Raw genomic sequence first — 110,080 nt, forward strand, 5'->3', positions numbered from 1 at the left:
CATGACGGACCGCGGCCGGACCCAGCAGCCGTCGCCCGCCGTCCCCGAGCCCGGGGCGGGGACGGCGGGCGGGGGTGCTCCGGCCACCGACGCGCGGCTGAGGGCCGTGGTCGAACTCGCCCAGGACATGGCCGGCGCGCTCACCCCGCTGGAGGCCGTCCGGGCCGCCGCCGCCCGCGCCACCGAGGCGCTCGGCGCGACGATGGCCGCCGTCTCGGTCTGGGATCGCGAGTCCGGCCGGCTGCGGGTCCTGGTCAACCACGGCGAACTCGCCCCGGGCGAGGAGGAGCTGCCCGAGGACGAGTCCTACCCGGTGGCCGACTTCCCCGAGATCGTCACGTACCTGGAGGAGCGCTGGACCACCGGGCGGCTGCCGCGCGCCTGGGTGCAGACGGCCGACAACAGCCTGCCGCACGCCGGGCACGCGCACCCGACCGCCGGCGCGTACTGCCAGGAGCGCGCCGCCGCGCTGCGCCGGCGCGGCCGGGCCTGCTGCGTGGTCGCGCCGATCGTGCTGCACGGGCAGGCCTGGGGCGAGCTCTACCTCGCCCGCACCGCCGGAACGGCCGAATTCACCGAGGCCGACGCCGACTACGCGACCCTGCTGGCCGCCCAGATCTCGGCCGGCCTCGCCCAGACCGAACGCCTCGCCGACCTGCGCAGGCTCGCCTTCTCCGATCCGCTCACCGGCCTCGCCAACCGGCGCGCGGTGGACGCCCGGCTGGAGAGCGCGCTGGCCGCGCACAACCGGGACAACACCGTCGTCTCCCTGGTGGTCTGCGACGTCAACGGCCTCAAGCGGGTCAACGACCAGCTCGGCCACGAGGTCGGCGACCGGCTGCTGGAACGGTTCGCCCACCAGCTGTCGCTGGCCGCCGCCAAGCTCCCCGGCAGCCTCGCCGCCCGGCTCGGCGGCGACGAGTTCTGCCTGCTGGTCGAGGGGCAGAAGGCGGACGAGGTGGTGGCCGCCGCCGAGGAGCTGTGCGCCCGGGCGCTGGCCCTGGCCGAGGGCGAGGGCGTGGCCTGCGGGGTCGCCTCCACCGGTGACTCGATCGGCCCCGTCACCACCCCCGACCGGCTGTTCCGGCTCGCCGACGCCGCCCAGTACCGGGCCAAGGCCGCCCGGGCCGCCCACCCGGTGGTGGCCGGGCGCAGCCACGGCCCCGGGTTCGCCCCCGACCCGACGGTGCTGCTCGCCGACGCCGCCGAGCCGCAGCAGCATCGCGGCGACGGCCGGTTCCGCCCCGGCGGCCGGGCCCTGGCCGGGGACCGGCGGCGGTTCCGCGGCGCGGCGCACAGCGCCGACCCGGGGCAGCTGCTCACGGCGGTGCTCGCCGCGCTCGACCAGCAGGGCGCGGCGCGGGCCGTGCATCCGGCCGACACCATCGGCAAGCTCACGATCGTGGCCGAGACCTCGGCCCGGCTGCTGGACACGGTCGGCTGGTGGATCTCGTACGTGCCGCCCGGCTCGCAGCTGATGCGCACCGCCCGGCACGCGGTCTACCGGATGACCAGCGGGCCGAGCAGCACCCGGGCGGAGACCCAGCGGGCCCAGATCGAGGCCCCGGACGCCGTCTTCGACCTGCGCCACTACCCGATGACGCGGCGGGCCGTGCGCGGCGGCGCCTTCGCGCTGCGCGCGGGCGCGGCGGGCAACGATCCGGCGGAGGAGGCGATGCTGGTGGTCTCCGGTTACCGCGGCATGGTCGCGGCCGGCGGGCGGAACGCGGCGGGCGGCTGGCTCCTGGAGCTGTTCGCCGACGACGCCACCCTGCCGCTCGGACAGGTGGCCTCCGCGCTGCGCGCCCTGGTGGCGGTGGCCCTGGCCGGCCCGGCCTCCCCGCCGGAGGGCTGAGGGCCCGGCGGGGGAGTGTGGCGCTCAAGGCGTGTCTGACCGTTCCGGCCGGGCGTGCGACGCCAGGGCACGCACGCCCCCGGCCCGAGGCTGGGGGAGCCGCCCGCCGATCCGACGCGAATGGTCAGACGCGCCCTGGGTGACCGGTGTGTCCCGAGTGGGTCGCGGTCCGGTCGCGGGGGTGGGCGCGGCGGGGCGTGCGTGGGAGGGTGTCGGCGGTCGGTGGGCCGTCGGGGCGCCGCCGGGTCGGATGTCGGGGGTTGGTTCCTTTGCGTGCTCGGTCGACGGGTCTGGTTCTCTCCGCGGTGCTCGCCTTCGGCGGCACCGCGCCGGCCGCCTCGGCGGTCTCGGTCGCGCCGCGGACGGCGGCGGTGAGCACGGCGGCGGTGAGCACGGTGGCGGTGAGCACGGTGGTGGACGGCACGGTTCACGCGGCGCCGGCCGGTCGGGCTGCCTCGGCGGCGGATCGGCACGCCACCGCCCAGCTGGCCAAGGACAAGTCGAAGAAGAAAAAGAAGGGCCTCGGCAAGTTCATCGGCCTGATCATCGGCGCCGTCGTGGTGCTGCTGGTGATCGCGCTGGTCGTCGCCGTGGTGCTGGTGCTGCGGCGCCGCAACCGGTCCTGAACCCGGGCGGGCCCCGGCTCAGCCGCCGGTGCTGCCGAGCGCGCGCAGGCAGGCCTGCGTGACCTGGTCCGCGTAACGGTCGTCGAGCGGGCCGAGCCCGTGCAGCCAGCGGTAGTACAGCGGGCCGTAGAGGAGCTCGACGGCGAGGTCGAGGTCCGCGTCCGCCCGCAGCTGCCCGGCCTCCCGGGCGGCCCGCAGGCGGTCGCGGGTGACCTCCAGCAGCGGGTCCAGCAGCCGCTCGCGGTACTCGCGCAGCAGTTCGGGGTCGGTGAGGACCTCGGCGGCCAGGGCGCGTCCGGTCCGGTTGAAGGCGGGGTCGGCGAGTTCGAGGGCGGTGGCCCGCAGAAGGGTGCGCAGGTCCTCGCCGAGGTCGCCGGTGTCGGGCAGGGCGAGGCTTCCGGTGGCGTTCTCGTTGGCGGCGAGGAAGGCGTCGAAGACGACGGCGCCCTTGGAGGGCCACCAGCGGTAGATGGTCTGCTTGCCGACGCCGGCGCGGGCGGCGATCTTCTCGATGGTGAGCTTGCCGAAGCCGACGTCGGCGACGAGTTCGAGGGCGGCGGTGAGGATCGCGGTGCGGCTCTGTGCGCTGCGGCGGCTGGGGTCGGGGGCGCTCTGCGGTCTGGCCATGGGCGTCATCCTACGAGCCGGCGAGACGGTTCGTATCGTCTTGACAGTGCGGCTCGAAGGGGGCATGGTGAGGGGACGTCAGCGAGACGAACCGTCTCGTCTCGCACTTTCGAGGGGAACCACGAGATGACCCGCCGCTCCGCCCGCATCGTCATGGCCGCCATCCCGGCCCACGGCCACGTCAACCCGAGCCTCGCCGTGATCGCCGAGCTCGTCGCCCGGGGCCACCGGGTCGACTACGTCAACGACCCGTCCTTCGCCGGGCCCGTCGCCGCCACGGGAGCCACGCTCGTCCCGTACCCGACGGCGCTGCCGCTCGACGGCGATCCCTCGGGGTGGCCGCAGGACCCGGTCGCCGTCCAGGACGTCTTCCTCGACGACGCCCTCGCCATGACCCCCGTCCTGCGGAAGCTCTTCGCCGAGGACCGGCCCGACCTCGTGCTCCACGACATCGGCGCCTTCGCCGCGCGGGCGGTGGCCGAGGCCCACGGCGTGCCGGTGGTCCAGCTCTCGCCCACCATGGTCGGCTGGGAGGGCTTCGAGCAGGACATGGCCGAGGTCTTCGAGGTGCTCCGCACCGGCCCCGGCGGCCCCGAGCACTACCGGCGGTTCGGCGACTGGCTGGCCGACACCGGCGCCGTCGTCCGGGACGTCGAGCGGTTCAAGAACCGCCCCGCCCGTGCGCTCGCCCTGATCCCGCGGGCCCTGCAGCCCAACGCGGACCGGGTCGACGCCGAGCGGATCACCTTCGTCGGCCAGTGCTTCGGCGACCGCTCGCACCAGGGCCGCTGGCAGCGGCCCGCCGACGCGGAGAAGGTGCTGCTGGTCTCGCTCGGCTCGGCCTTCACCGACCGGCCCGCCTTCTACCGGGAGTGCCTGGAGGCCTTCGGCGGCCTGCCCGGCTGGCACGTCGTCCTGCAGATCGGCCGGCACACCGACCTCGCCGCGCTGGGCGAGGTGCCGGCCGGCGTCGAGGTGCACCGGTGGGTGCCGCAGTTCGACGTGCTGGCGCAGGCCGACGCCTTCGTCACCCACGCCGGCACCGGCGGCGCGAGCGAGGGCCTGTTCCACGGCGTGCCGATGATCGCGGTGCCGCAGGCCGTCGACCAGTTCGCCAACGCGGACTCGCTGGTGGCGCTCGGGGTGGCCCGCCGGCTGGACACCGAGGACGCGACGGCCGCCGCGCTGCGCACCGCGCTGCTGGAGCTGACCGGCGACCCGGCGGTGGCCGCCCGCCTGGCCGACCTGCGCGCCGAGGCCCGGGCCGAGGGCGGCACGGCGCGGGCGGCGGACCTCGTCGAGGCGGAGCTGGCGCGGGCCCCGCTCAGCTGATCCGGTCGGGGCGGGTGTAGACGTTGGCGCCCTCGCCGCGCAGGAAGCCGACCAGGGTCAGGCCCAGTTCCTCGGCGAGGTCCACGGCGAGCGAGGACGGCGCCGAGACCGCGGCCAGCAGCGGCACGCCGGCCAGCGCCGCCTTCTGGGTCAGCTCGAACGAGGCCCGGCCGCTGACCAGCAGCACGTGCCCGGTCAGCGGCAGCCGGCCCTCGCGCAGCGCCCAGCCGACCACCTTGTCCACCGCGTTGTGCCGCCCGACGTCCTCGCGGGCGCAGAGCAGTTCGCCGCTGCGGCCGTCGAACAGGCCGGCGGCGTGCAGGCCGCCGGTGGAGTCGAAGGTCCGCTGGGCGGCGCGCAGCCGGTCCGGCAGCCCGTACAGCAGCGCGGGCGGGACGGTCAGCGGGTCCTCGCCGACCGGGTGGCGGACGTGGGTGCGCACGGCGTCCACGGTGTCCCGCCCGCACAGGCCGCAGGCGCTGGTGGTGAGCAGGTTGCGGTGCGCGGAGAGCGGCAGGGTCCGGGCGGCGCCGCGCGGCGTCGCGTCGACCACGTTGTAGGTGTTGGCGCCGTTCTCGTCGGTGCCGGCGCAGTAGCGCAGCGCCGCGAGGTCCTCGGCCGCGTGGACGATGCCCTCGCCGACCAGGAAGCCCGCCACCAGGTCGAAGTCCTGGCCGGGGGTGCGCATGGTGACGGTGAGCGGTTCGCCGCCGAGCCGTATCTCCAGCGGTTCCTCGGCGGCCAGCGCGTCCGGCCGGGTGGTGCGCCCGTCCCCGCGCAGCCGCAGCACCCGCCGCCGTGCCGTCGCCCGTGTCATCGCCCGGTCCGCCTCTCCGCCCGCCGCGCCCGGCACCTCGCCGCCCGCCTCGCCCCACAGCGTGCGCCACCGGGCGCGATATTCGAAAATTCTGGTGACCGGCCGGTGCGGTGGCCGATGTTCCATCGCGCCAGGGTGGTTGTCATATCTTCATTCACCTGATGAGATGGTGTATATGGATATGCACAGTGCTGCGGCCCCCCACGCGCCGCTCGTCCAGGTCGGCAAGGCCGACGTCAGCGCCGAGGACGTGCTGGCCGTCGCCCGGGGGAACGCCCGGGTCGAGATCGGACCCGACGCGCTCGCCGAGATGGCGGCCGCGCGCGCCCGGATCGAGGCCCTGGCCGCCGAACCGCGCCCCGTCTACGGCGTCTCCACCGGCTTCGGCGCCCTCGCCGTACGGCACATCAGCCCCGAGCTGCGCGCCCAGCTGCAGCGCTCGCTGGTGCGCTCGCACGCCGCCGGGATGGGCCCGGCGGTCGAGCGCGAGGTGGTCCGCGCGCTGATGTTCCTGCGCATGAAGACCCTCGCCAGCGGCCGCACCGGCGTGCGCCCGCTGGTCGCCGAGACCATGGCCGCGATCCTCAACGCCGGCATCACCCCGGTGGTCCGCGAGTTCGGCTCGCTCGGCTGCTCCGGCGACCTCGCGCCGCTCTCCCACTGCGCGCTCGTCCTCATGGGCGAGGGTGTGGCGACCGGCCCCGACGGCGTCGACAGGCCCGCCGGCGAACTGCTCGCCGCCGCCGGGATCGAGCCCGTCGAGCTGCTGGAGAAGGAGGGCCTGGCCCTCATCAACGGCACCGACGGCATGCTCGGCATGCTCGTCATGGCCATCGCGGACCTGCGGCGCCTGTTCACCACCGCCGACATCACCGCCGCGATGACCCTGGAGGCGCTGCTCGGCACCGACAAGGTGCTCGCCCCCGAGCTGCACGCACCGATCCGCCCGCACCCCGGGCAGGCGCTGTCCGCCGCCAACATGCTGGCCGTGCTCAAGGACTCCGGCCTCACCGGCCACCACCAGGACGACGCCCCGCGGGTCCAGGACGCCTACTCGATCCGCTGCGCCCCGCAGGTGGCCGGCGCCGGCCGCGACACCCTCGCGCACGCCCAGCTGGTCGCCTCCCGCGAGCTGGCCGCCTCGGTGGACAACCCGGTGGTGCTGCCGGACGGCCGGGTCGAGTCCAACGGCAACTTCCACGGCGCCCCGGTCGCCTACGTGCTGGACTTCCTCGCCATCGCCGCCGCCGACCTCGGCTCGATCGCCGAGCGCCGCACCGACCGGCTGCTCGACAAGGCCCGCTCGCACGGCCTGCCGGCCTTCCTGGCCGACGACCCGGGCGTGGACTCCGGTCTGATGATCGCCCAGTACACCCAGGCGGCGCTGGTCAGCGAGAACAAGCGGCTCGCCGTGCCGGCCTCGGTCGACTCGATCCCCTCCTCGGCCATGCAGGAGGACCACGTCTCGATGGGCTGGTCCGCCGCGCGCAAGCTGCGCCAGGCGGTGGAGAACCTCGGCCGCATCCTCGCCGTCGAACTCACCGCCGCCGCGCGGGCCCTGGAGATCCGGCAGCAGGCCGGCGCCAGCGGCGCCCCGGCGCCGGCCACGGCCGCGGCGATGGCCGCCGCCCGCGCCGCCGGGGTGGGCGGCGCCGGGCGCGACCGCTTCCTGTCGCCCGACCTGGAGTCCGCGGCCGCGCTGGTCGCCTCCGGCGAGCTGGTGCGGGCGGTCGAGCAGGTCACCGGGCCGCTGGCCTGACGGCCTGACGGCGGACGGACCGCGCGGAGAGCGGGTGGGACGGGTGACGGCGGCTCGGCGCCGGGCCCTGGCCCTAGTCCCACTCGCTCCGCGCGGCCGACGAGTGGCTCTTCTCCTCGCGGCGCTCGGCCCGCGCGGCCGAGACGTTGACGCCGACGATGCCGCCCCAGCAGACCAGCAGGCCCCAGAAGCCGGCGACGCCGCCGGAGATGGCGGACAGCGGGATGCCCAGGGCCATCGAGATCACCGGCAGCCGGGCGGCCGAACGGCCGAAGCGGTGCGGACCGTGCCCGTGCGGGCCGTAGGGACGGCCGGCCTCGGCCGGGGGGCCGTACCCGTCGGCCGGGCCGAGCCGCTCGCTGACCCGGCGCTCCACCCGGGCGTCCAGTCGGGCGTCGAGCCGGGAGAGGAAGGAGTCGACGAGCTCCGACTCGTACTCCTTGCCGAGCTCCTTGTGGGCCTGCAACGTGGCGTCCAGATCACGCCGCAGATCGTCCTGGCGAGTGTCCATGGACACCAGACTGCGCCCGCGGGGCCGGGCGGGTCCACCCGTTCGCCGGTATTCAGGGGGGTCTCAGGGGGATTTCAGGGTCACCCCGAGGCGGCCCGCGACCCGGGCGGGGCCGCATTCCGGACGTCTCAACCGGCGTCCCGTCGTACGAGACGTCTTTGCCAGCGGCGGTCCGCTGCTGCACAGTCGTCCGAACAGCTCGCATCCGGAGGTACCGCCATGACCGCCACCGACGACGCCGGCACGGTCGGTCCCTCCGCCCGGTTGCTCCAGCTCTTCGAGGGCCACCGGCTCACCCCCACCCAGCGGCGGATCGCGCACTCGCTGGTGCGGCACGCCACCGAGGCGCCGTTCCTCTCCAGCGTCGAGGTCGCCGAACTCGCCGGCGTCAGCCAGCCCTCGGTGACCCGCTTCGCGGTGGCCCTCGGCTACGACGGCTACCCGGCGCTGCGCAAGCAGTTGCGCGAACTGGGCGCCGGCGAGCCCGCCGCCCCCGAGACCCCGGCCGACGCCGTCCGCAACGAGCACCAGCAGGCCGTCCTCGCCGAGATCGAGCACCTGCGCCACCTCGCCGAACTGCTCGCCGACCCCGAGCCGATCACCCGCGCCGCCCGTCTGCTCGCCGCCTCCCGCCCGCTGCCGGTGCTCGGCCTGCGCGCCGCCTCGGCGCAGGCGCGCGGCTTCGCGTACTTCGCCGCCAAGGTGCACCCGGACGTCCGGCTGCTCGACGAGGGCGGCAGCATGCTCGCCGACCGCCTCGAACAGGCCGCCGCGGCCGGCGCGAGCGTGCTGCTCTGCTTCGCCCTGCCGCGCCACCCGCGCGAGCTGATGGACGCCCTGGCGGTGGCCCGCGACTGCGGACTGACCGTCATCACCGTGGCCGACAGCGTCTTCGCGCCGGTCGCCAAGCTCTCCGACCTGATGCTGCCGGCCGCCGTCGGCACCGGCCTGGTGTTCGACACGGCCTGTGCGCCGATGATGCTCGGCCGGGTGCTGCTGCAGACCATGTGCGACGAACTCCCGGGCGCCGAGGCGCGACTGGAGGCCATCGAGCAGTCGGCGGCGGCCCGCGGACTGTTCCTGGAGTAGGGCGCCCCCGGCCCGAGCACCGGCCCCGCCGACCGTGCGCGCAGGTTGGCGATCCGCCCGGGGCGGGCATCACTCCAGTCAGGGGGTGCCGCCATGCGCGTGATCCACGAGATGAAGTTCGTCGGCCGGCTCGCCTCCGGAGCCGACGAGTGGTCCTGCCCGACCTGCGGACGCCGCGTCACCCTGCGCCGTCTGCCCGATCCCGAACTCACCGTCCTCGACCCGGGCGACGAGAGTGTCGTCCACGTCGGCGTGATCGAACCCGACGCCCGCGCCGCCGCGGCCGCCGCACAGTACGGCCTCGGCCCCGTCCAGGAGATCCCCCGCCCGCCCCGCGCCTCCGTCCCCGACGACGCCGACCGCCGCTGGCTGGAGGAGATCGGCATCCACTGGGACGACGACGCCGCGGCGTGAGGGCACGGGGATCACATGGTCCCCGCGGTCCTCCCGAGGGCGTGATCGAACCCGGCGAAGAGAAGAGCGGACAAACGCTCACGGATTTCCATGGTCGTGCGGGCGATCTCCTCGTGCACCGAGGCCTTCTCCGCCAGTGTGTCGAGCACGGTGCAGATGTGCTCGGCCTCGTCCGGGGGAGGAACGGCGACAGGGAGCTGTGCCAGGACGGCTACCGAGATGCTCGGGATGCCGACACCCCGGGGGGTCTCCCGCCCGATCCAGGTTCTGGCCTGAGGACTGTTCAGATAGTGCACCAAGTAGCGCCCCAGCTCGGGCGTACGGAGTCGCAGGCGCAGGAGGTTGCTGGTGAAGAGCCACTGGGCCTCGGCTTCGGAGACCCGGGCAGCTCGGCCCGGCGAACCGGTGCGTACGCAGAGGATGTCGCCGACCGCGAGCCGGTACCCGGAGACCTTGGTGCTGTCCTCTTCGGGCACATGGGCCAGATCGTGGTGGACGATCTCGCCGCGGTGGCCGATGTTCATGGGGCGCAGCAGGGGGATACCGCGCTCGGCGCGATTGGCCGGCGCCGCCAAGTGGCCGGGACCCGAATGGATTTCACAAAGATCACCGAGCAGAGTGCTCGCCCAGCCGGCGGCGGACGGTACTGGCGAGGAGGGCGTCATGTCATTCCGTTCAGCAGCTGCTTGACCTGCTCATCCACATCCTGCGCCTGCCCATGGAGTCGGCGCAGCCGCTCGTACAGCTGCCCGATGTCGGTCAGGACGCTTTCGGGGTCCGGGATCTTGTCGTCGGATGGGCGTACGTAGCGGGTGGGCTCGAGCGCGAAGTCGTTGTCACGCAGTTCGGCGAACGTGGCCTTGCCGCTGGACCATGTCGCCGTGCGACGACCCTCGAACCCGCGGGGAGCCCGGCGCCAGGAGCGGTACTCGCTGATCACGTCCGTGATGTCCGCATCGGTGAGTGCCCGCAGGGTCCTGGTCACCATGGAACCGGCGTCGTGCGCGTCGAGGAAGAACACATCTGTGGTGTGGTCATCGTTCGGACAGCGCAGCAGCCACAGACTGACCGCCACACCGGTCGAACTGAAGAGGTTGCGCGGAAGGGCGATCACGGCGTCCACGGCACCGGCCCCCAGCAACCGCCCGCGGATGTCCTTCTCCCGGCCTCGGCGGAACGCCGCTCCGTTGGCCATGACGACGACAGCCCTGCCACCGGGGGCCAGGGACTCGACGACGTGCTGGAGCCAGCCCAGATCCGCGTTGTGGCGCGGTGGAGCGCCGAAGGGCCAGTCGTACTGGTCGAAACCCGTGCCGTAGCGGGCTCGCATGCTGAACGGCGGGTTGCTGAGGACGAGGTCGTACATCCTGCGGGCGGCTGCGGCCGGCGGGGCGGGGAGATCGTGGTCCAGCCGGCTCTTGAACGGAACGTCGTGCAGGCCGAGGTTCAGAGCGGTGACGAACTGGTGGTACTGGACGGGAGTGGAGACGACGGCCTCGTAGGTGGGCGTGACCCGGGTGCGTGCTCGCGCGAACTCGGTGAGCAGCTCGCCGGAGCGGCAGTACGGGTCGTACACCTTCGTCGGAGTCGATCGGTCGGTCGCCAGTTCCACCATGAGCCGTCGTAGCGAGGGCGGGGTGACGAGTTCCGAGCTGCGCGGGCCCTCCCGTTCAGCGGTGACCAGGAGAAGGTGTTCGAAGAGCTCGGCCGCCTGAGCGCGGCTGTCGAGGCTGTTGATGATCCACTCGGCGTGGCCCAGTGCGCGGAGGTCGGACTCGCTCAGCTGGTCGTCGAGCCGCATCAGCAGCGAATCGCCGACCGGTCGGGCTTCCTCGGGAAGCAACCGGGAGAACCGGTGAAACCAGTTACGGTCCCAGCGGGCTTCCTGGTGCGAGGCTCGCCATTCCTCGGGCATGAGGCCACGGACGAACACGAGGATCAGAAGGATCTGCAGGTATTCGCTCGCCCTCCCGGTCTGTCGCCATGGCTCGAAGGGCGCACCCAACAGCGCGTGCGCCATCCGTTCCGATTGCGCCGCGTCATGTCCGTGTGCCGCCGTGCCGGCTCGGTCGTCGATCGCGGGCAGCTGCACGGAACGGCGGAACCGGTCGCCGTAGGTGGTTCCCGCTGCCTCGCCGGGGAGTAGCGACCGAACCGGAATGACGCGGGTCGACAGCCACGCGGCCACCTCCTGGCCCCGGAACAGCTCGCTGCCCTCGACCGCCACCGGCCGGGGGTAGTCGCTGTGCCGCCGTTCCCAGTTGGTGACGGCGGGCCGCTTCACCCCGGCGTATTCGGCGATCTCCGAGCGGGAGAACAGCGGTTCGGCTGCTTCTGTCATCGGTTCCTCCCTGTCCGTCCGGTCAGAACTGTGGTGTCCGCAGTCCCGCACAGGTGTCCTGGCGGTTCTTGAGCACGGTCGGCGTCCGGTCCATCCGCAGGACCTCCTGCGCGAGCTCGGGGTCGAGGGTGCCCAGCAGGCGATGGAGGGTGGTGTGGGCGGCTTCGAGGTCGAGGTGGTGGATCGGCTCCTGGTGGCTGATCCGGTTGCGCAGCTCACGCATGCTGTTGAACTGGCCGTGCAGCGAGTCCCGACGCCCGACGCCCCGCGGGAAGGCGCGGTGAAGCGTGGGCACCCAGAACGTCCGGTCATGCCGGCTGGACAGCAGCTTGACCCAGAAGCCGAACGACAGCCCCGCCACGATGTCGTCGGCGGTTGCCGGAGGGCGGCTCCGGTGCACCCGGTCCTGGCGAGCCTTGTCGACCAGCCGGATGCCGTGCGGGTCCAGCGGGGCGGCCGACCACCAGTCCGCGCGGGCGTACTTCTGCCGCAAGGTGTTGTGAAGCGCGTTCCGAAGGGCGACCTCCAGGAACTGCAGCGGCGCGTAGAACGCCCCGGACGCCTCGATGTTCCACCAGTACAGCCGGGAGCCCTCGGCGATGCCGCCGGCGGCCACAGCGTAGGAGTCGAGTCGCGGCTGCGACAGGCTGCGCAGCATCCAGGGCGCCCACTCGCCGGTGTCCATTGGAGTCCCCCCTGGGATCTTGCGGGACCGTTGAAGCCCCGAGGATGAGTGGTAGTGTCGATCGGGTAAGCCCCGGGTCGCCTCTGAATTCAAGCCGCCCGGGGCACTGCTGTTTCTTGCGCGTCGGCAGCCCCGCGCTCCCGGTGTCCGTGCGGCGTGATCAGCCGCGCGAGCACCTTCCCCGGCACCGGAGACGTTACTGCGTCATCCGCCCGCGATCAAGTGCATTGCGATGAGCTGATTCTTGTTAACCCCTCCTGGGGCTTCAGGGGCGGATGGTCTGCAGGGGGCGGCCGCTGCCGTCGCTCAGCGAGAAGAACGACCACCCATTGCGAGCGCCCGAGACCTTGGGGTTGTGGTGGTTGATGATCGCCCTGGCCGCGGAGCTCGGAGTCCTGTGCGAGGTGCCCTTCAGGGGGCCGGAGGTGATGTCCACCCGTCCGGTCACCGGGTCGAACAGGGCTTCGGTGAGGAAACCCTCGTACTGCGCGTGGATCGCCACCCGCTTGTCGCCCGTCGGCCTCGATTCGGTGGGTATCGCCTCCCGGGTGTGCACCGGACTGGCCTCCTGCACCAGTCGGGCGACGACCTGCCCCGGCGTGATCCCGGCCATCCGTGCTGCGAACTCCAGTGCCCTGGCGGTCTGGATGTCGACCTCTACGTGCGGCACTTTTCTCCCTTCGTCGAACCGTGCTTGACTAGAGTAGCAGATGCTTCAGGCAGGACTGGGCAGCACTGGCAATTCTTCAATCTGCTCAGCGTGCAGCCTCTGGTCGGGGGCTGGATGTTTGGTTATATTCAGCCAGGTCGAGAGTGAATGAGTTCATCCGCAAGGAGGCCGGGACATGGTGCAGCAGGCGAGCGGACCCCGTGAGGTGCGGGCGGCGCGGGGGACGGGGCTGACGGCGCAGGGGTGGCAGCAGGAGGCGGCCCTGCGGATGCTGATGAACAACCTCGATCCCGAGGTGGCCGAGCACCCGTCGAAGCTGGTCGTGTACGGGGGCACCGGGAAGGCGGCGCGCGACTGGCGGTCCTTCGACGCCATGGTGCGCACGCTGCGGGGGCTCAAGCAGGACGAGACCATGCTGGTGCAGTCCGGGCGGCCGGTGGGCGTCATGCAGACCCACGAGTGGGCGCCGCGCGTGCTGATCGCCAACTCCAACCTGGTCGGCGACTGGGCCAACTGGGAGGAGTTCCGCCGGCTGGAGAGCCTCGGGCTCACCATGTACGGGCAGATGACCGCCGGGTCGTGGATCTACATCGGCACCCAGGGCATCCTCCAGGGCACCTACGAGACCTTCGCCGCCGTCGCGAACAAGCGGTTCGAGGGCACCCTGGAGGGCACCATCACCCTCACCGCCGGCCTCGGCGGCATGGGCGGCGCCCAGCCGCTGGCCGTCACCATGAACGGCGGCGTGGCGATCTGTATCGACTGCGACCCGTCCCGGATCGCCCGCCGGATCGAGCACCGCTATCTGGACGTCGAGGCCAAGGACCTCTCCCACGCGCTGGAGCTCGCCACCGCCGCCCGCGACAAGCGGCAGCCGCTCTCCATCGGCGTGCTCGGCAACGCCGCCGAACTGGTCCCGCAGCTGCTCGCGATGGACGCGCCGATCGACATCGTCACCGACCAGACCAGCGCCCACGACCCGCTGAGCTACCTGCCGGTCGGCGTCGCCTTCGACGACATGGCGACCTACGCCGCCGAGAAGCCCGCCGAGTTCACCCGGCGCGCCCGCGAGTCGATGGCCCGGCACGTCGAGGCGATGGTCGGCTTCCAGGACCGCGGCGCCGAGGTGTTCGACTACGGCAACTCGATCCGCGGCGAGGCCCAGCTGGCCGGCTACGACCGCGCCTTCGCCTTCCCCGGCTTCGTCCCCGCCTACATCCGCCCGCTGTTCTGCGAGGGCAAGGGCCCGTTCCGCTGGGCGGCGCTCTCCGGCGACCCGCAGGACATCCACAAGACCGACAAGGCCGTCCTCGACCTCTTCCCGGAGAACGAGTCGCTGCACCGCTGGATCAGGATGGCCCAGGAGAAGGTGCACTTCCAGGGCCTGCCGGCGCGCATCTGCTGGCTCGGCTACGGCGAGCGCGACAAGGCCGGCGAGCGGTTCAACGACATGGTGGCGAGCGGCGAGCTGTCCGCGCCGATCGTCATCGGCCGCGACCACCTGGACTGCGGCTCGGTCGCCTCCCCCTACCGGGAGACCGAGGCGATGCTGGACGGCTCCGACGCGATCGCCGACTGGCCGCTGCTCAACGCCATGGTCAACGTCGCCTCCGGCGCGTCCTGGGTCTCCATCCACCACGGCGGCGGCGTCGGCATCGGCCGCTCGATCCACGCCGGACAGGTCACCGTCGCCGACGGCACCGCGCTGGCCGGCGAGAAGATCCGCCGGGTGCTCACCAACGACCCGGGCATGGGCGTCATCCGGCACGTCGACGCCGGCTACGACCGGGCCGCCGAGGTGGCCGACGAGCGCGGCGTGCGCGTCCCCATGGCCGAGCAGAGCCCGACGGGCGAGCTGTGACGCCGTCCTTCGAGGAGATGTGGGCGGAGCTGCTCCCCGTGGGCCGCTCCGCCGCGTCCGGCGGCTACCGCCGGTTCGCCTGGAACACCGCCGACGCCGAGTGCCGCGCCTGGTTCGAGCAGCAGGCCCGCGACCGCGGCCTCGCCTACGAGCTGGACCGCAACGGCAACCAGTGGGCCTGGCTGGGCGATCCGGACGAGGGCGGCGCCGTCGTCACCGGCTCGCACCTGGACTCCGTCCCCGACGGCGGCGCCTTCGACGGCCCGCTCGGGGTGGTGTCCGCCTTCGCGGCGCTGGACGAACTGCGCACCCGGGGCGCGCGGTTCGCCAGGCCGCTGGCGATCGTCAACTTCGGCGACGAGGAGGGCGCCCGGTTCGGCGTCGCCTGCATCGGCTCCCGCCTGACCGCCGGCGTGCTGAGCCGGGAGGCCGCGTACGAGCTGCGCGACGCCGACGGCGTCCGGCTGCCCGACGCGATGGAGCGGGCCGGCCAGGACCCCACCGCGATCGGCGCCGACCGCGAACGGCTGGCCCGGATCGGCGCCTTCGTCGAACTCCACGTCGAGCAGGGCCGCCACCTCGCCGAGCAGCGGCCGGTCGGCGTCGCCTCGGCGATCTGGCCGCACGGCCGCTGGCGGTTCGACTTCCACGGCGAGGCCAACCACGCCGGCACCACCCGGATCGAGGACCGCCGCGACCCGATGCTGACCTACGCCACCACCGTGCTCGCCGCCCGCAAGAAGGCGCGGCTCGCGGGCGCGCTGGCCACCTTCGGCAAGGTCGCCGTCGAACCCAACGGCACCAACGCGATCGCCTCCCTGGTCCGCGGCTGGCTGGACTCCCGGGCGGCCGACGAGCCCACCCTCACCGCGCTGGTCGCGGAGATCGAGCGCACCGCCGCCGAGCGCGGCGAGCGCGACGGCGTCCGGGTCGAGCTGACCCGCGAGTCGTACACCCCGGTGGTGGACTTCGACGGCCCGCTGCGCGACCGCCTCGCCGCCGTGCTGGGCGGCGCCCCCGTGCTGCCCACCGGCGCGGGACACGACGCCGGAATCCTGGCATCGGCCGTGCCGACCGCCATGCTGTTCGTACGGAACCCGAGCGGCGTCTCGCACTCCCCGGCGGAGCACGCCGAGACGGCCGACTGCCTGGCCGGCGTCGCCGCCCTCGCCGACGTACTGGAGGACCTGGCGTGTCAGTAGGCCGTGCCGGAGGCGCGCAAATGACAACCTTCTGGGCGCAGTACGCCTGGCTGCCGCACGTCAACGGGCCGGTGGTCGAGCAGGACGTCCTGATCAACACCGGCGCCGGCGGCAAGATCGCCAAGGTGCAGCCGGACAGCGGGCCCTGCCCGCCCGGCGCGGTCCGGCTGGCGGGCCTGCTGCTGCCGGGCCAGGCCAACGCGCACTCGCACGCCTTCCACCGGGCGCTGCGCGGCCACGTCCAGGTCGGCTCCGGCACCTTCTGGACCTGGCGCGACACCATGTACCGGTTCGCCGGCGCGCTCGACCCGGACCGCTACCTGGCGCTCGCCACCGCCGTCTACGCGGAGATGGCGCTCGCCGGGATCACCGCCGTCGGCGAGTTCCACTACCTGCACCACGCGCCCGGCGGCGTCCGCTACGACGACCCCAACGCGATGGGCGAGGCGCTGATCGAGGCCGCCGCCCGGGCCGGCATCCGGATCACCCTGCTCGACACCTGCTACCTGTCCTCCGGCTTCGGCGCCGAGCCGACCAGGCCGCAGCGCCGGTTCAGCGACGGGGACGCCGACGCCTGGGCCGAGCGGGCCGCCGCCCTGCGCCCGCGCGAGCACGCCCGGATCGGCGCCGCCATCCACTCGGTGCGCGCCGTGCCCGCCGAGCAGCTCGCCACCGTCGCCCACTGGGCGGCGGGGCGCCGGGCGCCGCTGCACGTCCACCTCTCCGAGCAGACCGCCGAGAACGACGCCTGCCTCGCCGCGCACGGCGTCACCCCGACCCGGCTGCTCGCCGACCACGGCGTGCTCGGCCCGCGCACCTCGGCCGTGCACGCCACCCACCTCACCGAGGAGGACGTCAAGCTGCTCACCGACTCCTCCACCACCGTGTGCATGTGCCCCACCACCGAGCGGGACCTCGCCGACGGCATCGGCCCGGCCCGGCAACTGGCCTCCGCCGGCTGCCCGGTCACCCTCGGCAGCGACAGCCACGCCGTCATCGACCCGTTCGAGGAGGCCCGGGCGCTGGAGCTGGACGAGCGGCTGCGCACCCGCACCCGCGGCCACTGGACGGCGAACGCGCTGCTGCGGGCCGGGTCGGAGGACGGGCACGCCTCGCTCGGCTGGCCCGAGGCCGGGCGGATCGAGGCGGGCGCGCCGGCCGACTTCACGGTGATCGCGCTGGACTCGGTGCGCACCGCCGGCCCCGCGCCGCGGCTCGGTGCGGAGATCGCGGTGTTCGCGGCCTCGGCGGCGGACGTCCGGCACGTGGTGGTCGGCGGGCGGCAGGTCGTCCGGGACGGCGTCCACCTGCTGGTGCCGGACGTGCCGGGCGCGCTGAAGTCCTCGATCGACGCCCTGAGCTGCTGAGCCGTTGCCTCCCCGAAAGGTATGACGTGACCTCCCCGAGCATTCCGAGCACGCTGATCACCGGCATCGGCACGCTGGTCACCAACGACCCCGCGTACGGGACCGGGCCGGTGGGCCTGCTCGCCGACGCGGCGGTGGTGATCGACGGCGACACGGTCGCCTGGGTCGGCCCGGCCGCCGAGGCGCCCGCCGCCGACGAGCGGGTCGACGCGGCGGGCCGCGCCCTGCTGCCCGGCTTCGTCGACTCGCACGCCCACCTGGTGTTCGCCGGCGACCGCACCGCCGAGTTCAACGCCCGGATGTCCGGGCAGTCCTACTCGGCGGGCGGCATCCGCACCACGGTGGCCGCCACCCGGGCGGCCGCCGACGCCGAGCTGGACGCCAACCTGGCCCGGCTGGTGCGCGAGGCGCTGCGCCAGGGCACCACGCTGGTCGAGTGCAAGTCCGGCTACGGGCTCACCGTCGAGGACGAGTCCCGGGCGCTGCGGATCGCCTCCTCGTACACGCCGGAGACCACCTACCTGGGGGCGCACGTGGTGGCCCCCGAGTTCGCGGACGACCCGGCCGGCTACGTCGAGCTGGTCACCGGGCCGATGCTGGACGCCTGCGCCCCGTACGCCCGCTGGGTGGACGTGTTCTGCGAGAAGGGCGCCTTCGACGGCGACCAGGCGCGGGCGATCCTCACCGCCGGGACGGCGCGCGGGCTGACGCCCCGGGTGCACGCCAACCAGCTGACGTACGGTCCGGGCGTGCAGCTGGCCGTCGAGCTGGGGGCGGCCTCGGCCGACCACTGCACCCACCTGACCGACGAGGACGTGGCCGCGCTGGCCGGCTCCTCGACGGTGGCGACGCTGCTGCCGGGCGCCGAGTTCTCCACCCGGGCGGTCTACCCGGACGCGCGCCGGCTGCTGGACGCGGGGGCGGTGGTGGCGCTGTCCACCGACTGCAACCCGGGCTCCAGCTTCACGAGTTCGATGGCGTTCTGCATCGCGGTGGCGGTGCGCGAGATGGGCATGACGCCGGACGAGGCCCTCTGGTCGGCGACGGCGGGCGGCGCGCGGGCGCTGCGGCGGAGCGACGTCGGCGCGGTGATGGTGGGCGCCCGGGCGGATCTCCAGCTGCTGGACGCGCCCTCGCACGTGCACCTGGCCTACCGGCCGGGCGTGCCGCTGACGGCGGCGGTCTGGCGAGCGGGCGTGCGCGAGGTCTGAGCGCGCCCGCGGTGACGGCGGCGGCGGGGCCGGGGCGGACGCCTCCGGCCCCGCCGCCGTCGCTAGGCGATCTCCAGCGAGCGGCGCAGGAAGTGGAGCTGGTGGTGGAGCAGGTGCTCCGCCACCGCTTCGTCGCTCGGCGAGTGGCCGGCGCCGACGAGGGGCAGGAACTCGTGCGGGCGCCCGGCCGCGAGCAGCGCGGCGGACAGCCGCAGGGCGTGGACGGGCAGCACGTTGTCGTCGGCGAGGCCCTGGATCAGCAGCAGCGGACGCCGCAGCCCGGGGGCGTCGGGCAGCAGCGAGGCGGCGTCGTACCGCTCGGGGTGCTCGTCGGGGTGGCCGAGGAACCGTTCCTTCCAGTGGGTGTCGTAGAGCCGGTGCTCGGTGGGGGCGGCCCCGGCGACGGCGGCGTGGAAGACGTCGGGGCGGCGCAGCACGGCGAGGGCGGCGAGGAAGCCGCCGAAGGACCAGCCGCGGATGGCGACCCGGTCGAGGTCGAGCAGTCCGGGGCGCAGCGCGGCGGTCGCGTGCAGGGCCTCGACCTGGTCGGCGAGGGCGGGGTCGGCGACGTCCGCGAAGACGGTCTTCTCCCAGCGCGGGCCGCGCCCGGGGGTGCCGCGGCCGTCGATGGCGAGTACGGCGAAGCCCTGGTCGGCGAACCACTGGGAGGTGAGGTCCCACCAGTGCGGGGCGGCGGTGACCTTCTGCATCGCGGGCCCGCCGTAGGGGTCGAGCAGGACGGGCAGCGGGCCGTCGCCGGGGCGGTGGCCGGCGGGCAGGAAGAGCGTGGCGCGCAGCTCGCGGGGGCCGAGCCGGAGGTGTTCGGGGCGGGCGGTGAGGACGGGGGTCTCGGCGTGCGAGGCGATGACGCGGGCGGGGGCCCCGTCGCGGTGGACGGTGATGCGGCCGGTGGGCGCGCCGGGCGTGCGCGCGGTGTGGACGAGCGTGCCGTCGCGGCGCGCGCCGGTGTGCACGCCGGGCTCGTCGCTCAGCCGGACGGCGCCCGCGACCTGGTCCCACGACCAGAGGTGGGTCTCGGTCGGCTCGTCCGAGGCGGTGAAGAGCACCTGCTCGCCGTCGGTGCCGAGCACGGTGCGTATCTGGAGGCCGGGCGGGGTGACGGGCTTGCCGTCGACGGTGAGGTGCCGGGTCTCGCCCCGGTCGGCGCAGTCGACGAGCGCGCCGGCGGCGGTGCGGGCGGGCAGACCGGGGAGCAGTTCGACCCAGTGCTCGTCGCGCCGCTCGGCGAGGACGCGGGTGGCGCCGTCGGCGGGGTCGACCGCGAGGGTGAGCACGGTGCGCTGGTCACGGCTCTGCACGGCGGCGTACGGGCCGTGGCCGTCCCAGCCGGCGGCGGCGAGGTACTCGTACCCGGCCCGGTCCCAGCGGACCTCGGTGCGCCCGCCGTCGAGACCGAGCAGCCAGAGGGTGACCTCGGCGTTGTCGGTGCCGGCCAGGGGGTAGCGGATGACGCGCGGCGGGCGGGCGGGGTCGGCCGGGTCGGCGAGGTGCAGACGGCTCAGCGGGCGCTCGTCGACCCGGGCGACCAGCAGCCGGGTGCCGTCGGGGGACCACCAGTGGGCCCGGTCGCGGTGCATGGACTCGGCGGCGACGTGGTCGGGCACGCCGTAGCGGACCTCGGGGTGCCCGGGTTCGGCGAGCGCGCGGTCCTCGGCGCCGTCGGCGGTGACGACCCGCAGCGCGCCGCCGCCGACGTAGGCGATCCGGTGGCCGGCGGGGTCGGGGCGCGGGTCGTACACCTCGGTGGCGGTGGGGACCAGGCGGACCTCGCCGGTGGCGGTGTCGGCGAGCCACAGCCCGCCGCCCAGGGCGAAGGCGGCGAGCCGCCCGGCGGCGTCGGTGGCGTAGGCGGTGATGCCGCCGACGTGGACGCGGGCGCGTTCGCGGCGGATCCGTTCGGCCTCCGGCAGCTCGGCCTCGGAGGGCTCGGCGCCGAGGGCGGCGGGGTCGGCGAGCAGGCGTTCCTCGCCGCTGTCGGTGTCCAGGGCCCAGAGGCAGGTGACGGGGTCGTCGCCGGCCCGGCTGCGCAGGAAGAGCACGGTGCGTCCGCCGGCGCCGACGGCCGGCCGGGTGGGGGCGCCGAGGGCGAGGCGCCGGGTGCGGGCGAGCTGGCGGGGGAGCGAATCGGTCGGCACGGGATCGGTCGACACGGAGTCGGTCGGCCCGGAGTCGGTGGGCACGGGAAGGGTGGGCACGGGATCGGTCGGTACGGGATCGGTCGGCATGGGGCACCATAGGCACACCCGTGGACCCGCCGTCGAGGGGAAAAAGCGACCGGGGCCGTCGCGGATCTCAGGAATCCGCGACGGCCCCGGGGCCGGGTGGGGTGGGGCGGGCGTCAGTGCACGTCGCCCATCAGCCGCACGACGTTGCGGCGGTACATGTAGAGGGCCGCGCCGGCGACGATCGCCATGCCGCCCTGGACCGCGAAGTACCAGGTGGAGCCGACCACGCTGTCGCCGAGGACGAGCTGGAAGATGGCCGCGACGCAGTCGCCCGCGGTGACGGCGAGGAACCAGACGCCCATCATCTGGCTGGCGTACTTGGTGGGCGCCAGCTTGGTGGTGACGGACAGGCCGACGGGGGAGAGGGTCAGCTCGCCGACGGTCTGGACCAGGTAGACCATGGCCAGCCAGAGCGGCGTGACCTTGGCGTCGCCGGAGGCGGCGGCCATGGCCAGCATCATGACCATGAACGAGAGGCCGATCATCAGCAGGCCGAAGGAGAACTTCGCCGTGGTGCTGGGGTTCTTGGAGCGGCGGGCGAGCGCCACCCAGATCCAGGCGAAGACCGGGGCCAGGGCCATGATGTACAGCGGGTTGAGCGACTGGAACCAGCTGGACGGGAAGTCGAAGCCGAACAGCGTGGACGAGGTGTGGTCCTGGGCGAAGATGTTCAGCGTCGAGCCGGACTGGTCGTAGATCATCCAGAACACGGCGGCGGCGACGAAGAACCAGATGTAGCCGCTCATCCGGGACTGCTCGGTCTCGTCGAGGTCCTTGTCGCGCTTCACCTTGGCGAAGACGAAGACCGGGATCGCCAGGCCGGCGATGGACAGCGGCCAGATCGCCCAGTTGATGGTGAAGTGGCCGGTCAGCGCGACGATCGCGTAGAAGACGGCGGCGGCGGCGAGCCAGAGGCCGGCCTTCTTGAAGATGGCGCTCTTCTCGGCGGCCGGGATCGGCGAGGTGACCACGTCGCTCTTGGCGCTCAGGTGGCGGGTGCCGAGCAGGAACTGGGTGAGGCCCAGCGCCATGCCGACGCCGGCGAGGGCGAAGCCCAGGTGCCAGTCGACGTTCTGGCCGATGGTGCCGATGACCAGCGGGGCGACGAAGGCACCGAGGTTGATGCCCATGTAGAAGATCGTGAAGCCGCCGTCCCGGCGCGGGTCGTTGGGCCCGTCGTAGAGGTGGCCGACCATCGTGGAGATGTTCGCCTTGAGCAGGCCGGAGCCGAGCGCGATGAACGCGAGGCCGACGAAGAACGAGACGCTGGCCGGCAGCGCCAGCAGGAAGTGGCCGATCATGATGATCGAGCCACCGAGGGCGACGGTCTTCCGGGCGCCGAGGAAGCGGTCGGCGATCCAGCCGCCCGGGAGGGCCAGCAGGTAGACCATCGCGGTGTACACGCTGTACACCGCGCTCGCGACGGCGAGCTTCATGCCGAGACCGCCGTCGGCGACGGAGGCGGTCATGTAGAGCACCAGCAGGGCACGCATGCCGTAGTAGCTGAAGCGCTCCCACATCTCGCTCATGAAGAGCGTGGCGAGGCCCCGGGGGTGCCCGAGGAAGGTCTTGCCGCCGGGAGAGACCGACTGTACGTCGGACTCCATGGTCGTAGACGCCATGTGTAGTGGTTCCTTGCCTGACAGCGTCCGCCAAGGGGGGTGGCGGCGGACGTGGACAGAACCACTCTACGTGGCGACATTTGGCGTTATCAGCTGACAAAACATGCTCATTAGGTATGCCGATGGTAAAAACCGCAACAGATTCGCTTCGATGATCCATGGTAAGACCGGCCAAATTCCTTCAGTTGCAAGATCAAAACGGAAGATCTTCACCGAACGGGCGGGCCGGGCGTGTCGGTTGGGGTGCGATTGCACTCCGTATAACGATCACGCAGTGTGAACTACCTCACGGCGCCAACGGGCATTCCCCGGCCGACTACCATCACCACATGACCTGTGTGCTGCTCGCCGAGGACGACCCGGCGATCTCCGAACCGCTCGCCCGCGCACTGCGCCGCGAGGGATACGAGGTGCTCGTCCGCGAGGACGGGCCGTCCGCACTGGCCGCGGGCCTCGGCGAGGAGGTCGACCTCGTCGTCCTCGACCTCGGCCTGCCCGAGATGGACGGGCTGGAGGTCTGCCGCCGGCTGCGCGCCGACGGCCGCAGCTGCCCCGTCCTGGTGCTCACCGCCCGCGCCGACGAGGTCGACACGGTGGTCGGCCTGGACGCCGGCGCCGACGACTACGTCACCAAGCCCTTCCGCCTCGCCGAACTGCTCGCCCGCGTCCGGGCCCTGCTCCGGCGCGGCAACGTCGACCAGCTCACCACCGGTGCGCACGGCGTCAAGATCGACATCGAGTCGCACCGCGCCTGGCTCGGCGAGGAGGAGCTCACCCTCTCCGCCAAGGAGTTCGAGCTGCTGCGGGTGCTCGTCCGGGACGCCGGCCGGGTGGTCACCCGCGAGGAGATCATGCGGCAGGTCTGGGACACCACCTGGTGGACCTCCACCAAGACCCTGGACATGCACATCTCCTGGCTGCGCAAGAAGCTCGGCGACGACGCCGCCAACCCCCGCTACATCGCCACCGTGCGCGGGGTGGGCTTCCGGTTCGAGAAGAATTAGCCCCGACAGGGGCAGGTACCACCACGGGGAGCGGCAGCGTGAAACGCCGGATGATCAACTCGCTGCTGTGCGTCGTCCTCGTGGTGGTCGTGGTGTTCTGCGTCCCGCTCGCCCTGGTCGAGAAGCGCACCATCGTCAACAGCGCGCAGGACCGGGTGGACGCCGCCGCGGTCCGGGTGCTCGCCCTGGTGGAGAACCGGCTCGCCGCCAAGGAGCCGGTCACCGGCGACAAGTTCGCCAACCAGGTCTCCGAGGGCCAGTACGTCGAGGTCGACATCCCCGGCCAGGGGGTCGTCTCCAGCGGCGGCCGGCCCGAGAGCGGCCACCTGCTCAAGGCCGTCGAACGCGGCGCCAGCGGCGAGACCGTCACCGTCGAGCAGTCCCGCGAGGCGGTCGACCACGAGATCGCCAACATGCTGCTGCTGCTCGGCGTGGTCGCGCTGCTCGCCGTGCAGGCCGCCGTCGCCCTCGCCGTCTGGCAGGCCAAGCGGCTGGCCCGCCCGCTCACCGACCTCGCCGAGACCGCCGAACGGCTCGGCTCCGGCGACCCGCGCCCGCGCGACCGCCGCTACGGCGTGCCCGAACTCGACCGGGTCGCCGAGGTGCTCGACACCAGCGCCGAGCGGATCGCCCGGATGCTCACCGCCGAACGCCGGCTCGCCGCCGACGCCTCGCACCAGCTGCGCACCCCGCTGACCGCGCTCTCCATGCGGCTGGAGGAGATCACCGCGGTCGCCGAGGAGCCGGAGACTGTCAAGGAGGAGGCCACCATCGCCCTCCAGCAGGTCGAGCGGCTCACCGACGTCGTCCAGCGGCTGCTCACCACCCAGCGCGACCCGCGCAGCCCCACGGCCGTCGCCTTCGACCTCGACGACGTGGTCAAGCAGCAGGTCGAGGAGTGGGGGCCGTCGCTGCGCGGCACCGGCCGGGTGCTCCAGGTCGAGGGCCTGCACGGGGTCATCGCCGTCGGCACCCCCGGCACGGTCGCCCAGGTGCTGGCCACCCTGATCGAGAACTCGCTGATGCACGGCGCCGGCACGATCACCCTGCGGGTGCGGCCGTCAGGGACGTCGGTGGTCGTCGAGGTGCAGGACGAGGGGCCCGGGGTGCCGGCCGAGCTGGGCAACCGGGTCTTCGAACGCGCGGTCAGCGGCCGCAACTCGACCGGCATCGGCCTCGCCGTCGCCCGCGACCTCGCGGAGGCGGACGGCGGGCGGCTGGAGCTGCTCTCGCTGCGGCCGGCGGTGTTCGCGCTCTTCCTGGGCCGCAGCCAGCGCGAGGGGTGACCGGGGGCGCGGGGCGTGCGGGCCGGCGTCAGCGCTTGGCGTCCCGGACCACGTCCAGGTCGGTGAAGGTGGGCGGCGCGTCGCAGAGCGCGACCATCTCGCGGTAGACCCGGTCGGTCTCCGGCAGGCCCGAGTTGCGCATCGCGGCCTCGTACGACGGGAACTCGACGATCTCCACCACGTGCCGCGGGTCGGAGCGGTCGGTGGCGACCATCGCGTGGTCGACGGTCCGCCGGCCCTCGGTCTGGTCCATCCAGCGGTCCAGCAGGCCGTTGAACTCTTCGAGGTGGTCGGTCCGGCAGTCGATGATCTGGACGAAGGTCATGGCGAGCCTCCTGCGTCCCCCGCGGCCTCGATCGTTCGCCGACCGTGCTCGCCCTCCGTCACCACTGTCCTCCCGCGGCGGCCGGGGCGGCAACCGGAGGGCCGTCGGGGCCGGCCCGGGGAGGGCGGGGGAGGGCCGGGCTACTCGGCCTTGGCGAACCGGATCTGCTCGGCGGCCAGCATCAGCTCGGCCTGGGCGACCACGCCGGCGGCCGGCGCGTCCGCGGCCGGCTCGCTACGGGCCGCGGCGAGCTGCTCCTCGGTCGGCTCCGGGACGGCCTTGAACACCCAGGTGCGGTAGGAGATGAAGCGGAACACCGTGCCGAGCGCCAGGCCGCCGACCTTCGAGGCCATCTGCTCGAAGTGCGAGGAGAGCCCCAGCACGTACACCGAGAAGCCGAGCACCCCGGTCTCGATCAGCATGCCGGCGCCGCTGAACACCAGGAACAGGGTGATCTCCCGCTTGCGCGAGGCGGCGTCCCGGTCCCGGTACAGCCAGTAGCGGTAGCCCAGGTAGTTGGTGGCGATCGCGACCAGTGTGGCGGCGATGTTGGAGCGCAGCGAGGCCAGGTGCAGGCCGTTGATGCAGACCCAGAAGACGGCGAAGTTCACCACGACACCGCTGAGGCCGACCACGCCGAACTTCACCGCCTCGCCCGACAAGCCGCGCAGTTTCTGCGCCAGCGAGGGGTTCGACGCCGTGGTCGTCGCCATACCGGGCTGCCTCCGTGTGCCTGGGTGCCTGCGTGCCTGCGGACGTAAGGGTGCCGCGGCCCGAGCGCCGTCAACCCCTTGAGCCCTGCGTGCACGCACATGATCGGACCGCGCGTACCAGGACCTAGCCGACCAGGCTACCCGGTTCCACCGATCGGCTCAGCCCCCGCGGCGCGTCCACCCGGGCCCGTCCTCTGGGACGCCGCTGCGCGGGGAGCGGTTCCACGCCCTCCGACCGGCCCGGATATCCTGGCCGGGTGACTTCCCCGGGCAACGCGAATTTTCCAGTGGTGGGCATGATCGGCGGCGGGCAGCTTGCCCGCATGGCACACCAGGCGGGCATCCCGCTCGGGATCCGGTTCAAGCTCCTCGCCGACACTCCCCAGGACTCGGCGGCGCAGGTCGTCTCCGACGTCGTCCTCGGCGACTACCGCGACCTCGACACCCTCCGGCGCTTCGCCGAGGGCTGCGACGTGATCACCTTCGACCACGAGCACGTGCCGACCGAGCACCTGCGGGCCCTGCAGGCCGACGGCGTCGCCGTCCGGCCCGGCCCGGACGCGCTGGTCAACGCCCAGGACAAGGGCGTGATGCGGGCCAGGCTGGACTCCATCGGCGTCCCCTGCCCCCGGCACCGGATCGTCGCCGACCCGGCCGACGTGACCGCGTTCGCCGAGGAGGGCGCCGGGTACCCGGTCGTGCTGAAGACGGTGCGCGGCGGCTACGACGGCAAGGGCGTCTGGGTCGTCGGCGACGAGGAGGAGGCCAAGGCCCCGTTCCTGGCCGGCGTCCCGGTGCTCGCCGAGGAGAAGGTCGACTTCGTCCGCGAGCTGGCCGCCAACGTGGTCCGCTCGCCCAGCGGCCAGGCCGTCGCCTACCCGGTGGTGGAGAGCGTCCAGGAGAACGGCGTCTGCGCCGAGGTCACCGCCCCGGCGCCCGACCTCGACCCGGCGCTGTCCGACGAGGCCCAGCAGCTCGCCCTGCGGATCGCCGGCGAGCTGGACATCACCGGCCACCTCGCCGTCGAGCTGTTCCAGACCCGCGACGGCCGGATCCTGGTCAACGAGCTGGCCATGCGGCCGCACAACTCCGGGCACTGGAGCCAGGACGGCGCCGTCACCTCGCAGTTCGAGAACCACCTGCGGGCCGTCCTCGACCTGCCGCTCGGCGACCCCCGGCCGCGCGCCAAGTGGACGGTCATGGTCAACGTCCTGGGCGGCGACTACCCGGACATGTACCACGCCTTCCTGCACTGCATGGCCCGCGACCCCGGCCTGCGGATCCACATGTACGGCAAGGACGTGAAGCCCGGCCGCAAGGTCGGCCACGTCAACGTCTTCGGGGACGACCTCGACGACGTCCGCGAGCGCGCCCGCCACGCGGCCGCCTACCTGCGAGGAACGATCACCGAATGAGCTCCCCCACCTCTGCGACCTCTCCGGTGGTCGGCATCGTCATGGGCTCGGACTCCGACTGGCCCGTGATGGAGGCCGCCGCCCAGGCCCTCGACGAGTTCGAGATCCCCTACGAGGTCGACGTCGTCTCCGCGCACCGGATGCCGCGCGAGATGGTCGCCTACGGCGAGAACGCCCACAAGCGCGGGCTGAAGGCGATCATCGCCGGCGCCGGCGGCGCCGCCCACCTGCCGGGCATGCTCGCCTCCGTCACCCCGCTGCCGGTGATCGGCGTGCCGGTGCCGCTGCGCTACCTGGACGGCATGGACAGCCTGCTGTCGATCGTGCAGATGCCGGCCGGTGTGCCGGTGGCCACCGTCTCGGTGGCGGGCGCGCGCAACGCGGGCCTGCTGGCGGTGCGGATGCTGGCCGCCTTCGACCCGGAGCTGACCGAGCGGATGACCGACTTCCAGGCCGAGCTGAACGGCCAGGCCACCGAGAAGGGCAAGAAGCTCCGGGCCAAGGTGGCGGGTTCGGCCTCCTTCGGCTTCGGAAAGTAGTCTCAAAATCAGTCCTGTCGGATACAACAGCTCATATGACCTATGAGCCGCTGGACTCCGCCCCCGCCGACGCCGCCGCCCTGCTGGAGCGCGCCAAGGCCGTCCTGAGCGCCACCCCGGTCGTGGACGGCCACAACGACCTCCCCTGGGCGATGCGCGAGCAGGTCGGCTACGACCTCGACGCCCTCGACCTGGCCGCCGACCAGAGCGCCCGTCTGCACACCGACCTCGCCCGCCTCACCGCGGGCGGGGTCGGCGCGCAGTTCTGGTCCGTCTACGTGCCCAGCAGGCTCGCCGGGGACCACGCCGTCAGTGCCACCCTCGAACAGATCGACTTCGTCCACGCCCTGGTCGACCGCTTCCCCGACCGGCTGCGGCTCGCGCTCACCGCCGACGACCTGCAGGCCGCCCGCGCCGAGGGCCGCATCGCCTCCCTCATCGGCGCCGAGGGCGGCCACTCCATCGACTGCTCGCTCGCCACCCTGCGCGCCCTGTACGCGCTCGGCGTCCGGTACATGACGCTCACCCACAACGACAACACGCCGTGGGCCGACTCCGCGACCGACAAGCCCGCCGCGGGCGGCCTCACCGCCTTCGGCGAGGAGGTCGTGCGGGAGATGAACCGGCTGGGCATGCTCGTCGACCTCTCGCACGTCTCCGCCGACACCATGCGCGACGCCCTGCGGGTCAGCGAGGCGCCGGTGCTCTTCTCGCACTCCTCCTCGCGCGCCGTCTGCGCCCACCCGCGCAACGTCCCCGACGACGTCCTCGGCCGGCTCCCCGGCAACGGCGGCGTGGCGATGGCCACCTTCGTGCCCAAGTTCATCCTGCCCGCCGCCATCGAGTGGACCGCCGCCGCGGACGAGAACATGGAGGCGCACGGCTTCGACCACCTCGACACCACCCCGGCCGGGATGGCCTGCCAGCGCGCCTTCGAGCAGGCCAACCCGCGCCCGATCGCCACCGTCGCCACCGTCGCCGACCACCTCGACCACATGCGCGAGGTCGCCGGCATCGACCACATCGGCATCGGCGGCGACTTCGACGGCACCGCCTTCCTCCCGGACGGCCTGGACGACGTCGCCGGCTACCCCAACCTGATCGCCGAACTGCTGCGCCGCGGCTGGTCCGGGACCGACCTGGGGAAGCTCACCTGGCACAACGCCGTCCGGGTCCTGCGCGACGCCGAGTCCGCCGCCGCCCGCCTGCGCGCGGAGGGCCGCACCCCGTCCCTCGCCACCATCGCGGGCCTGCGCGGCCTGGACGGCTGACCGGCGGGGAATGACCGGCCCCCCGGCCGCGCTGGGGCCGAAGGGAAGGCACCCCGGCCGCGGGTGCCCGGACACCAGGAGGCAGGGCATGGACGACGACCGGGAGACGGTCCGCAGGATCCTCACCGAGCTGGGCGACACCTGGGCCGTCGTGGGCCTGTCCTCCAACCGGGGGCGGGCGGCCTACGGCGTGGCCGAGGTGCTGCAGCGCTTCGGCAAGCGGATCGTGCCCGTGCACCCCAAGGCGGAGACGGTGCTCGGCGAGCAGGGGTACGCCTCCCTCGCGGACATCCCCTTCGACGTCGACGTGGTCGACGTCTTCGTCCGCTCGGAACTCGCCGGCCGGGTCGCCGACGAGGCGGCCGCCGTCGGCGCCAGGGCGGTCTGGTTCCAGCTCGGCGTGATCGACGAGGCCGCCCGCGACCGCACCCGGGCCGCGGGCCTGGACATGGTCATGGACCGGTGCCCCGCCATCGAGATCCCGAGGCTCGACCCGGCCCGGGGCTGACGCCGCAAGCTCCCGGCCCCGCCGGACGACCGACGTCCGGCGGGGCCCGGGGTGCGTGCTGTCAGCTCGGGCGGCCGAGGGCGCGGTAGGTCCAGCCGGCCGCCCGCCAGGCCTCGGCGTCCAGGACGTTGCGTCCGTCGAGCAGCCGGCGTTCGGCGACCACCGCGCCCAGCTCGGCCGGGTCGAGCGCGCGGAACTCCTGCCACTCGGTGAGGTGCAGCACGACGTGCGCGCCCTCGGCGGCCTCCAGCGCCGAGGGCGCGTAGGCGAGGCCCGGGAACATCTTGCGCGCGTTGTCCATCGCCTTGGGGTCGTAGACGGTGACCTGCGCGCCCTGGAGCTGGATCTGGGCGGCGACGTTGAGCGCCGGCGAGTCCCGGATGTCGTCCGAGTTCGGCTTGAACGCGGCGCCGAGGACGGCGATCCGCCGGCCCAGGAAGCCGCCGTCGCACTGCTCGCGGGCCAGCTCGACCATCCGGGAGCGGCGGCGCATGTTGATCGAGTCGACCTCGCGCAGGAAGGTCAGTGCCTGGTCGGCGCCCAGTTCGCCGGCCCGCGCCATGAACGCCCGGATGTCCTTGGGCAGGCAGCCGCCGCCGAAGCCCAGGCCGGAGTTGAGGAACTTGCCGCCGATCCGCTCGTCCAGCGCGAGCGCCGCGCTCAGCTGGGTGACGTCGGCGCCGGCCGCCTCGCAGACCTCGGCCATCGCGTTGATGAAGGAGATCTTGGTGGCCAGGAAGGAGTTGGCGGCGGTCTTCACCAGCTCGGCGGTCGCGTAGTCGGTGACCAGGAACGGCACCCCGGCGGCGATCGGCTCGGCGTACACCTCGCGCAGCAGCCGCTCGGCGTGCTCGCTGCGGGCGCCGACCACGATCCGGTCCGGGCGCAGGGTGTCCTGGACGGCGAAGCCCTCGCGCAGGAACTCCGGGTTCCAGGCGAGTTCGGCGCCCTCGCCGACCGGGGCCAGTGCGGCCAGCCGCTCCGCCAGCCGGCCCGCCGAGCCGACCGGCACGGTGGACTTGCCGACCACCAGCACCGGACGGGTCAGGTGCGGGGCCAGCGCGTCGATCGCGGCGTCCACGTACGACATGTCGGCGGCGAACTCGCCCTTGCGCTGCGGGGTGTTGACGCAGACGAAGTGCACGTCGCCGAAATCGGCGGCTTCCTGCGGGGAGGTCGTGAACCGCAGCCGGCCGGTCGAACCCTCGTGCCCGGCCACGTGCTTGAGCAGCAGTTCGGACAGGCCCGGCTCGTACATCGGGACCTTGCCGGCGGTCAGCGTCGCGATCTTCTCCGGGTCGATGTCCAGCCCCAGCACCTCGAAGCCGAACTCCGCCATGGCGGCGGCGTGGGTGGCGCCGAGATAGCCGGTGCCGATCACGGAGATGCGGAGGGTCACGGTTTCCCCTTCGGGCGGGCGACGGGCGGCACGGTGCCGGGTGGCGGCCGTGCCCACCGATGCTATCCGGCCCTACAGGGAGGTCCCAGACGGTCCCGCGGGCCCCGGTTTCGGCCGTTGTCCGCAAAGCCGGGCAAAGCCCCACGCGCGGACCGGGACCGACGGCACAATACGCCCATGGAGCCGGAGGACGAGCAGTCGGGCGAGCACGAGCGGCGGCCGGCCCCCTCCGGGCTGAGCCTCTTCGAGCCGCGGGATCAGCCGGGGGAGCAGCCGGCGGAGCCCGGCGGCGCCTTTGACGTGGCGGACCCCGGCACCGAGTCGCCGTCCCGCCGCCGCCGCACCCGGCGGGTCCTGCTCTGGACCGTCTCCACCCTGCTCGCCCTCGTCCTCGGCGCCGGCGGCGCCCTGTGGTGGACGGCCGAGCACTACGCGTCCTCCGTCCACCGCATCCCGGACGCCTTCCCGACCGTCCCGGACTCCGCCCAGCCGAAGCCCGTCCCGGACAGCGGACTCAACCTCCTGCTGGTCGGCCTGGACGCCCGCTCCGACACCCCCACCACCGGCAGCGCCGCCAAGGCCCCGGCCTGGCAGGCCGGCGCGGCGCGCAGCGACACCATGATGCTGCTGCACCTCTCCGAGGACCGCCGCTCCGCGACCCTGGTCTCGCTGCCCCGGGACACCTGGGTGCCGGTGCCCGGCCACGGCGAGGCCAAGCTGAACGCCGCCTACTCCTGGGGCGGCCCGGCGTTGATGACCGAGACCGTGCAGAACCTCACCGGCATCCGCGTCGACCACCTCGCGGTGATCGACTGGAACGGCTTCCGCGCCCTCACCGACGCGGTCGGCGGCGTCGACATCACCGTCCCGCGCACCATCGAGGGCGTCGGCGAGGCCCGCGCCTGGGAGGCCGGCACCCACCACATGGACGGCGCCACCGCGCTGCTCTACGTCCGCGAGCGCTACGGCCTGCCCGGCGGCGACCTCGACCGCACCAAGCGCCAGCAGAACTTCCTGCGGGCGCTGATGCTCAAGGTGATGGACTCCGGCACGCTCACCAGCCCGGCACGGCTCGGCGGTCTGCTGGGCACGGTCGGCGAGGTGGTCAGCGTCGACGACCGGCTCTCCAACACCGGCCTCTTCCAGCTCGCCTGGAGCCTGCGCTCGCTGCGCGCGGACGACGTGCGCTTCCTGAACGCGCCGTTCGGCGGCTTCGCGACCCGGGGCGAGCAGAGTGTGGTGCTGCTGGCCGACCGCCCGGCGGAGCGGCTCTGGGAAGCGATCCGCAACGACCGCACGGAGCAGTACTTCCAGGAGCACCGGGCCGGTGACACCCTCGGGGCGGACGTCGACTGACCTAGGCAGCCGCAGGTCGGAGGCCTAGGATCTACTTAACGGTAATTAACCGGTTCCACGGCTGGAACGACTCTCCGAAATCGACTCTCCGAAGAGGCAGGCATCATGGCGGGCAGCGCAGGCGCGGCGGACTTCGATCTCTTCCGGATCTCCGAGGAGCACGAGATGCTCCGTGCGGCGGTGCGTTCGCTGGCCGAGGCGAAGATCGCTCCGTTCGCGGCGGATGTGGACGAGCAGGGGCGGTTCCCGCAGGAGGCGCTGGACGCGTTGCGGGGAAATGACCTGCACGCGGTGCATGTGCCGGAGGAGTTCGGGGGTGCGGGGGCGGACGCGCTGGCGACGGTGATCGTGATCGAGGAGGTGGCGCGGGTGTGCGCCTCGTCGTCGTTGATCCCGGCGGTGAACAAGCTGGGCTCGCTGCCGGTGCAGTTGTCGGGGTCGCCGGAGTTGAAGGCGAAGTACCTGGGGGCGCTGGCGCGCGGGGAGGGGATGTTCTCGTACTGCCTGTCGGAGCCGGAGGCGGGTTCGGATGCGGCGGGGATGAGGACCCGGGCGGTGCGGGACGGGGACTTCTGGGTGCTGAACGGGGTGAAGCGGTGGATCACCAACGCGGGGGTGTCGGAGTTCTACACGGTGATGGCGGTGACGGATCCGGAGAAGCGGTCGAAGGGGATCTCGGCGTTCGTGGTGGAGAAGGGCGACGCGGGGGTGTCGTTCGGTGCGCCGGAGCGGAAGCTGGGGATCAAGGGGTCGCCGACGCGTGAGGTGTACTTCGACAATGTGCGGATTCCGGTGGATCGGATGATCGGTGCGGAGGGGACGGGGTTCGCGACGGCGATGCGGACGCTGGACCACACGCGGGTGACGATCGCGGCGCAGGCGTTGGGGATCGCGCAGGGGGCGTTGGACTACGCGAAGGGGTATGTGGGGGAGCGTCGGCAGTTCGGGAAGCCGATCGGGGACTTCCAGGGTGTGCAGTTCATGTTGGCGGACATGGCGATGAAGCTGGAGGCGGCGCGTCAGTTGACGTACGCGGCGGCGGCGAGGTCGCAGCGGGGGGACGGGGATCTGACGTTCTTCGGTGCGGCGGCGAAGTGTTTCGCGTCGGACGCGGCGATGGAGATCACGACGGACGCGGTGCAGTTGCTGGGCGGGTACGGGTACACCCGGGACTATCCGTTGGAGCGGATGATGCGGGACGCGAAGATCACGCAGATCTACGAGGGCACCAACCAGATCCAGCGCATCGTGATGGCCCGCAACCTGCCGTAACCCGCCTCGGCACCCACCGGAGCCCCTGGCCGACCTCCTCGGCCGGGGGCTTCTGCCGTTCCGTCGAACCTATGGGATTCCTACAAGGGCGGGCCGGTCGAATCGGCCCGCCGGCACATCTGAACGACCATCACGGCCATGGCAGTGTGGGCAGTGAGGCGAAAGCTCCCCGTGTCCACCGATGCGGCGAGTTGTACCTACCTCACAACCTCCACAGAAGCCATGGAGCCTTTTCGATGGGTACTGACAACAACCGGACCCGAGGCCTCGTCACCGAGCCGGTGCTGGTCACCGGACTCGGGGCGACCACCCCGCTCGGCGGCGACGTCGCCTCCACCTGGGCCGCGATGCTGGCCGGCGACGGCGGCATCCGGCCGATCGAGGCCGACTGGGCCGCCGGACTCCCGATCCGGATCGCCGGACAGCTCGCGGTCGAACCCACCGAGGTCCTCGACCGGGTCCGGGCCCGGCGGCTCGACCGCTGCGAGCAGGTCGCGCTGGTCGCCGCCCGCGAGGCCTGGGCCGACGCCGGCGCCCCCGAGGTCGACGGCGAGCGGCTGGCCGTGGTGATCGGCACCGGCACCGGCGGAGCGCTCACCATGCTCGGCCAGGACGACGTCCTGGAGGCCTCCGGCGTCCGGAAGGTCTCCCCGCACACCGTGCCGATGCTGATGGCCAACGGCCCCGCCGCCTGGGTCTCCATCGAACTCGGTGCCCGGGCCGGCGCCCACACCCCGGTGAGCGCCTGCGCGTCCGGCGCCGAGGCGATCGCGCTCGGCCTGGACCTCATCCGCCTCGGCCGGGCCGACGTGGTGGTGGCGGGCGGCGCCGAGGCGTGCATCTGCCCGCTGACGCTGGCCGGTTTCGCCCAGGCCAGGGCCCACTCGCTGCGCAACGACGAGCCCGGCCGCGCCTCCCGCCCGTTCGACGCCGACCGGGACGGCTTCGTGATCGGCGAGGGCGCGGCCGTCGTCGTCCTCGAACGGGCCGGCTTCGCCGCCGCCCGCCGGGCCCGCGCCCACGCCGCCCTGGCCGGTGCGGCGGTCACCTCCGACGCCCACCACATCACCGCGGCCGCCGCCGAGGGCCAGGTCCGCGCGATGCGCCGGGCGGTCGCCGAAGCCGGGCTGTCGCCGCTGGACATCGCGCTCGTCCAGGCCCATGCCACCTCCACCCCGCTCGGCGACCTGGTCGAGGCCGAGTCGGTCACCGCGGCGATCGGCGCCCACCCGCTGGTCACCGCCGCCAAGTCGATGACCGGCCACCTCTTCGGCGCGGCCGGCGCGGTGGGCGCGCTCGCGACCGTCCTCGCACTGCGCGACGGCGTCGTCCCGCCCACCCGCAACCTGGAGCGGCAGGACCCGGCGGTCAAGCTCGACGTGGTCGCGGGCGCCGCCCGCCGGGGCCCGCTCGGCGCGGCGCTCACCAACGCCTTCGGCTTCGGCGGCCACAACGCCTCGCTGGTGTTCACGCCTGCGCCGTGAAAACCGGGCGCCCGCCGGGCGGGCGCTCAGGGGGCGTGTCTGACCATTCCCGCCGGGCGGGCGGCGGCAGGGCACGCACGCCCCCAGCCTTCGGCCGGGAGGTACCCCCACGCCGCGTTGTCGTCGGTCGCCGATGGCCCCCAGCCTGGCGGCCGGGAGGTGCCCCCACCGCATGGACTCCCTCCTCCGCCTTGCGATGCACGCACCCTGCCGCCGCCCGCTGATCCGACGCGAATGGTCAGACACGCCCCTAGGGTGACCGGCATGTCTACGCCCACGGAATCGTCTTCGGCACCCGCCCTGCGGCTCGAACCGGTCACCCCGCAGAACATCGACGCCGCCCTGGAGCTGAAGGTCCGCCCGGACCAGGAGCACCTGGTCGCCCCGGTGGCCAGGTCGCTGGCCGAGGCGTACGCGTACGGCGGGACCGCCTGGCCCCGGCTGGTCTACGACGGCGAGCGGCTGGTCGGCTTCGTGATGGCCTTCTTCGACGTCGTCTTCCAGCCCGGCGATCAGCCGCTCGCCGGCCTCTGGCGCCTCAACATCGCCGCCGACACCCAGGGCAGGGGCTACGGCCGCTTCGCGGTCGAGCAGGTCGCCGCCGAGATCCGCCGCCGCGGCGGTACCCGGGTCTGCGTCACCTACGTGCCCGGGGAGGGCGGCCCGGCGGGGTTCTACGCCCGCCTCGGCTTCCGGCCGACGGGCGGGTTCAGCGGGGAGCAGGCGATCGCGGAGCTGGAGCTGGGCTGAACGGGAGGGCGGGCGCCCCGGCCGTGGCCGGGGCGCCCGCCCGTTCTGCGGGCCGTGCTCAGCCTCAGTGGACCAGGAGGAACTTGGTGGTCGGCACACTCGGGCCGCTGGCGCAGTCCAGGTTCTGGGTGGTGGCGCTGTAGGTCCAGCCGCGGGGGACGTCGCACGCCCACATGCCGTTCACCGGCGTGCGCAGGTGGAAGGTGGTGGACGGGACGCTGCTGCCGTACAACAGGCTGCAGGAGGTGCTGCGGCCGACGTAGTCATAGGTGAAGGCCGGGGTGCCCACGCAGGCGGTGAGACCGTCGTACGGGGTGCGCAGGTGGTAGGCGTTGGAGACCACGCCGGACTGCTGGCTGCACGCGTAGCCCCAGGAGATGGAGTCGTAGACGAAGGCCGGCGTGCTGATGCACGCGGTCAGGCCGTCGACGGGCGTGCGCAGGTGGAACTGCGGCGAGTTCCAGCTGCCGCCGCCGCTGCAGCTGCGGTTCATGGACACCTGGTCGTAGACGTAGCCGGCCGGGACGTCACAGGCCCAGACGCCGTCCAGACCCGTGGCGGTGGTCGTGGTGGCGGAGGCGGGTGCGGTGGCGGCGGCGCCGGAGAGCAGCAGTGCCAGCGCGGCGAAGGCCGCGAGCAGGGCGCTCCGGAGGGTACGGGCGGTTCGTGCGACGGACATGGTTCTCCTTCGGTGGAGGAGTTGCCGATGGGTGCACGGTGCTGGCGGTGGTGGACGCGGGTGAGCGTTCACTGCCGCCGACGGTTCTAGCACGTACGGCGGACCGCCGGCCCGGTGCTCCGCCCCGGACGATCGTTCCGCCGCCCGCCGTCTACGCGACCACGTGCGGTTCCTCCGGTTCATGTCAGCCGATCGGCGCCGCCGCCTGCTGCCGCGCCCGGCGCAGCCGGCGTGGACGGGCGACCCGGCTGCCGCCGGGCCACCCGTCCGTTCTACGGGCGAGTGCGGTCAGTGGGTCAGGAGGAACCTGGTGCCCGGCACGCCCTGGACGGCGGCGCAGTCCAGGCCCGAACCGGTGGCGCTGTAGGTCCAGCCGGCCGGGACGCTGCACGCCCACATGCCGTTGACCGGAATCCGCAGGTGGAAGGTGCTGGCGAGGACGCCCGACGACTGGCTGCACGTGGTGCTGTGGCCGATGGAGTCGTAGGTGAAGCCCGGCGCGCTGGTACAGGCGGTCAGGCCGTCGACGGGCGTGCGCAGGTGGAACTGCGGCGAGTTCCAGCTGCCGCCGCCGCTGCAGCTGCGGTTCATGGACACCCCGTCGTAGACGTAGCCGGCCGGGACGGAGCAGGCGTAGGTGCCGTCCAGGCCGGTGGTCGTCGTGGTGGTGGCGGAGGCGGGCGCGGTGGCGGCGGCGCCGGAGAGCAGCAGGGCCACCGCGGCCGAGGCCGCGAGGAGGCCGGATCGTGCGGTGCGTGCGGTTCGTGCGACGGACATGGTTCTCCTTCGGTCGAGGAGTTGCCGGTGGATGCACGGTGCAGGGGGCGGTGATCGCGGGTGAGCGGTCACTGCCGCCGACGGTTCTAGCACGTACGACGGGCGGTCGGCCCGGTGATCCGCCCCGGACGATCATCCCGCCGCCCGCCGTCTGCGCGCCCGCGCGTGATCCCTCCGGCCCGTGTCAGCCGATCAACGCCGCCGCTTCCTGCCGCGCCTGGCGTAGCCACTGCGCGCGCTCGCCGTCCGAGGAATCGGTCACGGTGCGGAACACCCGCCTACGAACGTCCGTCACACCGACGTAGGGCAGCACGCACGCCGCCCAGATCCGCTCCAGCGGATCCCCGAACTCCTCGCGCTCCCGGGTCTCCGGGGTGTCGGACGTGTTCAGCACCAACGCCCGCCCGGCCCGCAGCAGCCCGACGGGCTCCCCGTCCGCCGTCCCCAGCTTGTACGCGACGCCGGGCACCATCACCCGCTGCACCCACCCGGCGAGCACGGCGGGCGGCATGCCCCACCAGTTCGGGTGGACGAGGACCAGCGCGTCCAGCGTCGCCACCTCGGCCCGGTGCAGCGCGAGCTGCCCGTCCGTCGCGGCCCCGCTCGCCGCCACCGTCTCCGTCTCGCCGGCGGTCAGCAGCGGCGAGAACCCCTCGGCGTACAGATCGTGCGCGACGACCTCGACGCCCTGGCCGTGCAACTCGTCCACCACGGCCTCGAACAGCGCATGGTTGAAGCTCCCCGGCTTCGGATGCGCCAGATAGACCCCGACCCGCTTCTTCACGACTTCCCCTTCCGCCCCTCCCGATCGGCCGATCCTAACCCCGGTAGGGTCGACCGCCGTGACCACCACCGAGCCCGAATTCCTCACCGCCGCCCGGACGTTCTACGACGCCGTCGCCGCCGACTACGCCGACCGCTACGGCGGCGCGCTGGCCACCGCGACCTGGGACCGCGCCGTGCTCGCCGCCTTCGCCGAGCTGGTCGCGGCGGCCGGCGGCGGCCGCGTCGCCGAACTCGGCTGCGGCCCGGGCCGGATCACGGGACACCTGGCGGCTCTCGGCCTGGACGTCTCCGGCCTCGACCTCTCCCCGCGCATGGTGGAGGTGGCTCGCGCCGCGCACCCGGAGATCCCCTTCCAGGTCGGCTCGCTGCTCGACCTTCCCTATGGTGACGGCGAGTTGGCCGGCATCGTGGCCTGGTACTCGATCATCCACACCCCGGCCGAGCAGTTGCCGAGGGTCTTCGCCGAGTTCCACCGCGTCCTCGCCCCCGGCGCCCCGGCGGTCCTCGCCTTCCAGGTGGGCGATGCCTCCCTGTGCATCGAGGACCCTTTCGGCCACCCGGTCACCCTGGACTTCCGCCGCCAACAGCCCGCCCACATAGCGGCCCTGGCCGCCGAGGCCGGCCTGAAGGTCACCACCCGCCTCCTCCGCGACCCGGAGGACGGGGAGAAGACCCCGCAGGCCTACCTCCTCGCGCACAAGGTGGTGGAGTAGCGGCCTACTCCGTCTGCCACAGCTTCGCCAGGCCCTCCCGAGCCGAGTCGGCGTCCGGGTGGTCGAACTCCTCGTAGACGGCGACCGCTTGAGTGAAGGTGGCGATGGCCTCTTCCTTGCGTCCCATGGTGTGCAGGACAGCCCCGAGAGTCCCCAGAGCGATTACCTCTTCGTGTCGGTTGCCCATCGCGCGATGGAGGGAGAGCGCTTCGGTGCACGCCCTGACGGCTTCCTCGTACCGTCCCACGCGATCCAGAGCGGTCGCGAGAGTGACGAGGACGACGGCTTCCCCGTACTGGTCGCCGAGTTCAACGTGGAGGGCGTGAGCGCGTAGGAGCGCGGTGATGGCTTCGTCGAATCGCCCGGCGTCCTGAAGGGCGCGGCTGATACCGATGAGTGCGATGGCTTCCATGCGGGGGTCCTCGCTGAGGGCCAAGGCCTCGGTGTGGGTGGTCATCGCGTGATCGTGGCGACCCATCTTTGCCTGGACGATGGCGAGGCCGAGCATGGTCAGGATTTCATTTCGCCGATCCCCGCATGCGCGGTGGATGGTGAGCGCCTGCGTATAGGCCTCGACAGCCTCCTCGAATCGTTGAGCCTCTGCCAGGCTGATGCCGAGATGAAGGAGGGCCTGGGATTCGGATGACGGGTCCTTGAGCATGCGGAAGACTTCGACGGACTTCTGATCGGCCTCGATTGCGGCCTCGAGCATCTCCATCTTTCGCAGGACGGAGGCGTACGAAGTGAGCGCGGCGGCGGCAGAGTGGCTGTCGTGGGTCGTTGCGGCGGCCTCAAGAGTTCGAGCGGCTACGAGAAGTGCGTCCTTGTGATGGTGCCGGTGGTGCAACAGGTAGGTGCCGAGACCGAAGCCCACCCGGAGGATGGAACGGGCATCGGTCTCGGGGAGCCCGATGCCCGTCGTGAGGTTGGCGCGCTCGGCGTCGAGCCAGGTGAGTGCGGTGGTCTGGTCGGGGAACCGGCTGTGGCGACGCTCGCCGTTGATGAACCCGGGGAGGTGGAGTGCGGCGGCGCGAGCCGTCTCCACGTAGTGGTCCCACAAGCGGCTCCACGCCGCCTCGTGGTCCTCCTCCCCGTCCTGCTCCAGCAGCCGCGCCGCGTACAGCCGCACCAGGTCGTGCGTGCGCCACCGCCCCGAGCCCACCGGCTGCTCCGCCAGCAGGTTCGCCCGGGCCAGCGCCGCCAGGTGCCGCCTCGCCGCCGGCTTCCCCAGGCCGGCCAGGATCGCCACCGCCTCCGTGGACACGTCCGGCCCCGGATTCACCGTCGTCAGCCGCAGCAGCCGCGCCGTCTCCGCCCCCAATCGCCGGTAGGACAGCTCGAACGCCCCCGCCACCGCGAGCGACATCCCGCCGCCGTCGCCGTGCCGCAGGGCGTCCAGCCGGCCCCCGGTGTCCGCCAGCTCCTCCGCGAGATCGGCGAGCGGCAGCCCGGGGTCGTCCACCAGCAGCGCCGCCGCGATCTGCAGGGCCAGCGGCAGGTACCCGCAGTGCTCCGCGATCGCCGCCAGCGCCTCCGGCTCCGCCTCCGCCCGCCCGTCCTCCGGCCGGGCCCGCCGCAGCGCCGTCGCCACCAGTTGCCCGGCCTCCACAGCCCCCAGCACCCCGAGCGGCACCAGCCGCGCCGGAAAGCCGGGGGAGTGCAGGCTGTCCCGCGAGGTGACCAGCAGCCGGTGGCAGGAGTCCGCCGGCACCAGCGGGGCCACCTGCTCCGCCGCCGAGGCGTCGTCCGCGAGCACCAGCACCGCCCCGGCCTCCGCCGCCCGTCTCGCCATCGTCGACCGGTACAGCCCGGTCTGCTCCTCCGCCGTCGGCGGCACGTCGTGGTCGCGGACGCCGAGCGCCCGCAGCAGTGCGCCGACCGCCTGCTCGCCGCTCACCGCGGCCCCGGGCCGGTAGCCGCGCAGCGGCACGTACAGCACCCCGCCCGGGAACCAGCCGCGCCGCACGGCCTCGTGCGCCGCGTGCAGCGCGAGCGCCGTCTTCCCGACGCCCGCGAGCCCGGCCACGGCGGAGACCAGCACCGGCCCGCCGTCCCCGGCGGACGGCGCGAGCAGCGCCAGCAGCGCCTCCGACACCTCCCCGCGCCCCACCAGGTCCACCGGGGGCGCGGGGAGCGACGCGAGCGCCGTCGGCGCCGGCCCGCCACCCACTGCCCCGAGGGCGACGTGCATGGTCCCGGCCTGGAACACGTTGCCGGCCTCGCTGCCGCTGACCTCGTTGCGGACCCTGTCCTCCCCGTTTTCCACGCCGCCATCCTGGCCCAGACACCGCCCCGCGTGGGGCCGAACCTGTTGATCACCGGTCGGCGGAGCGTGACCAAACGCCGGGGGGCGCCGAGCGTCGGGGCGCCCGGCATGCCATGATCCCTGCATGGGTAGCAACGTTTTCTTCGACATCACCATCAACGACGAGCCGGCCGGCCGCATCGTCTTCACGCTCTTCGACGACATCGTCCCGAAGACCGCGCAGAACTTCCGCGAGCTGGCCACCGGCCAGCACGGCTTCGGTTACGAGGGCTCGTCCTTCCACCGCGTCATCCCGGGGTTCATGCTGCAGGGCGGCGACTTCACCCGCGGCGACGGCACCGGCGGCAAGAGCATCTACGGCGAGAAGTTCGCCGACGAGAACTTCAACCTGAAGCACACCAAGCCGGGCCAGCTCTCCATGGCCAACGCGGGCCGGAACACCAACGGCTCGCAGTTCTTCATCACCACCATCGTGACTGGCTGGCTGGACGACAAGCACGTCGTCTTCGGCGAGGTCGTCGAGGGCCTTGACCTCGTGACGAAGATCGAGGGCCTCGGCTCGCAGAGCGGCCGCACCAAGGCCAAGATCACCATCGCCAAGTCCGGCATCGTGGAGTAAGGGCTCGCCCCTCACCCGCATTCGGACGCGGCCCGCACACCATGGCGGGCCGCGTCCGCGCGTTTTTTCCGCCGCCCCGGCCCCCACCGACCGCAGCCGGCGTCTTCTTCCACAGCGGTCCAGGGTGAGGTGGTGCACCTCCGGCTGCTGCCCGTGATCACGCCCGCCCTGCCCGTGATCACGCCCGCCCTGTCGGGGCTCCTGCCCGCCTCGCCGGCCTTCGGCCCGGCGCCCCGGAGTTGTTCGGTGGCCTCGGCGACCACGGGGGAGAGGCGCACGCGTTGGCCGGCCTCGGCGAAGCCCTGTGGAGTGGGAAGTCGGATCGGCCGACTTCCCACTCCGGTCAGACCGCCGCCACCGCCGCCGCGACGAACAGCACCTGGAGCGCCGTGCGCGCGGGCAGCGGGGTGACCGGCTTCCCGGTGAGCGTGAGGCGGTGGCGGGCGGCGTACACGTTGGCGGGGAACATCGCGAGCATCAGCAGCGCGAGCCCGGCGGCGGCGTAGGGGGCGAGCGGCGGGACGAGGAGGCCGACGGCGCCGGCCAGTTCGAGGGCGCCGGTGAGCGTGACGAGCAGGGCGGGGCGGGGGAGCGCGGGCGGGACCATCGCGACGAAGTCGCGGCGGAAGGCGGGCAGGAAGTGCGGCACGCCGGTGGTGACGAACATCAGGGCGAGGGCGCCGCGGACGGCGGGCTGCCAGGCGTCGAGGGCGTCGACGGCGAGGAGTCCGAGCAGGCGGAGGACGGCGAAGCCGCCGAGGAGGGCGATGAGCGGTGCCATGCGGACACTCCAATCTTGTCACTGACAAGATTTGCGCGGCGAGGTAATCTTGTCAATGCCTAGATGTGGCGTCGGGAGGAGAGGGAGCGGAATGGGGAAGAACGAGAGCTACCACCACGGGAACCTGCGGCGGGCGGTGCTGGACGCGGCGCTGGCGGCGATCGAGGAGTCGGGGCCGTCGGGGTGGAGCCTGCGGGAGCTGGCGCGGCGGGCGGGGGTGTCGCATGCCGCGCCGGCGCACCACTTCGGGGACAAGACGGGGGTGCTGACGGCGGTCGCGGCGGAGGGGTTCGAGCAGTTCGCGGACGCGCTGGAGCGGTCGGTGGGGGATCCGTACGGGTCGGGGGTGGCGTATGTGCGGTTCGCGGTGGACCACCGGGCGTACTTCGAGGTGATGTTCCGGCCGGAGCTGTACCGGGTGGAGGACCCGGAGCTGGCGGCGGCGCGCGAGCGGGCGGGGGCGGTGCTGGCGGCGAGCGGGCGGAAGCTCTCGCGGGGGGCGGGGGAGGAGAGGGTGACGACGATCGCCGCGTGGTCGCTGGCCCATGGCTTCGCGAGCCTGTGGTTGAACGGGGCGCTGCCGGAGAGCCGGGGGGAGGGGGATGTGGAGGATCTGGCGAGGGATGTGTTGCGGATGGTGTTCGGGGGTGGTGCGGAGTAGGAAGTCGGCGGGGCCGACTTCCTACTCCGGGTGGGGGGTTAGCGAACTTCGATGGTGATCGACTCGATGACGACCGGTTCGAGGGGGCGGTCGCCCGGGCCGGTCGGGGTGGCGGCGATGGCGTCGACGATCTTTTGGCCGGCGGGGTCGATGACCTCGCCGAAGATGGTGTGCTTGCGGTTGAGGTGCGGGGTGGCGCGGGTGGTGATGAAGAACTGCGAGCCGTTGGTGTTCGGGCCGGAGTTGGCCATGGCCAGGAGGTAGGGCTTCGTGAAGAAGAGCTCGGGGTGGAACTCGTCGGGGAAGGCGTAGCCGGGGCCACCGGTGCCGTCGCCGAGGGGGTCGCCGCCCTGGATCATGAAGTTGGGGATGATGCGGTGGAAGGTCGTCCCGTTGTAGAGCGGAGCGGTGGTCGAGGCCCCGGTAGAGGGATGCGTCCACTCCCGTGAGCCTTCAGCCAGTTCCACGAAGTTGCGCACGGTGCGAGGGGTGTGGAACTGGAAGAGCTTGACGGTGATGTCACCGTGGTTGGTCTTGATGATGGCGTAGTGCTGCGAGCCCATGGCCAGGAGGCACCTTTCGGAGGAACCGGTCAGACCCGCCCGATCCTGCCACGGCACCTAAGGTGGCCCCGTCAGGCCGTGGGTAGGGAGTGGCGGTCGAATGTGCCAGCCTTGATGGCCGCCAGGAGCGTGGCGAAGATGCCTGGCGGTACTTGGAGGACCGTCTCGGGCTGGTCAGACTCTCGTGCCTCGATCAGGTCTTCCAAGGTTCGTACCTCGATGCACTCGTTGGAAGCACCGCTGTAGCTGGACTTCTGCCACCGGGTTGTTGTCATCACTGCCTCCGTCGGTTGTAGCCGAGAGTGAGAGGTCCCGAGTGTCTGGAAGAGCCCGCTCTTGAGGCAGCCGTATCAAGGCTGATCCTGCTGTGGGTAGCGGCCCTCGCTCGATCGAGCGAGGGCCGCCGCCGCTTGGGGTCTGGATCAGAGGGCGTGGTGGTCAAATCCGCCTGTCTTGATGCATTGGAGGAGATTGGCGAATTTTGCCGAGCTGGTCTGGACGATGATCGTGCCGGTATCGGACTCGCGAATCTCTATACCCCCGTTTGCGTTCCGAATCTCCATGCAGTTGTTCCCGGCGCTGCTGTAGGAAGACTTCTGCCAGTCGGTGTAAGGCATTTCAGTCCTTCAAGTTCTGGGTGATCTGATGGATGAGGTCGCGGGATTCATCCTCTGTGAGTGCAGCCTTCTCGATGCGGGCAAAGACTGCGCGGTAGCTTTCCAGTTCGCTGGGGGCGTCGAAGAAGATGGGGCCCGTGGCGGAGTCCATCTCGACCGTGTCCAGTTCGGACACTTGGCCGGAGCTGTACACGATGCTCTCGAAGGGACCTGGGTAGGCGTGGGTGCTGAACGGGACCACTCGGATGCTCACGTTCTGCCGATGCGAGTCCTCGATCAGACACTCCAACTGCTGGCGAAGAACCTCCGCTCCACCGAAGCGGGTCAGTAGGCATGACTCGTGAAGGTAGGCTTCCAGGCGCTTGTTCGCATTGCGTAGGAAGAAGTTCCGGCGCTGCGTTCGGAAGGCGGCGCGGAGGTCGATCTCGTTCACGGTCAGAGCGGGGATGTTCTGGCTGAAGATCCCCTTCGCGTAGTCCCCCGTCTGCAACAACCCCGGGAGGAACGGCGCCGACCAGGACCTCATGGTTCCCGCAGCGAAGTCCTCGTGCTCGGCAGATTCGAGGAAGGTGCTCGGGAGGAGACCCCGATACTCCTCCCACCAGCCCTTCGAACGATCCTGTGTCATGTTGCTCAGAGTGCCGATGAGTGGGTCGTTGAGGCACTTGCAGGCGGAGGCGATCGCGCGGATCCTCTGGCGGCTGACGCCGGCCTTGCCACTCTCCATCTGGCTGATCTGGCTCGCATCGATGTCGAGGATCCGCGCAAGGTGTGGGCCGCTTATGGCGGCGGCCTCTCGGATCTTCCGTAGCTCGGAGCCGAGTCGGCGTTGTCTCAGATTCGGGTGGCGACGTGGCGGCATGGTTCCGTCCTTGCGTGATGTAGGCCAAGTGTGTCGCGGGGGCGGCAACTTGGTCCACCGACCGTCTCGCTTCCCCCACTCGCGAGTGATGTTTCCGCATCTAGGTCTCACATGTGGGACTCTTGCGGTAGCGTCACTCTCCGTCGGCATCGGATGATCCGTCAGTAACGCCTTGCTTCACGGGCGGTAGGTACCTGCTGCCCGGGCGCCGAAGAGCAACCACACGTGACACCTGCCAGTCCCGTCCTGGCTTACGGCAGGTCCCCACCCTCACCACCCCACGCCCGGAGGTCTCCCATGCGTGCCTTCACCCCGCCCGACTGCACCACCGCCCGCGACGAGCTGCGCTCCGCCCTCCTCGCCTCCAACTGGCAGCCGGACGCCATCGCCGACGCCGAGCTCGCCCTTCACGAACTCTTCGTCAACGCCTGGAAGCACGCCGGCTCCCAGGCGCCCCGCGTCATCGTCGTCCTCCACCCCCGCACCCTCCGCGTCCTGGTCGGCGACGACAGTCCCACCCTCCCTGAACCCCCCACCACCACCGACCTGTACGCGCTCTCCGGGCGCGGACTCCACCTCGTCCGCGCCCTCACCCACCGCTTCGGCGCCACCCCCACCAAGACCGGCAAGATCACCTGGTTCGAGCTGGACGCCGCCGCGTGAACCGGCCTGTCCGCCCCCACGACACGTACCTGCGCACCTACACCGAGCCCGAGGTCACCGCCCTCCTCCGTGAACTCCACGAGCGCGGCAAGCCCTTCGGCATCCAGTGGGGCTCCGCCCACGTCAACGGCGCCACCATCGACGGCCGCCTCCTCATCGCCTTCGGCGACACCTCCCTCGCCACCCTCCTCAACCTCCTCGAACTCCTCCGCGAAGCGAGCCGACGGTGAACACCCTCTACATCGGCGCCATCGCCGTCCTCCTCGCCCTCGCCATCGCCACCGTCATCACCGGCGTCATCACCACCCTCAAGATCAGCCCGCCCCCGCCGCCCATCACCCGCCACGGACGCTGGGAACTCCGCACCCTCCCCGACGGCACCCCCGAATACACCTGGATCGCCCGCCAGGCCGGCCACTTCAGCCCCGAAACCAACCCCCACAACCGCCACCGCGCACCTCGATGACACCCACCCCGGAGCAGGAAGTCGGCCCCACCGACTTCCCACTCCACACCCAACAGACGGGAGCCGTGTTCCGGCGGCCACTTGCACCGAACAAGGGTCCGCCCGACAGACCCGCACAGCTTCCACCCCGCACCCGGGAGTGGGAAGTCGACGAGACCGACTTCCCACTCCACGCCCCCTCGACCACGGTGGCGCGGGTCCTAAAAGGCATCGAACAGCAGAACCCCCCGTTGCTAGGGTGGCCGAATGGCATCTGTCAGGCAGTTCCAGGTCACCTTCGACTGCGCGGAACCCACGCGCCTCGCCCGTTTCTGGTGCGAGGTCCTGGGGTACGTCGTACCGTCCCCGCCGAAGGGGTTCGCCACGTGGGACGACTTCGACCGCCTGCACACACCCGAGGACCAGCCTCAGTACTTCCCGTGCAGTGACCCCACGGGTGCGGGCCCGCGGCTGCTCTTCCAGCTCGTTCCCGAGGGCAAGGCCGTCAAGAACCGGGTGCACCTCTGCGTGCGGGCCGGCACCGGGCTCGTGGGCGAGGAGCGCCTGGCCACGCTGGAGGCCGAACGCGACCGGCTGGTCGCGCTCGGCGCGGTCTGCGAGCGGGTCATGGTCGCCGACGGGGAGTACGAGTCGTGCATCGTGATGCGGGACATCGAGGGCAACGAGTTCTGCCTCGACTGACGGCCGGCGGCGGACGATCTCACCCGGACGGGTGAGCGTCGCGCCGCCCCCGGCGCGCCCGCCCGCACACCCAACCGCCGCGCGGTACCCCTTCGATGCACGCGCCTGCGCATCGAAACGGATCCTCATGAACCTCCGCCGTCTGGCCCCGGCCGCCCTGGTCCTCGCCCTCGCCTGCCCCGTCCTCCCCGCCGCGCCCGCCTGGTCGGCCCCGGCGACCCGCGCGGTCGTCCAACCTCCGCTCCCCGTCCGGGACTTCCCTCCCCAGGTCGAGCGCGCCTGCCACAGCTGGCTCGGCCTCGGCTGGCCCGTCAACCCCCGGCCGGTCGACTTCCGCCTCCCCGGCCCGCAGTACATCCGCGGCAGCAACCCGTACGGCAACCGCAGCGGTGACCTCCCGTCCGGCGGCGCCTACCACGAGTACGACGTCAACCCCCGGCCGACGTCGGCCACGCACCGCGACGCCGAGCGCCTGGTCCGCGACGGGGCCACCGACCGCACCTGGTACACCTCCGACCACTACGCCAACTTCCGCGAAATCTCCGATGGCTGCTGACGCTCCCCTCGACCCGGCCCGGTGGGACCTCCTGCCGGGCCGGCCCTGGGCCGGCTTCGCCACCGGCACCCACCAACTCCGCCTCGTTCGCGGCGACCACTGCCGCACCAAGGCCGCGCTCTTCGCCGAGTGGTCCGAATCCCTCGCCTTCCCGGGCTACTTCGGCCACAACTGGGACGCCTTCGAGGAGTGCCTCCACGACGTCCTCCACCCGCCCGGCGCCGGGGCCACCACCCGCCTCCTGATCATCATCGCCGCCGCCGACGGCCTTCTCGCCGACGAGCGGCCCGACCAACTCGCCGTCCTCCTGGCCATCCTGGACGCGGCCGCCGCCACCACCCCCGCCGCCGGCTCCCCCCTGCGCGTCCTCTTCGCCACCACCCCACCGCGCGCCGCCCTCACCGAACTCCGCCTCCGCTCCGCCGGCCGCGCCGTCTGACCGCGCCGTCCGACCGCGCCGGCGGCCGCTCTACCGCCCGGCTCCGGATCCGGCCCGGGCCAGCGCGGCGCGGACCAGCGGGACATCCACGACGGGGACGGCGAGTTCCCAGGGGCGATCGGCGGCCCGAAGGGACAGCAAACGAAACATCCGCCGGTCGATCGCCCGGCTGCCCGGCCCGGTGACCGGCCCGACCCCGTGGACGTGGAACGGCGCGACCAGGGCGACCCCCTCACCGGCCCGGCCGAACACCCGGAACGGCCGCCACACCACGGGTGGGGCCGCGACGGGGTCCAGCACCAGCGAGCCCTGCCGGAAGCGTTCGCCGTCACGGAGGAAGGCGGTGACCTCGCGGGCCTCTCCCGCGTGCAGAGCCCTCACGTCCGCCTCGGCGCGCCCCCCGGCGGATCCCGTGAACTGCGCGGCGAGGCGGCCCGGATGGCGCAGCAGGTCCGTGAAGGTCTGCGTCCCGGCGGCCCGTCGTACCCGTCCCATGTCCACCCCCGGCATCGCGCGACACGGTGTCGCGTGTCCGCACAGGGTAGCGACGTGGACGAACGGGACCGGCCCTCCGGTCGGCCGCTACCCCCGCACCTCCCCGTAGGCGCGCAGGAACACCTCCGCCGCGGCGTCCGCGACGGCGTCCGGGTCGGCGTCGGGCCGGTACTCCAGCGGGCCGGTGAGCAGGGCGAGGAAGTGCTCGGCGGCGAGCTCCGGTTCGCACGGGCGCAGCCGTCCGGCCAGCGCCAGCCGGGCCAGCCGGTCGGCGAGGGCGGACCGGATCCGCAGCGCCGTCCGCCCCCGCACGCTCGCCGGCAGGTCGGGGAACCGCGCCGCCTCGGCGCTCGCCAACCGCTGGACGGCGCGCGCGTCCTCGTCGTGGCACACCCGCAGCAGGCCTGTGCCCACGGCCCGCAGCCGCTCCAGCGGGTCGGCGTCCGGCGTGGCCTCGCGCAACCCTTCCACGACCGCGAGGCATAGGGCACCGATCCGGTCGGCGGCCGACTCGACGGCCTCGCGGTACAGGCTCTCCTTGTCGGCCAGGTGGTTGTAGACGGTCGGCTTGGCGACGCCCGCCTCCTGCGCGATCTCCTGGACGCACGTCTGCGCGTAGCCGCGCCGAGCGAACACGGCGAACGCGCCGTCCAGGATCGCCTGCCGCCGCTCGTCACGCCCACGAGCCTGACGCCCGCCGCTGGTTGACACTTCTGAACCCATGGGTTCAGTCTAGAGCTGAACCAGTCAGAACAGATTTCTGAACCAGTTGGTTCATTCAAGTCGAAGGGGTGGGACCGGCGTGATCGTTCACATGCTGCGCTTCGCGTTCAAGGAGAGCGCGACCGACGAGGACCGCGAGCACGTGCTCGCCGTGATGCGGCGCACGGCCTCCGTCGAGTCCGTCGCGTTCTCGACGGTCGGCCAGGACCTCGGCGGCCCCGACGGCTTCACCCACGCCTACTGCGTGGGCATCCCCGACCTGCCGGCCCTGCGGCGCTACATGCACGATCCGGTCCACCTGGCCGGCGACCCGCAGATCATGCCCCACCTCGCCAGGATCGCCATCGGCCCGGACCTGTCCGACGACATGACGCCCGCCCTGGCCGGGCAGATCCTCGCCCTGCACGAGGAGAAGACGGCCCTGTACCCGGAGTGGGCCGCCGAACTCGCCCCCCTGCTGGCGGCGTAGCAGCCGGGTCCCGCGCCACGGTCGGCGCCTACGCCACGGCCGGCGCCTAGGAGGCGACCTCCAGGAAGGCCAGCACCGCCAGCACCCGTCGGTGGTCCTCCTCCGAGGGCGGCAGGTCGAGCTTGAGGAAGATGTTGGCGGTGTGCTTCTTCACCGCCCGCTCGGTGATCACCATGCGCTCGGCGATCGCGGCGTTGGAGCGCCCCTCCGCCATCAGCTGCAGCACCTCGCGCTCGCGCGGCGTCAGCCGGTCCAGCGGCTTCCTGCGTTCGGTGTTGCCGACCAGCAGGGCGATCACCTGCGGGTCGAGCGCGGTGCCGCCCGCCGCCACCCGGTGGACCGTCTCCACGAACTGGTCGGGATCGAACACCCGGTCCTTCAGCAGGTAGCCGATCGCGCCGCTGCCGTCGGCGAGCAACTCCTTGGCGTAGAGCTGCTCGACGTACTGGGAGAGCACCAGCACCGGCAGCCCGGGTATCCGCCGCCGCGCCTCCAGCGCCGCCCGCAGGCCCTCGTCGGTGAAGGTCGGCGGCAGCCGCACGTCGACCACGGCCACGTCCGGACGCTCGGTGAGGAGGGCCTGCAGCAGGTCCGGTCCGGTGTCCACGGCGGCCACGACCTCGAAGTCGTACGCCTCCAGCATCCGGACCAGACCGTCCCTCAGGAGGAAGAGGTCCTCGGCGAGTACAACGCGCACGGCAGCTCCATGGTCAGCGTCGTGGGGCCGCCGTGCGGGCTGCGGACGGCCAGGAGTCCGTCGAAGGTAGCAAGCCGGCGTTCGAGGCCGCGCAGTCCGGTGCCGCGCGAGGGGTCGGCGCCGCCCGTCCCGTCGTCGGTGACCTGGGCCTTCAGCAGGCCGTCCGCGTACCAGAGCTGGACGTCGACGCGGACGGCTCCGGAGTGCTTGGCGGCGTTGGCCAGCGCCTCCGAGACGCCGAAGTAGACGGCGGACTCGACCGATGCCTCGGGGCGGCCCGGCAGCTCGGCGGAGACGGTCACGTCCAGCGGGCTGTTCATGCCCAACGCCCTTACCGCGTCGGCGAGTCCGCGGTCCGCCAGGACCGGCGGGTGGATGCCGCGGACCAGGTCGCGCAGTTCGTCGAGGGCCGTCGCGGAGGCCTGGCGGGTCTCGGCCAGCAGCTGCTTCGCGGCCTGCGGGTCGCGCTCGACCAGCCGCTCGGCGACGCCCAGGTTCATGCCCATGGCCACCAGCCGGGCCTGCGCGCCGTCGTGCAGGTCCCGCTCGATCCGGCGCAGTTCGGCGGCCTGGGCGTTCAGCGCGTCGCGCCGGGTCTCGGTGAGGTGGGCGACCCTGCGCCGGGCGGCCAGTGCCTCCGCGCGGGCGGTGGGGCCGAGCAGCGCCTTGGCCAGCGCGGTGTGGGCACGCAGCGCGGCGGGGGCGATCGCCAGGCCGGCCGGGACGACCGGCAGCCCGAGCAGGGCGGCGGTCCGGGCGCTGCCGGCGTCCGTCACGTGCACCCACAGGAACTCGTTGTTGCCGCCGTGGGCGGCGAGCGTCTCCCAGATCCAGGGCGACAGCAGGCCGAGGACGCCGTAGGCGGTCACGAGCAGCGGGAACAGCAGCACGGTGAAGCCGACGACCGGGTCGACGAACAGCCAGAGCAGGTCCCGCCAGGTGGCCGGGTCGGTCAGGATCGTCTGACAGCGCGACCAGACGCCGCGGAAACCCGGTTCGGCCTCGGGCCGCGGCAGGTAGGGGTCGCGGATCTCGGTGCCGGACCAGCGGGCGGCCAGGGCGCGCCGCAGGCCGGCCAGCCGCCGGACCGCCAGGGTGATCGGCAGCACCAGCAGGATGCCCACGCCGAGGCCCATCAGGCCGCCGGCGAAGGACGCCGCGATGAGCAGCACCATCTGCGGCACCACGAACGCGGCCAGCGCCGCACTGTGGGCGGTGGCCCGTACAGCCCGGCCCAGGTGGCGCAGCAGGCCCCGTCCCCTGCCCCGCGCCCCGCTCCCCGTACCGGCGTTGTTGTCACTCATGACCGTTCCTCCCCCTCGTCCTGCTCTTCCGCCGCCAAGCCTGCCGCACCACCCCGCCAAGATCACTGGGCCTCGGGCCACTCCTGCGGGGTACCTGGGTACACCATCCACCCGGCGCCCCCAGGACGGCCGAGGGCCTCGCACCGTGCGGTGCGAGGCCCTTCGTCTCCCCGGTCCCCTCGGTGCGGTCAGTCGGCGGCGGCCTCCACCCGCTTCTGCTGGCGCAGCGAGATCCGGTTGCCGTCGGGGTCGGTCGCCTCGATGCGGATGCCGAACGCGTACTCCTCCGGCTCGGAGGCGTCGAACGCGACCCCGCGGTCGCGCCAGGTCTCGAAGTCCTTCAGCAGGTCGTCGGATTCCAGGATGATCGGGCCGGGTGCGGCCACCTCCTCGCGTCCCGCCGGCTGGCCCGTGGCGGCGGCGTGCGACCAGAGGATGATCTCGAACGGGTGACCCGGGGCGCCGACGGTCAGGAAGCGGCCGTCGGGGCCGGGGTAGTCGATGCGCTTCTCCAGTCCCAGCTGCTCGGTGTAGAACCGCAGCGCGCGGTCCTGGTCGGTGACGTAGACCGTGACGTACATGACCCTGGTGAGCACGGTGTTGCCCTTTCCTCGGTGGTTCGGCGCTGTGTCGCTCCGCTGCCTCCCTGACGGATCCCGGCCGCCGCGTGTGACAGCCGCGGAGCAGGAAGTCGGCCCGTCCGACTTCCTGCTCCACGCGCGTGTCGCCGGGCCCGCCGTTGCGGTGCTCCGGCCATCGCCTCACTACCTTGAGCCGCACCGGCGGGTCCGCAACGGGGCGGCCCCGCACCGGCCGAGAGGGAGCAGACGCATGAAGCGACGCACCGCCACCGTTCTGGGGGCCTGGCTGGCGGCGGCCGCCCTGGCCGTCGCGGTCCCGAACACCGCGTACGCGGCCCACGGGGTGCTGGTCATCGACGGCGCCGCGTACCCGGAGCCGAGCGGGTGCCTCCCGCTGGGCGACTTCGTCCGCCCGGTGGTGGCCAACCTGACCGACTCGGGCGTCCAGGTCTGGACCGGGTCGGGCTGTACGGGCCAGATCGAGCACGTCATCGCCCCCGGCGAGGTCTACGCGCCGATCGCCGGCCGGAGCGTCTACGTCCCCTGACGCCCGATCTTTTCGACAACTTTAGTTACCAACCTCGCGAGCGGTAACTATAGTTGTCGCATGCCCACTCCTGAGATCACCCCCGACGAGCAGTCCGCCCTCGCCACCGCGCTCCTCGACGCCCTCAACCCGCTCGCCACAGCCGTCCGCGCCCGGGCGACGGGTCGGCCCGAACACCGCATGTGGGACGCCGACCCGGCCGAGGCGGCGCTCACCGTGCTCGCCACCTGGAAGCTGGTGGACACCGAGGTCAAGCGGCTGACCGGGATCGCGGCCGGCACCGCCGGCAGCTACGGCGCGAACTACGAGCAACTGGGCGCCGCCTGGGGGATCACCCGCCAGGGCGCCCGCAAGAAGTGGCCCGACGCCGTCCCCCGCCCCTCGAGCGCCCCGGCCCCCGTCACCCTCGAACTCTTCGACGGCGAGGCCGAACTGACCCAGGACCCGGACACCGGCCACTGGGCCTGGACCGCCCAGGCCGCCGACGGCTCCCGCGGCACCCCCGCCCCCGACGCCGCCCCGTGCACGAGCCGCGAGGAGGCGGCCGCCTACGCCGGCGCCTACCTCCGCGAATTCGCGCGCCCTTGAGCAGGCCTGCTGCCGCGGTCGGCGGCAGCAGGCCCGCGGGGCTACAGCCGCAGCGGTGCCGGGGCCGCCGGATCGCCGACCAGCGCCGCCAGGGACTCCACGGCGTTCCTCAAACTCCCGGCGCCCCTCACAGCGTCCCCCCCGTCTCCGTGACGGTCCACGGGACGTCCCACATCGAGAGATCCCCCGCCTGCTCGCCGACGGGGTCGCCGAGGGCGTTCGCCCCCGCGGACAGCTCGGCGTACAGCGTGTCCCAGTTCTCGTACACGTCGGCCCCCCCGACCCCCTGCTGGTTCTGCGGCCGCGCCCCCCGAGTCGGCCGCCCGAACTCCTGCATACGTTTTCCCTTCCGTGACAAGGCCGGTGGTCTTTCGTAGACGGACGACGACCACCGGCCCGCGAGGCTCCTCTCTGGCGCCCCGACCCGGACCCGCGGGCCGGCCTCCCGGCCGGCCCGCGGACCCTAGACGCGGACCCAGTCAGTCGGCTTCCCGGCGCGGCAGCGGGACCGGCGCCGACCGGGCCCGCTCGTTCGCCCGCCTCAGCTCGCGGGAGACGGTGGACGGAGAGATCCCGAGGGTCTCGGCGATCTCCGTCCCCTTCCAGAGCCAGATGTGGTGGAGTTCCCAGATCCTGGCCTGCCGCTGGTCGCCGATGGCCTTCTGGACGATCCGCAGCAGTTCCTCGAACTCCAGGCGCTCGCCCGGGTGGCCGTTGCCGGGCTCCCCGGCCGTCGCGGGCCGGCTCCCCTCGGGGATCTCCGCGACCGGCTCCTCCCGGCGGACGGCGGCCGACCGCCAGTGGTCGATGGCCATCCGGCGCGCCACGGTGGTGGCGTAGGCGATCACCGGCCGGTGGAACACCGTCCCCTTGCGGACCTCGTTGATCACGACCATGCAGGCCCTGGCCGCGATGTTCTCGGCCGTCTGCTCGTCGTGCGTCATCTCGCGGAGACTGGTCACCAGGCGCGGCAGGAGGTCGCGGACGAGCACCTCGAGATGCGCCTCGCTCATCGGCGCCGACGGGGACGAGCCATGAGCGCCCGCCCCTTCCGACTTCGCCATGGGCGTCCTTCCGTTGGACTTCGCGGGGGTGGTCCGACGCCATCCCTCGCTCCTTCGACGATGCGGAACTCCCTTTTGTTGCACGGGCATCGCCCCGCCCGGCCCCGGCGTGGAGCGGTGCAGCGCGACCGCCCCGGTCTCGTCGAGAAGGCATGAAGCTCTCCATGGTTCCCCCCGACGCGCCGCACACCCTCTTCCTCGGCGAGGATCCGGCCGGCTGGCGCACCGCGCTGGTGGCGGCGCTGCTGGCGGCCGTCGTGCTCGAAGTCGCCACCGCCGTGTTCCGCACGGCCCTGCTGCGCGTGCCCGGCGTCCTGCTCACGCTGCTCGTCGGCCCGCAACTGGCCCGGCCCGCCCGGCTTTGCCTGTTGCCGCAGTGGCGGGCAGAGCTGTCGCGGCGACTGGCCGCCGGCCCGCGCCGGTGGCGCCGTTACGCCGCCGCGCTCCGGTTCGTCCTGGCGCTCTCCTGGGGCGGCGCCCGGCGCCGGGCCGCCCTCCTCGGCCTGCCGAGGACCTAGGGTCCGTCAGGTTCCGAGCCCGGTCCCCGGACCCGGTGGGCGTAGGTCCGGGGACCGATGGCCGCAGGGGGCGGGTCCGCTTGGATGGGGGTGTGGACGAATCCTCGAAGAACCCCGAAGGCCTCACCGCGGACCAGGTGGCGGCGTACCTCGACCGGATCGGGGCCGAGCGGCCCGGGCGGGCGGGTGCCGCCGAGCTGGCGCGGTTGCAGGAGGCGCACCTGGACGCCGTCCCGTTCGAGAACCTGAGCATCCACCTCGGCGAGCCCGTGGTGCTCGAACCGGCCGCGCTGCTGGAGAAGATCGTCGACCGGCGGCGCGGCGGGTTCTGCTACGAACTCAACGGCGCCTTCGCCGCGTTGCTGCGCGCGCTCGGCTACCGCGTGGACCTGCTCGCCGCCCGGGTCTTCGACGGCGCGCGGCCCGGGCCGCCGTTCGACCACCTCGCGCTGCGGGTGACGGCGGACGGCACCGCGTGGCTGGCCGACGTGGGCTTCGGACGGTTCGCCCGCCGGCCGCTGCTCCTCGACGAGCGCGGTGAACAGCGGGACCCGGCGGGCACGTTCACCGTCCGCCCGGGCGGGGACGGCGACCTCGACGTCGGCCTCGACGGCGAGCCGCAGTACCGGCTGGAGCGTCGCCCGCACGAGTTGGCCGACTTCGTGCCGACCTGCTGGTGGCAGACCACGTCCCCCGACTCGCACTTCACCCGCTCGACCACCTGCTCCCGCCCCACCCCGGACGGCGGCCGGATCACCCTCACCAGCACCCGCGCCACCGGCGGCACCCGCCTCCTGCGCACCGCCCCCGACGGCACCCGCACCGAGGAACCGCTCGCCGCCGACGCCGCCCTCGCCGCCTACCGCACCCACTTCGGCATCGTCCTGGACCGGCTTCCGACCGCCTCCTGAGGCGGCCGGGTCGGGGCGGGGTGGCTCGGCGCGGCGAAGGGTCTGCGGCCGCCCTACAGCAGGCCGAGGTGGTCCAGGCCCAGGTAGGCCGGGCCCACGTCGGAGAGCCGGCCGCGGCGCAGCACGGTGGACCGGAACTCCGCCAGGTCCATCAGCACCACCTCGATGAACTCGTTGCGGTCGCGCGCGAGCCGGGCGGTGGGGGTGCAGTCGGTGGCGACGCAGGCGTAGCGCACGCCGTTGGAGTAGGCGTCGTGCCAGGTGGCGGTGACGAGTTCGACCTCGCCCCGGTAGCCGGTCTCCTCGGCGAGTTCGCGGGCGGCGGCGTGCTCGGGCGACTCGCCCGCGTCGACCACGCCGCCCGGCAGCTCGTACAGCACGGTCTGCGGGCCGGGCCGGAACTGGCGGGTCAGCACGATGCGCCGGTCCGGCGTCAGGGCGACCACGGCCGCGGCCGCGTACTCGTTGGCGAGGTGGTAGACCTCCTCACGGCCGTCGGGCAGCTCGAAGGTGACCCGGTCGGCGCCGCGTCCGTACGCGCTGTGGATCGGCTCCCGGTGGAGCTCCCGCCAGTGTGCGTCGCCCATCGGCGCAGGCTCCTTCCGTGCGGCGCGTTTGCGGCGCGCGCCGGTGGTCGGGGGCGCGTGCGGCATCGCGTGCAGGCGCAGCATAGCCGCGCGCCCCCCGCCCCGGGGGGATTCGCCGGAATCACGCGCCGCGACCGACCGTGCACCGTATGCTGCGCGAGGCGCGGCCGGCCCGCCACCGGCGGTGGCCGTGAACCGTTCAACTCCGTTTTCCGGCAAGGTGGTTCACCATGAAGCAGAAGAGTCGGCGCAAGGACGACGGTGAGGTGACCTTCGAGCAGGTGACCGTCCTGTCCTTCGAGCCGCAGGGTGACCTCCGGGTCGACAGGGACGGCCGGGTCCTGTTGCTGAGCGAGCCCGCCAGTCTGACCCGCATCCCGGTCCGGATCCTCCGCGAGGGCATGACGATCAAGCGCGTCGCGGGCTACTGGGTCACCTGGGCCGAGTGGTTCGGCCCGGACGACATCCGCAACCACGCGCGCTGGGTCCCCGACGAGGAGTACGTCCGGCCGGACGAGGGCGGCCTCGACGGGCGGCTGGAGGTCACGGTGTCTGCGTACTGGGCGGTGGAGATCGAGCCGCGCCGGGCGCGGCTGCGGACCAGCGAGGCCGTGGTGACCTTCCCGCCGGGGGAGGGGCTGTGCGAACTCGTCCTGGAGCGCCCCCAGTCGCAGCACCCGGCCACCCTCGTCGTCCATCTGACGCGCGCCTGCTGGGCGGACGGGCGCGGCGGGCAGGTGATCCACCACGGCTTCGCGGGGGAGCGGGAGGGCATCGCGGGGGAGGGCGACGGCTGGCGGGGCGAGCCCGTCCACCGGTACGCGGAGTGCGCGACCGGCCATCTCCCGGGCGTGGTCGTCCGCTGAGCCCCGGTCGACCGGTTCGGCGTCAACGTCTGCGAACCGGGTGACGACGGCCTCATCCGCGAGGCCGGGGCGTACTTCGACAGCGCCGTCTTCCGCGCCCGACTCGCCGACGCCTGAGCGCTCGGCCGCTCAGCCGGGCGCCCGCACCCCCGCCGCCGGACCCGCCGGCGCCGCCGCGCCCACCCCCGCACCGCCGCCCGCCGGCCACCCCGCCCGCAGGCCCACCCTGCGGGCGGGGGCGCCGGCCCAGATCTCGCCCGGCCCGGTCGAGCGGGTCAGCACGGCGTTCGCGCCCACGACGGTCCCCGCGCCGACGGTCAGCACGCCCTCCTTGCAGACCACCTTGGCCCCCGCGCACAGCACCGCGCCGTCCTCCACCACCACCCGCCGCATCGCGCTCTCCTCCTGCGCCACCCACGGGTCGGCCCGCCCGACGGTCACGCCGTTGTACAGCGTCACCCCGGCGCCGAGCGTCGTGTACGGGTGCAGCACGGTGCCGAAGCCCCGGTGGAACACGATGAGCCCCGGCCCGATCTCGGCGGCGGCCGGCACCTCCATCCCGTAGAACGCGAGCGCCTCCTGGACCAGGCGGCCCAGGAGGCGGTGGCGGCGACGGTAGATCAGCGCGGTGACGAGTGACATCCGCCCATTGTGTCGGCGCCGTCACGGCGAGTCACGCATCCGCAGGGGTGGCGCATCGCGCCCCGGGCGGCTACTTCACGTCCGGCTACTTCACGTCCGGCACGGCGGTGTCGTTGCGGAAGGCGTCGAAGACCTGCTTGGCCTTCGCGGTGTCCCACTTCACCGCCGACTCCCCGGTGTTGGTCTTGAAGTCCGGGTTGGCGATCGGCACGGTGATGCTCTTGCCGCTGCCGCCGTTGACGTCCTTCATGGCGAGGAACAGCGAGCCCAGGTCGGTCAGCCCGGCGTCGTCGTCGACGATCAGCGTGCCGAGGCCGGAGGAGACCAGCGGGTAGAACGTGAACGGGTTGAGCACGGTGGCCGGCGAGGCCGCCTGCTTGGCCAGCGCGCCGAGGAACTTCTGCTGGTTGCGCATCCGGCCGAGGTCCTGGTCGGCCATCTGGTGGCGCTGGCGGACGAAGGCCAGCGCCTGGGTGCCGTCGAGGCTCTGGCAGCCGGCCTTGAGGTCGAGCCCGGAGTCCTTGTCCTTGACGTCCTGGTCGATGCACATGTCCACGCCGCCGACCGAGTCGACGATGCCCACGAAGCCGGCGAAGCCGATCTCGGCGTAGTGGTCGATGCGGATGCCGGTGTTCGTCTCGACGGTCTGCGCGAGCAGCTTGCCGCCGCCCGCCGCGAACGCCGAATTGATCTTCGCGCTGGTCTGCTTGACGGGCTTGCCGTTCTCGCCGGCGTGCTCGGGGATCGGCACCCAGGAGTCGCGCGGGATGCTCATCAGGGTGTTCCCGTTGTCCCCGACGTGCAGGATCATCATCGAGTCGCTGCGCTTGCCGCCCGCGTGGCCGGTGTGCAGGTCCTCCTCCTGGGAGTCGGAGAGGCCGTTGCGGCTGTCGGAGCCGACGATCAGCCAGTTGGTGCCCTTGCCCGCGGCCGGCCGGCCGGGGTAGTCGGAGAGCACGTTCTCGTGGTTGAGCTTGGAGTCCGCCCAGAACCAGGTGGAGACGGTGGTGACCATCAAGGCGATCAGCACACCGAAGACCGACCACTTCACGATCCGGCGCCGTGGCCAGCGCGAGGGGCGGGCGGCGGCGGGCGTCTGCGGCCCGCCGGGGGGTATCGGCCCGCCGGGCGCACCCGGACCGCCCGGAGCGCCGGGTCCGCCCGGAGCGCCGGAGCCCTGCGCCGGCACCCCCGATCGGGCCGGCTGCCCGGGCTGCCCCGGTTGCCCGTACCCCTGGCCGGGGCCGTAGCCCTGCGCGGGCCCGTACCCGGGCGCCTGCGGCTGCCGCGCCTGCTGCCCCGGCTGCGGCTGTCGGGCCTGCTGCCCCGGCTGCGCCGGGGGCTGCCCCTGCGGCTGAGCCTGTGGCCGGGGCTGCCGGGGCGCCGGAGCGCTCGGCCCGCGCGGGTTCAGCGAGGCGGGCAGCGGCGGCTCGGCACCGCCGCCGTTCCCGTACGCGCCGCCACCGCCACCGTTGCCGCCGCCGTACGGGTTCCCGCCGCCGCCCGGGCGGCCCTCCTGCCACGTGTTCATGTGGGAGAGGATGCCCGACGCCGGGACCCGTGACTCCCCCCGGGGCCCCCACCAGGGCCCTTGTAGCAGTTTTGATGCACGCACCGGATCGTTCCGCGGCAAGGTGCCGGCGGGCGTGTGTCCCGCGTCCCCGTCTCACCATCCGTCTCACCTGGTGTTCGCCAGGCGAAACGATCCTTGACCGTCCGGAACGGTGCGTGTTTGCATGACTGCCATGGATCAGCGATGGACTCTCACGCGTCGGCGGCACGTCGACCTTCTGCGTGTGTCCTGTTCGCTCTGTTGTGGCTGACGCGCACCCGTCGAACCCCACCACCGTCCTTCTCCCCCCTTCTCGACGCTGCCCGCGCAGCGCGCTCACCGCTGCCCGTCGGTAGGCCGTCCCGGCCCCGTCGGTCGCCGCCCGGCCGGCCCGCCCGTGCCCGGTGAGTGCCCCGTGCTGCCGAAGCGCCGCCCCGCTTCCTCCCCGAGGTGAACCCATGGCCACCATCCTGTCCGTCTCCGGCTCCCCGTCCCCGACCTCCCGCACCACCCGCCTGCTGCGCCTCGTCGACGCACGGCTCGAGGAGCGCGGCCACCGCGTCGTCCCCTTCGAGGTGCGCAGCCTGCCCGCGCAGGCGCTGCTCTCCGCCGACCTGTCGCACCCCGAGCTGGCCGCCGCCCTGGAGCTCTTCGCCGAGGCCGACGGCGTGGTGATCGGCACCCCGGTCTACAAGGCCGCGTACTCGGGCCTGCTCAAGGCGCTGCTGGACGTGCTGCCGCAGTACGCGCTGCGCGACAAGGCCGTCCTGCCGCTCGCCACCGGCGGCTCCACCGCGCACGTGCTGGCGGTGGACTACGCGCTGCGGCCGGTGCTCAGCTCGATGGGGGCCGACCACATCACCCAGGGCTGGTTCGTGCTGGACCGTCACATCACCGTCCGGGAGGACGGCACGACCGTGATCGAGCGCGAGACCGACGTGCTGCTGCGGCCGGTCGTGGAGGCGTTCGCGGCCGCCCTGGAGCGCCGGGCCGCCCCGGTCCTGGCCGGCTGACGCCCCGGCCCCGACGCCCCGGCCCCGGCGTCCTGCCGTCCGCCCGGCGCCCCGCGCGCCCGGACTGTTCGGACCCGTCGGACCGGTCGGAGCCGTCGGATCCGTCGAAGCACCCGGGCCCCGCCCGGCGAACCCGAGGTTCGCCGGGCGGGGCCTCCTTACGGGCGGACCCTGACCGGGCCCGGGCCGACCCCTAGGGGGAGGGGTCTGCCACCCCGTACAACTCCGGTTGGGCCGCTTCCTCCCGTCGGATGACGAGGGGGCCGGGCCCGACTTCTAACGTTGTTCACATCCCCGCCCGTCCGAGGTGGACCCGATGCGATCGGGTCCGGGTCCCCGGTGCACCGGCAGGGTGAAGCTAGCTCCCGGTCGAAAACTATCCCCTGCGCGATGTCGCCGGACGGGTGGAACGGACGAGGCTGGGGGCAAACGGGTGGGCCCACTTCTTAGGAGACGACAGTGACGACGGCAGCAGCAGCCGTGTACGACCCCCAGCTTCCCGGCGGTGCCGCCGCCGCCGTCGCCGCCTCGGCTCGTCAGGTGACCAAGGCCTACGGCTCCGGCGAGACCAGGGTCACCGCCCTGGACGCGGTCGACGTCGACATCCAGCGCGGCCGCTTCACCGCGATCATGGGCCCCTCGGGCTCCGGCAAGTCGACCCTGATGCACTGCCTGGCCGGTCTGGACACGGTGACCGAGGGGCGGATCTGGATCGGCGACACCGAGATCACCGGTCTGAAGGACAAGCAGCTCACCAGGCTGCGCCGGGACAAGATCGGCTTCATCTTCCAGGCGTTCAACCTCCTGCCGACGCTGAACGCGCTGGAGAACATCACGCTCCCGATGGACATCGCCGGTCGCAAGCCGGACCAGGCCTGGCTGGACCGGGTGGTGGAGACGGTCGGCCTCTCGGGCCGGCTGAAGCACCGTCCGACGCAGCTCTCCGGCGGCCAGCAGCAGCGCGTCGCGGTGGCCCGGGCGCTGGCCGCCCGTCCCGAGATCATCTTCGGCGACGAGCCCACCGGGAACCTCGACTCCCGTTCCGGCGCCGAGGTGCTGTCCTTCCTGCGCCGCAGTGTCGACGAGCTGGGCCAGACCATCGTGATGGTCACCCACGACCCGGTCGCCGCCGGCTACGCGGACCGCGTGCTCTTCCTCGCCGACGGCGTGATCGTCGACGAGATGCACGCCCCGACGGCCGACTCCGTCCTCGAACGCATGCGCCGTTTCGACGGCAAGCGCACCAGCTGAGCGGGTAGGGGCGTACAGGACCATGCTGCTCAAGACGTCACTGCGGAGCTTCTTCGCCCACAAGGGGCGGATGCTGCTCTCCCTGATCGCGGTCGTGCTGTCGGTCGCGTTCGTGTCCGGGACGCTGGTGTTCTCCAACACCGCGACCAGTACCTTCGACAAGCTCTTCGCGTCGACCGCCTCCGACCTCTCCGTCCGGCCCGCCAAGCCCGAGTTCGGCGACGATCCGCGCGCGAAGACGCTGACCGTCCCCGCCGACAGCGTCCGGAAGGTCGCCGCGATCCCCGGGGTGAAGACGGCGATCGGCCAGGTGTCGGTCCAGAGCGCGACCCTGGCCGACCCGGCCACCAACAAGCGGGTGGGGCCGACCTCCGGCGCCCCGACGATCGTCGGCAACTGGGCGGACACCCCGCGCAACGCGGTCGAGATCACCTCCGGTCACGCTCCGCAGGGCGCCGACCAGGTCGTCGTCGACGCGGACACCGCCAAGAAGGCCAAGCTCGCCCTCGGCAGCAGGCTGCGCGTGATCACCGCCGACAAGCACGACTTCACCATCGTCGGCATCGCCACCTTCAAGACCACCAACCCCGGCGCGGCGCTGGCCTTCCTGGACACCGCCACCGCGCAGAACGTGCTGCTCGGGCAGAGCGCGTACACCTCGGTCGAGGTGTTCGGCGACGGCGCCCGCTCCGACGAGCAGCTCAAGTCCGCCACGCTGGCCGGGCTGGGCGCGGGCGTCCAGGCGAAGACGGCCGCCGAGCAGAAGGAGGAGAGCGCCGACAGCGTCGGCTCCTTCCTCGACTTCATGAAGTACGCGATGCTGGGCTTCGCCGGCATCTCGCTGCTGGTCGGCGGCTTCCTGATCATCAACACCTTCTCGATGCTGGTCGCCCAGCGCACCCGGGAGATCGGCCTGCTGCGCGCCGTCGGCGGCAGCCGCAAGCAGGTCAACCGCTCGGTGCTGGTGGAGGCGCTGCTCCTCGGCACGGCCGGATCCACGCTCGGCATCGGCGCCGGCCTGGGCCTGGCGGTCGGGCTGATCCAGCTGATGAACGCGGTCGGCATGCACCTCAACGCCGGGGACCTGAAGATCGGCGCGGACGTCTTCATAGCCGGGTACGCGGTGGGCATCGTGATCACCGTGCTCGCGGCCTGGATCCCGGCCCGCCGGGCCAGCCGGATCGCGCCGATCGCCGCGCTGCGCGACCACGGCACCCCGGCCGAGGCCCGCTCCAACACCGTCCGGGCGGTCATCGGCCTGGTGCTGACGGCCGGCGGCGGCGGTCTGCTGGTGCTGGCCGCCAAGGCGGAGAAGCTGGCCACCGGCGGCCAGTACATCGGGCTGGGCGTGCTGCTCACCCTGATCGGCTTCGTCGTCCTCGGCCCGTTGCTGGCCACCACCGTGGTGCGGGTGCTCGGCGCCCTGCTGCCCGCCGTGTTCGGTCCGTCCGGCAAGCTCGCCCAGCGCAACGCGATGCGCAACCCGCGCCGCACCGGCGCCACGGCGGCCGCGCTGATGATCGGACTGGCGCTGGTGATCGGCGCCTCGGTCTTCACCTCCTCGATGATCAAGTCCACCAATGAGCAGCTCGACCGCTCGGTGGGCGCCGACTACATCGTCTCGGCCGGCCGCAACGGCGTCTCCCCGGAGATCGTCGACGCCGTCCGCAAGACCGCGGGCATGGACCACGTCACCGAGCAGAAGCTGCTGCCCGCGCGCTTCACCGCACCGGACGGCAAGACCTCGGAGGAGGGGGTCTCGGCGGTCTCCGCGCAGTTCACCGACGACTTCCGGCTGCCGGTCAAGGAGGGCAGCGCCGACTCCCTCAAGCAGGGGGCGCTGGCGGTCGGCGAGGACTTCGCCAAGGACCGCGGCCTCAAGGTCGGCGACAGCATCACGGTCGACTACGGCCAGGGCCGGGTCCAGTCGCTGCCGGTCGGCGTCATCATGACCAAGGGCAACTCGTTCTTCGACGGCAACGTCTTCGCCTCGTTCGAGGCCGTCGCCAAGGCGGTGCCGGCCGCCGACCAGCCGGTGGACGCCGTGCTCTTCGGCAAGGCCGCGGCCGGGGTCGACGTCGCCAGGACGCTCAGCGCCCTGGAGGACTCGCTCAAGGAGTACCCGCAGGCCACGGTCCGCGACCAGGCCGGCTACAAGGACCTCGTCCAGGAGCAGATCAACACGCTGCTCTACATGATCTACGGGCTGCTCGGCCTGGCGATCGTGGTCGCGGTGCTCGGCGTGGTCAACACCCTGGCGCTCTCGGTGGTCGAGCGGACCCGCGAGATCGGCCTGCTGCGGGCGATCGGGCTCTCCCGCCGCCAGCTGCGCCGGATGATCCGCCTGGAGTCGGTGGTGATCGCCCTGTTCGGCGCCTTGCTCGGCACCGGCCTCGGCCTGGCCTGGGGTGTCACCGGCCAGCGGGTGCTGCGGACGCAGGGGCTGGAGTCGCTTTCCGTCCCGGTCGCCACGATCCTCTTCACGCTGGTCGCCTCGGTGGCCATCGGCCTGCTGGCCGCCCTGATCCCGGCCTTCCGGGCCGGGCGGATGAACGTCCTCGCGGCGATCGCGACGGACTGACCGGAGGCGACCCCCGGATCGGGGGACCGGGGGTCGCACCGGAGAACACCGGAGAACACGGGGGATCCGGGGACCGGGGGAAGGGGTAGGGTGCCGCGTGCGCCCTGCCCCTCGCCGTTCTCCCGCGGTCCGGACGGCTCACGCGCTCACGGGCAGATGATGTCGCTCGCCCGCTCCGCTGCGCTCGGCGCCGCCTCCTCCGTCCGTACCCCGCCCGCCGGGCCGGGCGGTGCCGCACCCGGCACCGGGGGCGGCGGGGCGGCAACCGCCGCCGGTGCCGTTGCCCCGGCCGTCGCTCCCGCCGCCCCCACCGCCGCACCCGCCGTCGGCGTGGCCGCCGGGTAGTCCGCGCCCGCGTACAGCTGGAGGATCACCCCGAGCCCCGCCACCGGCGTCAGCTCGGCCTGCGGCACCGCGCCCGCCAGTGTCCGCGCCGACTCCTCCCAGCGCGGGTCGTACCGGATCACCGTCCGCCCGGCCGCCGTGCCGGCCGGGGCGTTGGAGGGCGTCCCGGTGGTGGCGAACCCGGCCCGGCGCAGCTCGGCGTCGACCTCGGCACCCAGCCCCGCCGTGCCCGCCGCGTTGAACACCTGGACGTGCACCTGATCCGGTGCGACGGCCGCCGGAGCCGGATCCGCCGGATCCGCCGGGGCCGGATCCGCCGCTTCGGGAGCCGTCGCCCCGTCCGTCAGCGGCCGCCCCTCCCGGACGGAGTCGAACAGCTCCTGTGCCTGCTCGTCGTCCCACAGCACCGTCGACCCCCACCCCGCGACCGGATGGTCCACCGAGGCCAGCGGCACGGTCACGAAGTCGGCCCGACCGTCCGTCAGGTCCTTCATCCGGGTCGCCAGGGTGATCACATCGTTGGCCGCGAGCCCCTTGTCGGCCTTGACCGAGCCGAGCAGGCTGTCCGTCACCCGGGCCAGCCGGACCGGGTTGAGCAGGGTGCCGCTGCTGGTCACCTCGTGCAGCAGCTGGGCGACGAACTTCTGCTGCCGGTGCATCCGCCCCAGGTCGGAGCTGCCGTCCACGTGCCGGGCGCGCACGTACTTGAGCGCCCCCGCGCCGTCCAGGGTGCTGGTGCCGGCCGGCAGGTCCAGCCCCGAGTACTCGTCCTTGAGCGGCTTGGCCGTGCAGACCCGGACCCCGCCGACGGCGTCCACGGCGGCGACGAACCCGGCGAAGTTCACCTGGAGGTAGTGGTCGATCCGCAGCCCGGTGTTCTGCTCGACGGTGGCGACGGTCAGCTGCGGCCCGCCCAGCCCGTACGCGGCGTTGATCTTCCCCTTCCCGGCCGGGATCTCCTTGTGGGTCGCCGGGTCCTGGTGGGCGGGAATGTCGACATAGGAGTCTCGCGGGATGCTGATCACACTGGCCCGGGTTCCGTCCCCGGCGAGCCGGACGATCATCATCGTGTCGGTGCAGTGGCAGGACTCGCCCCCGGCGTGCAGCACGGTCTTCAGCGTCTTCTCCGGGATGCCCTCGCGCTCGTCGGTGCCGACGACCAGGAAGGTGGTGGCGCTGTCGTCGGCCGGCCGGACCCGGTCGCCGCCGAAGGCGTCGACCCGGTCGATCGCACCGATGCCGTGCAGCACCGCCCAGCCGCCGCAGGAGGTGGCGAGGATGCTGAACGCGAAGCCTGCGGCCAGCCGGCGGGGCCAGCGGCGCCGCCGTCCGCGGGAGGATCCGGGCTGGGCGGAGAGGGGGGAGACGGGCATCTCTCGGATGGTAGGGGCGCCCTCGGCCGGGCCGGGTGAGGGCGCGCCGGGGCCGGGGAGTACGGTGGGCCCCGATTGGTGAAACGTTCCTCCTGGCGCTCTCCTGCGACGGCGGAACGCCCCGTCGGCGTTCCCTCGCGTCCGCCCGCCCCCGGGCCCGGCACAGCGGCCCAGACCGGGACAAGACGGCACCCCGTCCGCACCGGTACGGTTGGCCCCGATGAACACCAAGGCTGCTGAGGAGCTGCCGGCGGTCTCCGTGATCATGCCGGTGCTCGATGAGGAACGACACCTGCGCACGGCCGTCCGGCACATCCTGGAACAGGACTACGCCGGGCCGATGGAGGTGGTGATCGCCCTCGGTCCGTCCGTCGACCGCACCGCCGAGATCGCCGCCGAACTCGTCGCCGAGGACCCGAGGGTCCGGACCGTGGAGAACCCCACCGGACGCACCCCCGCCGGGCTGAACGCCGCGATCCGCGGCTCAAGTCACCCGATAGTGGTACGGGTCGACGGCCACGGCCTGCTCACCCCGGGCTACATCACCACGGCGGTCCGGCTGCTCGACGATATGGAGGCCGCCAACGTCGGCGGCATCATGCACGCCGAGGGCGAGACCGAGTGGGAGCACGCGGTCGCCGCCGCGATGACCTCGAAGATAGGGGTCGGCAACGCCGCCTTCCACACCGGCGGCCTGGCCGGCCCGGCGGACACCGTCTACCTCGGGGTGTTCCGGCGCGAGGTGCTGGAGCGCCTCGGCGGCTACAACGAGGAGTTCGTCCGCGCCCAGGACTGGGAGCTCAACTACCGCATCCGCCAGGACGGCGGCCTGGTCTGGTTCACCCCGCAGCTGCGCGTCACCTACCGCCCCCGGCCGAGCGTCAGGGCGCTGGCCAAGCAGTACAAGGACTACGGCCGCTGGCGCCGGGTGGTCACCCGGTACCACAAGGGCTCGGTCAACCTGCGCTACCTCGCGCCCCCGGCGGCCTTCCTCGGCGTCACGCTCGGGCTGGTGCTCGGCGCGGCCGTCCACCCGGTCTTCCTGGCCGCCCCCGGGGCCTACCTGCTCGGCATCCTCGGCGGCGCGCTGGTCGAGGGCCGCGGCCTGTCGTTCAAGGCGAAGGCACTGCTGCCGGTGGCCCTCGCGACCATGCACCTCAGCTGGGGCTTCGGCTTCCTCACCTCGCCGCGCTCGCTGGCCCGCAAGGTGATCGGCAGCCGCTCGCCGTCCGCCACCGACGTGGTGGCCGGGCGCGGCTGACCCTCGGCGGCCCCCCGGCCCCGACCGGCCAATCCCGCGGACCCGCCCTCCTGTCCCCGCCCCCGGCGCTATCGTCGGGCGCCATGGGGACAGTTGAGGGCGGGTCCGCCGCCGTTTCCGCCGATGCCCGTGTCGATTCCGGTGCCGGGGCCCGGATCGAGCCGACCGCCGACGTCGACGGGAGCGCGGTGCTCGGCGCCGGGACGACCGTCTGGCACCTCGCCCAGGTCCGCGAGGACGCGGTGATCGGCGCGGACTGCATCATCGGCCGCGGCGCCTACGTCGGCCCCGGCGTGCGCATCGGGGACCGGGTCAAGCTGCAGAACCACGCGCTGGTCTACGAGCCCGCCGTGCTGGAGGACGGCGTCTTCGTCGGTCCGGCCGCGGTGCTCACCAACGACCTCTACCCGCGCTCGGTGGACGTCGACGGCCGGCTCAAGCGCGGCGACGACTGGCACGCCCGGGGCGTGACGCTCCGCCAGGGGTGCTCGATCGGCGGCCGCGCCGTCCTGGTCGCCGGGGTGACGGTGGGCCGCTGGGCCCTGGTCGCGGCCGGCGCGGTGGTCCACCGGGATGTCCCGGACTTCGCCCTGGTGGCCGGTGTCCCGGCCCGCCGGATCAAGTGGGTCGGCCGGGCCGGCGAGCCGCTGGAGCCGTCCGGCGCGGACCGCTGGCGCTGCCCGCGCACCGGCGAGGAGTACCGGGAGTCCGACGGCGTGCTCGCCCCGGCCGACGCTTCCTGACCGCGGCCGGGCCGGGTCGGGCCGGGCTACTTCGCGCAGACGTCGGTGTCGTCGGCCTGGACCCGCTGGAGGTCCTTCGGCGCCTCGGTCGCCGGCGCGCTCGGGGTCGCCGCGGCAGCCGCGGCGGCGGGCGCGTCCTTGCCGAGCACCAGCACCAGCCCGTCCTTGGCGCCCAGCTTCGGGTCCGCCTTGACCGCGTCGGCGGGCAGGCCCAGCGCGGCGGCCAGCGCCGCCGCCTCGGTGGCCTTCCCGGCCGGGTGGGAGACCGTGGTGGTCGCCGCGACCGGTGCGTTGGCGGAGGTCGCGGCCCGGGCGTAGCCCTTCGCCTGGAGCCGGTCGACGGTCTGCTGCGCCTGCCCGGGCGTCCCGCTGCCGTTGCGCACGGTCACCCGCAGCTCCTTCGCGTCCGCCGCCGGAGCCGCCGGAGCCACCGACGCCGCCGAGGTCGTCGGAGCCGCCGAGGTCGTCGGAGCCGCCGGGGCCGTCGGCGAGACCGGAGCCGCGGTGGACGCCGCGGACGCCGCCGCCTCGGTCAGCGACCGGTCGCTCCCGACCATCGAGAACAGCTGCCCGGCGTCCGGCTGCTTGAGTATCAGCCGGTTCTCGTCCGCGGGGTCGTCCAGCACCGGCACGGTGGCGAAGGTGATGTTCTTGGTGTCGACCTTGCTGACGTCCAGCGCGAGGCTCGTCAGCTTGTCGACGCTGCCGATCCCGGAGTCGACGGTGAGCGCCTTGGTGGAGGCGTCGGCGAGCTTCCACAGCTTGGCCGGGTCGGTCAGGGTGCCGTTGCTCTTGACCGAGCGGATCATCGAGCTGATGAACTGCTGCTGCAGCGGGATCCGGGTGAGGTCGCCGCCCTGCCCGACCGCGTGCCGGGTGCGGACGAAGGCGAGCGCCTCGTCGCCCTGGACGACGTGCCGGCCCTTGCTCATCTTCAGGTGCGAGTCCGGGTCGTTGATGTCCTTGGCCGCGCAGACCTCGACGCCGCCGACGGCGGTGGAGAGCGTCTTCACGGCCTCGAAGTTGACCATCACGAAGTGGTCGACCCGGATTCCGGTCATCTTCTCGACGGTCTTCCAGGTGCAGCCCGGATCGCGGCCCTCCTGGCCGAGGCTGTTGTTGAACATCGTGCGCGACTCACCGGGGATGGTCTTCCCGTCGGGCGTCCGGCAGTCGGGGACCGGCACCATCAGGTCGCGCGGAATGCTGAGCACGGTCGTGTTGGTGCGGTCCTTGGAGACATGGAACAGCAGCGTGGTGTCGGCGTGCCCGGCGCTGCCCTCGTCGCCGTACGAGCGGCCCAGGCCCTCCCGGCTGTCGGTGCCGATCACCAGGATGTTCAGGGCGTCGCCGACGGGCTGGGGCCGCTCCGCCTCGTCGCCCAGCTGCACCTTGACGGCGGTGATGTTGTTGTTGAAGTGCTGGTACGCGTAGTACGCGCCGCCGCAGCCGGCCACCAGGACGAACGCGCCGAGGCCGCCGGTCCACTTCAGCAGCCGCCGGCGGCGGTTGCGCCGCGCCGCGCGCGCCCGGCGGTGGGCGGCCCGGCCGCCGCCGGGCGGGAGCCCGTCCCCGGACGAACGCTCGGCGCCCGGGGAGGGTTCGGGGGCGGACTCGGCGGGAGCGCGCCGGCGCTGGACGGGGATGCCCCGGGCCGGGTCGAACGGGGGCGGCCCCGCGTCCGGCGTGACGCCGTGGGTGTCCTTCTGCACGGGTGTTCCCTCCCTCCGACCGGTACTCGGGCCGGTGCGCGAATGGCGCGACCGACTCGGACACCCTAGACGAGCCGGGTGGGGGAATTGTTCCTGATGTGATCTCCGCCATGGTGCGGAACGGTAATTCCCCAGGTGAATCCGGATGCTGGGAATTCCCGGGGAGAACCTTTCAAGGTCATGATCCGTGTACGGAATGGTGATCCGATGAACGGCTGATCGGCGTCGAGACGGGTCAGTGCACGGCGCACGCGTCCACGTCGGCGGTCCGCCCCTCGAACGACGGCGGGGTGGTCACGCTCGGTGACGGAGCGGCTGTCGGTGACGTCGTCCGCGCCGTCGGCGACGCCGTTCGGGAGGCCAGGGACGGCAGGGACGGCAGGGAGGCCGGGGGAGCCACCCGGGCCTTCGGCGACGGGCTCGGCGACGGGCTCGACTCCGGCGGCCGCACCTCCACCGGCCGGTCGTCCCGCAGCGCCGCGAACAGTTGCGTGGTCTGCGGCTGCACGAACTCGTCCCGGTCGGAGTCGAACCGGTACGGCTGCCGCGGCGCCGTCAGGAAGGTCACGTCCGCTGAGGGGATCCCGCGCAGGTCCTGCGTCAGGTCGTACAGCGCGCCCAGCGAGGACAGCCCGCCGTCGGCCCGCACCGACGAGGTGGCCGCGTCCAGCACCGGCCACAGCTTGGTCGGGTTGAGCAGCACGTCCTGCGACTGCGCCTTGCGGATCAGCGCCGCCAGGAACTGCTGCTGACGCCCCATGCGCTGGGTGTCACTGCCGTCGCCGAGGGTCTCCCGGGCCCGGACGTAGCCGAGCGCCTGCTCCCCGTGCAGGGTCTGCCGTCCGGCCGACAGGTCCAGTTTGGCGTCCTTGTCGTGGATCGGCTGCGGGACGCACACCTCGACCCCGTCGACGGCGTCCACCATCCGCTTGAACCCGGTGAAGTCGATGATCACGTAGTGGTCGATCCGGATGCCGCTGAGCTGCTCGACGGTCCGGATCGAGCAGGCCGGGCCGCCGGTCTCGAAGGCCGTGTTGAACTGCATCAGGGCGGGCCGGCTGCGGGTGCCGTCCGGCTTCTCGCAGGCGGGGACGCTCACCATGACGTCGCGCGGGATGGAGACGGCGGTCGCGTGCCGGCGGTCGGCCGCCAGGTGGAGCAGGATCGTGGTGTCCGAGCGCTGGCCGCCCGCCGTGCCGTAGGAGGCGTTGGCGCCGGTCCGGTCGTCGCTGCCGATCAGCAGCAGGTTCTCCGCACCGCGGGCACCGGCGGTCCGGCTGGGGCGCTCGGCCTCCAGCCGGGCCAGCAGCTGGTCGGTGGTGGAGTCGGTGCGGATGTTGCCGTCGAGCTTGCGGTAGGCGATCCAGAGCAGCGCGCCGGAGGCGACCAGCAGGAACGCGAGGGCGCAGGCGGTGACGACCAGCCACCGCCGGCGGCGCCGCCGGCCGCCGGAAGCCGCCGGGACGGCTTCCGGCTCCGCGGCGCCGGCCTCCTCGGCCGGGCGTCCGGTCGGGGGGTGCTCGGTGTCGTCCTCGGCCATGGCAGGGATCCCTACCCGCCGGGCCGGGGCCTGGGGTTATCCGAGGCGCAGTGTCACCCGTTCGGATTCCACCCGCTTCTCCCACTGGTCGGCGTCCAGGCCGTCCGAGTTGCGGCAGAGCACCACCGACGCGCCGGCCGCCAGCGGCGCCAGCAGGCCGGCCTCCAGACCCGCCCAGTTGTCGTAGGAGAGGGTGGACAGCACCCGGTCGCCCGGTCCCACCCCGAGCCGGGCGGCGCCCTCGCGGGCCAGCTGGACGGTCTGCTCCCCGGTCAGCTTCAGCGGCAGCCCGTCGACCGAGGTCTCCAGCGCCGGGGCGTCCGGGGTGACGGGGGAGTAGGGGGCGAACCGGTCGCCCTGGCCGGGCACCTCGGCCGCGTAGTCCAGGAAGCCGTCCGGCCGCTGCGGGAACCGCCCGCCGAGCGGCCGCAGCGCGAGCGCCACCCGCTCGCCCTCGCAGGCCTGGGCGGCCTCCAGGCCGTCCGGGCCGCTGACCACCAGGTCGGCGTCGGCCGGGTCGCCGGCCGGAACCGCCGCCACCCCGACCGACCAGCAGGCGAGCAGCCAGACGGCGCTCTGCCAGTGGGCCGGGAGGAGCAGCGCGGCGCGGTCGCCCGGCCCGGCGTTGAGCTCGTCCTGGAGCAGGTTGGCGGTCTTGGCCACCCAGTTGTCGAAGGTCCGGGCGGAGAGCTCGACGCGTTCGCCGCTGGCGTCGTCGTAGAAGGTGACCAGCGGGGCCGCGGGGTCGACTGAGGGAGTGCCACCTCGCAGGTAAGCGTGCAGCAGCTCGACGGGGGTGCGGGCATCGGCAGCGAAAGGCGCAGTCATGGTGCGCCCCAGCCTACGGCCTTCGGGTGGACGTCCGGGAGGGGTGGCCGAAGCGGCGTCGGGTGGTGTGGCGCCCTGGTCGAAATCCCGTGAACATCCGGTTTATGCGCATCTTTCTCCCGGGCCTTTGCGGCCGTGCGACCGTCGTCCCGCGCGTGGTCCTCCCCGTCGTCCTGCTCGCCGTCTGCACCGCCGTCCTGCCGCTGTCCCCGGCCGCCGCCGGGCCCGGGCCCTTACCCGCCGGCCCCTCGCCGAGGGCCGGGCTGCGGACCTCCGCGGGCGGCGGTTCCGTCACCTCGCTCCCGCTGGCCGGTCCGCACCGGTCGGCCGCGGGACGCGCGCTGGCGCCGCGCACCACCGGGCGGTTCGAGCTGCTCGGGGTCACCTGGGACGGCCCGGCGCACGCGTTCGCCGACGGCACCGTCCGGATCCGCACCCGGGACGCGGCCACCGGCGTCTGGCGCGGCTGGCAGCGGCTGGACGCCGACGGCGAGGACGGCCCGGACACCCCGGCCGCCGCCGAGGGCGCCCGGCGCGCGGGCACCGCCCCACTGTGGACCGGCCCGAGCGACGGCGTGGCCGTCGAGGTGACGGCGGGTCCGGCCGGCCCGCCGCCCGGCCTGCGGGTCGAGCTGGTCGACCCGGGCCGCGGCGCCGAGTCCTCGGCCGCCCGGACGAGGCCCGCCGAACCGGCGGGCGGCGGCCGCAGGACCGGCGACCAGGCCCCGCGCCCCGAGATCGTCACCCGGGCGGGCTGGGGCGCCGACGAGTCCGTCCGCGAGTCCGGCTTCGTGTACACCGGCCAGGTCCGGGCGGTCTTCGTCCACCACACCGCCACCGCCACCGCGTACGACTGCGCGGACGCGCCCCGGGTGATCCGGGCGATCTACCAGTACCACGTGCAGAGCAACGGCTGGCGGGACATCGGCTACAACTTCCTGGTCGACCGCTGCGGCACCGTCTACGAGGGCCGGGCCGGCGGCACCGACCTGCCGGTGCACGGCGCCCACACCCTCGGCTTCAACACCGACTCGGCGGGCGTCGCGGCGATCGGCACCTACGTCGAGGACGTGCCCCCGCCGGAGCTGCTGACCGGCCTCGCCCGGGTCTCCGCCTGGAAGCTCGGCCTCACCGGCCGGGACGCGGCCGGCCATGTGAAGCTGGTCTCCGGCTCCAGCGCCAGCCGCTACCCGGCGGGCACCACCGTCACCTTCGACGCCGTCTCCGGCCACCGCGACGGCTTCGCCACCGAGTGCCCCGGCGCCGCCCTCTACCCGCAGCTCCCCGCCATCCGCACCGAGGCGGCCCGCCTCCAGGGCCGCGTCGACACCCCCGTCACGCCCTAGGTCCCGAAGAGGGCCCTCGTCACCCCGGTCCCGGTCCGCGGGCGACCAGTTCCCGCAGCTCGGCCGTCAGCGCACGCGCGAGGTCGGGCCGCAGGTCGTACCGGGCCGGGGTGTTCTGCAGCAGGGCGATCCGCCAGCCCGCTCCGGCGTTGACCGCGATCACCGTCTGCACCGCGTTCAGCGCGGGGTCCAGATCGTCCGCGTCGTCCGGCACCAGGCCGGCCACCGCGTCCAGCTGCGCCACCCCGGGGGCCAGCGCCCGGACCCGCCGCACCTTGGCGACGTACTCGGGCGTCGCGTGGTCGGCGAAGACCCGCCCGAGCTCGGCGGCCATCACCGAGCGGCCGTCGTGCCGGGTCCCGTCGAAGCCGATCACCTCGCCGTCCGGCGCGAACGGCCCGGCGAAGGCCGCGCCGTCCCGCTCGTTCCAGCCCTCCAGCACCCGGTGGTAGAGGGCCCGCACGGCACTCTCGTCACCCGGGGCCAACTCCGCCACCCGCGTATCGTTCATATCCCCATGGTCGGCGGACAGCACAGGAGGTGCACGGCGGTGAGCGGGATCACGCGTACGGGCGCGCACACGGGCGTGCCCGCCCCCAGGGCCGCCGGTTCCGGCACCGGAACCGTGCGCCGCTGGCGGCCCGGCTTCCCGCTGGACGTGGCCCGCACCCTGCTCCCGCTGCGCCGCGGCCCGGGCGACCCGGCCTACCGGACCACCGCCGACGGCGCCGTCTGGCGCGCCTCCCGCACCCCGGCCGGCGTCGGCACCCTGCGGGTGCTCGCCCGCCCCGCCGAGGGCGTCGTCGAGGCGGGCGCCTGGGGCCCGGGCGCCCCGTGGCTGCTGGACCGGCTGCCCGACCTGCTCGGCGCCGGCGACGACCCGGCGGCCCTGGTCCTGCCGCCCGGCCCGCTGCGCGAGGCCCAGCGCGAGGTGGCCGGCGTGCGGCTGGTCAGGACCGGCCTGGTCATGGAGTCCCTGGTACCGGCGATCCTGGAGCAGAAGGTCACCACCGGCGAGGCCTACCGCGCCTGGCGCACCCTGCTGCGGGCCTTCGGCGCCCCGGCGCCGGGGCCGGTCGAGGGCCTGCGGGCGGCACCCTCGGCCCGCGAGTGGTCACTGGTGCCGAGCTGGGACTGGCACCGCGCGGGCGTGGACCCGAAGCGCTCGGCGACGGTGCAGCGCGCCGTCCGCCTGGCGGCCCGCCTGGAGGAGGCCTCCGCGATGGACCACGAGGCGTCGTTCGCCCGCCTCACCGCCGTCCCGGGCATCGGTGTCTGGACGGCCGCCGAGACCCTCCAGCGCAGCAACGGCGATGCCGACGCCGTCTCGGTCGGCGACTTCCACCTGCCCAACATCATCGGCTGGGCCCTGGCCGGCCGGGTCCGCAGCGACGACGCCCAGATGCTGGCCCTCCTGGAGCCCTACCGCCCCCACCGCCACCGCCTCTGCCGCCTGATCACCGCCACCGGCACCCACGCCCCCCGCTTCGGCCCCCGCCTCAGCCCCAACGACCACCGCCACCGCTGAGACCCCACGTCCGGGTGAACCGCACACGGATCGCGGCGCCGCGCCGTCGCGTCCCGGGCACCGATGACGGCCGGCGCGGGAGTTCACGACGACGAAGCGGACGACGTGGCCGCGGACGAACGCGCCGCGGCAAAAGCCCTGCTGCATCGCGACGATCCGACGGTCAGCCTGGCCGAACTCCTGGACGATCTCTTCGGCGGGGCGGCCGAACCCGGGGCCGCGCCGGTCAGCGGACCTCGATGAAGGCGTCGGCCGTGCGCTCCGGGCGGGTGCGCGGGGGTTCGGCGGGGCGGCCGACGGCGACGGCGCCCATCGGGTCCCAGTGGCCGGGGAGGTCGAGGGCGGTGCGGACGGTGTCGCGGCAGAACATGGTGGAGGACACCCAGGCCGAGCCGTAGCCCTCGCCGGCCAGGGTGACCAGGAGGTTCTGCACGGCGGCGCCGATCGCGACGGTGAACATCTCCCGTTCGGCGGCGGCGCGGCGCTCGTCGGGGTAGTCGTGCGAGCCGTCCATCACCAGGCACGGCACCACGAGGTACGGGGCGGCCCGCAGGACGTCGCCGCGGGCGGTGCGGCGGGCGATCTTCTCCTCGTCCCAGCCGTCCAGCCCGGCGAGGTCGCGGCGCCAGGCGGCGAGCATCGCGTCCAGCAGCCGGGTCCGCACCTCGGGGGTCTCCAGCAGGACGAACCGCCACGGGGTGGTGTGGTGCGGCGCGGGCGCGGTGACCGCGGCGGCGACGGCGCGCCGCACGGCCCGCGGGTCGACCGGCTCGGCGGTGAACGCGCGGATGGTGCGCCGCTGGGTGACGGCCTGCCGGATCGCCTCGGAGGCGCCGAGCCGGAACATGTCCTCGGCGGCGGGCCGGATCAGCGGCCGGGTGCCCTCGCCGTCCTCGGCGGTGACCAGGTGGCCGAGGCCGCGCACCACGGCGACCGGGGTGCCGGTGGCCTTGCCCTTGACCAGGTCGGCGGCGGCGGCCAGCTCGTCGGCGGTGGCGGTGACGGTCATGGCCAGCTCGTTGCCGTGCGCGTCGGTGCGGCCCCGGTGGTCCTCGATGACGGGCAGCCCGGCGGCGCCGATCGCGACGTCGGTGAGTCCGTTGCGCCAGGGCCGGCCGAAGGTGTCGGTGACGACGACGGCGAGCCGGCGCCCGGTGAGCTGCTGCAGCCGGGCGCGCAGCGCGCGGGCCGAGGCGTCCGGGTCCTCGGGGAGCAGCAGGACGGTGCCGGGGGCGGTGTTCGAGGCGTCGACGCCGGCGGCGGCCATGACCAGGCCGTTGCGGTTCTCGACGATCCGGATGCTGCCGCGCCGGGCGACCACCCGGACGGTCTCCGCGTCTATCGCGGCCTCCCGGTCGGCGGCCTCCAGTACCCGGCCCTCGGCCTTGCTGACCACCTTGGAGGTGACCAGCAGGATGTCGCCGTCCCGGTACTCGGCGGCCTTGGCGATCAGCCCGGCGAGGTCGGAGTCGGCGTCGATCTCGGGCAGTCCCTCGACGGGGAGGACCTGGAGGGTCATCCGCGCACCCGCTCGGCGAGCGCCAGCGCGGCCCGGGCCATCTCGGCGGTCGCGGCGACGTCGGTCATCAGCAGCGGGACGGCCCGGCAGGCGATCCCGCCGGCCTCGACGGCGGCGACGGCCGCCTCGTCCACGGAGTCCACCAGCCACCCGTCCAGCAGTTCGGAGCCGTAGTTCAGCGCGACCGCCTCGGCGGTGGCCTCGACGCCGACGGCGGCGAGCACCTTGTCGGCCATGCCGCGCACCGGCGCTCCGCCGATGATCGGGGAGAGCCCCACCACCGGGGCGGGCGCGGCGGCGACGGCGGCCCGGATGCCCGGCACGGCCAGGATGGTGCCGATCGAGACGACCGGGTTGGACGGCGGGAAGAGGATGACGTCGGCGGCGGCGATGGCCTCCAGCACACCGGGCGCCGGCTTGGCGGTGTCCGCGCCGACCGGCACGATCGCCTCGGCGTCGACGGCGGCGTGCAGCCTGACCCAGTACTCCTGGAAGTGGATCGCCCGGGTGCCCTGGTCGTCGGTGATCCGCACATGGGTCTCGACCCGGTCGTCGCTCATCGGCAGCAGCCGCACCCCGGGCCGCCAGCGCACGCAGAGCGCCTCGGTGACCTGGCTGAGGGTGTAGCCGGCGGTGAGCATCTGGCTGCGCACGAGGTGGGTGGCGAAGTCGCGGTCGCCGAGCCCGAACCACTCGGGCCCGACGCCGTACTCCTTCATCTCGGCCTTGATGGACCAGGTCTCGTCGGTCCGGCCCCAGCCCTGCTCCTCGTGGATGCCGCCGCCGAGGGTGTACATGACGGTGTCGAGGTCGGGGCAGACCTTCAGTCCGAAGAGGTGGATGTCGTCACCGGTGTTGCCGATGACGGTGATCTCGTCCTGGGGACCGATGGCCTCCCGGAGTCCGCGCAGGAAACGCGCTCCGCCGATCCCGCCTGCCAGTGCCACGATGCGCATGTGCCCATCCTGCCACGCGCCGACGGGTCGTCAGCCCGGTCCTCGATAACCCGCCGCCGGGTCTCAGCCGACCTCGGCGGACGTCTGCCGGTGCTGCTCGGGCACGGCCGCGGCGCCCCCGTACTGGTTCATCTCGGTCAGCCCGGGGCTGTAGAGGTGGATGGAGACGGCCGGTTCCAGCGAGCCGTTGACCACCTCGTGCAGGTACCCGGCGGAGAACACCCGCTGGCCGCCGGGGCGCAGCGTCCGGGAGCCTTCTCCGGCGTGCGTGAGGGAGCGTTCGACGAGCTCGCCCTGCACCACGGTCATCACACCGGAGGAGACGCCGTGGTCGTGGAGGCCGCTGCCCTGGCCGGGCAGCCAGCTGAGCAGCCAGATCTCGTAGCCGGGGCCGGTCTCCAGCCGGGCGTACCAGCGGGTGAGCGCGTCGTAGCGGACGAGCGGCTCCCAGCGGGAGCGGTCGGCGGCGATCTCGCGGACCAGCCGCGAGTGGTCGGCGACGGTGACGGGGTGCCCGGGCAGGTCGGTGCGGGCGAGGTGCGGGAAGGCCAGCGGGTCGCCGGCGATGGAGACGTCGCTGAGGCCGTCGGCCCACGGGTGGCCGCCGGGGCGGGCGGCCGGGGAGGGGGCGACGGGGCGGGTGGCGGAGCGGAGGCCGTGGTCGGCGAGCTTGCTGCGGTCGCGGTTCCGCTTGCGGATGCGGATCATTCGCACGGGAGTCGTCCTCGGAAGGGCTGGTTCGTCAGGGGATCAGCCGGATCCGGGATGTCCTGGGGCGGGAATCGCGGGCGGCCTCTGTGCTTCCTGGGCGGCGCGCGGTGGGAGGGCGGGCGCCTAGATACAGCGGCAGGAACAGAGGCGACAACAGGAGTTCACGGCACGGCGGAGGGCGGAACCGCTCCGGGGGCTGGCGAACTCTGACATGGAGGCAAGGACATCGCATCCGCGGGGGCGGTGTCAACTCGGAGAGAGCGGACATTCGGGTGAGATGAGCCACGAAGTACCCGATGGGGTGATAAATCACCCTCTATGTTTCGATGGGAAGATCGCCGGGAAGAGAGGGCGATGACCGGCCTGTGGCGGTGACTGCGCGTCACCCGGCCCCCGGTTGCGAAGGGTTCACCGGCCTTCGAGGGCAATCGGGCGGGAGGTCCGATGTGTCCGGTTATGTACACTATTCGTAACGGCTTGGTGCCGGGGAGTGAATCCTGGCCCCAATACCAGAGCTCGGCTTGACTGGGCCAGAGTGACGCAACTGTAATTTCACTCGTGTCGTCGGCCGCACGAGGCAACGGCAACCACGGGGACGCCAATAGGGGCAGAGGAGGCGCGCCACATGAGCGAGCTCTTTGAGCTGTTGATCGGTGACGGCATCGAGGAGGAAGAGGAACTCGGCTGGCAGGAGCGCGCGCTGTGCGCCCAGACCGACCCGGAATCCTTCTTCCCCGAGAAGGGCGGCTCCACGCGTGAGGCCAAGAAGGTCTGCCTCGCCTGCGAGGTCCGCTCCGAGTGCCTGGAGTACGCCCTGGCCAATGACGAGCGCTTCGGCATCTGGGGCGGTCTCTCCGAGCGCGAGCGCCGCCGGCTCAAGAAGAGCGCCGTCTGACGGGGGTGGACGCGTCCCCCGGATCCCCGGACCCCGGATCCTCGAACACCCGGCCCGCACGGACGACCTGCGAGGAAGCGCCTCACCACCGGTGGTGAGGCGCTTCCTCGTTCCCGGACGGGCAGCCGGGACGGACGCCGTGGACGGAGCCGCCACCGGGAGCCGTTAGTGTGGTGCGCCATCCGGTTGCCGTTCACCGGCTGTGTCCACCGAGAACTGGGGCCCGCGCACGCGATGACCGTCTACAGCCACCAGAGCGGCTTCTCCTCCAGCAGGCCGCCCGCCTACCCGCGCCACCTGGTCACCGCCGTGATCGTCTCGCACGACGGCGCCCGCTGGCTGCCCCAGGCGCTCGCAGGCCTGCTCGGCCAGGACCGTCAGGTCCAGCGCGTGCTCGCCGTCGACACCGGTTCCACCGACGACTCCCCGCGCCTGCTCGCCGAGACCCTCGCCGACTGGCTCCCGGAGAGCGGCCCGACACTCCTCGGCCGCCGGGCCGGCTTCGGCACCGCCGTCGGCGAGGCCGTCTTCAACAGCCCCCCGCTGCGCGCCGAGGACCTGTCCTACCGGCTCGACCCCTCCGGCTACGACCCGGTCACCGGCGGCTGGGACGACTTCGGCGACCCGCTCGGCGAGCAGGACGACCTCGGCCGCGGCGGCCCCCGGGAGACCCAGCCCGTCGAATGGCTCTGGCTGCTGCACGACGACTGCGAACCGCAGACCGACGCGCTGCGCCGCCTGCTCCAGGTCGCCGACTCCACCCCCAGCGCCGCCGTCGTCGGCCCCAAGCTGCGCAGCTGGTACGACCGCCGGCAGCTGCTGGAGGTCGGCGTCAGCATCGCCCGCTCCGGCCGCCGCTGGACCGGGCTCGACCGGCGCGAGCTGGACCAGGGCCAGCACGACCAGGTCCGCCCGGTGCTCGCCGTCTCCACCGCCGGCATGCTGGTGCGCCGCGACGTCTTCGAGGAGCTCGGCGGCTTCGACCGGGCACTGCCGCTGATGCGCGACGACACCGACTTCTGCTGGCGGGTCAACGCCGCCGGCCACCGCGTCGTGGTCGCCCCGGACGCCGTGCTCCGGCACGCCGAGGCCGCCAGCCGCGAGCGCCGCGCCATCGACTGCGGCCCCGCCCACCCGCACCGGGTGGACAAGGCCGGCGCCGTCTACACCCTGCTCGCCAACTCCAAGGGCGCGCTCTTCCCCTACGTCCTGCTGCGGCTGGTGCTCGGCACCCTGCTGCGGGTGGTCGCCAACCTGCTCGGCAAGGACCCCAAGCAGGCCTTCGACGAACTCGCCGGCCTCGGCCACGAACTCGTCCGGCTGCCCCGGCTGATGGCCGCCCGCAAACGCCGCGCCCGCAACCGTTCCGCCGACGCCCTGGACGACCGCACGCTCTTCCCGGCCCCCGGCGCCACCGCCCGGCTCGCCGTCGAGGGCGCCATCGGCTCGCTCGGCATAGGGGGCGGTGACGACGCCGGCGCCGGCCGGCACGGCACCGTCGAGGCCGGCGGCGACGAGGACGCCGAGGACCTGGTCGTCGAGCAGTTCGCGCTGGTCAAGAAGCTCGTCCGGCGCCCCGCCCCGGTGCTGTTCGCGGCCCTGCTGGTGTTCGCGCTGGTCGCCTGCCGCGGCCTGCTCGGTGGCGACGCGCTCTTCGGCGGCGCCCTGCTGCCCGCCACCGACGGCGCGGCCGGGCTCTGGTCGGCGTACGCCGACGCCTGGCACCCCGTCGGCACCGGCTCCACCGCCGCCGCACCGCCCTACCTCGCGGTGCTGTCGATCCTCTCCTGGATGCTGTTCGACCACGCCGACCTCGCGGTCACCCTGCTGGTCGTCCTCGCCGTCCCGCTCTCCGCCGTCAGCGCCTACCTGGTCTCCCGGCCGCTGATCGACTCCAAGCTGGTCCGCGCCTGGGCCAGCGCCACCTACGCGCTGCTGCCCGCCGCCACCGGCGCGCTCGCCCAGGGCCGGATCGGCACCGCCGTGCTGGCCGTGCTGCTGCCGCCGCTGGCCCGCGCCGCCGCGATCACCGCCGGCCTCGGCATCCGGGACGAGAGCGCCGCCAAGGGCGCCCGCCCCGGCTGGCGCTCCGCCTGGATGACCGTCCTGCTGCTCACCCTGGCCACCGCCTTCGTCCCGCTGGTCTGGGCGCTGGCCGTCCCGCTCTGCCTGGCCATGCTGGTCACCGCGGTGGTCCGCGGCGGCGCCTTCGGCTCCGGCGCGACCGCGCTGCGCCTGCTCGGCCTGCGCGTCCTGGTGATCCTCGCGGTGCCGGTCGGCGTGCTCGCGCCCTGGTCGCTCCAGGTGCTCGCGCACCCGCAGCGGCTGCTGCTCGAAGCCGGCCTGCCCGGCCTGCACGGCGCCGGGCCGACCGCCACCGGGCTGCTCCTGGTCAACCCGGGCGGCGCCGGCGTCCCGCCGGTCTGGCTCTCCGCCGGCGTGGTGCTCGCCGCGCTGGCCGCCCTGCTGCGCGCCGACCGCCGCCGCGCGGTGCTCGCCGCCTGGGGCGCCGCCGGCGCCGGACTGCTCTTCGCCGTCGCGGTGGCCGGCACCTCGGTCACCCCGGCCTCCGGCGGCCCGGCCGTGCCCGCGTGGTCCGGCCCCGCCACCCTGCTGGCCGGCGTCGCCCTGCTGGCCGCCGCCGCGATCGGCGCCGACGGCGCCAACACCCGGGTGGCCGGCATCGCCTTCGGCTGGCGCCAGCCGGTCGCCGCCCTGGTGGTGGCCGCCGCCGTGCTCGCCCCGCTGGGCACCGGCCTCTGGTGGGCCGTCACCGGCGCCGACGGCCCGCTGCACCGCGGCCGCGGCGCCCAGGTGCCCGCGTTCATCGCCGAGCAGGCCGGCACCACCGACCGCTCCCGCACCCTGGTCGTCACCGGCGACCCGAAGGGCGGCTCGGTCAGCTACACCGTGGTCCGCGGCGCCGGTCTGACGCTCGGCCAGGCCGAGTCCACCGTCGACCCGGCCACCGGCACCACGGCCGGCCTGGACCGCACGGTCGGCAGCCTGCTGGCCGGCTCCGGCGCCGACCAGGCGGGCGCGCTCTCCCGCTACGGCATCGCCTACGTGCTGGTCGACCAGCCGCTGATCGGCGCCTTCAAGGACGTCCTGGACACCACCCCCGGCCTGGTCAAGGCCAACCAGGACGGCGGCGCCGCACTCTGGCAGGTCGACGGCACCCCCGCCACCCGTGCGCTGATCACCGCCCCGGGCGCCGCGCCCGTGGTCGTCCCGGCCGGCGAGCGCGACCTCGCCACCACCGTGCCGGCCGGCCCCGAGGGCCGGGTGCTGCGGCTGGCCGAGTCCGCCGCCCCGCAGTGGAAGGCCACCGTCGACGGCACCGCCCTGGAGCCGGTCACCGTCGACGGCTGGGCGCAGGGCTTCAAGCTCCCGGCGGGCGGCGGCAAGCTGCTCGTCACCCGCGAGGACGGCCTGCTGCACACCGGCTGGATCTGGGCCCAGCTGCTGCTCGGCCTGACCGTCCTGGTGCTGGCCCTGCCCGGCCGGCGCAACCACAAGGACGACGACCTGCCCGAGGGCGTGGTCGAGGCCGCCGCGCTGGCCGCCGCCGCCCAGGCGCAGGCCCCGGCCCCCGGCAGCCGCCGGGCCCGCCGGATGGCCGAGCGCGGCGAGGGCGCCGAGGGCGAGGCGCCGGAGGCCGAGGCCCCGGAGGCCGGGGTGTACGAGGGGCGGCCGGGCGCGATCCCGGCGCAGCCCGCCGGCGAGCCGGTGACGGGGGCGGTCCAGGCGGCCGCCGCCGCGCAGGAGGCCGAGCCGTACACCGACCCGTACCAGACCTACCAGCAGGCCGACCCGTACAGCTACGACCCGTACGCCGCGCAGCAGTCGGTGGGCGCGCCCTACGGCGGCCAGGGGTACGGCGGCCAGGACGGCTACCAGCAGCAGGGCTACCAGCAGTACCCGGCGGACCAGCAGTACGGCTACGACCCCTACCAGCAGACCGGCCAGCAGCCCTGGGTGCCCGGACAGCAGCAGGCCGAGCCCTACTACGACCAGCCGGACCCGAACGAGCCCCACGACCCGAACGGCCCGCAGGGCCCGGGCCGGTACCCGCACCACCACGGATCCGGGAGCTGACCCGCGATGAAGAAGCCCGCCTTCAGGAAGAAGTCCGCCGCGCCGGACACCGCCCCCGGGGCCGCGCCCGGCAGGGCCTTCGCCGGCGCCCCCGCCCCGAAGGGCTCCTCGGTGGCGCGGACCACCCGGTCGCTGCTGGCCGCGGGCGTGGTGCTCGCGGCGGTGTTCGGCATCGCCGAGCTCCGCCCGCCGGCCGCCCCGGCCCGCACCGACCGGGCCACCGCCACCTCGGCGCAGGTCGAGCGGAGCACCGCGGTCTGCCCGCAGCCGCTCCAGGGCCTCACCGGCGCCACCACCCTCACCGCGTACACCCCGCCGGGCACGGGTACGGGCGAGGCCGCCGGCGCCGGCTGGCTCTCCGACGCGGCCGCGCCCGCCGCCCCGCCGGCCACCGCCGCCCCGGGCGCCGCGCCCGCGGCCCCGACCGCAACCGGCGCGCCCGCGACCCCGGCGCCGACCGCCGCGCCGGCGCCCGCCAAGGACGCCGCACCCGCCGACGCCCGGCTCACCCTGGCCAAGCCCGGAACCCCGGTGACCGCCCCCGCCGCCAACGGCGACATCGCCCCCGGCACCGGGGCCGTCGCCACCGGCGCGCTCGCCCCCGGCTTCACCGTCACCCAGACCACCACCGTCACCGAGCAGCGCGGCCTCGGCCTGTCCGGGATCACCTGCACGCCGGCCGGCACCGGCTTCTGGTTCGTCGGCGCCTCCACCGTCGAGGGCCGCACCGACTACATCAGCCTGGTGAACACCGACTCCAGCGCCGCCGTGGTCGACCTCAAGCTCTACGGCGACAAGGGCCTGATCGAGAACGACGCCGCCAACAGCATCACCGTCGCCCCCGGCAGCTCGCAGTCGGTGCTGCTGCCCACCCTCAGCAAGGGCCAGGTCGCCGACCTCGCCGTGCACGTGGTCGCCCGCGCCGGCCGGGTCGGCGCCGCCCTGCACGCCGCCGACGGCAGCAAGGGCGCCGACTGGGTGCCCGCCTCCGCCGACCCGGCGCCCGTCCAGGTGCTGCCCGGCCTGCCCGCCGACACCTCGGCCGCCCGCCTGGTCGTCTGGGCCCCGCCGGAGGACGACGCCGACCTGAAGATCGAGCTCTCCGGCAAGAACGGCTGGTTCACCCCGGCCGGCAACGAGTCCATCCACGTCAAGGCCGGCATGGTGGCCGCCGTCGACCTCGGCAAGGTGACCCGCGACGAGGTCGCCGGCCTGCGCGTGTCGCCCAGCGACGACAAGCACCCCACCCCGGTGGTGGCCGGCCTGCGGGTCGACCGGGCCGCGGCCAACGGCAAGTCCGACGCCGCCTGGCTGGCCGGCACCGTGCCGGTCGGCGCCCGCGCCACCGTCGCCGACAACCGGGGCGGCGGCGCGTCCACGCTCTTCCTCACCTCCACCGGCGAGGCCGCCACCGTCCGGGTCACCGCCTCGGCCGGCACCGGCGGCGGCACCCCCGCCACCCAGGAGGTCCAGCTGCCGGCCGGCGGCACCGTCGCCCTCCCGGCTCCCGAGCCGGGCGGACTGAACGGCAGCTTCGCGCTCACCGTGGAGACCGTCTCCGGTGGCCCGGTCGCCGCCGCCCGGATGCTCTCGATCCCCGCCAAGGACGTGCCGATGTTCACCGTCCAGGCGCTGCGCGACGACCGGTCCAGCGTCAAGGTCCCGCAGGCCGCCCAGGACCCGGGCGTGGTCCTGCGCTGAGCGCGCCCCGCCCCGCACGCCGGAGGGGCCGCACCCGTGATCGGGTGCGGCCCCTCCGCGTTCGCGCGTTCGGTCAGTCCTCGTCGTACCGCGGGTCGATGGCATCGGGGGAGAGCCCCAGCAGCTCCGCCACCTGCTCGATCAGGATCTCGTGCACCAGCGCCGCGCGGTCCTCCCGCGACTTCGCCCGGATCTCCACGGGCCGCCGGTACACCACGATCTGGCTCTTGCGCCCCTTGCGGCCCGGCGAGACCCGGCCCAGCGGCACCCCGCCGTCCGGATCGGTGCCGTCCGGCTCGTGCAGCGGCACCTCCTGCACGGCGAACTCCACCTCGATCAGCTGCGGCCAGCGCCGTTCCAGCCGTTCCACCGACTCGCGCACGTAGTCGTCGAACAACTCGGAGCGGGTGAGCGAGATCGGGACCTGCGGCGGCGCGAGCGGGCCGCGCAGACCCCGGCCGTGCCGGTCACGGTGCCGCGGGCGGCGCGAGGGACCCGTCGATGACTGCGGTGCGGAGCTGTCCATATCACTGCCGAGAGTAGTCCTTGGACGCCCGGAAGTGGACCACCCCGGCAGCTGTTCGCCCGGGGCGAGCGGAGCACCGCCACGGCGCGCGGGCGGCGACACGGCACACCCTCCGGACAGGCGGTCTTCGCTCCCCGGCGGGGAGTGCTGTACCGTCCACCCTCGTGAGCTCTGTACGTCGTTGTTCGCGGACCGCGTGCGGCCGTCCGGCCGTCGCGACGCTGACGTACGTCTACGCGGACTCCACCGCCGTCCTCGGGCCGCTCGCCACCTACGCCGAGCCGCACTGCTACGACCTGTGCGCCGAGCACGCCGAGCGCCTCACCGCCCCGCGCGGCTGGGAGGTGGTCCGGCTCGCCGCCGAGGCCGGTCCGCTGCGCCGCAGCAGCGACGACCTGGAGGCGCTCGCCAACGCCGTCCGCGAGGCCGCCCGCCCGCAGACCCCGCGTCAGGGCCGGGCCCCCGAGGGCGAGTCCACCGAGGGCAGCCGCCGCGGCCACCTCCGGGTGCTGCGCTCGCCGGACAACTGACCCGTCGTCCGACCGCGGCCCGCTCCCGCCCCCGCACGAACCGTTCCGCCCGTCCGGGTACGCTGCCCCCCTGTAACCGGACAGCGGCCGCCGCCGCGCCCGGACGTATCGTGACCACGGGCGACGGCCCGCCGGCCAGGGCGCCGGCGCGTTCGCCGATCAGACACAGAACCAGGGTGGAGCCGCAGTGCGCGACCTCAAGCAGCTCGTGAAGGCGTACGACGTACGGGGCGTTGTCCCGGACCAGTGGGACGAGAGCCTCGCCCGCGCCTTCGGCGCCGCGTTCGTGCAGGTCACCGGCGCGACCGCGATCGTGGTCGGCCACGACATGCGCCCCTCCTCCCCGTCGCTGACCCTGGCCTTCGCCGAGGGCGCGGCCGGCTACGGCGCCGACGTCGTGCAGATCGGCCTCTGCTCGACCGACCAGCTGTACTACGCCAGCGGCGCGTTCGACCTGCCGGGCGCGATGTTCACCGCCAGCCACAACCCGGCCCAGTACAACGGCATCAAGCTCTGCCGGGCCGGCGCCGCCCCGGTCGGCCAGGACACCGGCCTCGCCGAGATCCGCGAGCTGGTCGAGTCCTGGACCGGCGAGGACGACACCGTCACCGTCCCCGCGCGCGACGTCCGCCCGGGCACCCTCTCCGAGCGGGAGACCCTGCGCGGCTACGCCGACCACCTGCTCGGGCTGGTCGACCTCGCCGCCGTCCGCCCGCTCAAGGTCGTCGTCGACGCCGGCAACGGCATGGGCGGGCACACCGTGCCCACCGTCTTCGACGGCCTGCCGATCGAGCTCGTCCCGATGTACTTCGAGCTGGACGGCACCTTCCCCAACCACGAGGCCAACCCGCTCGACCCGAAGAACCTGGTCGACCTGCAGGCCGGGGTCCGCGAGGTCGGCGCCGACCTCGGCCTCGCCTTCGACGGCGACGCCGACCGCTGCTTCGTCGTCGACGAGCGCGGCGAGCCGGTCTCCCCGTCGGCCATCACCGCGCTGGTCGCCGCCCGTGAGATCGCCCGCGCCAAGGCCGCCGGCGAGGCCGAGCCGACCGTCATCCACAACCTGATCACCTCCTGGACCGTCCCCGAGGTGGTCCGCGAGCTCGGCGGCAACCCGGTGCGCACCCGCGTCGGCCACTCCTTCATCAAGCAGGAGATGGCCGTCACCGACGCTGTCTTCGGCGGCGAGCACTCCGCGCACTACTACTTCCGCGACTTCTGGCGCGCCGACACCGGCATGCTCGCCGCGCTGCACGTGCTGGCCGCCCTCGGCGGACAGCCGGGCACCCTCTCCGAGCTGACCGCCGAGTACGACCGGTACGCCGCCTCCGGCGAGATCAACAGCACCGTCGCCGACCAGGCCGGCCGCACCGCCGCCGTCCGCGCCGCCTTCGCCGTCGAGGGCACCACCGTCGACGAGCTGGACGGCCTCACCGTGGCCGGGCCGGACTGGTGGTTCAACCTGCGCGCCTCCAACACCGAGCCGCTGCTGCGCCTGAACGTCGAGGCCAAGGACCCGGCGAGGATGGCCGAGCTGCGCGACGGCGTGCTGGCCGTCGTCCGCGCCTGACGTACGGCTCCCGAGCCCCGGCCGGTAGGGTTTCCTCTCGGCCGGGGCACCGCCGTGCCCGCCCGCCGACCCCGTACCGAGACCGGAGACCGAACGCCATGAAGCTCGAATCCTTCCTGCTGGAGATCCTGGTCTGCCCGCAGTGCCGGGCCGCGCTCACCGAGGGCGGCACCGAGGAGCAGCCCGAGCTGCTCTGCACCGGTGAGGGCTGCGGTCTGGTCTACCCGGTGCGCGACGGCATCCCGGTCCTGCTGGTGGACGAGGCCCGCCGCCCGGCCTGATCCTGGACGGGGCGGCCCCGCCCCGACCGGGTACCGTCCCGCGCCCGCCGCGCTCCGCCCGCCGTCCTCAGCGCCCAGCCACCAGCCGGAGGCCCGCCGCATGCTCGACGACACCCTGCTCGACGACCCGGCCGCCCTCCAGCGCGCCGACCACGACCGCGCGCTGCTCGCCCTCGCCGGCTCCGGCGCCCGGGTCCGCACCGCCCTGCGACTCGCCGACGCCGCCGGGCTGGACCGGCTGCGCCCCGACGGCCGCCCGCGCGCCGTCCTGGTCGCCGGGCACGGCAGCGCGCTGACCGCCGGCGAGATGCTGGCCGCCCTGGCCGGCACCGCGAGCCTGATCGCCCCGCTGCCGCCCACCGACGCCGCGCCCGTCCCGCGCCCGGACCGGGCCACCGCCCCGGCCGCCTTCACCGCGGGCCTGGCCTGGCAGCTCCCCGGCTGGGCGGGCCCGCTCGACCTGCTGGTGGTCAGCTCCGCCGGCGGCGGCGAGCGGGGCCTGGTCGCGCTCGCCGAGCAGGCCTACGCGCGCGGCTGCGCGATCGTCGTCACCGCACCCGAGGGCAGCCCGCTCGCCGAGGCCGCGCGGCAGGTCCGCGCCCTGCCGCTGCCCTTCGTGCCGTCCGCCGTCGAGCCCGGCGAGCCGGGTGCGCCCGGCGACGCCGGACCCGCCGCCGAGCCGGACCTGCCCCCCGAGGACCCGGCCGCGCTCTGGGCCCACCTCGCGCCGCTGCTGGCGCTCACCCAGAAGCTCGGCGTCACCCAGCTCGCCTACGACGCGCTGCCGCTCACCGCCGACCTGCTGGACGCCACCGCCGTCCGCTGCCGGCCGGACGCCGCCGCGTACACCAACCCGGCCAAGGGGCTGGCCGCCCGGCTGGCCGGGACCGTCCCGCTGCTCTGGGCCGAGGGCCCGGTGGCCGGCGCGGCCGCCGTCCGGTTCGCCGCCCAGCTCGCCGACCGGGCCGGCCGCCCCGCCCTGGCGGGCCTGCTGCCGCAGGTGCTCACCGCGCACCGCGGCATGTTCACCGGGCAGCTCGGCGCGGGCGCCGACCCCGACGACTTCTTCCGCGACCGGGTCGAGGAGCCGGACCCGCTGCACCTCCAGGTCCTGCTGCTGCGGCAGGTCCCCGGCGAGGCGCCGGGCGGATCCGGCGACCCGGCCGGCCCGGGGGAGGCGGACGGCGGCCCCGCCGAGGTGCCGGCCGACGACGCGGGCCCGCGCAGCTTCGGCGCCACCCGGGCGCACCGGCTCGCCGCCGCCCACGACGTCCGGCTCACCGAGTACGCCAGCCACCGCTCCGACCCGCTGCACGCGCTGGCCGACCTGGTGGCGCTCACCGACTTCGCCGCCGTCTACCTGGGCCTCGCCGCCGCGCAGTCCTGAGCCGCAGTCCTGAGCCGCAGTCCCGAGCCGCTGTCCCGAGCCGGTGCCGGGCGGCCCGGTACGGGGCGGCCCGGTACCGTATGCGGTCGACGACGACCGGGACACCGGACGACCGGCACGGGCCGCGCGGACGGCCCCCGACGGAGGGACCTTCCGAGCATGAGTACCGAAGGCGGTACCAAGGCGCTGGTCGCGGCGCTGGCCGCGAACCTGGGCATCGCGGTGAGCAAGTTCGTGGCCTTCGCCTTCTCCGGCTCCTCCTCGATGCTCGCCGAGGGCGTCCACTCGCTGGCCGACTCCGGCAATCAGGTGCTGCTGCTGGTCGGCGGCAAGCGGGCGCAGCGGGCCGCCACCCCGGAGCACCCGTTCGGCTACGGGCGCGAGCGGTACATCTACGCCTTCCTGGTGTCGATCGTGCTGTTCAGCGTCGGCGGCATGTTCGCGGTCTACGAGGGCTACGAGAAGATCGCCCACCCGCACGAGCTGGACAACTGGTACTGGCCGGTGGGCGTGCTGGTGTTCGCCGTCGCGCTGGAGGGCTGGTCGTTCCTCACCGCGTTCCGCGAGGCCCGCAAGGACAAGGGGACGCACGGCTGGTCCGCGTACATCCGCCGGGCCAAGGCGCCCGAGCTGCCGGTCGTGCTGCTGGAGGACAGCGGTGCGCTGATCGGTCTGGTGCTGGCGCTGTTCGGCGTCGGGCTGACCGCGATCACCGGGGACGGCGTCTGGGACGGCGTCGGCACGCTCTGCATCGGCCTGCTGCTGATCGCCATCGCGTTCGTGCTGGCGGTCGAGACCCGCTCGCTGCTGCTCGGTGAGTCGGCCCACCCCGAGGTGGTGGGCCGGATCCGCGACGCGCTGGTCGACCACGACTCCGTGGACCGGGTCATCCACATGCGCACCCTGCACCTCGGTCCGGAGGAGCTGCTGGTCGCCGCGAAGATCGCCGTCCCGGCCGACTCGACGGCCGTCGAGGTCGCCGCGGCCATCGACGCCGCCGAGGTGCGGGTCCGGCGGGCGGTGCCGATCGCGCGGGTGATCTACCTGGAGCCGGACATCTACAGCGCCGAGAAGGAGGCGGCGGGCGACGACCCGTACGCGACGCCCGGCGGGCCGGTCCCCGGCGGCGCGCACTGAGGTGCCCGGGCGCCCCGGGCGGGAGGCCGAAAACGGCCGTAGCGGGCCGCCGTCCGGGGCCGTCGGTGTAGATTCGTCCCCAGAGCCAGAACGTCGCTGCTGATGGCGGTCGATCGGCGGCAGGCCCCCGCGGGGGTGCGCGCCGGTCGAGGGAGAGAGGTCCTCCGACGGTTTGTGCCGAGCAACAGGGCATCCGTGCCGCGCCGGTGGACCGGGTCGCGGGCCGGGCGCCCTGGCGTTGTCGCGCACCCGGGCGGCCCGCCGTGTTGTGACGCACCCCAGGACCTTGGCCACGCCCCACCCGTCACACGAGGAGCAGACGCATGTCGACCGACATCACCGGTGATTTCAAGGTCGCCGACCTTTCCCTGGCCCCCTTCGGCCGCAAGGAGATCCAGCTCGCCGAGCACGAGATGCCCGGCCTGATGACGATCCGCGCCGAGTACGCCGAGTCGAAGCCGCTGGCCGGCGCCCGGATCACCGGCTCGCTGCACATGACCGTGCAGACCGCCGTGCTCATCGAGACCCTCACCGCCCTCGGCGCCGAGGTCCGCTGGTGCTCCTGCAACATCTTCTCCACCCAGGACCACGCCGCCGCGGCCATCGCCGTCGGCCCGGAGGGCACCCCGGAGAACCCGCAGGGCGTGCCGGTCTTCGCCTGGAAGGGCGAGACCCTGGACGAGTACTGGTGGTGCACCGAGCAGGCGCTGACCTGGCCGGGCGGCAAGACCCCGAACATGATCCTGGACGACGGCGGCGACGCCACCCTTCTGATCCACAAGGGCGTCGAGTTCGAGAAGGCCGGTGCCGCGCCGGACCCGTCGACCGCCGACAACGACGAGTTCCGCATCATCCTGGAGCTGCTGAACCGCACGCTCGTGGAGACCCCGAACAAGTGGACCGAGGTCGCCGCCACCATCAAGGGCGTCACCGAGGAGACCACCACCGGTGTCCACCGCCTGTACGAGATGCACCGCGACGGCAAGCTGCTGTTCCCGGCGATCAACGTCAACGACTCGGTCACCAAGTCGAAGTTCGACAACAAGTACGGCTGCCGCCACTCGCTGATCGACGGCATCAACCGCGCCACCGACGTCCTGATCGGCGGCAAGGTCGCGGTCGTCTGCGGCTACGGCGACGTCGGCAAGGGCTGCGCCGAGTCGCTGCGCGGCCAGGGCGCCCGGGTCATCGTCACCGAGATCGACCCGATCTGCGCGCTGCAGGCCGCGATGGACGGCTACCAGGTCGCCACCCTCGAGGACGTCGTCGAGACCGCCGACATCTTCATCACCACCACCGGCAACAAGGACATCATCCTGGCCTCCCACATGGCGCGGATGAAGCACCAGGCCATCGTCGGCAACATCGGCCACTTCGACAACGAGATCGACATCGCCGGCCTCGGGAAGCTCCCGGGCGTCGTGAAGACCGAGGTCAAGCCGCAGGTCCACGAGTGGCGCAAGGCCGACGGCCGCACCATCATCGTGCTCTCCGAGGGCCGCCTGCTGAACCTGGGCAACGCGACCGGCCACCCGTCGTTCGTGATGTCCAACTCCTTCGCCAACCAGACGATCGCCCAGATCGAGCTGTTCACGAAGACCGAGCAGTACCCGATCGGCGTCTACGTCCTGCCGAAGCACCTGGACGAGAAGGTCGCCCGCCTGCACCTCGACGCGCTGGGCGTGAAGCTGACCACCCTCACCCAGGAGCAGGCCGACTACATCGGCGTCCCGGTCGAGGGCCCGTACAAGGCGGAGCAGTACCGCTACTGATGCGGTGACGGCCTGACGGAACGGCACGGTGGCCGGCGCCCCCTCCCCTGTGGAGGGCGCCGGCCACCGTGGGTTCCGGGGGCGGGTCGGTCTCAGCGGATGACGTCGGTGGTCCAGTCGGCCGGGTCGGCGCCCAGCCCGGTCACCCGCTCCAGCCAGCCCTGGAGGCCGCCGGCCGCGGCGAACGGCTCCTCGCCCTGGGGCGACCCCACGCACAGGCGGAGTCCGCGCTGGCTCTTGCACCGGGTGGGCGACGTGTCCTGGCCCGGTTGCGGCGGCTCGGGAGCGTACGCCGGGTCGCGCTCGACGTCGGGACTGGCGACGACGGTGACGTAGTTCTGGTCCAGCATGTAGGTGAGGGAGACCATCCACGGGAAGCCCGCGGCGGCTTCGAGGCCCAGGTCGAAGTCCGCGCCGTAGGGCGCGTAGTCCGCGGGGACGTTCTCGACGGTGAACGGCAGGGCCGCGGCCTGCTGGCCGGCGCGCACGCCCTTCGCGACGCGGGGCAGCAACTCCTCCATGGGGAAGGAGTCCATGTAGATGGTGGTCAGTTCGGCCCACCGACCGTCGGGTGCCCGGAACCGGAGGATGCGCTGGCCGCCGTCAGCGGCCGGGGTGCCGGGCTGGGGGCCGAGCCAGTACGCGGGCTTGCCGTTCACCTCGGTGGTGGCGACCGGTTCCCTGAACTGCACCGTGGGCGGCTGCTCGCCCGGCGCGTAGACCTCAAGGAAGATCGCCGGGCGGAGCATCTTGTCGGCGGCGGCCGGGCCGAGGGCCTTGATGCTCATCCGCCCCTTGGTCGGGTGGGAGTGGTACGTGAGCTGGTCGAAGCCCCTGGGCAGCCAGCCGAAGGCCGCGCCGGCCGCCATCGGGTCGCGGCCGGTGTCCGGACCGTAGCGGGGGAGCGCGGGCGCGCCGTCGGCGATGTACGTGGCCGGGGTGCCCGGGTTCCCGAACGGCAGCACAGCGCCGATGAGCGACGCACCGAGGACCGCCGCCGTCACCGCGCCCAGCACCCCGGCCCGGCGCCGCCGCAGCCGGGACCTGCCGGTGCGGATCGCCCGGGCGGTGTCCAACCGGCTCGCGGGTGCGGGCGCGTCGGCGAGGGCGGTGAGCCCGGAGGTCAGACGGGTCCCGTACTGATCGGCGTCGGTGCGGTCGTTGGTGCGGTCGGTCATGACTCGGTTCCTTCTGCTTCTGCCGGTACCGGGATCCGGAAGGTGTCGAGCTCGCGGAACTCCTCCTGGGCCTTCCCCCGGCCGAGGGACCGGCGCAGGGAGCCGAGGCCTCGGGCGGACTGGCTCTTGACGGTGCCCGTGGAGCACTCCAGCGCGGCGGCGGTCTGCTCGACCGTCAGGTCGCAGTAGTAGCGGAGCACCACCGTGGCCCGCTGCCGGGGTGGCAGTGCGGCCAGCGCGCGGCGGAGATCGACCGAGCCGTCCACGTCCGGCGCGGGGACGGCCCGCTCCGGGACCGCCTCCGTGTCGCGCCGGGCGGTCCACCGCCACCACGGCGAGCGCTGCTCGGCCAGGAAGGTGTTCAGCAGGACGGTCCGGGCGTAGCCGTCCAGGTTCTCGACCCCGGAGAGCCGGCCCCAGCGGACGTACAGCTTGGTGACGGCCTCCTGGACCAGGTCGTCCGCGCGGTGCCAATCGCCGCACAGCAGATAGGCCACTTTCCGGAGCCACGGCGCCCGAGCCGCGACGAACTCCGTGAACTCGGCGTCGCCGTCCTGCTTCGCCATGGATGAACGCTCCTTCTCCGAGGCGCCGCAGCCGCGGCGTTCACCTCCCTGATGCGCCCGGCGTGCGGGAGGTTGCACGGGCGTTCGAGGTTCCCGGCCCGCCCGGACGTAGGCTTTCGGGCATGCCCAACGGCCGGTACTCGCTCCACGACACCCATGACCACGTCCTGCTCGGCGAGGAGCGGTTCAGCTGCGCGCCCGGCCCGGCCGGCTGGCGGTACGTCTCCAAGACGTACGCGCCGGACGGCCGCGTCCTCGGCACGGTGGACCTCACCCTGGACTCGCGGGCCCGGCCGCTGCGGATGGAGCTACGGGCCGGCGGCTGGCAGGTCCGCGGCGGCGCCGTCGACGGGGTCGCCTGGGTGCGGGCCGACGCGGCCGACCCGGCCGGCGAGCAGGCGGCGGAGGGGCACGACCGGGCCCACGGCTTCACCGGGCGCTCGCCCGGCTTCCTGGTCGCCACCGCGCGGCTGCTGCGGCTGCGGGAGGGGGCGAGCGCGCGGGTGCGGCTGGTCGCGTTCACCGAGCCGGTGCTGGCGCCGCGCACCTTCGACCAGGGCTGGCTGCTGGAGGGCGTCGACACGCACGGGACGGACTCGGGGCCGCTGGTGGTCGAGCGGTACCAGGTGGCGGACCTGGAGACGGGCGAGCAGCAGGTGGTGCACCTGGCCGGGGACGTGGTGCTGGCGGCGGGCGGGGTCGAGCTGGAGGAGCTGGAGTCACCGCCGAACCCCTGGCCGGCCGACTTCGGGTACGGCGAGGGCCTCGGCGGCTGACAGGCCGGGATGCCGGGCCGGGCGGGCGCGGGGTCAGGCGGGTGGTCAGGCGGGCGAGTCGTCAGGCGGGTGGGGCGAAGCCGGTGCCGGGGGTGGCCGGAGGAGTCGGCGGGGTCGCCGGAGCCGGAGGGGCCGGCGGAGCGGACGGGGTGCTCGGCGGGGCCGGTGCCCAGGCCTGCTGCTGGGCGTGGGCCTGAGCGTGTGCCTGGGCGTGGGCCTGCTGCTGGGCCTGGGCCTGCTGGACCGCGTACCCCTGCGCCCGGCCCCACTCGCGCCGCTGGCGCTCGGTGAGCACCGCGCCCAGGTACGCCGCCGGGTGCACCCCGTACGGCACCGGGTGGCCGGTACGGGTCGCCAGGTCGTCCGCGAGCCGGGCGGACATCTGGTGGGCGACGGCCTGGTCCAGCTCGCCGATCCGCCCGAGGAACTGCCGGACGGCCAGCCAGAGCGGCTCCGGCACGGCCGAGAGGTCGAGCGCGACCAGCTGGCCGCCGATCGCCTGCAACAGCTGCGGGTTCACCGGCGGCAGCGCGATCGCCCCACCGCCCCCGCCGGGCACCCGCTCGCGGACCACCAGCGTCCCCGCGAAGACGTCGCCCAGCCGCTTGCCGTCCGAGGACACCACCGAGCAGAGCACCGCCGGCACCCCGAACAGCACGATGATCTCCAGGAAGCCGACCAGCCCGCGCACCAGCGAGTGCCGGAAGCGCACCGGCCCGCCGTCGCTGCGCACCACCCGGAGTCCCAGCGCGGCCTTCCCGAGCGAGCGTCCGCGGGTCAGGGTCTCGATCATGACCGGGAGCGCCACCAGGAAGAAGACGGTCAGCCCGATCGTCACGGCGGCGACCGCCGCGCCGTCCAGGTCCACCAGGACCAGGCTCAGCAGCAGGGTCGTCGCCACCAGGCCGGCGATCTGCACGGTGAGGTCCAGTGCGGTCGCCAGCCCCCGGCTCGGAAGCTTCGCCGCGCGCAGGCCGAGGACGACCGCCTCGCCCGTCACCAGGTCGCTCAAGACACCTGTCCGTTCCCGTCGGTGGTACGCGGTCCGTGGGCGGGGAATCCGGCGGATCGGCCCCCACGATCCCGTGATCTGCTGCCGTCAACATACGGGGCCGCGAAGCCCGTCGGGAAGGGAGGTCCCGGCGCCCGCCACGCCGTCCGGCCCTGGCATGCTGGGCCCACCTGTCCGCACCGCCCGACCTCGCGCCCCGCGCCGACCATGGAGCCGCCGCATGGACCTGGACGTCTTCGTCGCCACCCACCAGGGGGAGTGGGCCCGGCTGGACGCCCTCGTCAGGAAGCGGCGCCTGACCGGCGAGGAGGCCGACGAACTCGTCGCCCTCTACCAGCGCGCCACCGGGCACCTGGCCAAGGTCCAGGCCGCCGCGCCCGACCCGACCCTCGAAGGCCGGCTCACCACCCTGGTCTCGCGCGCCCGTGACGCGGTCACCGGCAGCCGGACCAGCGGCTGGCGGGATGTCGCGCGCTACTACACGGTGAGCTTCCCCGCCGCGCTCTACCGCTCGCGCCGCTGGTGGATCCCGGTCGCGGTGCTCTCGCTGCTCGCCACGGCACTGGTCGCCTGGTGGGTGGCCGGCCACCCCGAGGTCCGCAACAGCCTGGCCGCGCCGGCCGAGCTCCGCGAGATGACCAGGCCCGGCGGCGCGTACGAGACCTACTACTCCGACCGCCCGGCGAGCTCCTTCGCCGCGCAGGTCTGGACGAACAACGCCTGGATCGCGGTGCAGTGCCTGCTCTACGGCGTGGTGCTCGGCCTCCCGGTGCTGTGGGTGCTGTGGAGCAACGTCCTCAACCTCGGCCTCGGCGTCGGGCTGATGGCGTCCGCGGGCCGGCTCGACACCTTCCTCGGCCTGCTCATCCCGCACGGCCTGCTGGAGCTGACCGCCGTCTTCGTCGCCGGCGGCCTGGGACTGCGGCTCGGCTGGACGATCGTCGACCCCGGCCCGCGCACCCGGGCCACCGCGCTCGCCGAACAGGGGCGCTCGATCATCGGCATGGGAATCGGCCTGGCGACGGTGCTGGCGGTGTCGGGAGTCCTGGAGGCGTTCGTGACCCCGTCCGGCCTGCCGACCTGGGCCCGGATCACCATTGGCGCGGTCGCGGAGGTCGCGTTCCTGTTCTACGCGCTGGTGTTGGGCCGAAAGGCCGCAGCAGCCGGAGAAACCGGTGACCTGGACGCGGCCGACCGGGCGGACCTGCAGCCGGTCGCGGCCTGAGCCGATGTGATCAACAGGCCCTTGACCTGCTACTCTTCTCGCATCCCGGTTAAACCATTGACGTGGTAGCGGCGGGCTGGTAGGTTTGAACGGTTGGGACCGACTGGACAACGGTCGGGCTCGGGCGTTAGTGTCTACGACACCGCCGAGTCGAGGCGAGTGTGCTTCAACGAATGCACACCCTCTCCGACAAGGTAAATCCCGGAACTGAGCACACCGAAAGCTTTGATAGGCTTCGGAGCGAAGTTGAAGGAAATCCCCCCAGCGGGAATCGGATGAATGAAACTCCGGAAAACGGAGCGGAAAACATCTGGTAAGCTGGAAACACGAAAGAACGAAGCGCCCGGAGGGCCGGTGTGAAAGCCGCCTGATGGAAGCGTCCGTTCCTTGAGAACTCAACAGCGTGCCAAAAGTCAACGCCAGATATGTTGACATCCCCGGCCTCAGATTCTCTGGGGTTGGAGATTCCTTTTGAAATAACACTAGCGAGGACGCAGTGCGCGGGACCGCCTAATTCCGGTGGTTGCCGTGCCGCTCAACGCGGGTGTGAACCCGATTACGGGTAATCATTCACGGAGAGTTTGATCCTGGCTCAGGACGAACGCTGGCGGCGTGCTTAACACATGCAAGTCGAACGGTGAAGCCCTTCGGGGTGGATCAGTGGCGAACGGGTGAGTAACACGTGGGCAATCTGCCCTGCACTCTGGGACAAGCCCTGGAAACGGGGTCTAATACCGGATATGACCTGGGACCGCATGGTCCTGGGTGTAAAGCTCCGGCGGTGCAGGATGAGCCCGCGGCCTATCAGCTTGTTGGTGGGGTAATGGCCTACCAAGGCGACGACGGGTAGCCGGCCTGAGAGGGCGACCGGCCACACTGGGACTGAGACACGGCCCAGACTCCTACGGGAGGCAGCAGTGGGGAATATTGCACAATGGGCGAAAGCCTGATGCAGCGACGCCGCGTGAGGGATGACGGCCTTCGGGTTGTAAACCTCTTTCAGCAGGGAAGAAGCGCAAGTGACGGTACCTGCAGAAGAAGCACCGGCTAACTACGTGCCAGCAGCCGCGGTAATACGTAGGGTGCGAGCGTTGTCCGGAATTATTGGGCGTAAAGAGCTCGTAGGCGGCCTGTCGCGTCGGATGTGAAAGCCCGGGGCTTAACCCCGGGTCTGCATTCGATACGGGCAGGCTAGAGTGTGGTAGGGGAGATCGGAATTCCTGGTGTAGCGGTGAAATGCGCAGATATCAGGAGGAACACCGGTGGCGAAGGCGGATCTCTGGGCCATTACTGACGCTGAGGAGCGAAAGCGTGGGGAGCGAACAGGATTAGATACCCTGGTAGTCCACGCCGTAAACGTTGGGAACTAGGTGTTGGCGACATTCCACGTCGTCGGTGCCGCAGCTAACGCATTAAGTTCCCCGCCTGGGGAGTACGGCCGCAAGGCTAAAACTCAAAGGAATTGACGGGGACCGCACAAGCAGCGGAGCATGTGGCTTAATTCGACGCAACGCGAAGAACCTTACCAAGGCTTGACATATACCGGAAACGGCTAGAGATAGTCGCCCCCTTGTGGTCGGTATACAGGTGGTGCATGGTTGTCGTCAGCTCGTGTCGTGAGATGTTGGGTTAAGTCCCGCAACGAGCGCAACCCTTGTTCTGTGTTGCCAGCATGCCTTTCGGGGTGATGGGGACTCACAGGAGACTGCCGGGGTCAACTCGGAGGAAGGTGGGGACGACGTCAAATCATCATGCCCCTTATGTCTTGGGCTGCACACGTGCTACAATGGTCGGTACAAAGGGCTGCGATGCCGTGAGGCGGAGCGAATCCCAAAAAGCCGGCCTCAGTTCGGATTGGGGTCTGCAACTCGACCCCATGAAGTTGGAGTTGCTAGTAATCGCAGATCAGCATGCTGCGGTGAATACGTTCCCGGGCCTTGTACACACCGCCCGTCACGTCACGAAAGTCGGTAACACCCGAAGCCGGTGGCCTAACCCGTAAGGGGAGGAGCCGTCGAAGGTGGGACCAGCGATTGGGACGAAGTCGTAACAAGGTAGCCGTACCGGAAGGTGCGGCTGGATCACCTCCTTTCTAAGGAGCAATATGCCGCTTGCAGGCGAATGTCCTGCACGGTTGCTCATGGGTGGAACGTTGACTATTCGGCACACAGGATTGGCTTTCGCTAGTACTGCTTCGGCGTGGAACGCGGTTGATCGATTCTGGGTGTCGGGCACGTTGTTGGGTCCTGAGGGAACGGAAACGTACCTCAGTGATGCCGGTCCCATGCTTTGTCAGGTGGGTGTCTGGTCGTTGTTTGAGAACTGCACAGTGGACGCGAGCATCTGTGGCCAAGTTTTTAAGGGCGCACGGTGGATGCCTTGGCACCAGGAACCGATGAAGGACGTGGGAGGCCACGATAGTCCCCGGGGAGCCGTCAACCAGGCTTTGATCCGGGGGTTTCCGAATGGGGAAACCCGGCAGTCGTCATGGGCTGTCACCCATACCTGAACACATAGGGTATGTGGAGGGAACGCGGGGAAGTGAAACATCTCAGTACCCGCAGGAAGAGAAAACAACCGTGATTCCGGGAGTAGTGGCGAGCGAAACCGGATGAGGCTAAACCATGAGCGTGTGAGACCCGGCAGGGGTTGCGCTGATGGGGTCGTGGGATTTTTCTTGATCGGTCTGCCGGCCGGTCGGCGAGTCAGAAACCGTATGGATAGTCGAAGGACATGCGAAAGGTCCGGCGTAGAGGGTAAGACCCCCGTAGGCGAAATCTGTACGGCTCGTTTGAAGAACTCCCAAGTAGCACGGGGCCGAGAAATCCCGTGTGAATCTGGCGGGACCACCCGCTAAGCCTAAATATTCCCTGGTGACCGATAGCGGATAGTACCGTGAGGGAATGGTGAAAAGTACCGCGGGAGCGGAGTGAAATAGTACCTGAAACCGTGTGCCTACAAGCCGTGGGAGCGTCGTTCATCAGCTTGCTGGTGGGCCGTGACTGCGTGCCTTTTGAAGAATGAGCCTGCGAGTTTGCGGTGTGTAGCGAGGTTAACCCGTGTGGGGTAGCCGTAGCGAAAGCGAGTCCGAATAGGGCGTTTGAGTTGCATGCCCAAGACCCGAAGCGGAGTGATCTAGCCATGGGCAGGTTGAAGCGGAGGTAAGACTTCGTGGAGGACCGAACCCACCAGGGTTGAAAACCTGGGGGATGACCTGTGGTTAGGGGTGAAAGGCCAATCAAACTCCGTGATAGCTGGTTCTCCCCGAAATGCATTTAGGTGCAGCGTCACGTGTTTCTTGCCGGAGGTAGAGCACTGGATAGGCGATGGGCCTCACCGGGTTACTGACCTTAGCCAAACTCCGAATGCCGGTAAGTGAGAGCGTGGCAGTGAGACTGTGGGGGATAAGCTCCATGGTCGAGAGGGAAACAGCCCAGAACACCGACTAAGGTCCCTAAGCGTGTGCTAAGTGGGAAAGGATGTGGAGTCGCAGAGACAACCAGGAGGTTGGCTTAGAAGCAGCCACCCTTGAAAGAGTGCGTAATAGCTCACTGGTCAAGTGATTCCGCGCCGACAATGTAGCGGGGCTCAAGCACATCACCGAAGTCGTGTCATTGCAGCATGAAGGGCCAACGCCTGCTGTGATGGGTAGGGGAGCGTCGTGTGCCGGGTGAAGCGGCGGTGGAAACCAGTCGTGGACGGTATACGAGTGAGAATGCAGGCATGAGTAGCGATACAAGAGTGGGAAACTCTTGCGCCGATTGACCAAGGGTTCCTGGGTCAAGCTGATCTGCCCAGGGTAAGTCGGGACCTAAGGCGAGGCCGACAGGCGTAGTCGATGGACAACGGGTTGATATTCCCGTACCCGCTTTGAAGCGCCAACGCTGAACCGAGTGATGCTAAGCCCGTGAAACCGTCCCGGAGTCTTCGGACAATGGGGAGTGGTGGAGCCGGCGATCCAACCTCGTATTAGGTGAGCGATGGGGTGACGCAGGAAGGTAGTCCAGCCCGGGCGGTGGTTGTCCCGGGGTAAGGGTGTAGGACGTTGCGTAGGCAAATCCGCGCAACACATAGTCTGAGACCTGATGCCGAGCCGATTGTGGTGAAGTGGATGATCCTATGCTGTCGAGAAAAGCCTCTAGCGAGTTTCATGGCGGCCCGTACCCCAAACCGACTCAGGTGGTCAGGTAGAGAATACCGAGGCGTTCGGGTGAACTATGGTTAAGGAACTCGGCAAAATGCCCCCGTAACTTCGGGAGAAGGGGGGCCATTCCTGGTGACGAGTCTTGCACTCCGAGCTGGGGGTGGCCGCAGAGACCAGCGAGAAGCGACTGTTTACTAAAAACACAGGTCCGTGCGAAGCCGTAAGGCGATGTATACGGACTGACGCCTGCCCGGTGCTGGAACGTTAAGGGGACCGGTTAGCTCCATTTCGGTGGGGCGAAGCTGAGAACTTAAGCGCCAGTAAACGGCGGTGGTAACTATAACCATCCTAAGGTAGCGAAATTCCTTGTCGGGTAAGTTCCGACCTGCACGAATGGCGTAACGACTTCTCGACTGTCTCAACCATAGGCCCGGTGAAATTGCATTACGAGTAAAGATGCTCGTTTCGCGCAGCAGGACGGAAAGACCCCGGGACCTTTACTATAGCTTGATATTGGTGTTCGGTTCGGCTTGTGTAGGATAGGTGGGAGACTTTGAAGCCGTGACGCCAGTCATGGTGGAGTCGTCGTTGAAATACCACTCTGGTCGTGCTGGATGTCTAACCTGGGTCCGTGATCCGGATCAGGGACAGTGTCTGGTGGGTAGTTTAACTGGGGCGGTTGCCTCCTAAAGAGTAACGGAGGCGCCCAAAGGTTCCCTCAGCCTGGTTGGCAATCAGGTGTTGAGTGTAAGTGCACAAGGGAGCTTGACTGTGAGACTGACGGGTCGAGCAGGTACGAAAGTAGGGACTAGTGATCCGGCGGTGGCTTGTGGAAGCGCCGTCGCTCAACGGATAAAAGGTACCCCGGGGATAACAGGCTGATCTTCCCCAAGAGTCCATATCGACGGGATGGTTTGGCACCTCGATGTCGGCTCGTCGCATCCTGGGGCTGGAGTAGGTCCCAAGGGTTGGGCTGTTCGCCCATTAAAGCGGTACGCGAGCTGGGTTTAGAACGTCGTGAGACAGTTCGGTCCCTATCCGCTGTGCGCGTAGGAGTGTTGAGAAGGGCTGTCCCTAGTACGAGAGGACCGGGACGGACGAACCTCTGGTGTGCCAGTTGTTCTGCCAAGGGCATGGCTGGTTGGCTACGTTCGGGAGGGATAACCGCTGAAAGCATCTAAGCGGGAAGCCTGCTTCGAGATGAGCACTCCCACCTCCTTGAGAGGGTAAGGCTCCCAGTAGACGACTGGGTTGATAGGCCGGATATGGAAGCCCTGTGAGGGGTGGAGTTGACCGGTACTAATAGGCCGAGGGCTTGTCCTCAGTTGCTCGCGTCCACTGTGTTGTTCTGAAACAACGACCCCCACACGTCTGGTCACGGTGTGGGTGCGGTTGACAGTTTCATAGTGTTTCGGTGGTCATAGCGTGAGGGAAACGCCCGGTTACATTCCGAACCCGGAAGCTAAGCCTTACAGCGCCGATGGTACTGCAGGGGGGACCCTGTGGGAGAGTAGGACGCCGCCGAACAAATTTTGAGAAGAACCCCCGCCGGAATTCCGGCGGGGGTTCTTTGCGTTGTGCCCGATTTCCGTCGAGGTGCTTCCCCGGGCAAGTATGGGATTGTTGTCCGAGCGGGAATGCCGCCCGATTCGGCGGCGGAGTACCTTGCCCAGGGCCCCGAGAAGTGCCGGGAAAGGCCTTTGAAGGCATTGGACAGGCGCCCTGGTGGGGGTGGTCCATCACCTGTCGAAAGGCGCTCAAAAGCCCCGCCACCGGATCGGTGGCGGGGCTTTTTCGTGCTTCCCGGGTGGGTCCGGGAACCTTTGTCAGAGGCGGCCGGCGGCCTTGAGGGCGAGGTAGGTGTCGGCCAGGGCGGGGGCGACCGAGGCGGGCGGGGCGTCGATGACGGTGACGCCCGCGCGGGTGAGGCGGTCGGCGGTGAGGCGGCGGTCGGCGCGGGTCTGTTCGGCGGCCGCGGCGCCGTAGACGGCCTCGACGGTGCCGCGGCCGGCGGCGAGCTCGTCGAGGTGGGGGTCGGAGACCGAGGCGAGGACGACCTCATGACGCTTGGTGAGCAGCGGGAGCAGGGGGAGCAGGCCGTCCTCCGCCGGGGCCGCGTCGAGTCCGGTGAGCAGGACGATCAGCGAGCGGTGCGGCGCCATCTTGAGCGCGGTGGCGACCAGCGAGCGCATGTCGGTCTCGTGGAGGGCGGGTTCCAGGACGGCCATCGCGTTGGTGAAGGCGGGCAGGATCTCGTTCGGGGAGCGGCCGGCCACCGAGACGCGCTTGCGCAGGTCGTGGGCGAGCAGGTCGACCCGGTCGCCGGCCTTGGTGGCGAGGGCGGTGAGCAGGAGCGCGGCGTCGAGGGAGGCGTCCAGGCGGGGTGCATCGCCGACCCGGCCGGCCGAGGTGCGGCCGGTGTCGAGGACGACGAGGATGTGCCGGTCGCGCTCGGGGCGCCAGGTGCGGACGGCGACGGTGTGACGGCGGGCGCTGGCCCGCCAGTCGATGGAGCGGACGTCGTCGCCGGGCAGGTACTCGCGCAGCGAGTCGAACTCGGTGCCCTGGCCGCGGGTCAGGACGGAGGTCCGGCCGTCGAGTTCGCGCAGCCGGGCGAGCCGGGAGGGCAGGTGCTTGCGGCTGGCGAACGGGGGCAGGGCGCGGACGGTCCAGGGGACGAGGTGCGAGCCCTGGCGGCCCGCCAGGCCGAGCGGGCCCAGCGAACGGATCGTCACCCTGTGGGCGTGGTGGTCCCCGCGCCGGGTCGGGGTGAGGACGGTGATGACGCGGCGCCGCTCGTGGCCGGGCACGCGCAGGGTGTGCCGGGAGGCGGCGGTCTCGGTGCCGGGTCGCCAGGCGGACGGGGCCCAGGCGTCGCGGATCCGGGCGCGCAGGGGGCGTCCGGCCGGGTTGGTGACGGTCAGTTCGACCGCGGCGGGCTCGCCGAGCCGTACCGTGGTGTCGCCGCCCCGGGTGATCCGCAGGCTGCGGACGGGGGCGGCGAGCAGCAGGTCGACGACGACGCCGAGCAGGACCGCACCGGTGACGGCGCCGATCCCGGCCCAGGAGGGCAGCAGCAGGCCGGTGACGAGGGCGCCGAGCGCGGCGAGCAGGGCGGTTCGCCCGGTGAGGGCCATGCGGTGCGTTCCTTCGTCGGGACCGGCGGTGAGCCGGCCGGAGGGGCGAGCGGGCGGGGCGGGCCGGCGCGGGTGAGCCGACGCGGGTGGGCCCCGGCGCGAATGGGCTCAGCGCGGGGCGGGCGTCTGGGCGAGCACCGCCTGGATGACGGAGTCGGCGGTGACGCCCTCCATCTCGGCCTCCGCGCGCAGGGCGACGCGGTGCCGCAGGGTGGGCAGGGCGAGTGCCTTGACGTCGTCGGGGGTGACGTAGTCGCGTCCGGCCAGCCAGGCCCAGGCGCGGGAGGCGCCGAGCAGGGCGGTCGCGCCACGCGGGGAGACGCCGATGGAGAGCGAGGGCGACTGCCGGGTGGCCCGGCAGAGGTCGACGATGTACGCGAGGACCTCGGGGGAGACGGTCAGCTTGGCGATCTGCGCGCGGGCGGCCGCGATGTGCTCCGGTCCGGCGACCGGGCGGACGCCGGCGCCGGCGAGGTCGCGCGGGTCGAAGCCGGCGGCGTGCCGGGCGAGGACCTGGAACTCCTGGTCGCGGTCGGGCAGCGGGAGGATCAGCTTCAGCAGGAAGCGGTCGAGCTGGGCCTCGGGCAGCGGGTAGGTGCCCTCGTACTCGACGGGGTTCTGGGTCGCGGCGACCAGGAATGGCACCGGCAGCGGGCGGGGTTCGCCGTCGACGGTGACCTGCCGCTCCTCCATGGCCTCCAGCAGGGCGGCCTGGGTCTTCGGCGGGGTGCGGTTGATCTCGTCGGCCAGCAGCAGGTTGGTGAAGACCGGGCCGGGCTGGAAGGAGAACTCGGCGGTGCGGGCGTCGTAGACCAGCGAGCCGGTGACGTCGCCGGGCATGAGGTCGGGGGTGAACTGGATGCGCTTGGTCTGCAGGCTCAGCGCGGTGGAGAGGGTGCGGATCAGCAGGGTCTTGGCCACGCCGGGGACGCCTTCGAGCAGCACGTGGCCGCCGCAGAGCAGGGCGACGACGAGGCCGGTGACGGCGGCGTCCTGGCCGACGACCGCCTTGGCGATCTCGGCGCGCAGGGCGGTCAGCGCCTCGCGCGGGTCGGTGAGCCGCGGGTCGCCGGGCGTGGTGGTGCCGAGGGTGCCGGGGGTGGCGGGTGCCGTGCCGGGGGTGATGCGGAGCTGGGTGGTGGCCTTCTCGGTCACGGCTTGCGTACCTGCCTTTCGAGGGCGTCGAGGTCGTCGGCGAGCCGCAGCAGCGCGGCGTCGTCGGTCGGGGGCGGGCCGTACAGGAGGGCCCGTACGTCCCCGGCGGACCGCTCGGGGAGGCGGTCGGCGACGGCCGCGCAGAGAGCGGTGGGGTCGGGCGCGCCGGCCACGGGCGGGACGCCCAGGGCGGGGGCGATGCGGTGCGCGGCGGCGCGGCGCAGGACGTCGGCGGCGCGGCCGCGGGCCTTCGCCCGGCGGTAGAGGCGGGCGCGGCCCTCGGTGGTCTCGGAGGCGCGGACCACCACGGGCAGGTTCTCGCCGACGACCGGGCCGAGGCGCCGGGCGCGCCAGAGCGCGGCCAGCACGACGGCGACGGCGAGCTGGTAGCCGGCCCAGGTCCAGCCCTCGGGGATGTAGTCCTGGAAGCTCTTCCGGCCGCCCTCGGCGACCGGGACGGTGTAGTCGGGCAGGTGCCAGGCGACGTGCGGCCGGGCGCCGAGCAGGCCGAGGCCGAGGGCGGCGTTGCCGTCCTTCTTCAGCAGCTCGTTGGTGAGGAACGCGCTGCTGCCGAGGACTACGACGTCGGTGTCGCGGCCGGTGGGGACGGTGACGACGGGGTAGCCGTGGCCGCGCGGGTAGCAGCCCTCGCCGCGGCTGCCGGCGGTGTAGAGCAGGCCGCCGACGTGGGCGCTGCCGGCCCGGACGGCCTCCGGCAGGGAGCAGCCGGGGTCGGTGCTGCGGACGCGGGCGTAGGGGGCGCCGCCGTTCTCGTCGGACAGCCGGACACCGGGGGCGAGCGCGCTGAGGGCGGCGGGGCCGGGGGAGACGAGGACCAGCCGGCCGTGCCGGGCGGCGGCGACGGCGGCCAGCTGCTCGGGGGTGAGCAGGTCGGGTTCGGGCAGGACGAGGGTGTCGGCGGTGGCGGGGCGGGCGGTGGGGTCGGTGGTGAGGTCGACCTTGAGGCCCTGGCGCTGGAGCAGGGCGACCACGGCGTGGCTGCCGGTGGCGTCGTACGAGCGCGGGTCGAGCGGCGGGTACCGGCGTTCCCCGTTGGCGGCGGCCAGCACGACGGCGGCGAGCAGGGCGAGCACGACGGTGAGCAGGTACCAGCGGGCGCGCCGCCACAGGCTGCGGCCGGTGGCGGCGAGGCTGGTGCCGGCCGGGGCGGGCCGGGGTGCGGGCGTCGCGGGGGGCGCCGTCGGTGGGGCGGGGGTGGCGCTGGTCATGCGGCTCCTCCGGCGGCCGGGGCGAGGACCGGGCGGGCGCGTTCGAGGGTCCGGTCGAGGTCGCGCAGCAGCTGGTGGGCGGCCTGGTCGGCGGTGCGCTCGCCGTAGGCGATGTCGTCGAAGACGCGGGCGGCCGCGACGAGCGCGGCGGCGTGCTCGGGCAGCGCGCGGCCGGCCTCGGCGGCGGCCTCGTCGGCGGTGCGGCCGGGGCGGGGGTCGAGCAGGGTGCGTTCCTCCAGGCCGCGGACCAGGGCGCGCATCTGCTCGCGGACGGCCTCCGCCCACCGGCCGGCGGCGGCGTGCCGCTCGGCCTCGGCCCGGTGCTCGGCGGCGCTGCGGGGGCCGGCGCCGGCGAAGACGCCGAGGTCGGTGCGGGCGGCCCGCTTGGGCGCGCCGAGCCGCCACCAGAGGGCGGCGCCGATCACCAGGGCGACCACCAGGAAGAGGACCAGCCCGGTGGTGCCGGTGGTGCCGCCGCCGGCGAGCGCGCCGAGCGCGTCGTCGATGCGGTCCAGGACCCAGTTGACGACCCGCTCCTGGATGCTCGGGTCGTGGCGGTGGTAGTCGGCCTTGACCAGTTCGTCGCGGGCCGCGTCACGGGCCGCGTCGCGCGGTGTCGTGACCGGGGCCCCTCCCGCGAGCACGACGATCTCCCCCCAGGTCGCCATCGGGTTCAGAACCTTGCCGGGGTTGGGCCGGCCTGGCCGCCCCAGCCGGAGCCGCCGTGCTCGGGCAGGCCGGCGGCGCGGGCGAGCTCGATGTCGAGGGCCTCCCGGCGGATCCGCTGGTCGACGTAGAGCAGCACGCCGATGGTCGCGGTGAAGGGGAGCGTGATGGTGGAGGACAGGATGCCGCCGATGGCGACGGTGACCAGCATGGCGGTGGGCATCGAGGCGGTGCCGCCGGCGTCGATCTGGTCGGTGAAGTCGCCCCAGCCCAGCACCATGCCGATGACCGTGAACGGGGTGGCGATCACGCTGGAGACGATCCAGGCGATCACCGTGCTGAGCAGGGTGATGCCGAAGATCCGCCACCAGGAGCGGCGGACGAGGCGGCGGGAGCGGGAGAGGGCGGCGATGACGCCCTGCTTCTCCAGCATGAGCGCGGGCGCGGCCAGGCTGAGCTGGATCCCGAGCCAGCAGACGACGGGCAGGCTGAGCAGTCCGACGAGGACGAGCAGGGCGGTGATCGCCGGCTCCTGCGCCCCGGCGACGGCGTAGCCGATCAGCGGGGCGAAGGCCAGTAGGACGATGCCGCCGAGGATCAGGCCGTTCAGCAGGGTGAGGCCGACGAGCTGGAGCATCCGGGGCTTGGCGTCGCGCCAGGCCTCCCCGAGCGTGACGGACTGCCCGAGGATGGCGCGGCTGACCACCATGGTCAGCAGGGCCGAGGCGATCACGCCGAGCAGCCAGGCGAGCGGCAGGCTGACCAGGGAGGTCAGCACCGGGGTGAGTTCGGCGGTGTCGCCCTGGACGGCGAGCTGGGCGCCGAGCGCGACGCCCTGCTGGACCACGGCCACGCCGAAGGAGAGGCCGAGGGCGACCCGCCAGTGCTTGCGGACGGTGGAGACGGCGCCGTCGAGGATCTCGCCGAGCCCGAGCGGGCGCAGCGGGATGACGCCCGGCTTGGGGCTGGGCGGCGCGCCCCAGCCGTACTGCCCGCCGGGCGGCCCGTACGGCGGCTGCGGCCCGAACGGCGGCTGCTGGCCGTACGGCGGCGGCTGCTGCCCGTACGGGGGCTGCGGGGCGCCGGGGGCGGTGCCCCAGGCGGGCGGGGTGTCGTGGGGTGGTGCCGACGGGCCGGGCACGGCGGAGGGCGCGTCGGCCGGGGGCCGGGCACCGTCGCGGGACGGCTCGGACGAGCCGGGCGAGGCCCAGCCCGGGGTGTCGGTCATCACTGCTCCTCGGAGGGCGTCAGGGTTTCGCGGCGCCGGGTGGATCTTCACGTGGGCGCAGCGCCCATCGTGTCATGGTGGTCGGACGCGCCCCAGGGGGATCCGGTTGCTGAACGGCAACGGCCGCTCCGTGGACGGCCGGTGGGTGCGCCGGGGGGCTCCGGGGGTGCCCGGGGCAGGGTATTTCGCCCGGTATGGCCGGAAATCGCCGGGTCGCCAGTTGGCCGTTCTGGAGCAATGGGACTGCTGTGCGGCAGGTCACAATCCGGTAATGAGAAGATGGACCCATGAAGGGACGCGTCCTCGTCGTTGATGACGACTCCGCACTGGCCGAGATGCTCGGCATTGTGCTGCGTGGTGAGGGTTTTGAGCCGTTTTTCGTCGCGGATGGGGACAGGGCGCTAGCCGCGTTCCGGGAGACCAAGCCCGACCTGGTCCTGCTTGACCTCATGCTGCCCGGCCGTGACGGCATTGACGTCTGCCGGCAGATCCGGGCGGAGTCCGGGATCCCGATCGTCATGCTGACCGCCAAGACCGACACGGTCGACATCGTGGTGGGTCTGGAGTCGGGTGCCGACGACTACGTGACCAAGCCGTTCAAGCCCAAGGAACTGGTGGCCCGGGTGCGCGCCCGGCTGCGCCGTGCCGAGGAGCCGACTCCGGAGCAGCTGACCATCGGCGATCTGGTGATCGACGTGGCCGGTCACTCGGTGAAGCGGGACGGGCGGGGCATCCCGCTGACCCCGCTGGAGTTCGACCTGCTGGTCGCGCTGGCCCGTAAGCCCTGGCAGGTGTTCACCCGCGAGGTGCTGCTGGAGCAGGTCTGGGGCTACCGGCACGCGGCGGACACCCGGCTGGTGAACGTCCATGTGCAGCGCCTGCGCTCCAAGATCGAGAAGGATCCGGAGCGCCCCGAGATCGTGGTGACCGTCCGCGGCGTCGGCTACAAGGCCGGGCCCAGCTGACGTGAGCGACCAGTCCGACGAGACCCCGGCGGGTGCCGAGACCGACGGGGGCGGCTCCGCCGTGCGCGGGGACGTGCTGAGTTCGACCGTCCGCAGCCGCCGGCGGCGCGGGCCGGCGGCGCTGTTCGCGCCGGTGATCCGTCAGTTGCGCCGCCCCGTGAACCGGGTGGCGGCGCTGTACCGGCGCTCGATCCAGCTGCGGGTGGTGGCGGCGACCCTGCTGCTGTCGGTCCTGGTGGTGCTGGTGCTGGGTGTCGTCGTGGTGGCGCAGGTGCGCACCGGGCTGCTGGACACCAAGCGGGCCGCGGCGCGCGACCAGGCGATCGCGGGCTTCCAGACCGAGATCAAGAAGATCGACGAGGCGAAGGACCTGCGGCTGCGGACCGGCGTGGCCGCCGACCCGGCCACCGAGGAGCCCGGCACCTGGCTGCTCCGACAGGTCGGTGAACTGGCGGCCAGCGGGCAGAACGTCTACTCGGTGATCGCGATGCTGCCGAGCACCGGCCAGACGGTGCAGCCGGACCGGGCCAGCCTCGGCCCGCGCTACTCGGGCGACATCTCGCCGGACAGCGTCCCGGCCGCCCTGAAGGCGCGGGTCGCGCAGGAGGCCGGCCAGACCTTCAGCCAGCCCACCCGGATCCAGCGCTCGGACAGCGGCGGGAAGACCGAGCCCGGTCTGGTCTTCGGCCAGCAGTTCGTCGGCCCGGACGGCAGCAGCTACCAGCTGTACTACGTCTTCTCCTTCGGCCAGGAGACCAAGACCCTCAACCTGATCACCGGCACCCTGGCGACCGCCGGCGTGTTCGTGGTGATCATGATGGGCGGCATCGCCTGGCTGGTGGTGCGCCAGGTGGTGACCCCGGTCCGGATGGCCGCCGGGATCTCCGAGCGGCTGGCCGCCGGGCACCTCGAGGAGCGGATGAAGGTCACCGGCACGGACGACATCGCCCGGCTCGGCGAATCGT

The 110,080-nt window shown here is 72.8% G+C and carries 103 protein-coding genes, 3 rRNA genes and 2 pseudogenes (1 of these 108 running past the window's edge); 60 read left to right on the plus strand and 48 right to left on the minus strand.

The window, feature by feature from the left end; all coding sequences use genetic code 11:
* Positions 1 to 127: 127 nt before the first annotated feature.
* Together ACFCLZ_RS23645 and ACFCLZ_RS23650 are read left to right on the plus strand one after the other, a co-directional pair.
* A pseudogene (locus tag ACFCLZ_RS23645) lies at positions 128 to 1,288 on the plus strand (diguanylate cyclase domain-containing protein); the annotation flags it as partial.
* Between the two features lie 836 nt (positions 1,289 to 2,124).
* On the plus strand, positions 2,125 to 2,481 hold the full coding sequence (locus tag ACFCLZ_RS23650) for a hypothetical protein (RefSeq protein WP_380279006.1): 357 nt from the start codon (positions 2,125 to 2,127) through the stop codon (positions 2,479 to 2,481).
* A gap of 18 nt (positions 2,482 to 2,499) precedes the next feature.
* Here the strand turns inward: ACFCLZ_RS23650 and ACFCLZ_RS23655 are convergent, their stop codons facing one another.
* Positions 2,500 to 3,108: a TetR/AcrR family transcriptional regulator gene (locus ACFCLZ_RS23655; protein WP_380279008.1), complete on the minus strand. Its 609-nt coding sequence runs from the start codon at positions 3,106 to 3,108 to the stop codon at positions 2,500 to 2,502.
* A 126-nt stretch (positions 3,109 to 3,234) separates the two neighbouring features.
* Here ACFCLZ_RS23655 and ACFCLZ_RS23660 point away from each other — a divergent pair, with 126 nt between their 5' ends.
* The gene (locus ACFCLZ_RS23660; protein WP_380279010.1) at positions 3,235 to 4,440 is read left to right on the plus strand and encodes a macrolide family glycosyltransferase; all 1,206 of its coding nucleotides are present in this window, start codon (positions 3,235 to 3,237) and stop codon (positions 4,438 to 4,440) included.
* Here the strand turns inward: ACFCLZ_RS23660 and fdhD are convergent.
* Positions 4,433 to 5,257: a formate dehydrogenase accessory sulfurtransferase FdhD gene (fdhD, locus tag ACFCLZ_RS23665; RefSeq protein ID WP_380286251.1), complete on the minus strand. Its 825-nt coding sequence runs from the start codon at positions 5,255 to 5,257 to the stop codon at positions 4,433 to 4,435. The two genes, ACFCLZ_RS23660 and fdhD, sit on opposite strands and share 8 nt — an antisense overlap.
* A 181-nt stretch (positions 5,258 to 5,438) precedes the next feature.
* On the opposite strand from fdhD, the gene hutH reads away from it, so the two are divergent.
* On the plus strand, positions 5,439 to 7,016 hold the full coding sequence (gene hutH, locus ACFCLZ_RS23670; protein WP_380279012.1) for a histidine ammonia-lyase: 1,578 nt from the start codon (positions 5,439 to 5,441) through the stop codon (positions 7,014 to 7,016).
* A 73-nt stretch (positions 7,017 to 7,089) separates the two neighbouring features.
* On the opposite strand, the gene ACFCLZ_RS23675 is transcribed toward hutH, so the two are convergent.
* Complete coding sequence (locus tag ACFCLZ_RS23675) at positions 7,090 to 7,527, minus strand: hypothetical protein (RefSeq protein WP_380279013.1); 438 nt, start codon at positions 7,525 to 7,527, stop codon at positions 7,090 to 7,092.
* Positions 7,528 to 7,746: 219 nt separating this feature from the next.
* On the opposite strand from ACFCLZ_RS23675, the gene ACFCLZ_RS23680 reads away from it, so the two are divergent.
* Positions 7,747 to 8,616: a MurR/RpiR family transcriptional regulator gene (locus tag ACFCLZ_RS23680; RefSeq protein WP_380279014.1), complete on the plus strand. Its 870-nt coding sequence runs from the start codon at positions 7,747 to 7,749 to the stop codon at positions 8,614 to 8,616.
* Between the two features lie 93 nt (positions 8,617 to 8,709).
* On the plus strand, positions 8,710 to 9,030 hold the full coding sequence (locus ACFCLZ_RS23685) for a hypothetical protein (protein ID WP_380279016.1): 321 nt from the start codon (positions 8,710 to 8,712) through the stop codon (positions 9,028 to 9,030).
* A gap of 11 nt (positions 9,031 to 9,041) precedes the next feature.
* Here the strand turns inward: ACFCLZ_RS23685 and ACFCLZ_RS23690 are convergent, their stop codons facing one another.
* From ACFCLZ_RS23690 to ACFCLZ_RS23705, 4 genes are all read right to left on the minus strand, one after another.
* Complete coding sequence (locus ACFCLZ_RS23690) at positions 9,042 to 9,695, minus strand: restriction endonuclease subunit S (RefSeq protein WP_380279018.1); 654 nt, start codon at positions 9,693 to 9,695, stop codon at positions 9,042 to 9,044.
* Positions 9,692 to 11,371: an N-6 DNA methylase gene (locus ACFCLZ_RS23695; RefSeq protein ID WP_380279020.1), complete on the minus strand. Its 1,680-nt coding sequence runs from the start codon at positions 11,369 to 11,371 to the stop codon at positions 9,692 to 9,694. Before ACFCLZ_RS23695 ends, ACFCLZ_RS23690 begins: the two co-directional genes overlap by 4 nt.
* Positions 11,372 to 11,393: 22 nt before the next feature.
* Positions 11,394 to 12,056 carry a hypothetical protein gene (locus ACFCLZ_RS23700; RefSeq protein ID WP_380279022.1) on the minus strand — a complete coding sequence of 221 codons (663 nt, stop codon included), beginning with the start codon at positions 12,054 to 12,056 and terminating at the stop codon, positions 11,394 to 11,396.
* Between the two features lie 265 nt (positions 12,057 to 12,321).
* Complete coding sequence (locus ACFCLZ_RS23705) at positions 12,322 to 12,726, minus strand: hypothetical protein (protein WP_380279024.1); 405 nt, start codon at positions 12,724 to 12,726, stop codon at positions 12,322 to 12,324.
* Between the two features lie 175 nt (positions 12,727 to 12,901).
* Between ACFCLZ_RS23705 and hutU the strand changes: the two genes are divergently transcribed.
* Genes hutU through hutI form a run of 4 tightly spaced genes read left to right on the plus strand, consistent with a single transcriptional unit; the run spans position 12,902 to position 18,367 of the window.
* On the plus strand, positions 12,902 to 14,587 hold the full coding sequence (gene hutU / locus ACFCLZ_RS23710; protein WP_380279026.1) for a urocanate hydratase: 1,686 nt from the start codon (positions 12,902 to 12,904) through the stop codon (positions 14,585 to 14,587).
* 17 nt (positions 14,588 to 14,604) lie between these two features.
* A complete protein-coding gene (locus ACFCLZ_RS23715; RefSeq protein ID WP_380286252.1) occupies positions 14,605 to 15,789 on the plus strand; it encodes an allantoate amidohydrolase in 1,185 nt (394 codons plus the stop codon).
* A gap of 20 nt (positions 15,790 to 15,809) precedes the next feature.
* The gene (locus ACFCLZ_RS23720; protein ID WP_380279028.1) at positions 15,810 to 17,156 is read left to right on the plus strand and encodes a formimidoylglutamate deiminase; all 1,347 of its coding nucleotides are present in this window, start codon (positions 15,810 to 15,812) and stop codon (positions 17,154 to 17,156) included.
* Between the two features lie 41 nt (positions 17,157 to 17,197).
* A complete protein-coding gene (gene hutI / locus ACFCLZ_RS23725; RefSeq protein WP_380286253.1) occupies positions 17,198 to 18,367 on the plus strand; it encodes an imidazolonepropionase in 1,170 nt (389 codons plus the stop codon).
* A gap of 62 nt (positions 18,368 to 18,429) precedes the next feature.
* On the opposite strand, the gene ACFCLZ_RS23730 is transcribed toward hutI, so the two are convergent.
* A complete protein-coding gene (locus tag ACFCLZ_RS23730; protein ID WP_380279029.1) occupies positions 18,430 to 20,613 on the minus strand; it encodes a prolyl oligopeptidase family serine peptidase in 2,184 nt (727 codons plus the stop codon).
* 113 nt (positions 20,614 to 20,726) lie between these two features.
* Positions 20,727 to 22,235, minus strand: coding sequence for a peptide MFS transporter (locus ACFCLZ_RS23735; RefSeq protein ID WP_380279031.1), 1,509 nt, complete (start codon positions 22,233 to 22,235; stop codon positions 20,727 to 20,729).
* Between the two features lie 329 nt (positions 22,236 to 22,564).
* Here ACFCLZ_RS23735 and ACFCLZ_RS23740 point away from each other — a divergent pair, with 329 nt between their 5' ends.
* Together ACFCLZ_RS23740 and ACFCLZ_RS23745 are read left to right on the plus strand one after the other, a co-directional pair.
* Entirely contained in the window at positions 22,565 to 23,239 is a 675-nt protein-coding gene (locus tag ACFCLZ_RS23740) for a response regulator transcription factor (RefSeq protein WP_030300686.1), read from the plus strand.
* Between the two features lie 38 nt (positions 23,240 to 23,277).
* Positions 23,278 to 24,525, plus strand: coding sequence for an ATP-binding protein (locus ACFCLZ_RS23745; RefSeq protein WP_380279033.1), 1,248 nt, complete (start codon positions 23,278 to 23,280; stop codon positions 24,523 to 24,525).
* A 40-nt stretch (positions 24,526 to 24,565) separates the two neighbouring features.
* Here ACFCLZ_RS23745 and ACFCLZ_RS23750 read toward each other — a convergent pair.
* Together ACFCLZ_RS23750 and ACFCLZ_RS23755 are read right to left on the minus strand one after the other, a co-directional pair.
* A pseudogene (locus tag ACFCLZ_RS23750) lies at positions 24,566 to 24,850 on the minus strand (ester cyclase); the annotation flags it as partial.
* Between the two features lie 140 nt (positions 24,851 to 24,990).
* Positions 24,991 to 25,563, minus strand: a complete 573-nt coding sequence (locus ACFCLZ_RS23755) for a GtrA family protein (RefSeq protein ID WP_380279035.1) — start codon at positions 25,561 to 25,563, stop codon at positions 24,991 to 24,993.
* A gap of 257 nt (positions 25,564 to 25,820) precedes the next feature.
* Between ACFCLZ_RS23755 and ACFCLZ_RS23760 the strand changes: the two genes are divergently transcribed.
* From ACFCLZ_RS23760 to ACFCLZ_RS23775, 4 genes are all read left to right on the plus strand, one after another.
* Positions 25,821 to 26,978, plus strand: coding sequence for a 5-(carboxyamino)imidazole ribonucleotide synthase (locus ACFCLZ_RS23760; RefSeq protein ID WP_380279037.1), 1,158 nt, complete (start codon positions 25,821 to 25,823; stop codon positions 26,976 to 26,978).
* Positions 26,975 to 27,517, plus strand: a complete 543-nt coding sequence (gene purE / locus ACFCLZ_RS23765) for a 5-(carboxyamino)imidazole ribonucleotide mutase (protein ID WP_380279039.1) — start codon at positions 26,975 to 26,977, stop codon at positions 27,515 to 27,517. Before ACFCLZ_RS23760 ends, purE begins: the two co-directional genes overlap by 4 nt.
* Positions 27,518 to 27,552: 35 nt before the next feature.
* Complete coding sequence (locus tag ACFCLZ_RS23770) at positions 27,553 to 28,788, plus strand: dipeptidase (RefSeq protein ID WP_380279041.1); 1,236 nt, start codon at positions 27,553 to 27,555, stop codon at positions 28,786 to 28,788.
* 88 nt (positions 28,789 to 28,876) lie between these two features.
* Positions 28,877 to 29,296: a CoA-binding protein gene (locus ACFCLZ_RS23775; RefSeq protein WP_380279043.1), complete on the plus strand. Its 420-nt coding sequence runs from the start codon at positions 28,877 to 28,879 to the stop codon at positions 29,294 to 29,296.
* 61 nt (positions 29,297 to 29,357) lie between these two features.
* Here ACFCLZ_RS23775 and ACFCLZ_RS23780 read toward each other — a convergent pair whose 3' ends face one another.
* Complete coding sequence (locus tag ACFCLZ_RS23780) at positions 29,358 to 30,695, minus strand: UDP-glucose dehydrogenase family protein (RefSeq protein WP_380279045.1); 1,338 nt, start codon at positions 30,693 to 30,695, stop codon at positions 29,358 to 29,360.
* 177 nt (positions 30,696 to 30,872) lie between these two features.
* Here ACFCLZ_RS23780 and ACFCLZ_RS23785 point away from each other — a divergent pair, with 177 nt between their 5' ends.
* The 4 genes from ACFCLZ_RS23785 (at position 30,873) to ACFCLZ_RS23800 (ending at position 35,557) form a co-directional block, all read left to right on the plus strand.
* Positions 30,873 to 32,051: an LCP family protein gene (locus ACFCLZ_RS23785; RefSeq protein WP_380279047.1), complete on the plus strand. Its 1,179-nt coding sequence runs from the start codon at positions 30,873 to 30,875 to the stop codon at positions 32,049 to 32,051.
* 105 nt (positions 32,052 to 32,156) lie between these two features.
* Positions 32,157 to 33,323, plus strand: a complete 1,167-nt coding sequence (locus tag ACFCLZ_RS23790; protein ID WP_380279049.1) for an acyl-CoA dehydrogenase family protein — start codon at positions 32,157 to 32,159, stop codon at positions 33,321 to 33,323.
* A gap of 236 nt (positions 33,324 to 33,559) precedes the next feature.
* Positions 33,560 to 34,807, plus strand: a complete 1,248-nt coding sequence (locus ACFCLZ_RS23795; RefSeq protein ID WP_380279051.1) for a beta-ketoacyl-[acyl-carrier-protein] synthase family protein — start codon at positions 33,560 to 33,562, stop codon at positions 34,805 to 34,807.
* A 264-nt stretch (positions 34,808 to 35,071) separates the two neighbouring features.
* Positions 35,072 to 35,557 carry a GNAT family N-acetyltransferase gene (locus ACFCLZ_RS23800; RefSeq protein ID WP_380279053.1) on the plus strand — a complete coding sequence of 162 codons (486 nt, stop codon included), beginning with the start codon at positions 35,072 to 35,074 and terminating at the stop codon, positions 35,555 to 35,557.
* Between the two features lie 64 nt (positions 35,558 to 35,621).
* On the opposite strand, the gene ACFCLZ_RS23805 is transcribed toward ACFCLZ_RS23800, so the two are convergent.
* From ACFCLZ_RS23805 to ACFCLZ_RS23815, 3 genes are all read right to left on the minus strand, one after another.
* Positions 35,622 to 36,236 (minus strand): hypothetical protein, encoded by a 615-nt coding sequence (locus ACFCLZ_RS23805; RefSeq protein WP_380279055.1) that lies wholly within the window; start codon positions 36,234 to 36,236, stop codon positions 35,622 to 35,624.
* A gap of 288 nt (positions 36,237 to 36,524) precedes the next feature.
* On the minus strand, positions 36,525 to 37,013 hold the full coding sequence (locus tag ACFCLZ_RS23810; protein ID WP_380279057.1) for a hypothetical protein: 489 nt from the start codon (positions 37,011 to 37,013) through the stop codon (positions 36,525 to 36,527).
* Positions 37,014 to 37,197: 184 nt separating this feature from the next.
* Positions 37,198 to 37,797, minus strand: a complete 600-nt coding sequence (locus ACFCLZ_RS23815) for an NAD(P)H-dependent oxidoreductase (protein ID WP_380279059.1) — start codon at positions 37,795 to 37,797, stop codon at positions 37,198 to 37,200.
* A gap of 58 nt (positions 37,798 to 37,855) precedes the next feature.
* Between ACFCLZ_RS23815 and ACFCLZ_RS23820 the strand changes: the two genes are divergently transcribed.
* A complete protein-coding gene (locus ACFCLZ_RS23820; RefSeq protein ID WP_380279061.1) occupies positions 37,856 to 38,512 on the plus strand; it encodes a class I SAM-dependent methyltransferase in 657 nt (218 codons plus the stop codon).
* A gap of 4 nt (positions 38,513 to 38,516) precedes the next feature.
* Here ACFCLZ_RS23820 and ACFCLZ_RS23825 read toward each other — a convergent pair whose 3' ends face one another.
* Positions 38,517 to 40,778, minus strand: coding sequence for a tetratricopeptide repeat protein (locus ACFCLZ_RS23825; RefSeq protein WP_380279063.1), 2,262 nt, complete (start codon positions 40,776 to 40,778; stop codon positions 38,517 to 38,519).
* Positions 40,779 to 40,902: 124 nt separating this feature from the next.
* On the opposite strand from ACFCLZ_RS23825, the gene ACFCLZ_RS23830 reads away from it, so the two are divergent.
* Positions 40,903 to 41,397: a peptidylprolyl isomerase gene (locus ACFCLZ_RS23830; RefSeq protein ID WP_380279065.1), complete on the plus strand. Its 495-nt coding sequence runs from the start codon at positions 40,903 to 40,905 to the stop codon at positions 41,395 to 41,397.
* A gap of 343 nt (positions 41,398 to 41,740) precedes the next feature.
* Here ACFCLZ_RS23830 and ACFCLZ_RS23835 read toward each other — a convergent pair whose 3' ends face one another.
* Positions 41,741 to 42,178 carry a DoxX family protein gene (locus tag ACFCLZ_RS23835; protein WP_380279067.1) on the minus strand — a complete coding sequence of 146 codons (438 nt, stop codon included), beginning with the start codon at positions 42,176 to 42,178 and terminating at the stop codon, positions 41,741 to 41,743.
* 91 nt (positions 42,179 to 42,269) lie between these two features.
* Between ACFCLZ_RS23835 and ACFCLZ_RS23840 the strand changes: the two genes are divergently transcribed.
* Entirely contained in the window at positions 42,270 to 42,839 is a 570-nt protein-coding gene (locus tag ACFCLZ_RS23840) for a TetR/AcrR family transcriptional regulator (protein ID WP_380279069.1), read from the plus strand.
* A 38-nt stretch (positions 42,840 to 42,877) separates the two neighbouring features.
* Here the strand turns inward: ACFCLZ_RS23840 and ACFCLZ_RS23845 are convergent, their stop codons facing one another.
* The 4 genes from ACFCLZ_RS23845 to ACFCLZ_RS23860 all read right to left on the minus strand — a co-directional run bounded on the left by ACFCLZ_RS23845 (position 42,878) and on the right by ACFCLZ_RS23860 (position 44,881).
* Positions 42,878 to 43,402 (minus strand): peptidylprolyl isomerase, encoded by a 525-nt coding sequence (locus ACFCLZ_RS23845; protein ID WP_380279071.1) that lies wholly within the window; start codon positions 43,400 to 43,402, stop codon positions 42,878 to 42,880.
* 71 nt (positions 43,403 to 43,473) lie between these two features.
* Positions 43,474 to 43,677, minus strand: coding sequence for a DUF397 domain-containing protein (locus ACFCLZ_RS23850; protein WP_380279073.1), 204 nt, complete (start codon positions 43,675 to 43,677; stop codon positions 43,474 to 43,476).
* A gap of 147 nt (positions 43,678 to 43,824) precedes the next feature.
* Positions 43,825 to 44,019: a DUF397 domain-containing protein gene (locus ACFCLZ_RS23855; protein ID WP_380279075.1), complete on the minus strand. Its 195-nt coding sequence runs from the start codon at positions 44,017 to 44,019 to the stop codon at positions 43,825 to 43,827.
* Between the two features lies 1 nt (position 44,020).
* A complete protein-coding gene (locus tag ACFCLZ_RS23860) occupies positions 44,021 to 44,881 on the minus strand; it encodes a helix-turn-helix domain-containing protein (protein ID WP_380279077.1) in 861 nt (286 codons plus the stop codon).
* 297 nt (positions 44,882 to 45,178) lie between these two features.
* Between ACFCLZ_RS23860 and ACFCLZ_RS23865 the strand changes: the two genes are divergently transcribed.
* The 6 genes from ACFCLZ_RS23865 to ACFCLZ_RS23890 all read left to right on the plus strand — a co-directional run bounded on the left by ACFCLZ_RS23865 (position 45,179) and on the right by ACFCLZ_RS23890 (position 47,686).
* Entirely contained in the window at positions 45,179 to 45,544 is a 366-nt protein-coding gene (locus ACFCLZ_RS23865) for an ATP-binding protein (protein ID WP_380279079.1), read from the plus strand.
* Positions 45,541 to 45,774: a hypothetical protein gene (locus ACFCLZ_RS23870; RefSeq protein WP_380279081.1), complete on the plus strand. Its 234-nt coding sequence runs from the start codon at positions 45,541 to 45,543 to the stop codon at positions 45,772 to 45,774. The genes ACFCLZ_RS23865 and ACFCLZ_RS23870 overlap by 4 nt, the downstream gene beginning before the upstream one ends.
* A complete protein-coding gene (locus ACFCLZ_RS23875; protein WP_380279083.1) occupies positions 45,771 to 46,010 on the plus strand; it encodes a hypothetical protein in 240 nt (79 codons plus the stop codon). Before ACFCLZ_RS23870 ends, ACFCLZ_RS23875 begins: the two co-directional genes overlap by 4 nt.
* A 246-nt stretch (positions 46,011 to 46,256) precedes the next feature.
* Positions 46,257 to 46,691 carry a VOC family protein gene (locus ACFCLZ_RS23880; RefSeq protein ID WP_380279085.1) on the plus strand — a complete coding sequence of 145 codons (435 nt, stop codon included), beginning with the start codon at positions 46,257 to 46,259 and terminating at the stop codon, positions 46,689 to 46,691.
* Between the two features lie 127 nt (positions 46,692 to 46,818).
* The gene (locus ACFCLZ_RS23885; RefSeq protein ID WP_380279087.1) at positions 46,819 to 47,247 is read left to right on the plus strand and encodes a ribonuclease domain-containing protein; all 429 of its coding nucleotides are present in this window, start codon (positions 46,819 to 46,821) and stop codon (positions 47,245 to 47,247) included.
* Positions 47,237 to 47,686 carry a barstar family protein gene (locus ACFCLZ_RS23890; protein ID WP_380279089.1) on the plus strand — a complete coding sequence of 150 codons (450 nt, stop codon included), beginning with the start codon at positions 47,237 to 47,239 and terminating at the stop codon, positions 47,684 to 47,686. Before ACFCLZ_RS23885 ends, ACFCLZ_RS23890 begins: the two co-directional genes overlap by 11 nt.
* A 30-nt stretch (positions 47,687 to 47,716) precedes the next feature.
* Here ACFCLZ_RS23890 and ACFCLZ_RS23895 read toward each other — a convergent pair whose 3' ends face one another.
* Both ACFCLZ_RS23895 and ACFCLZ_RS23900 read right to left on the minus strand, forming a co-directional pair.
* On the minus strand, positions 47,717 to 48,181 hold the full coding sequence (locus ACFCLZ_RS23895; protein WP_380279091.1) for a hypothetical protein: 465 nt from the start codon (positions 48,179 to 48,181) through the stop codon (positions 47,717 to 47,719).
* Positions 48,182 to 48,268: 87 nt separating this feature from the next.
* Entirely contained in the window at positions 48,269 to 48,904 is a 636-nt protein-coding gene (locus tag ACFCLZ_RS23900) for a TetR/AcrR family transcriptional regulator (protein WP_380279093.1), read from the minus strand.
* 79 nt (positions 48,905 to 48,983) lie between these two features.
* On the opposite strand from ACFCLZ_RS23900, the gene ACFCLZ_RS23905 reads away from it, so the two are divergent.
* The gene (locus ACFCLZ_RS23905) at positions 48,984 to 49,373 is read left to right on the plus strand and encodes a Dabb family protein (protein ID WP_380279094.1); all 390 of its coding nucleotides are present in this window, start codon (positions 48,984 to 48,986) and stop codon (positions 49,371 to 49,373) included.
* A gap of 46 nt (positions 49,374 to 49,419) precedes the next feature.
* On the opposite strand, the gene ACFCLZ_RS23910 is transcribed toward ACFCLZ_RS23905, so the two are convergent.
* The 3 genes from ACFCLZ_RS23910 to ACFCLZ_RS23920 form a co-directional block, all read right to left on the minus strand.
* Positions 49,420 to 50,070: a LuxR C-terminal-related transcriptional regulator gene (locus ACFCLZ_RS23910; protein ID WP_380279096.1), complete on the minus strand. Its 651-nt coding sequence runs from the start codon at positions 50,068 to 50,070 to the stop codon at positions 49,420 to 49,422.
* Positions 50,034 to 51,374 carry a sensor histidine kinase gene (locus ACFCLZ_RS23915; protein ID WP_380279098.1) on the minus strand — a complete coding sequence of 447 codons (1,341 nt, stop codon included), beginning with the start codon at positions 51,372 to 51,374 and terminating at the stop codon, positions 50,034 to 50,036. The genes ACFCLZ_RS23910 and ACFCLZ_RS23915 overlap by 37 nt, the downstream gene beginning before the upstream one ends.
* A 188-nt stretch (positions 51,375 to 51,562) precedes the next feature.
* The gene (locus tag ACFCLZ_RS23920) at positions 51,563 to 51,970 is read right to left on the minus strand and encodes a VOC family protein (protein WP_380279100.1); all 408 of its coding nucleotides are present in this window, start codon (positions 51,968 to 51,970) and stop codon (positions 51,563 to 51,565) included.
* Positions 51,971 to 52,205: 235 nt separating this feature from the next.
* Between ACFCLZ_RS23920 and ACFCLZ_RS23925 the strand changes: the two genes are divergently transcribed.
* Together ACFCLZ_RS23925 and ACFCLZ_RS23930 are read left to right on the plus strand one after the other, a co-directional pair.
* Positions 52,206 to 52,502, plus strand: coding sequence for a hypothetical protein (locus ACFCLZ_RS23925; protein ID WP_380279102.1), 297 nt, complete (start codon positions 52,206 to 52,208; stop codon positions 52,500 to 52,502).
* Positions 52,503 to 52,562: 60 nt separating this feature from the next.
* A complete protein-coding gene (locus ACFCLZ_RS23930; protein WP_380279104.1) occupies positions 52,563 to 53,090 on the plus strand; it encodes a hypothetical protein in 528 nt (175 codons plus the stop codon).
* A gap of 127 nt (positions 53,091 to 53,217) precedes the next feature.
* Here the strand turns inward: ACFCLZ_RS23930 and ACFCLZ_RS23935 are convergent, their stop codons facing one another.
* Together ACFCLZ_RS23935 and ACFCLZ_RS23940 are read right to left on the minus strand one after the other, a co-directional pair.
* Positions 53,218 to 53,358 (minus strand): hypothetical protein, encoded by a 141-nt coding sequence (locus ACFCLZ_RS23935; RefSeq protein WP_380279106.1) that lies wholly within the window; start codon positions 53,356 to 53,358, stop codon positions 53,218 to 53,220.
* Between the two features lie 211 nt (positions 53,359 to 53,569).
* Entirely contained in the window at positions 53,570 to 54,103 is a 534-nt protein-coding gene (locus tag ACFCLZ_RS23940) for an RNA polymerase sigma factor (RefSeq protein WP_380279107.1), read from the minus strand.
* A gap of 203 nt (positions 54,104 to 54,306) precedes the next feature.
* Here ACFCLZ_RS23940 and ACFCLZ_RS23945 point away from each other — a divergent pair, with 203 nt between their 5' ends.
* Positions 54,307 to 54,672, plus strand: coding sequence for a hypothetical protein (locus ACFCLZ_RS23945; RefSeq protein ID WP_380279109.1), 366 nt, complete (start codon positions 54,307 to 54,309; stop codon positions 54,670 to 54,672).
* A 92-nt stretch (positions 54,673 to 54,764) separates the two neighbouring features.
* Positions 54,765 to 55,583, plus strand: coding sequence for an arylamine N-acetyltransferase (locus tag ACFCLZ_RS23950; protein WP_380279111.1), 819 nt, complete (start codon positions 54,765 to 54,767; stop codon positions 55,581 to 55,583).
* A 53-nt stretch (positions 55,584 to 55,636) separates the two neighbouring features.
* On the opposite strand, the gene ACFCLZ_RS23955 is transcribed toward ACFCLZ_RS23950, so the two are convergent.
* A complete protein-coding gene (locus tag ACFCLZ_RS23955) occupies positions 55,637 to 56,170 on the minus strand; it encodes an NUDIX hydrolase (protein ID WP_380279113.1) in 534 nt (177 codons plus the stop codon).
* Between the two features lie 230 nt (positions 56,171 to 56,400).
* Between ACFCLZ_RS23955 and ACFCLZ_RS23960 the strand changes: the two genes are divergently transcribed.
* Entirely contained in the window at positions 56,401 to 57,036 is a 636-nt protein-coding gene (locus tag ACFCLZ_RS23960; protein WP_380279115.1) for a hypothetical protein, read from the plus strand.
* Between the two features lie 129 nt (positions 57,037 to 57,165).
* Here ACFCLZ_RS23960 and ACFCLZ_RS23965 read toward each other — a convergent pair whose 3' ends face one another.
* Both ACFCLZ_RS23965 and ACFCLZ_RS23970 read right to left on the minus strand, forming a co-directional pair.
* Complete coding sequence (locus ACFCLZ_RS23965) at positions 57,166 to 57,678, minus strand: hypothetical protein (RefSeq protein ID WP_380279117.1); 513 nt, start codon at positions 57,676 to 57,678, stop codon at positions 57,166 to 57,168.
* A gap of 85 nt (positions 57,679 to 57,763) precedes the next feature.
* Complete coding sequence (locus tag ACFCLZ_RS23970; RefSeq protein ID WP_380279118.1) at positions 57,764 to 59,209, minus strand: LCP family protein; 1,446 nt, start codon at positions 59,207 to 59,209, stop codon at positions 57,764 to 57,766.
* A 214-nt stretch (positions 59,210 to 59,423) separates the two neighbouring features.
* On the opposite strand from ACFCLZ_RS23970, the gene ACFCLZ_RS23975 reads away from it, so the two are divergent.
* The 4 genes from ACFCLZ_RS23975 to ACFCLZ_RS23990 all read left to right on the plus strand — a co-directional run bounded on the left by ACFCLZ_RS23975 (position 59,424) and on the right by ACFCLZ_RS23990 (position 64,075).
* Positions 59,424 to 59,501 carry a putative leader peptide gene (locus ACFCLZ_RS23975; protein ID WP_376098469.1) on the plus strand — a complete coding sequence of 26 codons (78 nt, stop codon included), beginning with the start codon at positions 59,424 to 59,426 and terminating at the stop codon, positions 59,499 to 59,501.
* A 187-nt stretch (positions 59,502 to 59,688) separates the two neighbouring features.
* Positions 59,689 to 60,243, plus strand: a complete 555-nt coding sequence (ssuE, locus tag ACFCLZ_RS23980) for an NADPH-dependent FMN reductase (protein ID WP_380279120.1) — start codon at positions 59,689 to 59,691, stop codon at positions 60,241 to 60,243.
* 459 nt (positions 60,244 to 60,702) lie between these two features.
* A complete protein-coding gene (locus ACFCLZ_RS23985) occupies positions 60,703 to 61,494 on the plus strand; it encodes an ABC transporter ATP-binding protein (RefSeq protein ID WP_380279122.1) in 792 nt (263 codons plus the stop codon).
* A gap of 22 nt (positions 61,495 to 61,516) precedes the next feature.
* The gene (locus ACFCLZ_RS23990) at positions 61,517 to 64,075 is read left to right on the plus strand and encodes an ABC transporter permease (protein ID WP_380279123.1); all 2,559 of its coding nucleotides are present in this window, start codon (positions 61,517 to 61,519) and stop codon (positions 64,073 to 64,075) included.
* Between the two features lie 146 nt (positions 64,076 to 64,221).
* Here ACFCLZ_RS23990 and ACFCLZ_RS23995 read toward each other — a convergent pair whose 3' ends face one another.
* The gene (locus ACFCLZ_RS23995) at positions 64,222 to 65,793 is read right to left on the minus strand and encodes an LCP family protein (protein ID WP_380279125.1); all 1,572 of its coding nucleotides are present in this window, start codon (positions 65,791 to 65,793) and stop codon (positions 64,222 to 64,224) included.
* Positions 65,794 to 66,013: 220 nt separating this feature from the next.
* Here ACFCLZ_RS23995 and ACFCLZ_RS24000 point away from each other — a divergent pair, with 220 nt between their 5' ends.
* Both ACFCLZ_RS24000 and ACFCLZ_RS24005 read left to right on the plus strand, forming a co-directional pair.
* The gene (locus ACFCLZ_RS24000; RefSeq protein ID WP_380279127.1) at positions 66,014 to 67,054 is read left to right on the plus strand and encodes a glycosyltransferase family 2 protein; all 1,041 of its coding nucleotides are present in this window, start codon (positions 66,014 to 66,016) and stop codon (positions 67,052 to 67,054) included.
* 83 nt (positions 67,055 to 67,137) lie between these two features.
* Positions 67,138 to 67,797: a DapH/DapD/GlmU-related protein gene (locus ACFCLZ_RS24005; RefSeq protein WP_380279129.1), complete on the plus strand. Its 660-nt coding sequence runs from the start codon at positions 67,138 to 67,140 to the stop codon at positions 67,795 to 67,797.
* Positions 67,798 to 67,823: 26 nt separating this feature from the next.
* On the opposite strand, the gene ACFCLZ_RS24010 is transcribed toward ACFCLZ_RS24005, so the two are convergent.
* The 3 genes from ACFCLZ_RS24010 to ACFCLZ_RS24020 form a co-directional block, all read right to left on the minus strand.
* Positions 67,824 to 69,509: an LCP family protein gene (locus tag ACFCLZ_RS24010; RefSeq protein ID WP_380279130.1), complete on the minus strand. Its 1,686-nt coding sequence runs from the start codon at positions 69,507 to 69,509 to the stop codon at positions 67,824 to 67,826.
* Between the two features lie 235 nt (positions 69,510 to 69,744).
* Positions 69,745 to 71,049: an LCP family protein gene (locus ACFCLZ_RS24015; protein WP_380279132.1), complete on the minus strand. Its 1,305-nt coding sequence runs from the start codon at positions 71,047 to 71,049 to the stop codon at positions 69,745 to 69,747.
* A 36-nt stretch (positions 71,050 to 71,085) separates the two neighbouring features.
* Complete coding sequence (locus ACFCLZ_RS24020) at positions 71,086 to 71,877, minus strand: TIGR03089 family protein (protein ID WP_380279133.1); 792 nt, start codon at positions 71,875 to 71,877, stop codon at positions 71,086 to 71,088.
* 104 nt (positions 71,878 to 71,981) lie between these two features.
* Between ACFCLZ_RS24020 and ACFCLZ_RS24025 the strand changes: the two genes are divergently transcribed.
* The gene (locus tag ACFCLZ_RS24025) at positions 71,982 to 73,223 is read left to right on the plus strand and encodes a peptidoglycan recognition protein (RefSeq protein WP_380279134.1); all 1,242 of its coding nucleotides are present in this window, start codon (positions 71,982 to 71,984) and stop codon (positions 73,221 to 73,223) included.
* Positions 73,224 to 73,242: 19 nt separating this feature from the next.
* On the opposite strand, the gene ACFCLZ_RS24030 is transcribed toward ACFCLZ_RS24025, so the two are convergent.
* Positions 73,243 to 73,734, minus strand: a complete 492-nt coding sequence (locus ACFCLZ_RS24030) for an SgcJ/EcaC family oxidoreductase (RefSeq protein WP_380279136.1) — start codon at positions 73,732 to 73,734, stop codon at positions 73,243 to 73,245.
* A gap of 6 nt (positions 73,735 to 73,740) precedes the next feature.
* Between ACFCLZ_RS24030 and ACFCLZ_RS24035 the strand changes: the two genes are divergently transcribed.
* Positions 73,741 to 74,751: a DNA-3-methyladenine glycosylase family protein gene (locus ACFCLZ_RS24035; RefSeq protein WP_380279138.1), complete on the plus strand. Its 1,011-nt coding sequence runs from the start codon at positions 73,741 to 73,743 to the stop codon at positions 74,749 to 74,751.
* A 63-nt stretch (positions 74,752 to 74,814) separates the two neighbouring features.
* Positions 74,815 to 74,994 (plus strand): hypothetical protein, encoded by a 180-nt coding sequence (locus ACFCLZ_RS24040; RefSeq protein ID WP_380279140.1) that lies wholly within the window; start codon positions 74,815 to 74,817, stop codon positions 74,992 to 74,994.
* Here the strand turns inward: ACFCLZ_RS24040 and ACFCLZ_RS24045 are convergent.
* The 3 genes from ACFCLZ_RS24045 to ACFCLZ_RS24055 all read right to left on the minus strand — a co-directional run bounded on the left by ACFCLZ_RS24045 (position 74,978) and on the right by ACFCLZ_RS24055 (position 77,940).
* Positions 74,978 to 76,270: a coenzyme F420-0:L-glutamate ligase gene (locus ACFCLZ_RS24045; protein ID WP_380279142.1), complete on the minus strand. Its 1,293-nt coding sequence runs from the start codon at positions 76,268 to 76,270 to the stop codon at positions 74,978 to 74,980. The genes ACFCLZ_RS24040 and ACFCLZ_RS24045 overlap by 17 nt on opposite strands.
* Positions 76,267 to 77,226: a 2-phospho-L-lactate transferase gene (gene cofD, locus ACFCLZ_RS24050; protein WP_380279144.1), complete on the minus strand. Its 960-nt coding sequence runs from the start codon at positions 77,224 to 77,226 to the stop codon at positions 76,267 to 76,269. The genes ACFCLZ_RS24045 and cofD overlap by 4 nt, the downstream gene beginning before the upstream one ends.
* A gap of 63 nt (positions 77,227 to 77,289) precedes the next feature.
* Positions 77,290 to 77,940: a cysteine dioxygenase gene (locus ACFCLZ_RS24055; RefSeq protein WP_380279145.1), complete on the minus strand. Its 651-nt coding sequence runs from the start codon at positions 77,938 to 77,940 to the stop codon at positions 77,290 to 77,292.
* A 622-nt stretch (positions 77,941 to 78,562) separates the two neighbouring features.
* Here ACFCLZ_RS24055 and ACFCLZ_RS24060 point away from each other — a divergent pair.
* The 3 genes from ACFCLZ_RS24060 to ACFCLZ_RS24070 all read left to right on the plus strand — a co-directional run bounded on the left by ACFCLZ_RS24060 (position 78,563) and on the right by ACFCLZ_RS24070 (position 84,631).
* Positions 78,563 to 78,832, plus strand: coding sequence for a WhiB family transcriptional regulator (locus ACFCLZ_RS24060; protein ID WP_030310813.1), 270 nt, complete (start codon positions 78,563 to 78,565; stop codon positions 78,830 to 78,832).
* A 234-nt stretch (positions 78,833 to 79,066) separates the two neighbouring features.
* Positions 79,067 to 82,930, plus strand: a complete 3,864-nt coding sequence (locus ACFCLZ_RS24065; protein ID WP_380279147.1) for a glycosyltransferase — start codon at positions 79,067 to 79,069, stop codon at positions 82,928 to 82,930.
* A gap of 6 nt (positions 82,931 to 82,936) precedes the next feature.
* On the plus strand, positions 82,937 to 84,631 hold the full coding sequence (locus tag ACFCLZ_RS24070; protein WP_380279149.1) for a DUF5719 family protein: 1,695 nt from the start codon (positions 82,937 to 82,939) through the stop codon (positions 84,629 to 84,631).
* 73 nt (positions 84,632 to 84,704) lie between these two features.
* On the opposite strand, the gene ACFCLZ_RS24075 is transcribed toward ACFCLZ_RS24070, so the two are convergent.
* Positions 84,705 to 85,157, minus strand: a complete 453-nt coding sequence (locus tag ACFCLZ_RS24075) for a metallopeptidase family protein (protein WP_350570436.1) — start codon at positions 85,155 to 85,157, stop codon at positions 84,705 to 84,707.
* Between the two features lie 164 nt (positions 85,158 to 85,321).
* Between ACFCLZ_RS24075 and ACFCLZ_RS24080 the strand changes: the two genes are divergently transcribed.
* The 6 genes from ACFCLZ_RS24080 to ahcY all read left to right on the plus strand — a co-directional run bounded on the left by ACFCLZ_RS24080 (position 85,322) and on the right by ahcY (position 91,834).
* Entirely contained in the window at positions 85,322 to 85,687 is a 366-nt protein-coding gene (locus ACFCLZ_RS24080) for a DUF3499 domain-containing protein (RefSeq protein ID WP_350520082.1), read from the plus strand.
* A 187-nt stretch (positions 85,688 to 85,874) separates the two neighbouring features.
* The gene (locus ACFCLZ_RS24085) at positions 85,875 to 87,257 is read left to right on the plus strand and encodes a phosphomannomutase/phosphoglucomutase (protein ID WP_380279152.1); all 1,383 of its coding nucleotides are present in this window, start codon (positions 85,875 to 85,877) and stop codon (positions 87,255 to 87,257) included.
* A gap of 98 nt (positions 87,258 to 87,355) precedes the next feature.
* Positions 87,356 to 87,538, plus strand: coding sequence for a Trm112 family protein (locus ACFCLZ_RS24090; RefSeq protein ID WP_380279154.1), 183 nt, complete (start codon positions 87,356 to 87,358; stop codon positions 87,536 to 87,538).
* Positions 87,539 to 87,638: 100 nt separating this feature from the next.
* Positions 87,639 to 88,925, plus strand: coding sequence for an SIS domain-containing protein (locus ACFCLZ_RS24095; RefSeq protein WP_380279156.1), 1,287 nt, complete (start codon positions 87,639 to 87,641; stop codon positions 88,923 to 88,925).
* A 159-nt stretch (positions 88,926 to 89,084) separates the two neighbouring features.
* Entirely contained in the window at positions 89,085 to 90,062 is a 978-nt protein-coding gene (locus ACFCLZ_RS24100; RefSeq protein WP_380279158.1) for a cation diffusion facilitator family transporter, read from the plus strand.
* Positions 90,063 to 90,385: 323 nt separating this feature from the next.
* Positions 90,386 to 91,834 (plus strand): adenosylhomocysteinase, encoded by a 1,449-nt coding sequence (ahcY, locus tag ACFCLZ_RS24105; RefSeq protein WP_380279160.1) that lies wholly within the window; start codon positions 90,386 to 90,388, stop codon positions 91,832 to 91,834.
* Positions 91,835 to 91,926: 92 nt separating this feature from the next.
* Here ahcY and ACFCLZ_RS24110 read toward each other — a convergent pair whose 3' ends face one another.
* Both ACFCLZ_RS24110 and ACFCLZ_RS24115 read right to left on the minus strand, forming a co-directional pair.
* The gene (locus tag ACFCLZ_RS24110) at positions 91,927 to 93,012 is read right to left on the minus strand and encodes a hypothetical protein (RefSeq protein WP_380279162.1); all 1,086 of its coding nucleotides are present in this window, start codon (positions 93,010 to 93,012) and stop codon (positions 91,927 to 91,929) included.
* Complete coding sequence (locus ACFCLZ_RS24115; RefSeq protein WP_380279164.1) at positions 93,009 to 93,578, minus strand: SigE family RNA polymerase sigma factor; 570 nt, start codon at positions 93,576 to 93,578, stop codon at positions 93,009 to 93,011. The genes ACFCLZ_RS24110 and ACFCLZ_RS24115 overlap by 4 nt, the downstream gene beginning before the upstream one ends.
* Positions 93,579 to 93,700: 122 nt before the next feature.
* Here ACFCLZ_RS24115 and ACFCLZ_RS24120 point away from each other — a divergent pair, with 122 nt between their 5' ends.
* On the plus strand, positions 93,701 to 94,354 hold the full coding sequence (locus ACFCLZ_RS24120) for a hypothetical protein (protein ID WP_380279166.1): 654 nt from the start codon (positions 93,701 to 93,703) through the stop codon (positions 94,352 to 94,354).
* 61 nt (positions 94,355 to 94,415) lie between these two features.
* Here ACFCLZ_RS24120 and ACFCLZ_RS24125 read toward each other — a convergent pair whose 3' ends face one another.
* Positions 94,416 to 95,366 carry an RDD family protein gene (locus ACFCLZ_RS24125; RefSeq protein ID WP_380279168.1) on the minus strand — a complete coding sequence of 317 codons (951 nt, stop codon included), beginning with the start codon at positions 95,364 to 95,366 and terminating at the stop codon, positions 94,416 to 94,418.
* 220 nt (positions 95,367 to 95,586) lie between these two features.
* Between ACFCLZ_RS24125 and ACFCLZ_RS24130 the strand changes: the two genes are divergently transcribed.
* The 4 genes from ACFCLZ_RS24130 to rrf all read left to right on the plus strand — a co-directional run bounded on the left by ACFCLZ_RS24130 (position 95,587) and on the right by rrf (position 102,262).
* The gene (locus ACFCLZ_RS24130) at positions 95,587 to 96,591 is read left to right on the plus strand and encodes a stage II sporulation protein M (protein WP_380279170.1); all 1,005 of its coding nucleotides are present in this window, start codon (positions 95,587 to 95,589) and stop codon (positions 96,589 to 96,591) included.
* A 569-nt stretch (positions 96,592 to 97,160) separates the two neighbouring features.
* Positions 97,161 to 98,683 (plus strand): 16S ribosomal RNA (locus ACFCLZ_RS24135).
* A gap of 255 nt (positions 98,684 to 98,938) precedes the next feature.
* Positions 98,939 to 102,058 (plus strand): 23S ribosomal RNA (locus ACFCLZ_RS24140).
* Between the two features lie 87 nt (positions 102,059 to 102,145).
* Positions 102,146 to 102,262 (plus strand): 5S ribosomal RNA (rrf, locus tag ACFCLZ_RS24145).
* The 16S, 23S and 5S rRNA genes sit together here, the layout of an rRNA operon.
* 299 nt (positions 102,263 to 102,561) lie before the next feature.
* Here the strand turns inward: rrf and ACFCLZ_RS24150 are convergent.
* From ACFCLZ_RS24150 to ACFCLZ_RS24170, 5 genes are all read right to left on the minus strand, one after another.
* Positions 102,562 to 103,872: a DUF58 domain-containing protein gene (locus ACFCLZ_RS24150; RefSeq protein ID WP_380279172.1), complete on the minus strand. Its 1,311-nt coding sequence runs from the start codon at positions 103,870 to 103,872 to the stop codon at positions 102,562 to 102,564.
* 108 nt (positions 103,873 to 103,980) lie between these two features.
* Positions 103,981 to 104,910, minus strand: coding sequence for an AAA family ATPase (locus tag ACFCLZ_RS24155; protein WP_380286254.1), 930 nt, complete (start codon positions 104,908 to 104,910; stop codon positions 103,981 to 103,983).
* A gap of 113 nt (positions 104,911 to 105,023) precedes the next feature.
* Positions 105,024 to 106,256: a DUF4350 domain-containing protein gene (locus tag ACFCLZ_RS24160; protein ID WP_380279174.1), complete on the minus strand. Its 1,233-nt coding sequence runs from the start codon at positions 106,254 to 106,256 to the stop codon at positions 105,024 to 105,026.
* Entirely contained in the window at positions 106,253 to 106,924 is a 672-nt protein-coding gene (locus ACFCLZ_RS24165; RefSeq protein WP_380279176.1) for a DUF4129 domain-containing protein, read from the minus strand. The genes ACFCLZ_RS24160 and ACFCLZ_RS24165 overlap by 4 nt, the downstream gene beginning before the upstream one ends.
* Before the next feature lie 5 nt (positions 106,925 to 106,929).
* Entirely contained in the window at positions 106,930 to 108,150 is a 1,221-nt protein-coding gene (locus ACFCLZ_RS24170; RefSeq protein ID WP_380279177.1) for a hypothetical protein, read from the minus strand.
* A gap of 287 nt (positions 108,151 to 108,437) precedes the next feature.
* Between ACFCLZ_RS24170 and mtrA the strand changes: the two genes are divergently transcribed.
* Together mtrA and mtrB are read left to right on the plus strand one after the other, a co-directional pair.
* A complete protein-coding gene (mtrA, locus tag ACFCLZ_RS24175) occupies positions 108,438 to 109,115 on the plus strand; it encodes an MtrAB system response regulator MtrA (RefSeq protein WP_380279179.1) in 678 nt (225 codons plus the stop codon).
* 1 nt (position 109,116) lies between these two features.
* On the plus strand, positions 109,117 to 110,080 hold the start of the coding sequence (mtrB, locus tag ACFCLZ_RS24180) for an MtrAB system histidine kinase MtrB (protein WP_380279181.1). 1,178 nt of this gene lie beyond the right edge of the window; the window shows 964 of its 2,142 coding nt (coding positions 1-964); the start codon lies at positions 109,117 to 109,119; its stop codon lies off the right edge, out of view.

This window comes from Kitasatospora purpeofusca (assembly GCF_042691725.1).
Lineage (GTDB): Bacteria > Actinomycetota > Actinomycetes > Streptomycetales > Streptomycetaceae > Kitasatospora > Kitasatospora purpeofusca_B.

Bases quoted from the DNA above. Each gene is read 5' to 3' on its own strand.
- ACFCLZ_RS24040 (WP_380279140.1), top strand. From the start codon at position 74,815: ATGACGGCCGGCGCGGGAGTTCACGACGACGAAGCGGACGACGTGGCC.
- ACFCLZ_RS23695 (WP_380279020.1), bottom strand. From the start codon at position 11,371: ATGACAGAAGCAGCCGAACCGCTGTTCTCCCGCTCGGAGATCGCCGAA.
- ACFCLZ_RS23970 (WP_380279118.1), bottom strand. From the start codon at position 59,209: ATGAACACGTGGCAGGAGGGCCGCCCGGGCGGCGGCGGGAACCCGTAC.
- ACFCLZ_RS24160 (WP_380279174.1), bottom strand. From the start codon at position 106,256: ATGACCAGCGCCACCCCCGCCCCACCGACGGCGCCCCCCGCGACGCCC.
- ACFCLZ_RS23790 (WP_380279049.1), top strand. From the start codon at position 32,157: ATGGCGGGCAGCGCAGGCGCGGCGGACTTCGATCTCTTCCGGATCTCC.
- ACFCLZ_RS23990 (WP_380279123.1), top strand. From the start codon at position 61,517: ATGCTGCTCAAGACGTCACTGCGGAGCTTCTTCGCCCACAAGGGGCGG.
- fdhD (WP_380286251.1), bottom strand. From the start codon at position 5,257: ATGACACGGGCGACGGCACGGCGGCGGGTGCTGCGGCTGCGCGGGGAC.
- ACFCLZ_RS24060 (WP_030310813.1), top strand. From the start codon at position 78,563: ATGAGCGAGCTCTTTGAGCTGTTGATCGGTGACGGCATCGAGGAGGAA.
- ACFCLZ_RS23700 (WP_380279022.1), bottom strand. From the start codon at position 12,056: ATGGACACCGGCGAGTGGGCGCCCTGGATGCTGCGCAGCCTGTCGCAG.
- ACFCLZ_RS24070 (WP_380279149.1), top strand. From the start codon at position 82,937: ATGAAGAAGCCCGCCTTCAGGAAGAAGTCCGCCGCGCCGGACACCGCC.
- ACFCLZ_RS23835 (WP_380279067.1), bottom strand. From the start codon at position 42,178: ATGGCACCGCTCATCGCCCTCCTCGGCGGCTTCGCCGTCCTCCGCCTG.
- ACFCLZ_RS24020 (WP_380279133.1), bottom strand. From the start codon at position 71,877: ATGACTGCGCCTTTCGCTGCCGATGCCCGCACCCCCGTCGAGCTGCTG.
- ACFCLZ_RS23850 (WP_380279073.1), bottom strand. From the start codon at position 43,677: ATGACAACAACCCGGTGGCAGAAGTCCAGCTACAGCGGTGCTTCCAAC.
- ACFCLZ_RS24075 (WP_350570436.1), bottom strand. From the start codon at position 85,157: ATGGACAGCTCCGCACCGCAGTCATCGACGGGTCCCTCGCGCCGCCCG.
- ACFCLZ_RS23800 (WP_380279053.1), top strand. From the start codon at position 35,072: ATGTCTACGCCCACGGAATCGTCTTCGGCACCCGCCCTGCGGCTCGAA.
- ACFCLZ_RS23860 (WP_380279077.1), bottom strand. From the start codon at position 44,881: ATGCCGCCACGTCGCCACCCGAATCTGAGACAACGCCGACTCGGCTCC.
- ACFCLZ_RS23660 (WP_380279010.1), top strand. From the start codon at position 3,235: ATGACCCGCCGCTCCGCCCGCATCGTCATGGCCGCCATCCCGGCCCAC.
- cofD (WP_380279144.1), bottom strand. From the start codon at position 77,226: ATGCGCATCGTGGCACTGGCAGGCGGGATCGGCGGAGCGCGTTTCCTG.
- ACFCLZ_RS23960 (WP_380279115.1), top strand. From the start codon at position 56,401: ATGAAGCAGAAGAGTCGGCGCAAGGACGACGGTGAGGTGACCTTCGAG.
- ACFCLZ_RS23810 (WP_380279057.1), bottom strand. From the start codon at position 37,013: ATGTCCGTCGCACGAACCGCACGCACCGCACGATCCGGCCTCCTCGCG.
- ACFCLZ_RS23730 (WP_380279029.1), bottom strand. From the start codon at position 20,613: ATGCCGACCGATCCCGTACCGACCGATCCCGTGCCCACCCTTCCCGTG.
- ACFCLZ_RS23685 (WP_380279016.1), top strand. From the start codon at position 8,710: ATGCGCGTGATCCACGAGATGAAGTTCGTCGGCCGGCTCGCCTCCGGA.
- ACFCLZ_RS24065 (WP_380279147.1), top strand. From the start codon at position 79,067: ATGACCGTCTACAGCCACCAGAGCGGCTTCTCCTCCAGCAGGCCGCCC.
- ACFCLZ_RS23805 (WP_380279055.1), bottom strand. From the start codon at position 36,236: ATGTCCGTCGCACGAACCGCCCGTACCCTCCGGAGCGCCCTGCTCGCG.
- ACFCLZ_RS23890 (WP_380279089.1), top strand. From the start codon at position 47,237: ATGGCTGCTGACGCTCCCCTCGACCCGGCCCGGTGGGACCTCCTGCCG.
- ACFCLZ_RS23840 (WP_380279069.1), top strand. From the start codon at position 42,270: ATGGGGAAGAACGAGAGCTACCACCACGGGAACCTGCGGCGGGCGGTG.
- ACFCLZ_RS24095 (WP_380279156.1), top strand. From the start codon at position 87,639: ATGCTCGACGACACCCTGCTCGACGACCCGGCCGCCCTCCAGCGCGCC.
- ssuE (WP_380279120.1), top strand. From the start codon at position 59,689: ATGGCCACCATCCTGTCCGTCTCCGGCTCCCCGTCCCCGACCTCCCGC.
- ACFCLZ_RS23900 (WP_380279093.1), bottom strand. From the start codon at position 48,904: ATGGGTTCAGAAGTGTCAACCAGCGGCGGGCGTCAGGCTCGTGGGCGT.
- ACFCLZ_RS24025 (WP_380279134.1), top strand. From the start codon at position 71,982: ATGCGCATCTTTCTCCCGGGCCTTTGCGGCCGTGCGACCGTCGTCCCG.
- ACFCLZ_RS24090 (WP_380279154.1), top strand. From the start codon at position 87,356: ATGAAGCTCGAATCCTTCCTGCTGGAGATCCTGGTCTGCCCGCAGTGC.
- ACFCLZ_RS23680 (WP_380279014.1), top strand. From the start codon at position 7,747: ATGACCGCCACCGACGACGCCGGCACGGTCGGTCCCTCCGCCCGGTTG.
- ACFCLZ_RS24005 (WP_380279129.1), top strand. From the start codon at position 67,138: ATGGGGACAGTTGAGGGCGGGTCCGCCGCCGTTTCCGCCGATGCCCGT.
- ACFCLZ_RS23655 (WP_380279008.1), bottom strand. From the start codon at position 3,108: ATGGCCAGACCGCAGAGCGCCCCCGACCCCAGCCGCCGCAGCGCACAG.
- ACFCLZ_RS24150 (WP_380279172.1), bottom strand. From the start codon at position 103,872: ATGGCCCTCACCGGGCGAACCGCCCTGCTCGCCGCGCTCGGCGCCCTC.
- ACFCLZ_RS23735 (WP_380279031.1), bottom strand. From the start codon at position 22,235: ATGGCGTCTACGACCATGGAGTCCGACGTACAGTCGGTCTCTCCCGGC.
- ACFCLZ_RS23855 (WP_380279075.1), bottom strand. From the start codon at position 44,019: ATGCCTTACACCGACTGGCAGAAGTCTTCCTACAGCAGCGCCGGGAAC.
- ACFCLZ_RS23925 (WP_380279102.1), top strand. From the start codon at position 52,206: ATGAAGCGACGCACCGCCACCGTTCTGGGGGCCTGGCTGGCGGCGGCC.
- ACFCLZ_RS24165 (WP_380279176.1), bottom strand. From the start codon at position 106,924: ATGGCGACCTGGGGGGAGATCGTCGTGCTCGCGGGAGGGGCCCCGGTC.
- ACFCLZ_RS24100 (WP_380279158.1), top strand. From the start codon at position 89,085: ATGAGTACCGAAGGCGGTACCAAGGCGCTGGTCGCGGCGCTGGCCGCG.
- ACFCLZ_RS23895 (WP_380279091.1), bottom strand. From the start codon at position 48,181: ATGGGACGGGTACGACGGGCCGCCGGGACGCAGACCTTCACGGACCTG.
- ACFCLZ_RS24130 (WP_380279170.1), top strand. From the start codon at position 95,587: ATGGACCTGGACGTCTTCGTCGCCACCCACCAGGGGGAGTGGGCCCGG.
- hutH (WP_380279012.1), top strand. From the start codon at position 5,439: ATGCACAGTGCTGCGGCCCCCCACGCGCCGCTCGTCCAGGTCGGCAAG.
- ACFCLZ_RS23830 (WP_380279065.1), top strand. From the start codon at position 40,903: ATGGGTAGCAACGTTTTCTTCGACATCACCATCAACGACGAGCCGGCC.
- ACFCLZ_RS23785 (WP_380279047.1), top strand. From the start codon at position 30,873: ATGGAGCCGGAGGACGAGCAGTCGGGCGAGCACGAGCGGCGGCCGGCC.
- ACFCLZ_RS23915 (WP_380279098.1), bottom strand. From the start codon at position 51,374: ATGAGTGACAACAACGCCGGTACGGGGAGCGGGGCGCGGGGCAGGGGA.
- mtrA (WP_380279179.1), top strand. From the start codon at position 108,438: ATGAAGGGACGCGTCCTCGTCGTTGATGACGACTCCGCACTGGCCGAG.
- ACFCLZ_RS24170 (WP_380279177.1), bottom strand. From the start codon at position 108,150: ATGACCGACACCCCGGGCTGGGCCTCGCCCGGCTCGTCCGAGCCGTCC.
- ACFCLZ_RS24035 (WP_380279138.1), top strand. From the start codon at position 73,741: ATGGTCGGCGGACAGCACAGGAGGTGCACGGCGGTGAGCGGGATCACG.
- ACFCLZ_RS23880 (WP_380279085.1), top strand. From the start codon at position 46,257: ATGGCATCTGTCAGGCAGTTCCAGGTCACCTTCGACTGCGCGGAACCC.
- ACFCLZ_RS23755 (WP_380279035.1), bottom strand. From the start codon at position 25,563: ATGGCGACGACCACGGCGTCGAACCCCTCGCTGGCGCAGAAACTGCGC.
- ACFCLZ_RS23845 (WP_380279071.1), bottom strand. From the start codon at position 43,402: ATGGGCTCGCAGCACTACGCCATCATCAAGACCAACCACGGTGACATC.
- hutU (WP_380279026.1), top strand. From the start codon at position 12,902: ATGGTGCAGCAGGCGAGCGGACCCCGTGAGGTGCGGGCGGCGCGGGGG.
- ACFCLZ_RS23770 (WP_380279041.1), top strand. From the start codon at position 27,553: ATGACCTATGAGCCGCTGGACTCCGCCCCCGCCGACGCCGCCGCCCTG.
- ACFCLZ_RS24110 (WP_380279162.1), bottom strand. From the start codon at position 93,012: ATGACCGACCGCACCAACGACCGCACCGACGCCGATCAGTACGGGACC.
- ACFCLZ_RS23795 (WP_380279051.1), top strand. From the start codon at position 33,560: ATGGGTACTGACAACAACCGGACCCGAGGCCTCGTCACCGAGCCGGTG.
- ACFCLZ_RS24120 (WP_380279166.1), top strand. From the start codon at position 93,701: ATGCCCAACGGCCGGTACTCGCTCCACGACACCCATGACCACGTCCTG.
- ACFCLZ_RS23955 (WP_380279113.1), bottom strand. From the start codon at position 56,170: ATGGGCGACGCACACTGGCGGGAGCTCCACCGGGAGCCGATCCACAGC.
- ACFCLZ_RS24115 (WP_380279164.1), bottom strand. From the start codon at position 93,578: ATGGCGAAGCAGGACGGCGACGCCGAGTTCACGGAGTTCGTCGCGGCT.
- purE (WP_380279039.1), top strand. From the start codon at position 26,975: ATGAGCTCCCCCACCTCTGCGACCTCTCCGGTGGTCGGCATCGTCATG.
- ACFCLZ_RS24030 (WP_380279136.1), bottom strand. From the start codon at position 73,734: ATGAACGATACGCGGGTGGCGGAGTTGGCCCCGGGTGACGAGAGTGCC.
- ACFCLZ_RS23945 (WP_380279109.1), top strand. From the start codon at position 54,307: ATGAAGCTCTCCATGGTTCCCCCCGACGCGCCGCACACCCTCTTCCTC.
- ACFCLZ_RS24000 (WP_380279127.1), top strand. From the start codon at position 66,014: ATGAACACCAAGGCTGCTGAGGAGCTGCCGGCGGTCTCCGTGATCATG.
- ACFCLZ_RS24015 (WP_380279132.1), bottom strand. From the start codon at position 71,049: ATGGCCGAGGACGACACCGAGCACCCCCCGACCGGACGCCCGGCCGAG.
- ACFCLZ_RS23775 (WP_380279043.1), top strand. From the start codon at position 28,877: ATGGACGACGACCGGGAGACGGTCCGCAGGATCCTCACCGAGCTGGGC.
- ACFCLZ_RS23720 (WP_380279028.1), top strand. From the start codon at position 15,810: ATGACAACCTTCTGGGCGCAGTACGCCTGGCTGCCGCACGTCAACGGG.
- ACFCLZ_RS23975 (WP_376098469.1), top strand. From the start codon at position 59,424: ATGGATCAGCGATGGACTCTCACGCGTCGGCGGCACGTCGACCTTCTG.
- ACFCLZ_RS24045 (WP_380279142.1), bottom strand. From the start codon at position 76,270: ATGACCCTCCAGGTCCTCCCCGTCGAGGGACTGCCCGAGATCGACGCC.
- ACFCLZ_RS23715 (WP_380286252.1), top strand. From the start codon at position 14,605: ATGTGGGCGGAGCTGCTCCCCGTGGGCCGCTCCGCCGCGTCCGGCGGC.
- ahcY (WP_380279160.1), top strand. From the start codon at position 90,386: ATGTCGACCGACATCACCGGTGATTTCAAGGTCGCCGACCTTTCCCTG.
- ACFCLZ_RS23690 (WP_380279018.1), bottom strand. From the start codon at position 9,695: ATGACGCCCTCCTCGCCAGTACCGTCCGCCGCCGGCTGGGCGAGCACT.
- ACFCLZ_RS23865 (WP_380279079.1), top strand. From the start codon at position 45,179: ATGCGTGCCTTCACCCCGCCCGACTGCACCACCGCCCGCGACGAGCTG.
- ACFCLZ_RS23885 (WP_380279087.1), top strand. From the start codon at position 46,819: ATGAACCTCCGCCGTCTGGCCCCGGCCGCCCTGGTCCTCGCCCTCGCC.
- ACFCLZ_RS23995 (WP_380279125.1), bottom strand. From the start codon at position 65,793: ATGCCCGTCTCCCCCCTCTCCGCCCAGCCCGGATCCTCCCGCGGACGG.
- ACFCLZ_RS23965 (WP_380279117.1), bottom strand. From the start codon at position 57,678: ATGTCACTCGTCACCGCGCTGATCTACCGTCGCCGCCACCGCCTCCTG.
- ACFCLZ_RS23940 (WP_380279107.1), bottom strand. From the start codon at position 54,103: ATGAGCGAGGCGCATCTCGAGGTGCTCGTCCGCGACCTCCTGCCGCGC.
- ACFCLZ_RS23675 (WP_380279013.1), bottom strand. From the start codon at position 7,527: ATGGACACTCGCCAGGACGATCTGCGGCGTGATCTGGACGCCACGTTG.
- ACFCLZ_RS23740 (WP_030300686.1), top strand. From the start codon at position 22,565: ATGACCTGTGTGCTGCTCGCCGAGGACGACCCGGCGATCTCCGAACCG.
- ACFCLZ_RS23930 (WP_380279104.1), top strand. From the start codon at position 52,563: ATGCCCACTCCTGAGATCACCCCCGACGAGCAGTCCGCCCTCGCCACC.